The sequence below is a fragment of the Guyparkeria sp. SB14A genome (assembly GCF_005096345.1).
Lineage (GTDB): Bacteria > Pseudomonadota > Gammaproteobacteria > Halothiobacillales > Halothiobacillaceae > Guyparkeria > Guyparkeria hydrothermalis.
On sequence record NZ_SWAW01000007.1, the window covers coordinates 1 to 89,828 of the forward strand.

At 67.2% G+C, this 89,828-nt stretch carries 83 protein-coding genes, 4 tRNA genes, 1 pseudogene and 1 riboswitch; of the genes and pseudogenes, 42 read left to right on the top strand and 46 right to left on the bottom strand.

All coding sequences use genetic code 11. The features are described from left to right. From FAZ79_RS04430 to FAZ79_RS04450, 5 genes are all read right to left on the bottom strand, one after another. Positions 1-964: XdhC family protein (locus FAZ79_RS04430; protein ID WP_136866777.1), on the bottom strand; the 964-nt coding region annotated here is incomplete at its 3' end. Beyond that, positions 961-3,108, bottom strand: coding sequence for a xanthine dehydrogenase family protein molybdopterin-binding subunit (locus tag FAZ79_RS04435; RefSeq protein WP_136866778.1), 2,148 nt, complete (start codon positions 3,106-3,108; stop codon positions 961-963). The genes FAZ79_RS04435 and FAZ79_RS04430, both read right to left, overlap by 4 nt. Continuing rightward, positions 3,105-3,590 carry a (2Fe-2S)-binding protein gene (locus tag FAZ79_RS04440; protein WP_136866779.1) on the bottom strand — a complete coding sequence of 162 codons (486 nt, stop codon included), beginning with the start codon at positions 3,588-3,590 and terminating at the stop codon, positions 3,105-3,107. The genes FAZ79_RS04435 and FAZ79_RS04440 overlap by 4 nt, the downstream gene beginning before the upstream one ends. A gap of 188 nt (positions 3,591-3,778) precedes the next feature. Next, positions 3,779-4,480, bottom strand: a complete 702-nt coding sequence (locus tag FAZ79_RS04445; protein WP_136866780.1) for an ATP-binding cassette domain-containing protein — start codon at positions 4,478-4,480, stop codon at positions 3,779-3,781. Positions 4,481-4,495: 15 nt separating this feature from the next. Beyond that, positions 4,496-5,743, bottom strand: coding sequence for a lipoprotein-releasing ABC transporter permease subunit (locus FAZ79_RS04450; RefSeq protein ID WP_136866781.1), 1,248 nt, complete (start codon positions 5,741-5,743; stop codon positions 4,496-4,498). A 311-nt stretch (positions 5,744-6,054) separates the two neighbouring features. Here FAZ79_RS04450 and FAZ79_RS11655 point away from each other — a divergent pair, with 311 nt between their 5' ends. From FAZ79_RS11655 to FAZ79_RS04470, 4 genes are all read left to right on the top strand, one after another. Next, positions 6,055-6,357 carry a hypothetical protein gene (locus tag FAZ79_RS11655; protein WP_247709492.1) on the top strand — a complete coding sequence of 101 codons (303 nt, stop codon included), beginning with the start codon at positions 6,055-6,057 and terminating at the stop codon, positions 6,355-6,357. Positions 6,358-6,416: 59 nt separating this feature from the next. Beyond that, positions 6,417-6,632 (top strand): DUF2892 domain-containing protein, encoded by a 216-nt coding sequence (locus FAZ79_RS04460; protein WP_136866782.1) that lies wholly within the window; start codon positions 6,417-6,419, stop codon positions 6,630-6,632. A gap of 175 nt (positions 6,633-6,807) precedes the next feature. Next, positions 6,808-7,851, top strand: a complete 1,044-nt coding sequence (locus FAZ79_RS04465) for a hypothetical protein (RefSeq protein WP_136866783.1) — start codon at positions 6,808-6,810, stop codon at positions 7,849-7,851. Between the two features lie 23 nt (positions 7,852-7,874). Next, complete coding sequence (locus FAZ79_RS04470; protein ID WP_136866784.1) at positions 7,875-8,153, top strand: acylphosphatase; 279 nt, start codon at positions 7,875-7,877, stop codon at positions 8,151-8,153. A gap of 13 nt (positions 8,154-8,166) precedes the next feature. Here the strand turns inward: FAZ79_RS04470 and FAZ79_RS04475 are convergent, their stop codons facing one another. After that, positions 8,167-8,862, bottom strand: coding sequence for a sulfite exporter TauE/SafE family protein (locus FAZ79_RS04475; RefSeq protein WP_136866785.1), 696 nt, complete (start codon positions 8,860-8,862; stop codon positions 8,167-8,169). Between the two features lie 121 nt (positions 8,863-8,983). Here FAZ79_RS04475 and hrpA point away from each other — a divergent pair, with 121 nt between their 5' ends. From hrpA to FAZ79_RS11435, 3 genes are all read left to right on the top strand, one after another. Further along, positions 8,984-13,084 (top strand): ATP-dependent RNA helicase HrpA, encoded by a 4,101-nt coding sequence (gene hrpA, locus FAZ79_RS04480; RefSeq protein WP_169303578.1) that lies wholly within the window; start codon positions 8,984-8,986, stop codon positions 13,082-13,084. Positions 13,085-13,152: 68 nt separating this feature from the next. Continuing rightward, positions 13,153-13,809, top strand: a complete 657-nt coding sequence (locus FAZ79_RS04485) for a DUF4124 domain-containing protein (RefSeq protein ID WP_136866787.1) — start codon at positions 13,153-13,155, stop codon at positions 13,807-13,809. A 64-nt stretch (positions 13,810-13,873) separates the two neighbouring features. Further along, positions 13,874-14,170 carry a YcgL domain-containing protein gene (locus tag FAZ79_RS11435; RefSeq protein ID WP_169303579.1) on the top strand — a complete coding sequence of 99 codons (297 nt, stop codon included), beginning with the start codon at positions 13,874-13,876 and terminating at the stop codon, positions 14,168-14,170. A gap of 49 nt (positions 14,171-14,219) precedes the next feature. Here the strand turns inward: FAZ79_RS11435 and cysQ are convergent, their stop codons facing one another. Both cysQ and nudE read right to left on the bottom strand, forming a co-directional pair. Then, positions 14,220-15,050 carry a 3'(2'),5'-bisphosphate nucleotidase CysQ gene (gene cysQ / locus FAZ79_RS04495; RefSeq protein WP_136866789.1) on the bottom strand — a complete coding sequence of 277 codons (831 nt, stop codon included), beginning with the start codon at positions 15,048-15,050 and terminating at the stop codon, positions 14,220-14,222. Between the two features lie 5 nt (positions 15,051-15,055). Further along, the gene (nudE, locus tag FAZ79_RS04500) at positions 15,056-15,625 is read right to left on the bottom strand and encodes an ADP compounds hydrolase NudE (protein ID WP_136866790.1); all 570 of its coding nucleotides are present in this window, start codon (positions 15,623-15,625) and stop codon (positions 15,056-15,058) included. 160 nt (positions 15,626-15,785) lie between these two features. Further along, positions 15,786-16,005, top strand: a riboswitch (cobalamin riboswitch). 37 nt (positions 16,006-16,042) lie between these two features. Between nudE and FAZ79_RS04505 the strand changes: the two genes are divergently transcribed. Together FAZ79_RS04505 and FAZ79_RS04510 are read left to right on the top strand one after the other, a co-directional pair. After that, entirely contained in the window at positions 16,043-17,893 is a 1,851-nt protein-coding gene (locus FAZ79_RS04505) for a TonB-dependent receptor (RefSeq protein ID WP_136866791.1), read from the top strand. A 39-nt stretch (positions 17,894-17,932) separates the two neighbouring features. Beyond that, on the top strand, positions 17,933-18,544 hold the full coding sequence (locus FAZ79_RS04510; protein WP_136866792.1) for a hypothetical protein: 612 nt from the start codon (positions 17,933-17,935) through the stop codon (positions 18,542-18,544). Between the two features lie 89 nt (positions 18,545-18,633). Here FAZ79_RS04510 and FAZ79_RS04515 read toward each other — a convergent pair whose 3' ends face one another. The 7 genes from FAZ79_RS04515 to FAZ79_RS04545 all read right to left on the bottom strand — a co-directional run bounded on the left by FAZ79_RS04515 (position 18,634) and on the right by FAZ79_RS04545 (position 29,427). Then, positions 18,634-19,149: a chemotaxis protein CheW gene (locus FAZ79_RS04515; RefSeq protein ID WP_169303580.1), complete on the bottom strand. Its 516-nt coding sequence runs from the start codon at positions 19,147-19,149 to the stop codon at positions 18,634-18,636. Between the two features lie 16 nt (positions 19,150-19,165). Further along, a complete protein-coding gene (locus FAZ79_RS11660) occupies positions 19,166-20,857 on the bottom strand; it encodes a response regulator (protein WP_348769781.1) in 1,692 nt (563 codons plus the stop codon). Further along, the gene (locus FAZ79_RS04525; protein WP_136866795.1) at positions 20,857-25,788 is read right to left on the bottom strand and encodes an Hpt domain-containing protein; all 4,932 of its coding nucleotides are present in this window, start codon (positions 25,786-25,788) and stop codon (positions 20,857-20,859) included. Before FAZ79_RS04525 ends, FAZ79_RS11660 begins: the two co-directional genes overlap by 1 nt. Positions 25,789-25,892: 104 nt before the next feature. After that, a complete protein-coding gene (locus FAZ79_RS04530; RefSeq protein ID WP_136866796.1) occupies positions 25,893-27,929 on the bottom strand; it encodes a methyl-accepting chemotaxis protein in 2,037 nt (678 codons plus the stop codon). 72 nt (positions 27,930-28,001) lie between these two features. Beyond that, positions 28,002-28,550 (bottom strand): chemotaxis protein CheW, encoded by a 549-nt coding sequence (locus FAZ79_RS04535; RefSeq protein ID WP_136866797.1) that lies wholly within the window; start codon positions 28,548-28,550, stop codon positions 28,002-28,004. Positions 28,551-28,554: 4 nt separating this feature from the next. Next, the gene (locus FAZ79_RS04540; RefSeq protein ID WP_136866798.1) at positions 28,555-28,917 is read right to left on the bottom strand and encodes a response regulator; all 363 of its coding nucleotides are present in this window, start codon (positions 28,915-28,917) and stop codon (positions 28,555-28,557) included. Positions 28,918-28,995: 78 nt separating this feature from the next. Beyond that, positions 28,996-29,427 carry a response regulator gene (locus tag FAZ79_RS04545; protein WP_136866799.1) on the bottom strand — a complete coding sequence of 144 codons (432 nt, stop codon included), beginning with the start codon at positions 29,425-29,427 and terminating at the stop codon, positions 28,996-28,998. 197 nt (positions 29,428-29,624) lie between these two features. Here FAZ79_RS04545 and gshA point away from each other — a divergent pair, with 197 nt between their 5' ends. The 9 genes from gshA to FAZ79_RS04590 all read left to right on the top strand — a co-directional run bounded on the left by gshA (position 29,625) and on the right by FAZ79_RS04590 (position 37,031). After that, on the top strand, positions 29,625-30,968 hold the full coding sequence (gshA, locus tag FAZ79_RS04550) for a glutamate--cysteine ligase (RefSeq protein ID WP_136866800.1): 1,344 nt from the start codon (positions 29,625-29,627) through the stop codon (positions 30,966-30,968). A gap of 23 nt (positions 30,969-30,991) precedes the next feature. After that, positions 30,992-31,936, top strand: a complete 945-nt coding sequence (gene gshB / locus FAZ79_RS04555) for a glutathione synthase (RefSeq protein ID WP_136866801.1) — start codon at positions 30,992-30,994, stop codon at positions 31,934-31,936. Then, positions 31,933-32,994, top strand: coding sequence for an FAD:protein FMN transferase (locus FAZ79_RS04560; RefSeq protein WP_136866802.1), 1,062 nt, complete (start codon positions 31,933-31,935; stop codon positions 32,992-32,994). Before gshB ends, FAZ79_RS04560 begins: the two co-directional genes overlap by 4 nt. A gap of 18 nt (positions 32,995-33,012) precedes the next feature. Then, complete coding sequence (locus FAZ79_RS04565; protein WP_136866803.1) at positions 33,013-33,858, top strand: TonB family protein; 846 nt, start codon at positions 33,013-33,015, stop codon at positions 33,856-33,858. Positions 33,859-34,303: 445 nt separating this feature from the next. Next, the gene (dksA, locus tag FAZ79_RS04570; RefSeq protein WP_136866804.1) at positions 34,304-34,720 is read left to right on the top strand and encodes an RNA polymerase-binding protein DksA; all 417 of its coding nucleotides are present in this window, start codon (positions 34,304-34,306) and stop codon (positions 34,718-34,720) included. Further along, positions 34,713-35,294: a peptidylprolyl isomerase gene (locus FAZ79_RS04575; RefSeq protein ID WP_136866805.1), complete on the top strand. Its 582-nt coding sequence runs from the start codon at positions 34,713-34,715 to the stop codon at positions 35,292-35,294. The genes dksA and FAZ79_RS04575 overlap by 8 nt, the downstream gene beginning before the upstream one ends. 47 nt (positions 35,295-35,341) lie before the next feature. Next, positions 35,342-36,484: an HRDC domain-containing protein gene (locus tag FAZ79_RS04580; protein ID WP_136866806.1), complete on the top strand. Its 1,143-nt coding sequence runs from the start codon at positions 35,342-35,344 to the stop codon at positions 36,482-36,484. Positions 36,485-36,510: 26 nt separating this feature from the next. Beyond that, positions 36,511-36,735 (top strand): BolA/IbaG family iron-sulfur metabolism protein, encoded by a 225-nt coding sequence (locus FAZ79_RS04585; RefSeq protein ID WP_136866807.1) that lies wholly within the window; start codon positions 36,511-36,513, stop codon positions 36,733-36,735. A 50-nt stretch (positions 36,736-36,785) separates the two neighbouring features. After that, positions 36,786-37,031 (top strand): DUF1244 domain-containing protein, encoded by a 246-nt coding sequence (locus tag FAZ79_RS04590; RefSeq protein ID WP_197039273.1) that lies wholly within the window; start codon positions 36,786-36,788, stop codon positions 37,029-37,031. Between the two features lie 77 nt (positions 37,032-37,108). Here the strand turns inward: FAZ79_RS04590 and FAZ79_RS04595 are convergent, their stop codons facing one another. Continuing rightward, the gene (locus tag FAZ79_RS04595) at positions 37,109-38,101 is read right to left on the bottom strand and encodes a hypothetical protein (protein WP_136866809.1); all 993 of its coding nucleotides are present in this window, start codon (positions 38,099-38,101) and stop codon (positions 37,109-37,111) included. 417 nt (positions 38,102-38,518) lie between these two features. On the opposite strand from FAZ79_RS04595, the gene FAZ79_RS04600 reads away from it, so the two are divergent. Continuing rightward, positions 38,519-39,277: a hypothetical protein gene (locus FAZ79_RS04600; RefSeq protein WP_136866810.1), complete on the top strand. Its 759-nt coding sequence runs from the start codon at positions 38,519-38,521 to the stop codon at positions 39,275-39,277. Between the two features lie 71 nt (positions 39,278-39,348). Here FAZ79_RS04600 and FAZ79_RS04605 read toward each other — a convergent pair. The 12 genes and pseudogenes from FAZ79_RS04605 to FAZ79_RS04660 form a co-directional block, all read right to left on the bottom strand. Then, positions 39,349-39,425, bottom strand: a tRNA-Asp gene (locus FAZ79_RS04605). A gap of 12 nt (positions 39,426-39,437) precedes the next feature. After that, a tRNA-Val gene (locus FAZ79_RS04610) sits at positions 39,438-39,513 on the bottom strand. A gap of 2 nt (positions 39,514-39,515) precedes the next feature. Then, a tRNA-Gly gene (locus FAZ79_RS04615) sits at positions 39,516-39,591 on the bottom strand. A gap of 157 nt (positions 39,592-39,748) precedes the next feature. Further along, complete coding sequence (locus tag FAZ79_RS04620; RefSeq protein ID WP_136866811.1) at positions 39,749-41,620, bottom strand: sodium:proton antiporter; 1,872 nt, start codon at positions 41,618-41,620, stop codon at positions 39,749-39,751. Positions 41,621-41,855: 235 nt separating this feature from the next. Next, complete coding sequence (locus tag FAZ79_RS04625) at positions 41,856-42,305, bottom strand: DsrE family protein (RefSeq protein WP_136866812.1); 450 nt, start codon at positions 42,303-42,305, stop codon at positions 41,856-41,858. 243 nt (positions 42,306-42,548) lie between these two features. Further along, a complete protein-coding gene (gene nadA, locus FAZ79_RS04630) occupies positions 42,549-43,655 on the bottom strand; it encodes a quinolinate synthase NadA (protein ID WP_136866813.1) in 1,107 nt (368 codons plus the stop codon). Between the two features lie 112 nt (positions 43,656-43,767). Beyond that, positions 43,768-45,560, bottom strand: a pseudogene (gene aspS, locus FAZ79_RS04635) (aspartate--tRNA ligase). 83 nt (positions 45,561-45,643) lie between these two features. After that, positions 45,644-46,390 (bottom strand): DUF502 domain-containing protein, encoded by a 747-nt coding sequence (locus FAZ79_RS04640; protein WP_136866814.1) that lies wholly within the window; start codon positions 46,388-46,390, stop codon positions 45,644-45,646. Further along, positions 46,387-46,863 (bottom strand): DUF3429 domain-containing protein, encoded by a 477-nt coding sequence (locus tag FAZ79_RS04645; RefSeq protein WP_136866815.1) that lies wholly within the window; start codon positions 46,861-46,863, stop codon positions 46,387-46,389. Before FAZ79_RS04645 ends, FAZ79_RS04640 begins: the two co-directional genes overlap by 4 nt. 161 nt (positions 46,864-47,024) lie before the next feature. Beyond that, the gene (locus FAZ79_RS04650) at positions 47,025-49,034 is read right to left on the bottom strand and encodes a methyl-accepting chemotaxis protein (RefSeq protein ID WP_136866816.1); all 2,010 of its coding nucleotides are present in this window, start codon (positions 49,032-49,034) and stop codon (positions 47,025-47,027) included. Between the two features lie 174 nt (positions 49,035-49,208). Then, entirely contained in the window at positions 49,209-49,397 is a 189-nt protein-coding gene (locus FAZ79_RS04655; RefSeq protein WP_136866817.1) for a hypothetical protein, read from the bottom strand. Between the two features lie 119 nt (positions 49,398-49,516). After that, positions 49,517-50,185 carry a Bax inhibitor-1/YccA family protein gene (locus FAZ79_RS04660; protein ID WP_136866818.1) on the bottom strand — a complete coding sequence of 223 codons (669 nt, stop codon included), beginning with the start codon at positions 50,183-50,185 and terminating at the stop codon, positions 49,517-49,519. A 109-nt stretch (positions 50,186-50,294) separates the two neighbouring features. Here FAZ79_RS04660 and FAZ79_RS04665 point away from each other — a divergent pair, with 109 nt between their 5' ends. Both FAZ79_RS04665 and cls read left to right on the top strand, forming a co-directional pair. Beyond that, entirely contained in the window at positions 50,295-51,155 is an 861-nt protein-coding gene (locus tag FAZ79_RS04665) for an SDR family NAD(P)-dependent oxidoreductase (RefSeq protein ID WP_247709493.1), read from the top strand. Then, on the top strand, positions 51,155-52,585 hold the full coding sequence (gene cls, locus FAZ79_RS04670; protein ID WP_136866819.1) for a cardiolipin synthase: 1,431 nt from the start codon (positions 51,155-51,157) through the stop codon (positions 52,583-52,585). Before FAZ79_RS04665 ends, cls begins: the two co-directional genes overlap by 1 nt. Before the next feature lie 81 nt (positions 52,586-52,666). Here cls and FAZ79_RS04675 read toward each other — a convergent pair whose 3' ends face one another. The 5 genes from FAZ79_RS04675 to FAZ79_RS04695 all read right to left on the bottom strand — a co-directional run bounded on the left by FAZ79_RS04675 (position 52,667) and on the right by FAZ79_RS04695 (position 57,447). Then, the gene (locus FAZ79_RS04675; protein ID WP_136866820.1) at positions 52,667-53,425 is read right to left on the bottom strand and encodes a tetratricopeptide repeat protein; all 759 of its coding nucleotides are present in this window, start codon (positions 53,423-53,425) and stop codon (positions 52,667-52,669) included. Positions 53,426-53,658: 233 nt separating this feature from the next. Then, on the bottom strand, positions 53,659-54,402 hold the full coding sequence (locus FAZ79_RS04680; protein ID WP_211238792.1) for a ZIP family metal transporter: 744 nt from the start codon (positions 54,400-54,402) through the stop codon (positions 53,659-53,661). Between the two features lie 66 nt (positions 54,403-54,468). Then, entirely contained in the window at positions 54,469-55,554 is a 1,086-nt protein-coding gene (gene dinB, locus FAZ79_RS04685) for a DNA polymerase IV (protein WP_136866822.1), read from the bottom strand. Between the two features lie 20 nt (positions 55,555-55,574). Beyond that, positions 55,575-57,221 (bottom strand): diguanylate cyclase, encoded by a 1,647-nt coding sequence (locus tag FAZ79_RS04690; protein ID WP_136866823.1) that lies wholly within the window; start codon positions 57,219-57,221, stop codon positions 55,575-55,577. 150 nt (positions 57,222-57,371) lie between these two features. Then, a tRNA-Phe gene (locus FAZ79_RS04695) sits at positions 57,372-57,447 on the bottom strand. Between the two features lie 244 nt (positions 57,448-57,691). On the opposite strand from FAZ79_RS04695, the gene hisB reads away from it, so the two are divergent. The 10 genes from hisB (at position 57,692) to gpmI (ending at position 65,086) form a co-directional block, all read left to right on the top strand. Further along, the gene (gene hisB / locus FAZ79_RS04700; protein ID WP_136866824.1) at positions 57,692-58,285 is read left to right on the top strand and encodes an imidazoleglycerol-phosphate dehydratase HisB; all 594 of its coding nucleotides are present in this window, start codon (positions 57,692-57,694) and stop codon (positions 58,283-58,285) included. Then, a complete protein-coding gene (gene hisH / locus FAZ79_RS04705) occupies positions 58,285-58,917 on the top strand; it encodes an imidazole glycerol phosphate synthase subunit HisH (protein ID WP_136866825.1) in 633 nt (210 codons plus the stop codon). The genes hisB and hisH overlap by 1 nt, the downstream gene beginning before the upstream one ends. Before the next feature lie 43 nt (positions 58,918-58,960). Further along, entirely contained in the window at positions 58,961-59,716 is a 756-nt protein-coding gene (gene hisA / locus FAZ79_RS04710; RefSeq protein ID WP_136866826.1) for a 1-(5-phosphoribosyl)-5-[(5-phosphoribosylamino)methylideneamino]imidazole-4-carboxamide isomerase, read from the top strand. Between the two features lie 3 nt (positions 59,717-59,719). Further along, the gene (hisF, locus tag FAZ79_RS04715) at positions 59,720-60,493 is read left to right on the top strand and encodes an imidazole glycerol phosphate synthase subunit HisF (protein WP_136866827.1); all 774 of its coding nucleotides are present in this window, start codon (positions 59,720-59,722) and stop codon (positions 60,491-60,493) included. 112 nt (positions 60,494-60,605) lie between these two features. Continuing rightward, entirely contained in the window at positions 60,606-61,046 is a 441-nt protein-coding gene (gene hisI / locus FAZ79_RS04720; protein WP_136866828.1) for a phosphoribosyl-AMP cyclohydrolase, read from the top strand. After that, positions 61,033-61,368 (top strand): phosphoribosyl-ATP diphosphatase, encoded by a 336-nt coding sequence (locus tag FAZ79_RS04725; protein ID WP_136866829.1) that lies wholly within the window; start codon positions 61,033-61,035, stop codon positions 61,366-61,368. The genes hisI and FAZ79_RS04725 overlap by 14 nt, the downstream gene beginning before the upstream one ends. 26 nt (positions 61,369-61,394) lie before the next feature. Beyond that, positions 61,395-61,685 (top strand): Sec-independent protein translocase subunit TatA, encoded by a 291-nt coding sequence (gene tatA, locus FAZ79_RS04730; protein ID WP_136866830.1) that lies wholly within the window; start codon positions 61,395-61,397, stop codon positions 61,683-61,685. Between the two features lie 26 nt (positions 61,686-61,711). Then, positions 61,712-62,272 carry a Sec-independent protein translocase protein TatB gene (tatB, locus tag FAZ79_RS04735; RefSeq protein WP_136866831.1) on the top strand — a complete coding sequence of 187 codons (561 nt, stop codon included), beginning with the start codon at positions 61,712-61,714 and terminating at the stop codon, positions 62,270-62,272. Continuing rightward, on the top strand, positions 62,241-63,386 hold the full coding sequence (gene tatC, locus FAZ79_RS04740) for a twin-arginine translocase subunit TatC (protein ID WP_136866832.1): 1,146 nt from the start codon (positions 62,241-62,243) through the stop codon (positions 63,384-63,386). The genes tatB and tatC overlap by 32 nt, the downstream gene beginning before the upstream one ends. A 164-nt stretch (positions 63,387-63,550) precedes the next feature. Further along, a complete protein-coding gene (gene gpmI / locus FAZ79_RS04745) occupies positions 63,551-65,086 on the top strand; it encodes a 2,3-bisphosphoglycerate-independent phosphoglycerate mutase (RefSeq protein ID WP_136866833.1) in 1,536 nt (511 codons plus the stop codon). Positions 65,087-65,179: 93 nt separating this feature from the next. On the opposite strand, the gene FAZ79_RS11450 is transcribed toward gpmI, so the two are convergent. Continuing rightward, positions 65,180-66,829: a methyl-accepting chemotaxis protein gene (locus tag FAZ79_RS11450; RefSeq protein ID WP_169303581.1), complete on the bottom strand. Its 1,650-nt coding sequence runs from the start codon at positions 66,827-66,829 to the stop codon at positions 65,180-65,182. Positions 66,830-67,031: 202 nt separating this feature from the next. Here FAZ79_RS11450 and FAZ79_RS04755 point away from each other — a divergent pair, with 202 nt between their 5' ends. The 8 genes from FAZ79_RS04755 to glnA all read left to right on the top strand — a co-directional run bounded on the left by FAZ79_RS04755 (position 67,032) and on the right by glnA (position 74,291). Then, a complete protein-coding gene (locus FAZ79_RS04755; RefSeq protein WP_136866834.1) occupies positions 67,032-68,321 on the top strand; it encodes a TonB-dependent receptor in 1,290 nt (429 codons plus the stop codon). Positions 68,322-68,333: 12 nt separating this feature from the next. Continuing rightward, on the top strand, positions 68,334-69,209 hold the full coding sequence (locus FAZ79_RS04760) for a metal ABC transporter substrate-binding protein (RefSeq protein ID WP_136866835.1): 876 nt from the start codon (positions 68,334-68,336) through the stop codon (positions 69,207-69,209). Beyond that, positions 69,210-69,782: an ATP-binding cassette domain-containing protein gene (locus FAZ79_RS04765; protein ID WP_136866836.1), complete on the top strand. Its 573-nt coding sequence runs from the start codon at positions 69,210-69,212 to the stop codon at positions 69,780-69,782. Beyond that, a complete protein-coding gene (locus FAZ79_RS04770; RefSeq protein WP_136866837.1) occupies positions 69,779-70,552 on the top strand; it encodes a metal ABC transporter permease in 774 nt (257 codons plus the stop codon). Before FAZ79_RS04765 ends, FAZ79_RS04770 begins: the two co-directional genes overlap by 4 nt. 57 nt (positions 70,553-70,609) lie before the next feature. Next, positions 70,610-71,365: an arginine N-succinyltransferase gene (locus FAZ79_RS04775; RefSeq protein ID WP_136866838.1), complete on the top strand. Its 756-nt coding sequence runs from the start codon at positions 70,610-70,612 to the stop codon at positions 71,363-71,365. 37 nt (positions 71,366-71,402) lie between these two features. After that, positions 71,403-72,101, top strand: coding sequence for an SDR family oxidoreductase (locus FAZ79_RS04780; RefSeq protein ID WP_136866839.1), 699 nt, complete (start codon positions 71,403-71,405; stop codon positions 72,099-72,101). 118 nt (positions 72,102-72,219) lie between these two features. After that, positions 72,220-72,549, top strand: coding sequence for a hypothetical protein (locus FAZ79_RS04785; protein WP_136866840.1), 330 nt, complete (start codon positions 72,220-72,222; stop codon positions 72,547-72,549). A 326-nt stretch (positions 72,550-72,875) separates the two neighbouring features. Next, positions 72,876-74,291: a glutamate--ammonia ligase gene (gene glnA, locus FAZ79_RS04790; RefSeq protein WP_136866841.1), complete on the top strand. Its 1,416-nt coding sequence runs from the start codon at positions 72,876-72,878 to the stop codon at positions 74,289-74,291. A 112-nt stretch (positions 74,292-74,403) separates the two neighbouring features. On the opposite strand, the gene FAZ79_RS04795 is transcribed toward glnA, so the two are convergent. Continuing rightward, positions 74,404-74,637: a CsbD family protein gene (locus FAZ79_RS04795; protein ID WP_136866842.1), complete on the bottom strand. Its 234-nt coding sequence runs from the start codon at positions 74,635-74,637 to the stop codon at positions 74,404-74,406. Between the two features lie 122 nt (positions 74,638-74,759). Here FAZ79_RS04795 and FAZ79_RS04800 point away from each other — a divergent pair, with 122 nt between their 5' ends. Next, the gene (locus FAZ79_RS04800) at positions 74,760-75,125 is read left to right on the top strand and encodes a metalloregulator ArsR/SmtB family transcription factor (protein ID WP_231505787.1); all 366 of its coding nucleotides are present in this window, start codon (positions 74,760-74,762) and stop codon (positions 75,123-75,125) included. Between the two features lie 65 nt (positions 75,126-75,190). After that, positions 75,191-75,502 (top strand): DUF3817 domain-containing protein, encoded by a 312-nt coding sequence (locus FAZ79_RS04805; protein ID WP_136866843.1) that lies wholly within the window; start codon positions 75,191-75,193, stop codon positions 75,500-75,502. A gap of 69 nt (positions 75,503-75,571) precedes the next feature. Here the strand turns inward: FAZ79_RS04805 and ispH are convergent, their stop codons facing one another. The 11 genes from ispH to FAZ79_RS04860 all read right to left on the bottom strand — a co-directional run bounded on the left by ispH (position 75,572) and on the right by FAZ79_RS04860 (position 88,471). Continuing rightward, the gene (gene ispH / locus FAZ79_RS04810; RefSeq protein WP_136866844.1) at positions 75,572-76,513 is read right to left on the bottom strand and encodes a 4-hydroxy-3-methylbut-2-enyl diphosphate reductase; all 942 of its coding nucleotides are present in this window, start codon (positions 76,511-76,513) and stop codon (positions 75,572-75,574) included. After that, positions 76,510-77,007 (bottom strand): peptidylprolyl isomerase, encoded by a 498-nt coding sequence (locus tag FAZ79_RS04815; RefSeq protein ID WP_136866845.1) that lies wholly within the window; start codon positions 77,005-77,007, stop codon positions 76,510-76,512. The genes ispH and FAZ79_RS04815 overlap by 4 nt, the downstream gene beginning before the upstream one ends. Beyond that, a complete protein-coding gene (lspA, locus tag FAZ79_RS04820) occupies positions 77,000-77,497 on the bottom strand; it encodes a signal peptidase II (RefSeq protein WP_331281111.1) in 498 nt (165 codons plus the stop codon). The genes FAZ79_RS04815 and lspA overlap by 8 nt, the downstream gene beginning before the upstream one ends. Before the next feature lie 498 nt (positions 77,498-77,995). Continuing rightward, positions 77,996-80,824, bottom strand: a complete 2,829-nt coding sequence (gene ileS / locus FAZ79_RS04825; RefSeq protein WP_136866846.1) for an isoleucine--tRNA ligase — start codon at positions 80,822-80,824, stop codon at positions 77,996-77,998. A 114-nt stretch (positions 80,825-80,938) separates the two neighbouring features. Next, the gene (locus FAZ79_RS04830; protein ID WP_136866847.1) at positions 80,939-81,562 is read right to left on the bottom strand and encodes a GspH/FimT family pseudopilin; all 624 of its coding nucleotides are present in this window, start codon (positions 81,560-81,562) and stop codon (positions 80,939-80,941) included. A 94-nt stretch (positions 81,563-81,656) separates the two neighbouring features. Then, positions 81,657-82,115 (bottom strand): type IV pilin protein, encoded by a 459-nt coding sequence (locus FAZ79_RS04835; RefSeq protein ID WP_211238793.1) that lies wholly within the window; start codon positions 82,113-82,115, stop codon positions 81,657-81,659. Between the two features lie 15 nt (positions 82,116-82,130). Then, positions 82,131-85,841, bottom strand: a complete 3,711-nt coding sequence (locus FAZ79_RS04840) for a PilC/PilY family type IV pilus protein (protein WP_211238794.1) — start codon at positions 85,839-85,841, stop codon at positions 82,131-82,133. Between the two features lie 11 nt (positions 85,842-85,852). Beyond that, entirely contained in the window at positions 85,853-86,401 is a 549-nt protein-coding gene (locus FAZ79_RS04845; protein ID WP_136866849.1) for a PilX N-terminal domain-containing pilus assembly protein, read from the bottom strand. A gap of 5 nt (positions 86,402-86,406) precedes the next feature. Continuing rightward, positions 86,407-87,408: a PilW family protein gene (locus FAZ79_RS04850; RefSeq protein WP_136866850.1), complete on the bottom strand. Its 1,002-nt coding sequence runs from the start codon at positions 87,406-87,408 to the stop codon at positions 86,407-86,409. 35 nt (positions 87,409-87,443) lie between these two features. Then, positions 87,444-87,917 (bottom strand): type IV pilus modification protein PilV, encoded by a 474-nt coding sequence (pilV, locus tag FAZ79_RS04855; RefSeq protein WP_136866851.1) that lies wholly within the window; start codon positions 87,915-87,917, stop codon positions 87,444-87,446. 2 nt (positions 87,918-87,919) lie between these two features. Then, the gene (locus FAZ79_RS04860; protein ID WP_136866852.1) at positions 87,920-88,471 is read right to left on the bottom strand and encodes a GspH/FimT family pseudopilin; all 552 of its coding nucleotides are present in this window, start codon (positions 88,469-88,471) and stop codon (positions 87,920-87,922) included. A gap of 219 nt (positions 88,472-88,690) precedes the next feature. Between FAZ79_RS04860 and FAZ79_RS04865 the strand changes: the two genes are divergently transcribed. Beyond that, positions 88,691-89,512 (top strand): inositol monophosphatase family protein, encoded by an 822-nt coding sequence (locus tag FAZ79_RS04865; RefSeq protein ID WP_136866853.1) that lies wholly within the window; start codon positions 88,691-88,693, stop codon positions 89,510-89,512. Positions 89,513-89,828 lie beyond the last annotated feature (316 nt).

An 89,828-nucleotide genomic window follows, 5' to 3' on the forward strand; every position in this document is an offset into this window, starting at 1 on the left:
GACGCTCGATGTCGCGTGCGGCGACCAGCTCGGCGGCGATCGAGACCGCGATCTCGGCCGGGGTATGCGAGCCGATATCGAGACCGGCCGGGGCACGCAGCCGACTCGTGTCCACGCCCAGCGAGGCGAGCCGGTCGCGGCGCGCCCGGCTGGTGCCCGCCCCGCCCATCGCCGCGACGTAGAACGCCGGCGACTCGAGCGCGTCGATCAGGGCCAGGTCGTCGAGCCGGGGGTCGTGGGCCACCGCGACCACCGCCGTGCGGCCATCCAGACTGCGGGTGGCGAAGAATCGCTCCGGGGCCTCGCGGTGCAGCGGCACGCCGGCGACATGCCAGCCGATCTCGGGGCGCGGATCGCAGACGTCGACCTCGAATCCAAGCGCCCGCCCCTGCCAGGCCAGCGCCTCGGCGACCGGACCGGTGCCGATGATCGCCAACCGCCAGGCCGGGCCGAACGGCACGGCGAGCCGGCCGCCACGGCACACGGGGAATTCGGGCACGACGCCCTCGACCGGATGAAACGTCACCGCGCCGCTGGTCAGGTCGACCTCGCGCCAGACCGCCTCGCGACGCGACACGGCGGCCAGTGCCGGGCGCAGGTCGGCCGCCCGGCGCGGCCACTCGACCAGCAACGACAGGGTCCCGCCACAGGGCAGGCCCGGGTGGGTCGTGCCGTCGAAACGCCGCTCGATCGGCACGCCGAGCCGGGACGCCTCGGGGCGCCCCGCGAGCCAGTCGAGCAGCTCGTCCTCGACGCAACCGCCGGAGACCGAGCCGGCCTGCCTAGGGATTCCCTCGGGGCTCGGGCCGGCCGGATCGACGATCACCCAGAGCGAACCGGGCCGGCGCGGGGCCGACCCGTAGGTCTCGAGCACCGTGACCAGCGCCACCTCGTGGCCGGCCTCGAGGGCCTCGACCGCCAGATTCAGGGCCGCCTGACGATCGGTGGCCGGGGACGCGTTCACGCCTCCCCGTCCAGCTCGATCGGCAGCCGACGGATCGGCTTGCCGGTCAGGCTCACCAGCGCGTTGACCACGGCCGGTGCCAGCGGCGGCAGCCCCGGCTCGCCCACGCCGCCCGGCGGCTGGCCGGAGTCGACGATGCCGACCTCGACCTCGGGCATCTGATCCATGCTCACCGCCGGGTAGTCGTTGAAGTTCTGCTGCTGGACCCGGCCGTTCTTGATGGTGATCTTGCCGGACAGGGCCGCGGTCAGGCCGTAGGCGATCGAGGAATGCACCTGGCGCTCGACCCCGGCCGGGTTGACCGCGATGCCGCAATCCAGCGCGCACCAGACCTTGTGCACCCGGGGCTTGCCGTCCTCGATCGAGACCTCGGCGACCTGGGCGCAGTAACTGCCGAACGACTTGGCCAACGCCACGCCGCGGGCGCGCCCCTCGGGCACCTCGCCACCCCAATCGGCCATCTCGGCGGCCCGCTTGAGCACGCCGACGTGCCGGGAATCGTCCTTGAGCAGTTTCAGGCGGTACTCGACCGGGTCGATCTCGGCCCGCCGGGCGAGCTCGTCGAGGAACGACTCGACGATCCAGGCGTTCTGCGAATGGCCCACCGAGCGCCAGAAGCCGACCGGAATGCCCGGATCGACCTGGGCGTAGGACACGGCGATGTTCTCGATCCGGTAGGGATGGTCCGCGGCCCCTTCGACGGCGGCCGGATCGATGCCGTCCTTGACCATGCCCGGCGCAACGCGCGACCAGATCGACGGGCCGGCGATGCGATGCACCCAGGTCACCGGCAGGCCGTCGTCGTCGAGCGTGGCGGACAGCTCGTTGTAGGCGGCCGGGCGGTAGAAGTCGTGACGCACGTCGTCGGGACGCGTGTAGATCACCTTGACCGGACGACCGGCGCGCTTGGAGAGCTCGACCGCCTCGCGGACGAAGTCGGTCTCGAAACGACGGCCGAAACCGCCGCCGAGGAAGGTGGTGTGCACCGTGACCTTGGCGGGGTCGACGCCGGCCACCTCGGCGGCCACCTTCTGCACCGAGCCGGGCGCCTGGGTCGGCACCCACAGGGTCACGCCCTCGTCGGTGACCGAGGCGGTCGCGTTCATCGGTTCCATGGTGGTGTGGGCGAGATACGGCACGCGGTAGGTCGCCGAATGCGTGTTCTCGTCGCTGCCGAGCGCGTCGGCACCGCGCCCCTCGGTGCGCGCCGGCCGGGCATCGGCCTTGCCCCCCTCCTGGAACTGCTTGTCGATGGCCTCGTCATCCAGCTCGGCCAGCTCGCCCTCGTCCCACTCGATCGAGAGCTTCTTCCGGGCCTGGTCGGCACTCCACCAGTCGCCCGCCAGCACGGCGACGCCATGCTCGAGTTCGATCACCTGTTCGACGCCGCTGGCCTTCTTCGCCTCGGCGGCGTCCACCGATTTCAGCTTGCCGCCGAAGACCGGGCAGCGCTCGATGCTGGCCTGCAGCAGGCCGTCGGGACGGGCGTCGATGCCGAAGTCCGCCTGGCCACTGACCTTCTGCGGGGTATCCAGGCGCTTGGTCGGCTTGCCGATGATGCGGAAATCTTCGCGGTCCTTGGTGAAGACCTCTTCGGGCGGCTCGAGCTGGGCGGCATCGGCGACCAGGTCCTTGTACTCGACCTGGCGGCCGGTGGCGGTGTGCACCACCACGCCCGGCTCGGTGCGCAACTCGGAGAGCGGCACGCCCCAGCGGTTGGCCGCGGCCTGCATCAGCATCTCGCGGGTGGCCGCACCCACCTCGCGCAGCTTGGTGTAAAAGCCGCGCACGGTGGCACTGCCGCCGGTGACCTGGCTGCCCAGCGCCGGGTTGGCGTAGGCCTCGTCGGCCGGGGCGAATCGCGTGTCGAACTCGCCCCAGGGCAGGTCGAGTTCCTCGGCGATCATCATCGGGATCACCGTCATCGCCCCCTGACCCATCTCGGAGCCCGAGACGGTCAGCATCGTCCGGCCATCCGGGTGCATCTCGATCCAGGCGTTGGGCTCGAACACGCCGGCCGAGCCGGAGTTGCCGCCCTCGCCGTCGGCGGCCATGGCCGACTCGGGCGCACCGAGGCGGAAACCGACCAGCAACCCGCCACCGACCGCGGCGGAAACCTTCAGAAACTGTCTGCGGGTAGTCATGCCGACACCTCCTCGCCGTCACGGCCGGCCATCTTTGCCGCCGCGGCGTGCTTGATCGCCGCACGGATCTGGTTGTAGGTGCCGCAACGGCAGAGATTGCCCTTCATCGCCCGGTCGATGTCCTCGTCGGAGGGATCGGGGTTGTCGGCCAGCAGGGCCGCGGCCTGCATGATCTGGCCGGACTGGCAGTAGCCGCACTGCGGGGCATCCTCGGCCACCCAGGCCAGTTGCACCGGGTGATCGCCGGCCGAGGAAAGTCCCTCGATGGTGGTGATCTCCTTGCCGTCGGCCGAGGCCACCGGGGTGATGCAGGAGCGGGTCGCCTCGCCATCGACGTGGACTGTGCAGGCACCGCACAGCCCGGCACCACAGCCGAACTTGGTGCCGGTCAGGCCGACGTAGTCACGAATGGCCCACAGCAGGGGCATGTCATCGGCGACCTCGAGGGTCACGGGTCGCCCGTTGATGGTGAGTGTTGCCACGGCGGTTCTCCCACGGTATTGCGAGTTGGCTTGCAGAGTCGACGACGCCCCGGATGCCGGGGCGTCTCGCGCAGTGCCAAAAAGCGTAGACCGTGATGGCCGGGTCGCAATATGTTTTGCCAAACCGAGCGCAGCCGGCGGGGTGCCGTTATGGAAACCCTGAAGCGCGTTTCCTTATCGAGGGAGGATTAGCAGGGGTCGGTGATCAGGCCGTCGGCGATATGCAGGGTGCGGTCCATCCGCGCGGCGAGCTCCAGATCGTGGGTAACCAGGACGATGGCGCTGCCCATGGCCCGGTTGAGCTCGAGCATCGCCTCGAACACCGCCTCGGTGCTGCGGGTATCCAGGTTGCCGGTGGGCTCGTCGGCCAGCACCACCTCCGGGCGGGTGACCAGCGCCCGGGCGATGGCGACGCGCTGGCGCTCGCCGCCCGAGAGCTCGCCGGGTCGATGGTCGAGCCGGTGCCCCAGCCCGACGCGCTCGAGCAGGGCGCGCGCCTTCGATTCGGCCGCCTCGCGCGGTTCGCGGCGGATGATCAACGGCATGGCGACGTTGGTCAGTGCCGAGAACTCCGGCAACAGGTGATGGGCCTGATAGACGAAGCCCAGGTGACGGTTGCGCAACAGGCCTCGACGACGTTCGCCCAGCGCCGAGAAACGCTGGCCGGCAAGCCAGACCTCGCCGCCGGTGGGCTGGTCGAGGCCGGCCAGCAACGAGAGCAGGCTCGACTTACCCGCCCCCGAGGCGCCGACGATCGCGACCCGCTCGCCGGCATGGATGGCCAGATCGATGCCGCGCAGCACCTCGACGTTGAGGCTGCCCTCGCGAAAGGTGCGGGTCAGCCCGGTCGCCTCGAGGACCGGGCGCGGCGTGCGGTTCGACTCACTCATATCTCAGCGTCTCGGTCATTCGTAGCGCAGCGCTTGGGCCGGTTGTACACGGGAGGCCCGCCATGCCGGGTAGAGCGTGGCGAGGAACGAAAGCGCGAAGGCCATCAGGCCGATCAGGCCCACGTCGCCCCAGTCGAGTCGCGAGGGCACCTCGCTGATGTAGTAGACGTCCGCGGGCATGAACTGGGTGCCGGCGAGGTTCTCGATCCAGGGCACGATCACGTCGATGTTCTCGGCGATGAGCACGCCCACGCCCACGCCCACCAGCGTGCCGATCAGGCCGATCACCACGCCGGTGATGATGAAGATCATCATGATCGACCCGGGACTGGCGCCGAGCGTGCGCAGGATGGCGATGTCGCCCTGCTTGTCGGTGACCAGCATCACCAGCGTCGAGACGATATTGAACGCCGCCACCGCCACGATCAGCGACAGGATGATGAACATCACCGTGCGCTCGATCTGGATGGCGCGGAAGAAGTTGGCGTTCGACTGGGTCCAGTCCTGCGCCACGTACGGGTAGCCCAGCTGCTGGTTGAGGTCCCGCGCCACGGCCGGCGCAGTGAATATGTCGTCGAGCTTCAGGCGCAGCCCGGAGACGCCGTCGCCGGTGCGGAACAGGGCCTGGGCGTCGGCCAGGTGGATCATGGCCGTGCCGCGGTCGTACTCGTACATGCCCACCTCGAACAGGCCCACGACGGTAAAGCGCCGCTGGCGCAGCATGCCGCCGACCGGCGTGACGGCGACGTCGGCGCTGATCAGCATCAGCCGGTCGCCCACCTCGACGCCCAGCGAGCGGGCCAGCGCCGAGCCCAGCACGATGCCGAACTCGCCGGCCTCCAGTGCGGCGAGCTCGCCTTCCTTGATGTGCGCGCCGATGTCGGTGACCGGGGCCTCGCGTGCCGGGTCGATGCCGCGGATGATCGCCCCGGAGACCTCCGAGGCGGCCGAGAGCATGCCCTCCGCCTGCACGTAGGGCGCGACCGCCTGTACCGACGGATGGCGCTCGATTCTCTCGGCGACTGACGGCCAGTCACCCAGCGCCTCGCCACGCTCGCTGACGGTGACGTGCGCGGTCATGCCGAGGATGCGCTCGCGCAGCTCGTCCTGAAAGCCGTTCATCACCGAGATCACCACGATCAGGGCGGTCACGCCGAGGGTGATGCCGATGATCGAGGTGGCCGAGATGAACGACACGAAGCGATTGCGTCGTTTGGCGCGCGTGTAGCGCAGCCCGATCATCCATTCGAATGTCTGCCGCATGCAGACCCCTGATGTGCTGTGGGTGGATATACGTCAAACGGCCGACCGTGATCGGCCCGGCACGGCCATCCCGGCCACGGGCCATTTCGACCACGAAACCGCCGATTGGTGCCCAGGTGCCGGAACCAGAGTCTAACCCGCGCCGCCGGTCATCCCGCTTGCAGCCAACGGCGGCCTGGCGCAGACTAGCGGCAATCGCACCGCGCGGGCCGCCGGAGCCACGCCCGGCAGGCCTGGGGCCCTCCGAGCCACTCGGCGCGACAGCAGATCATTCAGGGAACGAGTCATCAATGCAAGACAAGGAGCCGACCATGACCCCGCTGACGCAACTCGCCCGGCCGCTGGCCGTCGCCCTGCTGGCGATCGCCGGCATCCTGGCCGCCGGCCCGACCCTCGCCCAGAGCGACGGCGAGTCGGCCTCGGTCCACGGCCTGACCCAGGAGCAGGTCATCGCGCGTTTCGGCGAGCCGGAGCGTCGCCACGCCCCCGTACCCGCCACCGGCGAGCATCCCACGCCGCCGATCACGCGCTGGGACTACGCCGACTTCAGCATCTTCTTCGAAAAGCGCATCGCGCTGCATCGCGTCGAACACGGGAAATTCCCGCCGCAGTGACTACACTCGCGGGACGGTACTCGATACCCCGTTAACCCGTTCAACCGGAGGATGCAGAGATGACCGCCAACGTGGGAATGATCGACAAGTGGTTGCGCATCGTGGTCGGCGTCGCGCTGATCGCCCTGGCGCTGTTCGACGTGATCGGCTGGTGGGGCTATATCGGCATCATTCCGCTGGCCACCGGCGTGATCAACTTCTGCCCGGTCTACAAGCTGATCGGCATGAACACGCGCGGCGCCGGCCAGGGCAAGTCCGGAGACGGCCCCGCCTGACCACCCGCCCACGGCGCGGTCAAGCCGCGGCGCGGGAACCTCGAGCTACATCGAGGATCTCAGAAAAACCGATTCGGGAAACCGTCCCGGTAAAACGGATCTGCTTGCGCCCCGCTCCCCCGGCCTGCCCGGGTGGTCCGGGGCGTTCCCATGTCTGCTCACCCCGACGCTGACCATGGCCCCCATCGCACGCCCCGCACATCACTGGCGATTCGGACTGCTGCTCCTGCTGGCTGCGGCCGGCACCCCGTTGGCGGCGCCCACCGTGGCGACCGAGCACGAATTGCCGGCGGGCATCGACGAGGCATCCGGCCTGACGCTGTCCGTCCAGCACGAGCGCCTGCTCTGGACGCACAACGACAACATCAACGACCCCGGCTCCAGCGAGCGCGTCACCCCGCGGGTGCACGGCATCGACCCCGAGGGGCGTCAACGCCTGAGCCTGGAACTCGAGGGACTGGTACAGCGCGACTGGGAGGCGATCGAGAGCATCCGTCTCGACGACTCGAGCAGCCTGGTCGTCGCCGACACCGGCGACAACCGCGACAGCTGGCCCGATTACGTGCTGTGGTTCGTCGACGAGCCGGCCGAGCTGCCGCCCTCGGCACAGGAGCAACGCACCACGCCCAGTCACCTGCTGCGCTTTCGCTACCCCGACGGCTCGGCGGACACCGAGGCCATGGTGGTCGACCGCCGGGGCGGCCAGATCCTGTTGCTCACCAAGCGAGAGGACCCGCCGCGGCTGTTTTCCCTGCCGCTGGCGGCCCGTCAGCCGTTCGCCGAGGAGGGCAGCCCGCGCCAGCGACTCGAGCGCGCCACGGTGCACGAGGCCCGCCTGATCGGCCCGATGGGTGGTCTGGTGCCCACCGATCCGATCAACTGGCTGCTCTCGCCATTGACCGGCCGCCAGACCAGCCTGCCCACCGGGATGACCCTCTCGTCCGACAACCGCCTGCTGGCCGTACTGACCTACTCCTCGCTGTACTTCTTCCGCCGCGACGTGGGCGAGCGTTGGGCCGAGGCGATTCGCCGCCCGGTCGCCTCGCGCTCGCTGCCGCGCATCGACCAGTGGGAGGGCATTGCCTTCGACCGGGAGGCCCGATCATTGACCATCGTGCGCGAAGGCACCGGCGCGGGCACCCTGCTCCACCTGGAGGTGCCCGAGGCGGCTCGGGTGGCGGCCACCCCGCGCTCAGCCGACGCGCGGGGACGTGACTGAATGCCGATCCGAGGGAGGCGACCATGACAGACACCATCCGACGACACGTGCACGTGAGTGGACGCGTGCAGGGCGTGTTCTTCCGCGACTTCACCCGCCAGCAGGCCGAGGCGCTGGGCGTGGCCGGCTGGGTGCGCAATCTCGACGACGGCCGGGTCGAAGCGGTCCTGGAAGGCGACGCGGACGTGATATCGACCATGCTGGAGAGGCTGCGCGACGGCCCCAGGCACGCGCGGGTGACCGACCTCGCGGTACGCGAGGAACCGGTCGAGGGCCTCACGAGCTTTGCCGTGACCGGCTGACGAGCCGCGTTGTTCAGCCGGCGAGACGCGCCCCGGCGAGCATCAGCTGGTAGACACCAAAGGCGACCACCATGCCGCCGGCGACCCGACGCACCCATGGCCGACGCACGAATGCCGACAACTGCCCGGCGAACGCCCCCATCGCCAGCAGGTTCGGCAAGGTCCCCAATCCGAACCCGAGCATGAGCAGCGCCCCCTGTAACGGTCCGCCCGCCGACAGCGCCCAGATCAGCACGCTGTAAACCAGCCCGCAGGGCAGCCACCCCCAGACCAGCCCCAGCCCGAAGGCCTGACCGGGCGATCTCACCGGCATCAATCGCCGGCCGACCGGCTCGATGTAGCGCCACAGGCGCGAGCCGAACCGCTCGATCCGCGTCAACCCGAACCACCAGCCGCCGACGTACAGCCCCATCATCACCATGAACAGCCCGGCAATCGCCAGCAGCACCAGCTGCGCCTGCTGCATCGGCACCAGCGACAGTCCCAGCAGTCCGACCGTCCCGGCAATCGCCCCGGCCACCGTGTAGGAGGTGATCCGGGCGAGGTTGTAGGCGAGCAGGTAAGGAAACAGCCGCGAGGCCCGCTCGCGCGTCTCGGCGGGCAGGCCGAAGGTCAGCGCCCCCACGATCCCGCCACACATGCCGACGCAGTGCACGCCGCCGAAAAACCCGACGGCCAGGGCGGCGAAGAAGCTGACGTTTTCCGGCATGGAGCAACCTCTGCGTGAGTGCGTGTGCGGCCCGGCCATCAAGCGGCTTTTGGTGACCGCACGAGACGTGGCGATACGGGACGTGACAATCCAACCCACGGCATCTCGTACAATGGGTCGGATGAGTCATCCCGTCGACAGCGCCGATCCGGCGAGCATTCTCGCGTATATCAACGCCAATCGCGATCACCTGGCCCTGCGTCATCTGCCACAGATCGACCGGCAGCTGCGCCGGCTGGAGGAGGGCACGCCCGACGAGGCCGCCCTGCACCGCCTGCTCGATCGCGTGACGGCCGCCGCCGACGAGGTCGCCGCGCGCGAGGCGCTCGCGATCGACATCGCCTACCCCGAGAGTCTGCCGGTCTCCGGGGCGCGCGAGGCGATCCTGGCGGCCATCCAGTCTCACCCGGTCACCATCATTGCCGGCGAGACCGGCTCGGGCAAGACCACCCAGATCCCCAAGATGCTGCTCGAACTGGGCTACGGCCGCCGCGGGCTGATCGGCCACACCCAGCCACGGCGGATCGCGGCGCGCAACGTCGCCCGGCGGCTGGCCGAGGAGCTCGACGAGGGGCCGCACGGGGGCGACGGGCGCACGGCGGTCGGCTACAAGGTGCGCTTCTCCGACCAGACGCGACCGGACTCGCGCGTCGCGGTGATGACCGACGGCCTCCTGCTCGCCGAGTTGCAGCACGACCGCGACCTGCTGCGCTACGACGCGCTCATCATCGACGAGGCCCACGAGCGCAGCCTCAACATCGACTTCCTGCTGGGCGTGATGAAGCGCCTGCTCGCGCGCCGGCCGGACTTCCGACTGATCATCACCTCGGCGACCATCGATCCCGAGCGCTTCGCCGAGCATTTTGCCGACGGGGAAAACGGCCGCCCGCCGATCATCTCGGTGAGCGGGCGCGGCTACCCCGTGGAGGTGCGCTACCGCCCGCCCGAGGCCGACCGCGACGAGGAGCTGGGTTCCACCATTGCCCGCGGCGTGATGCACGCGGTCGACGAGCTGGTCCACGAGGGCCCCGGCGACATCCTGGTGTTCCTGCCCGGCGAACGCGAGATCCGCGAGACCGAGCGTCAGCTCTCGCGTCACGGTCTCAGGAACACCGAGATCCTGCCCTTGTACGCGCGCCTGTCGGCCGCCGACCAGCAGCGGGTGTTCGCCCCGCACGCCGGACGACGCATCGTGCTGTCGACCAACGTCGCCGAGACCTCGCTGACCGTGCCGGGCATCCACTACGTGATCGACTCGGGGGTGGCGCGCATCAGCCGCTACCACCCGCGGGCACGCCTGCAGAAGCTTGGCATCGAACCGATCTCGCAGGCCTCGGCCAACCAGCGCGCCGGGCGCTGCGGCCGGATCGCCCCGGGCGTGTGCATCCGCCTGTTCGAGGAAGAGGACTTCGAGTCGCGCCCGGCCTTCACCGATCCCGAGATCCTGCGGAGCAACCTCGCCTCGGTGCTGTTGCAGCTCGATTCGTTGAAGCTGGGCCGGGCCGAGGAGTTTCCGTTCATCGAACCGCCGGAGCCCCGCCAGCTGGCCTCGGCGCGCAAGCACCTGTTCGAGCTGCGCGCGCTCGACGAGCAGGGCCGACTGACCGACATCGGTCGCCGCCTGTCGCGCCTGCCGATCGACCCGACCCTGGGCCGGATGATCGTGGCGGCCCGCGAGCACGGCGACCGGGCCACCGAGGACATGCTGGTGGTCGCCGCCTTCCTCGCCATCCAGGACCCGCGCGAGCGCCCGTCCGAGGCGCGGGGCGCGGCCGATGCCGCCCACCGCGAATTCGCCCTGGCCGATTCGGACTTCGCCAGTGCCCTGGCGCTCTGGTCGGCCTGGCACGAGGTGCGCCGCCACAAGAGCCGCCGCCAGGCACGCCAGTGGGCTTCTCTGCGCTACCTCAACGCCAACCGCCTGACCGAGTGGCACGATCTGGTCGGCCAGCTACGCGGCTCGGTCGACGAGATGTTCCGCATCCGCCTGCCGGAGTTCGAGCCGATCGTGATGCCCGACAAGCCCGAGGAGGGCGAGAAGCAGAAGATTCCCGGCGCGCTGGCCGGGCGCATCGAGCAGCTGCACCAGGCGGCGCTCGCCGGGCTGCTCGATCACGTCGGGATGCGTGACCCGGCTCCCCCGAAGAGCTACCAGCAGGCCGCCGGCGATCACCGTGGCAAGAAACGCCGCGCGCCGACGGTGTACCTCGGCGCGCACAACCGCCGCTTCTACCTGTTCCCCGGCTCGGTGACCGTCAAGGCGCAACCCAAGTGGATGATGGCCGCCGAGATCGTCGAGACCTCGCGGGTGTTCGCCCGCATGAACGCGCCGATCAACCCGCGCTGGCTCGAACCGATGGCGAGCCACCTGATCACCCGCGAGCACAACGAACCCACCTGGGATGCCAAATCCGGCCGGGTGACGGCCTTCGAGACCGTGCGCCTGTTCGGCCTGCCGATCGTCACCAAGCGACGCGTCGACTTCGGCGCGATCGACCCGGTCGCCGCGCGCGACGTCTTCATCCGCCGGGCGCTGGTGGAGGGGGATTTCGAATCCGCGCAACCGTTCTGGCAACACAACCAGGCACTGATCGAGGAGATCCGCACGCTCGAGGCCAAGCTGCGCCGCCCGGCCTTCCTGGTCGACGACCAGGCGCTCTACGACTTCTACCAGGCCCGCATCCCGGCCGAGGTCACCGACGCCCGCAAGCTCAATCACTGGATCAAGGACGACCGCGCCGCGGCCGCACAACTGGAACTGACCCGCGACGATCTGCTGGCCACCGAGCCCGACGACCGCCGCCTGTCCGAGCTGCCCGATCACTGGCAGGCGGGCCGCTATCGCCTCAAGCTCTCGTATCACTTCGTCCCCGGCGAGCCGGACGACGGCGTGAGCCTGCACGTGCCGCTCGGCCTGCTCAACCGCATCGACATCCCGCCGACCACGCACCTGGTGCCGGGCCTGCGGCGCGAGAAGATCGAGGCGATGATCCGGGCGCTGCCCAAAGCCGAACGTCGCCATTTCGTGCCGGCCCCGAGCTTTGCCGAGGCGGTCGAGGAACGCATCACCGATACCGACATCTCGCTTGCGCAGGCCGTGGCCGACGAGCTGCGCCGCATGACCGGCCACGAGGTCGACCCCGCGCTGCTCGACGAGCAGAAGCTGCCCGAGCACCTGCGCATGCGCTTCGTGGCCGTCGACGAGGACGGCGAGCCGGTCGACGCCGACCGCGACCTCAATGCCCTGCGCGGCCGGCAGGCGCAACGCGCGCAGGAGGCGTTCAACCAGCGCAGCAAGCATCGCCTCGAGGATCACCAGGCGACCGAATGGGATTTCGACGAGCTGCCGGAGACCCTCACCATCGAGAGCGCCGGGGCGCAGGTGGAGGCCCACCCGGCGTTGGTGGATCGCGGCGATCACGTCGCGATCGAGCTGATCGACCACCCCGAGCGCGCGCGGCTGGTGCACGAGGCCGGCGTGGTCCGGCTGATGCTGCTGAATCGCGCCCAGATGGTCCGCCAGGCCGAGTCCGACCTGCGCGGTGATCGCACGCTCGATACCGTGCGCCTGCACTACAGCCGGCTGAAGTCGCCGCGGCCGATCCCGATCGAGGGCATGCAGCCACCCCGGCGGGCCGATCGCGCCTTCGACCAGGAACTGCTCTTCCGCGCGGCCTGGGAACTGGCGGTCGTCGGCGAGCTGCCAGTGCGCGACCCGGACACCTTCCGCCAGCGCCTGGCCCGACTGGATGGCGAGCTGCCGCAACGGGCGATGGCACTGGCCCAGCAGATACGCACGATCCTCGAGCAGCAGCACCGCCTGCGTCGCCAGCTGGGCGGGCGGCTGCCGCTGTCGGTGATCGAGGCGGCCAAGGAGATCGGCGACCAGATCGACCTGCTGGTCCACCCCGGCCTGATCTGGCTGGCGAGCAGCGAGCGGCTTGCCGCCCTGCCGCGTTATCTCGAGGGCGCCGAAAAGCGCCTGGAGAAGACCGAGCGCCAGCCCGAGCGCGACCGGATGCTGCGCGTGCCGTTCGCGCCGCTGGCCGAGCAGGTGAGAACCCGGCTGATCAAGGGCACCCCGGGCCTGGTCGACTGGCAGCGGCGCGAGGCGCTGCTCGACCTGCTCGAGGGTCACCGCTTGGCGGTCTTTGCCCAGGAACTGGCGGGCAAGGGCGCGCCCAAGGCCAAGGACGTGGAAACCGCACTGCAGGCGCAGTGAAACGCGAAACCGGCCGCGCGGCGACTGGTCTATAAAGACTGGTGTGGAGTTAGCCGGGAGTGGCGAGAATGCGCGAGACGAGGCACAAACGACGGCTGGCCGTCACATTCGGCGCCTTCGCTGCCCTCGTGGCAAGTGTCGCGAGCGTCGGGCAGGAAGGCGAGACGGTCTACAAGTGCATCCACTCGGATGGGCGGATCGTCTACTCCGACCAGCCCTGCACCGGCTCGGCCACCGGCGGAATGGACGGCCAGATGGAGGTGCAGACCATCACCGCCCCGCCGCCGGGCAGTGGCGGCGAGGCGGCCCGCGAGGGCATCAAGCGGATTGCCGAGGAATACGACCAACGCCAGGAGGCCGAGCGCAAGGCGCGCGAAGAGGCCGACCGGCGCGCACTCGAGCGCCGCCTGTCCAACCCCGAGGTGGTCGTGGTCGCCCCGTGGCGCGACGAACCCCGTTACATCCCCTATTACCCGCAGGGTAAGCATCTGCTGCCCTACGACCGCTACCGCGATCCCGCCCACGGTGGCATGCGCCTGGACGACGACGGTTTCTCGTTCTGGTACGACAGCGGCTACCCCTTCCCGCACCACCGGCCGCCGCCCCCTCATCGGCCACCCCATGACGATCGCCCACCACGCGATCCCTATTCCAGCGACGGCCGCCCGATCAAGGAGCCGGGTTACTCGGGACGCTACCCCGGTGGGTTCCCCGGCCTGCGCTGACCGACAAGCCCGGCGGAATCTGCGACAATCCCACGCCCATTCACTAGGGCAGGCCAGATCCGTCATGCAGGCGCATATCTTCAAGAGTCGCAAGAACCCCGACATGTACCTGTTCGTCCGCGAGGGGCAGGACATGGACGAACTCGATCGAATGGTGCGCGAGCGCCTGGGTGAACTCGAGTTCGTGATGGCGCTGGATCTCTCGGAGGACCGCGAGCTCGCGCGTACCGACACCGCCACCGTGCGCGACCACATCGAAAAGCTGGGCTTTCATCTGCAGATGCCGCCCACGGCCGAGAACTGGGCCCACTGGGACAACCTCAAGGCCGGCATCCGGGCGGGCCAGCCCAAGCCCGAATAACCTCGGCACGGGATAACGGCGAGGGTCCGGCCGTCCGCGTGGCGGGCACTCAGAGCGCGGCGATCTCGTGCAGCCGGTCGAAATCCAGCGGCAAGCCGTTGTGGGCCACGAACATCGGGTTGAGCAGCGACTCGCGGGTGTTGTAGCGCAGCGGACGACCGGAGAGATCGGTCAGCTTGCCGCCGGCGGCCTCCAACACGCACTGCGACGCGGCCGTGTCCCATTCCGAGGTCGGTCCCAGACGCGGGTAGAGATCCGCCTTGCCTTCGGCGACCAGGCAGGTCTTCAACGAACTGCCGCAACGCAGCACGCTCGCCTCGGCACCCGGGCGCGAGAACGTCTCGATCAGGTGCATTTCCCGCCGGCTGGCATGCGACCGCGACAGTGCCAGGGTGGGCGGATCGGCAGGCGTGCGCACCTGGATGGGGCCGGGCGCGTCGTGGTAGCGCCAGGCGCCCTGACCGCGGATCGCCGCGTACTCGAGCCCCACGGCCGGGGCGAGCACCACGCCCAGCACGGGGACACCGGCGTCGATCAGGGCGATGTTGACGGAGAATTCGCCGTTGCGCTTGACGAATTCGCGGGTACCGTCGAGCGGGTCGACCAGCCAGTAGCGCGACCATTCTCGCCGCTCGCGCCACGCCGGGGCGCGCCCCTCTTCCGTGATGATCGGCCAGCCATCGCCCAGGCCGGCCAGGCGCTCGGCGATCAGCTGATTGGCCACCAGGTCGGCCTCGGTGACCGGCGAGGCGTCCGCCTTGCGCTCGACCGAGAAATCCTGCTGGTAGACCCGCATGATGGCGTGGCCGGCGGCCTCCGCGATCGCACGCACCTCGTCGAGCAGGGCCTGGTCGACGCCGACCGGTTGTTGCCTATCCATCTCGTTCACGCGGCTCCTTCCCTTTGACGTTGCTGGCGGTACGCCCGCACCAGGAACATGGCGGCCAGCGAGCGGGCCTCGGAGCAGTCGCCCGAGGCGGCGAACTCGTCGAGCTCGGCCATCGGCAGGAAACTCACCTCGAGCGGCTCGGGCTCGTCCCCCGGCAAGCGGTCCGGATAGAGGGATTCGGCCAGCACCAGTTGCGTGCGCTGACCGGAATAGGTGGGCGCCATGGTCATTTCGTTGAGCCGGGTCAGACGGCGGGCCGCGAAGCCGGCCTCCTCCCTGAGTTCACGATTGGCGGCTTCCACCGCCGTCTCGCCCGCATCGATCCGCCCCTTGGGCAGGCCGAGCTCGTAACGCTCGGTGCCGCAGGCGTACTCGCGGATAAGAACGAACTCCTCGTCGGCCGTCAGTGCGGCGACGATCACCGCGCCATTGCTGCTGCCCTTGAGACGCTCGAACTGCACCTCGGTGCCATTGGCGAAGCGCAGATCCACGCCCTCCACGCGAAACAGGCGGGTTTCGGCCAGGGGACGGATCGCCTGAATGATGGGCGGGGCGTTCGAGGGCATGACTGACCTTGGTCTGGGTGAAAATTCGCGCCGGAATGCTGCGTTCATTGTAGCCGACTCGATCGACTTGCCCGACCCGGGGCACAGGGCAATCCGATTCATCTCGTCCATGAAAATAGCTCATGAGATGCCCTTGCCTTTACGCGAGCAATTGCAAACAATGCGCCCCGACGTCAGAGGTGGTGCCCCGATCACGCATTGCGGGCACTGAAACAGGGAAGCAGGTCCAATGCCTGCGCTGCCCCCGCAACGGTAGGTGGTGACGTCGGCATCACGTAGCCACTGGCCCAAGGGAAACCACCGGGCCGGGAAGGCGATGCCGGCCGGGGAGATCCCCTCGACCACGAGCCCGGAGACCGGCCTCTGATCGGCATTCCCGACCCGCGGTGGGCTGGTCGGTCACGTGAAACCGCATCCATGACGCACTTTTCCGCCGGGCGACTGTCGTCGCTCACCGCCGGGCTTACCGGCCTGACCTGTCTTTTTACCCTCGTCCCGTCACAGGCCGATGACCGGCTGGGACCGATCAACATCACCGCCGCCCGCGAGGCCCCGGCGATTGCCCCCGCGATGCCCGAGACCGTGATCACGCGCGAGGAGATCGAGCGCAGTCAGTCCCGTTCGTTGCAGGACCTGCTGGCTGGACGCGCCGGCCTGATCGTCAGCAACGAAGGCGGCCCCGGCAAGCTGTCGAGCGTGTCGATCTGGGGGCAGAGTGCCAACCGGACGGCGGTTTTTCTCGACGGCGTACGCATCGGCTCGGTATCCGCCGGTCAGTCGTATCTCGAGCACATCCCGTTGGAACAGATCGAGCGGATCGAGATCGTGCGAGGCCCGCGCTCCGGGCAATGGGGCGCGGATGCCGGCGGCGGGGTGATCCAGATCTTCACCCGCGAGGGCACCGCGGACGGGACTCATCTGTCCGGTGGCATCGGCGCCGGCTCCCGCGGTCAACGCGAGGCCGACGCCCATATCGGTGGTCGCCAGGGCGCGTTCGACTATGCGCTGGGCGTGGCCCACCGCGAAACCGATGGCTTCGATGCCTGCGAGAACGGCGGCCCATATACCCCGCCCTGTTACGCGGACGAGCCGGACGACGACGGCTACCAACGCGATTCGCTGCAACTGCAGGCCGGGTACCGGTTCGGCGAAGGGGGGCATGTGCGTGCCCATGTATTGGCCGCCTCCGCCGAGGTCGAATACGACGGCCCGACCAACAATAGCGAAATCGAGCAACGCACCATCGGCCTGTCGGCCTCCACCGGCCGGATCGGCTTCTGGCAGTTGCGCACCCGGGCCGGTCGGCATATCGACGACCAGGACTATTTCCGCGATCGGCAATTTGACTCGCGTTTCGACACGCAACGCGACACGCTCTCACTGGCAAACGACTTCTTTCTCGGGTCATCCACCACCCTGACACTCGGGGCGGACCAGACAGTCGACAAGCTATCGAGCACGACCGACTACGTCGAGGAAGCCCGGCGCAACCAGGGGCTGTTTGCTCAGCTCAACACGCGCCTTGGCGAACGCCTGGATGTCCAGGGCGCGCTGCGCCGTGATTTCAACGAGCAATTCGGCACCGCCAACACCGGATCGCTGGACCTTGCCTATCGACTCGACGATGCCTGGTCAGTGAGCGCGGGGCACGGCACCTCGTTCAACACGCCGTCCTTCAACCTGCTCTATTACCCGCCCTACTGCCTCGCACCCGGCCTTTGTTTCGCGACGGCAAACCCCGATCTCGAACCGGAGCGCACGCGCACCTCGCGCGTCGGCATCGCCTGGAGCCAGGGGCCGTGGCTCATCGAAACGACGGCCTTCCACTCATCGGCAGACGATCTGATCTCGAGCCCGCCGCCTAGCTACGTGCCGGAGAACGTCAGCGAGGCGACCATTCGCGGCGCGGAGCTCGTTGCTCGCTGGACCAACCAAACCTGGTCCGCTCACACGAGCCTCACCTACCTGTCGACCGAGAACGAGACCACGGGCGAGCCGTTGCCGAAGCAACCCCGTTGGAGCGGTCGCCTGGCCGTCGATCGCCAGCTGGGCGCCTTTTCGATCGGCACCACCCTGCGCGGGCGCAGTGGTTCGGAAAGCGACAACCGGGGCTACGTGGTGGCCGACCTGCGCGGCAGCTACCGTCTGGCGCCTGACTGGCGCATCGAGGCCCGCGTCGATAACGTGTTCGACCGGGACTACCAAATCGTCGACGGCTTTCATCAGGCGCCGCGCGGCGTGTTTGTGAGCCTGCGCTACGGCCGGTAACATAGCGCCTTCCCCGGCCTTTCAGGACGTCATCCGACCATGCCCCATCCCATCGACGAACGACTCTTCCCGGCCAGCCGGCTCGTCGCCATCGCGGCACTTGCCGTCATGGCCGTCTCGATGCTCGCCACGCGCTACCACCACTTCAGCTCGGCGCTGCACCTGGCGGACACCTCCTGGGCGGTCTTCTTCCTGGCGGGGTTGTGGTTCCGGCAGGTGCGCGTGCTGGGTGGATTGCTGGCACTGGCCGTCGTGATCGACCTGGGCAGCGTATGGCTGGATGGTGCGGCGATGGCCAGCTGCTTCTCTCCCGCCTACCCGGGCGTACTGGCCGCCTATGCCGCCCTCTGGGGCGTGGGGCGCCTGGTCGGCAAGCGAGCGACGACGGTGGCGACCCTCCCCGCCCAACTGGCGTGGATAGCCGGGGGGATCATCGTCGGCAGCGCGGTGGCCTTTGGCCTGTCCAACGTCACGTTCTACGCCTTCTCCGGCCAGTTCGGTGAAATGGCAGCCGTCGAGTACGCCACGCGCACGTTGCCCTACCTGGGCGGCTACCTGACCAGCGCCGCCACCTACAGCGCCATCGCGCTGGCGGGCATGGCGCTGATCAATACCCTCCGCGAGGGAGCTCGGGTGCGCCGCCACGGCTAAGCCCATGACCCACTGCGTCCGGAGAAGCAAAAACCCGGCACGCTAGCGTGCCGGGTTTTCTCGTTGCGGCGATCACGGGCAAGGCGGGATTAGTCGCCGGGCGGCTCCTCCGCGGCCTCCTCCTGACCGAGCCGCATCTGATCGATGCGTTCCTCGAGAACCCGGATATCGGGAATCGCGGTAAGACGTCCGCCAATCCGCACCACTTCGCGCCAGAGGGGGTTGTCCTGCGGACCGGCTGACTCGATCTGGCGACGCTCGACCTGCTCCGAGCGCGGCACGCCGGACAGCAGCAACGCGTAGTACGGCAGGGCCCGTTCGGGGTCCGTGCCGTACAGCACCGCACAGCGCACCCGCCGCCCAATGGTGGGCAGGGATTCGCCGTTCATCGCCTCCAGGCTGACCAGCGGCACGCGCTGGCCTCGCCAGTTGACCATGGTCGCCTCGCTGCGTCCGAGTCGGATGCTGCCTTCAGGCAGGGAGACGTCGGTGATCTCGGCGATCAACGAGTAGGGCACCAGCAGTTCGAGATCGATCAACTGCGTGGGCAGACGGACGGCACGGATTGCCGTCTCGTCGATGGGCCGTTCTTCTTGCTGTGCCATGGCTGCTTGCTGTCCTTCAGTCGGCATGCGCGTCACCCGCTTCCGGATTTCCCGGCTCCGCCTCGCTCGTGACCTCCTCACCCGCGACCGGGCGTGCCGGCAGCAGGCGCTCGATGGTGTCGATCAGGTCGAGCTCCGTGTACGGCTTGCCGAGATAGGCGGACACGCCGAGCGCCTCGGCGCGGGACCGGTGCTTCTGGCCGGTACGCGAGGAAATCATGATCACCGGCGTGTCGGCCGCCGCGCGGTCGTTGCGGATCGCGCCGAGCAGCTCGAAGCCGTCCATGCGCGGCATCTCGATATCGGTGAGCACCAGGTCCGGCAGACTGTCCTGCAGCAGGCCGAGGGCCTCGACACCATCACGGGCCAGCACGACATCGTAGTTGTTGCGCTCCAGTGTGCGCGCCGTGACCTTGCGCACGGTGAGCGAGTCGTCGACGACCAGCACGGCCGGGCGGGCTCGCACCGGCTTGACGGCGGCCTGCGCGCCCAGACGGCGCTGGTAGTCGCGACGCTGGAATTGCTGGACCAGCTCGAACAGCTCGAGGACCAGGATCACGTCACCGTCGTCGGCAATCGTGGCCCCGGAAAGCCCGGGAATCCGGCCCAGCTGCGGGCCCAGCGACTTGACGAACAACTGGATGCCGCCGAGCTGATGATCCACGTGCAGGGCGAAACGCCGCTCGCCCAGCTTGAAGAGCATGATCGGCCGGATGGCCGCGACGTCCTGTGCCGTCTCGGCCGGCGGCTGCCCCCAGAGGAGTTCGCCGAGGTAGTAGAGCGGGTAATGCTCCCCCTCGTACTCGATCTGCGGTTTCTCCTCGCGGTAGTGCTCGGCGAGCGCCACGCCGGTCATGCGCGTGACGGCCACCACGCCCTTGTAGGGGATCGCGTAGCGGTCGTCGCCGCTGGCGATCAGGATGCCGCGGGTCATCGCCTGGGTCAGCGGCAGGTTGAGGCGGATCTCGGTGTAACGGCCCTGTTCGGAGTCGACGTCGACGAAACCGCCGAGTTCTCGCGTGGCGCTCGCGACCACGTCCATCCCCACCCCGCGACCGGCGACCTGGGAGACATTGCCGGCGGTGGAAAAGCCCGGCAGGAAGATCAGCGAGCGGGCCTCTTCGTCGCTGACGTCGATATCGGCCGGGATCAGGCTGCGTTCGATCGCCTTGCGACGAATGGCATCCAGATCGAGCCCGCGCCCGTCGTCCCGCAGGCTCACCGTGATGTTGCCGCCGCCACTGTCGATATTGAGCAGCAGCTGGCCCACGGGCGGCTTGTGGTTGGCGCGACGCTCCTCGGGCGACTCGATGCCGTGGGCAATGGAATTGCGCAGCATATGCTCGAGCGACGGCAGCATGGCCATCAGGGTGACCCGGTCGACCTCGGCATCGCCGTTCTCGATCACCAGCTCGGCCTGGCGCCCCATCTCGTCGCCCACCTGGCGCACGATGCGGCGCAGGCGACCGGCAACGTCGTTGAATCGCACCAGGCGCATCGCGAGCACGCCGTCCTGCATCTTCCGACCCAGGCGCGACTGCTGCAGCAGCAGGAGCTGCGATTGTTCGGTGAGCGAGCTCAGGCTCTCCTCGATGTTGGCCACGTCGCCCAGCGATTCCATGATGCCGCGCGAGAGTTCCTGAACCTGGGTGAAGCGGTCGAATTCCAGCGGATCAAACTGCTCCTCGCTGATCCCGGCCTCTTCCATCAAGTCGGCCTTGATCTGCGTCTCGGTCTCGATCTCGAGCCGACGCAACTGACTGCGCAGGCGGGTGACGGTCTGCTGGAGCTCGAACAGCTGGCGCTCGAAGCCGTTGACCTGACGGTCGATGCGAGATTGCAGCAGCACCGACTCGCCGATCTGGTTAACCAGCGCATCGATGCTGCCGGCGGCAACGCGCACCTGCTCGTCGCGCCGCTCGGCCCCGCCCTCCTGAGCCGGGCCCGAACCGCCTCGGCCGGCGCGGAGGCAGGCGGCGTGCTCGGCGTGTCGGCGGGTGCCTCGGCAACCGCCTCGGCCGGCGCCGGCGATTCGGCCGATTCGTCCCGGCGGACCGGCTCGCTACCCTGGCTACGCTCGGCGAAGCGGCGCGCGCCATCCGGGTCGCGGATCCAGCCAATCAGTTCGCGTTGCTGGGGAATCGGCTGCTGGTTGCGCACGCGGTCGAGCAGCCCGGCGATCACGTCGTAACTGTGCTGGACCAGGGCAACCAGGGGCTCGTTGTCGGTTGATTCGTCGCGACGTGCCAGGTCAAGGCGACCCTCGAGGTGATGCGCGACATCGCCCAGGTTGAGCAGCCCGGCCATGCGCGCACCGCCCTTGAGGGTGTGCAGGTTGCGATGCAGCAGCCGGATCGATTCGAGGTCGTGCGGGTGCACCCGCCAGTGCGCCAGGTAGGCGTCGGCCTGCTCGAGCAGCTCGTCCGCCTCGTCGAGGAAGATCTGCAGGATGTCCTCGTCCTGCTCGGCCGGATCATCGTCGGGGCGATGCTCGATGTCGGCGTAGTCCTCGCCTTCGTCATCTTCCTCGGACTCGGCGGCCGTCTCGGGTGCCCCGTCGTCCGGCTCGGAGTCATCCGCCGCCTCGTCGGCGTCGGTGGCATCAGCGTCCCGATCGTCCGCGCTCACGTCCAGGGCGTCGCCCGACGCGCGCTCGGCGTCCTGGGCCTCGGCCGTGTCGTCGGCCGCCTCCGTCCCGTCCGGCGCCGCAACCTCGTCATCTTCGTCGCGGGCCTGATCGGCATCCGGCATCGATTCGGTCGCTTCCGCCTGACGGGAATCGCGTGCCTCGGCGCTTTCGGTGACCTCGCCGTAGTCGGCCAGCACCTGCTGGAGCTGGGCATCCAGGCGCTGCTCGAGATCCGTGGTGTCGGGTTGCTCGAGGCTGGGGTCGACCGCCCAGCGGCGCAGCGCCTCGATCGCGTCGGCCCCCTCGGCGAACAGGGCGAGGTCGTCGCCCCCAAGGCGCTCCTGATGCTCGGCGAGCACCCGCGTCCAGTCTTCGAGATAGCGGGCCAGGGCGGCAATGATGTCGACACCGGCGGTACGCGCCGAGCCAAGTGTGGTGTGCAGCAGACGCACCAGGTCGTTGTCGCAGGCCAGGCCGACGCCATGGTCGCGCGCGGCCTCGATCTCCCGATGCAACTCGTCGATGTAGCCACCGATCTCCTGGTCGAAGATCTCGCGCAGCACCGGGTCCTCGATCACCGGGGCGGGCGACTCGGCCTCGACCAGTTCGGTTGCTGCCTCGTCGGTTTCAACCTCGACGGCATCTGTCGATTCGGTCGCGCCCGACTCGACCGCCAACTCGGCACCGACCTCAACGGATGGGGCGGGCGTCTCGACGGATTCGCCCGCTTCAAGGCGTTCTGCCAGGCGCAGGGAATCGGACCAGTGCGACTCGGGCGTGGCTTGCCCCGCTTCGAGGTCGGGCAGGGCCGCTTGCATCAGGGCGACCGCGTTGGCCGCCCCCTGGCGCGTGGCATCGGTGTCGTCACGCTTGCCGTCGATCACCTGGTTGAGCAGGTTTTCCCAGCCCCAGGCCCAGGCACCGATGCTGTCCAACCCCACCATCCGGCCACTGCCCTTGATGGTGTGAAAACCGCGACGCAGGCTCACCAGTGCCTCGGCGTCCCGGGCGGCGAGCCAGGTCTTGGCGGCCTCGGCCATCTCGGGCACCGTCTCGGCCATTTCCTCGGCGAAGACCTCGCGCATCTCCGCCATCATCGGGTCGTCGTCCGACTCGGCGGCCGTCTCGGATTGGGTCGTGACCTCGGATTCACCCGCCGGGGATTCGGCACCGGTCTGTTGGGGCACCTCAGGGGCCTCGACGACCTCGTCGGGCAGGTCGACCCCCGCCTCGTCATCGGCCGCGGCCATGTCGGCGCGTAATTCGTCCTGGTCGTCGGCAAGACCGAAATCGAGCGCCGCCTCGAGTTCCGACGAGGATTCGGCTTCCGCCTCGTCGAAGCTCAGCGTCTCCGGTTCGTCGACAGCGTGGCGTTCGTCGTCATTGCCGTCGGTTTCCTCGAACGTGATTGGCGTCTCGGTCTCGGTCTCGGGGAGCGTGTCGCCCGCCTCGGCCAAGGACACGCCCGTTTCCTCGGGTGCCGTTACCGGCTGATCCGGCAGGTCGACCATGGGACCCGCCTCGTCCGCCGGCGCGCCCTCGTCACGCAACTCGTCCTGGTCCTCGGCCAGACCAAAGTCCAGCGCCGACTCGAGCTCCGTCGCGCCCTCTTCCTCGGCCTCGGCGAACGCCACGGCGTCTGTCTCGGTCGACGATGGGCTGGCTTTCTCCTCATCCTCGTCCAGCCGCTCATCCGAGCCGTCCGCTTCGCCCAGGGACTCCAGATCCTCGTCACGGTCGAGCGGCGACTCGTCAGGCTGCTCGACATCAGACGTCACGACCTCGTCGTCGGGCAATGCCAGCGCCTGCTCCTCGTCCATGTCGGCCGATGCCTCGGCATCCGACGCGGACGTTTGTGCCTCGTCTGTCTCCGAAGTCGAGACCTCGTCTTCCGGCAGGCTCAGGTTCTCGAGATCCGCCGGGGCGTCGGTCGTGACCGGCGCCTGTTCGACGGTTTCCGGCAGGTCGGGCAGGTCCTCCGCCTCGGATGGCGCCGCCCGCTGCTCCTCCTCGCCCTCGTCGAGGGCGAAGTCCAGCGCCGACTCCAGTTCCTCACCACTTGATTCGTCGGCACCCTCGGCCTCGATCGGCTCGACGGTCTCGCTGCCGGCGGCATCCGCCGTTTCGGGAACATCCGTGGCCAACTCGTCCTCTTCGACCTGCCAGAACTCGATCAACTCGTCTGGCGTGGCGAGGCTCTCGTCGACCGGCTCGGGGGCGCTCTCCTCGTCCGAAACCGTCGGGGCAGTCGCGGCCGACGCCGACTCTTCCGGCGGGGCCTCATCGCTCGCGTCCGCCTCGTCCGTGCTGACGGCCTCGGTCGACTCGTCAATCCCAGCGACGAGACCGTCGATACGGCGCTTGGGCGCCTCGAGGAAACGCGCGATTTCCTTGCCGAAGTCGCGTAGGTTCTCGAGATAGAACTCCAGTGCCGCGAAGATCTCGCTCAGGGCCGACAGGGTGTGTTCATCGCCGACGGGCTCACCGAAGGTCTGCGCGCGGCTCCAGCGAGCCAGTGCCATGACCAGCGGTGTGGCCGCATCGCGGCCGGAGAGGCGAAGCACCTCGCCGATGCCGGTGAGCTTGTCGGCCGCCTGCGCGAACGGGTCGTTGGCGGGGGCCTCCCCGTCGCCCTGCCCGGCGAGGCCGGCATTGATCTTCTCGCGCGATTCACTCAGCGATTCGAACGCCGCACTGGCAATCGCGCCGATCGAGCTGGCCACCGTCTGGTCGTGCAACGCCTCGGCACGATCGCCATCAGCCATGCTGCGCGGGATGCCGTCGATGACCTGCTCGACGAGCATCACGGTGCCGGCCAGGTCCATCAGCATGTCGTCGTCGAGCAACTCGGCGCCGCGGGTGACAGCCTGCAGGCGCTCCCGACCGGCCTCGAGCGAGGCGGCGGCCGCCGAATAGCCGAGGGTGTGGAGCACGCCACTCATCTGCTCGAACTTGCTCAGGATCCGTCCCAGCGGCTCGAGGTCATCGCGCTTGCCCCGCACGAACAGGTCGAGCACGTCCTGGGTGGCAAGCAGTTCCTCTTCCAGCGCCTGCCGAACGGCCTCGAGGGCCTCGGCATCCAGGCCGACGAAACGGGCCGGCCGATCGGCGGCGTCAAGTTGGGCGCGCCACTCGGCGGCCGGATCCCGACAGATGATCTCGTCATCGTCGACGCGTTCCAGGAGCGAGAGCAGCACCGAGGCGCCCAGGTCCAGGCCGGCGTGGTTGATCACCGACTCGCTGCGCCCCTGCAATTGCAGGCGGAACAGCTGCAGGACGCGCCCCACGGCACGTTTGAGTACCGGCGCGTAGCGGTCCGGATCGGATTCGGTCAGGCGGAGCAGCTCACCCACCACGCGAATGGCGATGATGGCACTGCGGCTGGGTTCGTGCGCGATGATCTCCATCGACAGCTCGCGCAGACCCGGCAGCACCGACCAGTCGTCGCGCATGACCGCGAGCACTTCCCGCTCCATGCGCCGCAGCAGCGGCCGGAGCTCGGCCTCCTCGTCGACGCCCTTCTCGCGGTGCGGACGCTTGCCGAGCTCGTGTTCGGCCTGCAACAGGAAGGCACGCGCGGCCATTTCGCGCGCGTCGAGCGGGGGTTGCTGGAGGGTGCTGCGCAGGCGGTTGACCATCGGCAGCAGGCTGGCCGGCGTGATCTCGGCACCGGCGGCCATGCGGTCGAGCAGCGCCTGAAGCAATGCGGCGGACTCGATCTGCGCGGAAATGGCGGTCCGGTCGCCGTCGTCCGACTCGTCAGCGTTGTCCTCGAGCGGCTCCAGGGCGGCCATCTGGGTGCGCACCAGCACCCGCGCCAGCTGGATGTCCACCATGGAAAAAACGCGGTCAATGGTTTGCAGCGCCTGGGTGGCGTCGAAGACATGCTCGGTGACGTTCTCGCCCTCGGAAAGCTGGTCCAGCGCCCTCAAGAGCTCGGCGAGCCGCTCCTCCAGCCCCTCACGGAGCCAGTCGAATACGATCGCGTCGACTTTCCTTTCTGTCCGCATGTGTCAATTCACCGCCTTTCGGCATCCCGCCTGCTGGAATATCCGTGTCCCGGTCCGCCCGCATCTCACGTCGGCCGACCGGGCCGCCTGCTGTCCTGCCGCTATCAGCTCGCTGCCTGGGCGTCGTCGCGCTCGGGCATCGTGAAGCCGGCCACGGAGCGGTTGAGCTCCTGCGAGAGCGAGCCCAGTTCGCCGATCTCGTCGGCGGCCTGGGTGGCGTTCTCTGCCGTCTGCTGGGTGTCCTGGCGGATCCGGTTGACGGCTTCGCGCAGCTCGGTGGCCACCGAGGCCTCCTTCTGGGCCACCGAGGTGATGTCGTTGATCTGCTGGGAGAGCTTCAGCGAGACGCTTTCGATCTCGGACAGGGCCTTGCCCGCGTTCTCGGCCAAGGTCGCGCCGTCGACGACGTTCGAGGTCGTCTGCTCCATGGCGAGCATCGCCTCGGAGGTGTCGGTCTGGATGGTGTTTACCAGCAGTTCGATCTGGCGGGTCGCGTCACTGACGCGCTCGGCCAGGCGCTGGACCTCGTCGGCGACCACCGCGAAGCCACGGCCCGCCTCGCCGGCCATCGCGGCCTGGATGGCGGCGTTCAGTGCCAGGATGTTGGTCTGGTCGGCGATGTCGGTGATCAGGCCGACGATGTCGCCGATCTCCTGGGAGGACTCGCCCAGGCGCTTGAGGCGCTTGGAGGTTTCCTGGATCTGCTCGCGGGTCTGGTTCATGCCCTTGATGGTCTGACGCACCGCATCGCCACCGCGGTGGGCGACGTCAACCGACGACTCGGCAATCTGGGCCGATTCCTGGGCACTAACGGAGACCTTCTCGATCTCGTCGGACATCTGCGCGATGGCGTCCGAGATCTCGGTGATCCGCTGGGCCTGGCCGCGCGACTTGTCGGCCAGTGCCCGCGAGCTGTCCTGCGAGGCGCGCACCGCCTCGGCAACCCGCACGGAGGTGTCGTTGATGGTGCCGACCAGGTCGCGCAGGGCGTCGATGGTGTAGTTGACCGAGTCGGCGATCGCGCCGGTGATGTCCTCGGTCACGGTGGTGTGCGCGGTCAGGTCGCCGTCGGCCAGCGTCATCATCTCGTCGAGCAGGCGCAGGATGGCCGCCTGGTTACGCTGGTTGGCCGCCTCGGTCTCGGCCAGGGCACGGCGGGATTCCTGCACCAGGGTCACGCCCAGCCAGACGAGCAGCAACAGGCCGATCGCGCCGCTGGCGTAGCCGAGATAGAGGAACTGGGAGGCCTGGTTCTGGTCGGCCGCGAGCGTGCGGGCAAGCTCGGAGGTGCTGCCGGTGAAGTCGCCGGACATGCGGTCGATCTCACGCGCCGCCTGGTTGGCGGCCAGCAGCTGCGGCGCCTGCTCGAGCACCGCGGACACCAACTGGTTGACCGTGGCGAACAGGACGCCCACCTCACGCAGTCCGTCGCGCACCTCGGTGTTGTTGACGCGCGGCGCCATGCGGTTGCCGTTCAAGAGGCCATTGAGCACGCCACCGAACAGGGCGACGTCGCGGCCGAAGCGCTCGGAGGCGTTCACGGCCTGCTCGCCACCGCCGGTGATCTCGTCGAGCGTGGTGCCGATGCGTTCGATGAACATCAGCTGGCGGGTGCCCAGGTAGATGAGATGGCTGGGCGCTTCGTTGGCGACCAGCGTCTGGACCACCTCGTCGGAGGCCGCGGTCAGGTCCGGCAGGATCTCCTCGATCTGCGCGGACTGCTCGCCGACGCTGAGGATGGCCTCGCGGCCCTCGAGCACCTTGCTCAGCGAGTCGTTGTAGGCATCCCACTGGCTGTCGACCGTGCCGAGCAGGTCCTGGCGGTTGCCGGGCACGGCCAGTTGCGGGCGCTCGGGGTCGTTGCCCTGCAGGGCGGTGAGGCTGTCGGTGAACTCGGCACGGATCGACTGGACCCGGTCGAACGCCCCGGGGTTGCCGCGGATGGCCCGCAACACCTCGATGGTGAGTTCCTGGGAAGAACGTTCCAGTTCGGCGCCGGCCAGGCGGCGGTCGAGGAATTCCTGCTCGCGCTGGGCCGCGAAGATGAACACGACCACGGTCGCGACCAGCGCCAGAACCGCGAGAACCACGAGGATCAGTATCTTACGGCTGATGCCGCCCATCCGTGCGCCAAGACTCATAGTTGCCACTTACTCCTGAATGGAATTCATCGTCATTGTTTCGTTATGGTCGGGCATTGCCCATGGCCGACGTCATGCGACGGCATTGAGGAACTGGTCGTGGTCCAAAAGCGAGCGGAACTCGAGCACCGGCAACCATTCCTCGTTGAGCCGCACCTCCTGGTGGAAGCCCGGCAGGGAAGCCAGCGCGCGGTGATGCTCGGAATCGCTCAGGGGGCGCTCGTCGCCGTAGGCGATCTGGCGGATCCCGTAGGACCGCTCCACCAGGAAGGCCGACGAGGCCTGGGCGTGCTTGGCAAGGAAGACCACGCTGTGGCGGGATGCCGGCGTGGTGACGTCGAACCAGAAGCGCGCCAGGTCGAACACCCCGGTCAGCTCGCCGCGCAGGTTGGCCAGGCCGGAAACCCACGGACGCGCCCCGGGGAGTGTCACCATGCGGGGCGGGGCGACGATCGCCCGCACCTCGTCGAGGGCGACCAGCATGCGGCGACCGTCGACGGCAAACAGGATGCCCTGCCAGGTTTTGACATGATCCTCGCTGCTGGGCATGCCGACGGCATGCCGATCGACCTGACGGTTGATCCAGCCGAGGTAATCGAACACGTCCTCTGTGCGCTGCATGACGTCAGCCGAGCACGCTCTTGAGCACGTCGATCAGGTCCGCCTCCTTGACCGGCTTGACCAGGTACTCCTTGGCGCCCTGGCGCATACCCCAGATACGGTCGGTCTGCTGATCCTTGGTGGTGACGATAATCACCGGGATGGCGCTGGTCTCGCTGTCCTTGTTGAGCGTACGGGTGGCCTGAAAGCCGTTCATGCCCGGCATGACCACGTCCATGAGCACCGCGTCCGGGCGGACTTCGCGCACCAGCTCGACCCCTTCCTCGCCGCTGTTGGCGACGGAGACCTGGTGGCCGTGACGCTCGAGAATCTGCTGGAGCACGTAGACTTCGGTGGGCGAGTCATCAATGACAACGATGTGAGCCACTACCCTGTTCCTCTAGAAAAATCCGGTTCAATCAAGATTCCGCCGGCGCCCGGAAGCGGGCCCGGCGGCCTGCCGTTCTCAGCCTGCCATCGCGCCTTCGTCGGCCACGGGGCGGCCCTCGGCGAAACGCTCGACCGCAGCGAGGATCTCGTCGCTGTTGAAGGGCTTGGTGAGGTAATCGGAGGCACCGACAATGCGGCCGCGCGCCTTGTCGAAGATGCTGTCCTTGCTGGACAGCAGAATGATGGGGGTGTCGGCGAAGCGATCGTTGTTCTTGATCAGCGCCGTGGTCTGGTAGCCGTCGAGACGCGGCATGAGGATGTCGATGATGACCACGTCCGGGTCGAAGGCGCCGATACGGGCCAGCGCGTCGAATCCGTCGATCGCGCTTTCCACCTCGCAGCCCGCCTTGCTGAGGATGCTGTCTGCGGTCCGTCGGATGGTCTTGCTGTCGTCGACCACCATGACCCTCAGGCCGTCGAGGCCGGCGTGATTCTCTGTCGCTTCCATGTCTTCGTCCTTGCTGCTGGCCGATTCTTGCCTTGCGTCGGCCGAATGTAACCAACGCGCCCGCCTTTGGCAAACGCCTCGAGAGGCAGCCGTGCCACGAAACACGCGCCTCGGCCATCGTTTACACTGTGGCGACGATTACCGCGGTTGCCGAGCGGCGCGCGGCCCACCCAAACGACCACCGTGACGAAAAGTCGATGACAAACAACCATTCAGCCCTGCAACTGGACACCCAGGACTCGACCCCGGAGCTCGAGGCGAGCTATTGCGGCCCCCTGCTGATGATCGAGTCGCACATCATCGAGAACCGCCGTCAGATCGAGACCTGGTTCCGCGAGCAGTGGCGCAAGACGCCGGCCCCCTTCTACAGCTCGGTCGACCTGCGCAACGCCGGCTACAAGCTCGGCCCGGTCGACACCAACCTGTTCCCGGCCGGCTTCAACAACCTCAACCACAGCTTCGACCCGCTGGTGGTCCAGGCGATCCAGTCGGCGGTCGAGCATGCCTGCCCCGACGCGCGCGGCATGCTGATCATCCCGGAGCGCCACACGCGCAACCGGTTCTATCTCGAATCGCTGGCCACCATGGCCGAACTGTTCGAACTGGCCGGCTTCGAGACGCGCATCGGCTCGCTCGATGAACTGGACAAGCCGGCGCACTTCGAGCTGCCGTCCGGGCGCACCCTGACCCAGCACCCGATCCACCGCGAGGGTCGCCGGATCGAGGTGGACGGCTTCTCGCCCTGCACCATCGTGCTCAACAACGACCTGTCCGGCGGGCGCGAGGAGATCCTCGAGGACCTGGAACAGACCGTGGTTCCCCCCACGGCACTGGGCTGGTGGCACCGCTCGAAGTTCAACCACTTCAGCCACTACCAGGCGCTGGCCAACGAGCTGGCCGACCTGATCGACCTCGATCCCTGGCATCTCGCGCCGATGATCCTCGACTGCGGCCAGATCGACTTCATGAAGCGCGAGGGCGAGAACTGCCTGCAGGAAAAGGTCAGCGAGATGCTCGCCGCCATCCAGACGAAGTACGACGAGCTCGAGATCAAGGAAAAGCCCTTCGTCGTGATCAAGGCCGATGCCGGCACCTACGGCATGGGCGTGATGATGGCCCAGTCCGCCGAAGAGGTGGTCGGGCTCAACCGCAAGCAGCGCACGCGCATGGCCGCCTCCAAGGACGGCCGCAGCATCAACCGCGTGCTGATCCAGGAAGGCATCTACAGCTTCGAGCGGCTGGGCTCGAGCGGGCACGTCGCCGAGCCGGTGCTCTACATGATCGACCGCCACGTCGTCGGCGGTTTCTACCGCGTGCATACCAAGAAGGGCCAGAGCGAGAACCTCAACTCGCCCGGCGCGGAATTCGTGCCGTTGCCCTTCACCCAGTCCTGCGTCACGCCGGCCCCGGATGCCTCGCCCGACAGCGACCAGAATCGGCTGTACTGCTACGGCGTGGTCGCCCGACTGGCCCTGCTGGCCGCCGCGCGCGAACAGCAGGATCTGACCGGTGACGCGGCCGACGCCCCGTCCGCCGGCTGACCCGAACCGCAAGCGGAGCCCCCATGCGTATCGCCGTCGTCATGGATCCGATCGACCGGATCAAGCCCTGGAAGGACACCTCGTTCGCCTTCCTGCTCAGCGCCCAGGCACGCGACTGGGAGTGCTGGTACATCGAGCCCGACTGGCTGTTCTTCGCCGACGGCAAGCCGCAGGCCCAGACCGCCCCGATCACGGTGATCGATCGCGACCGGGATTTCTACACGCTTGGCGAGCGCGACGTCCACGCGCTGACGGACTTCGACATCATCCTGCAACGCCAGGACCCGCCGATCGACCTCGACTACCACTACATCACCGGCCTGCTGTCGCTGGCCGAGCAGGCCGGGGTGGTGGTCGGCAACCGCCCGGACGCCGTGCGCGCGGCCAACGAGAAACTGCTCGCCCAGCATTTCCCCGCCCTGTGCCCGCCGACGCTGGTCAGTCGCTCGATCGACCAGCTGAAGGGGTTTGTCGCCGAGCAGGGCGAGATCGTGGTCAAGCCCCTGGATGCCATGGGCGGCAGCTCGATCTTCAAGATCCACGAGGACGACGAGAACACCCAGGTGATCCTCGAGGTAATGACCCGCGACCAGACCGAGCTGGTGATGGCGCAGCGCTACCTGCCCGAGATCCGCACCGGCGACCGCCGCGTGCTGCTGATCGACGGCGAACCGGTCGACCACGCCCTGCTGCGCGTACCCGGCGAGAAGAGCTTCCGCGCCAACCTCGCCGCCGGCGGCCGGGGCGAGGTGGTGCCATTGCGCGATCGCGACCGGGAGATCGCCGCCACCGTCGGTCCCTGGCTGGCCGAACGCGGTTACTGGTTCGTCGGCCTGGACGTGATCGGCGACTGGCTGACCGAGATCAACGTCACCAGCCCCACCTGCGCCCGCGAGATCAGCGCGGTCACCGGGCAGGACGTCACCGGCGCCATGCTCGACCGGCTGGCCGACCGAACCGGGCGATGATCGACCGGCGCCGGCGCGCGCTGCTGGTCGGGATCGCCGGCCTGCCGCTGGCCGGCCTGCCCGGCTGCGGGAACGAGCCGCGCTTCACCGAGGTGGGATTCAGCGTCTTCGGCCAGCTCTGGACCCTGCGTTTCGCCGACACCCCCGCCGACCAGGTCACGGCCGCCGTGCAATCCGCCGAGGCGATCGTCGAACCGCTCTACCGGCGCCTGCACCCCTGGCGCGACAGCGAACTGACCCGCCTCAATCACCAACTGGCCGCCCACGGCGAGGCCACTGCCAGCCCGGCGATCCGCGAACTGATCCAGGCAGCCCGCCCCGTGTTCGAGGCCAGCGGCGGGCGGTTCGACCCCACGATCGGCGGGCTGATCGCCCTGTGGGGCTTTCATCGAAACGGGGGCAATGTGGACGACGCCGCCATCACCCCGCCGGCGGAGGCCGCCCTGGATGACTGGCTGGACGACGCCCCGTCGCTCGATGATGTGCGGATCGACGGCGAGCAGGTGATCACCGCCAACCCGCGGGTCCAGTTCGACTTTAACGCGCTGGCCGAGGGGTTTGCCGCCGCGCGGGTACTCAACGCCATCGAGTCGCTCGGGGTGACCGACTGCCTGCTCGATTCCGGCGGCGATCTCTACACCCTCGGCCGCGCCGGCGGGCGGGACTGGCAACTGGGCATTCGCGACCCGCGCGGCGAAGGCGTCCTGGGTGGCCTGGCGCTATCGGGGCGACATGCCCTGTGCAGTTCCGGCGACTACGAGCGACGCCTGACCTACCGCGGCGAGCGCTACGGCCACATCATCGATCCGCTCACCGCCCGCCCGGCTCGGCACAACACCGGCACCACGGTGCTGGGACGCCCCCCCACGGTCGCCGACGGCGCGGCCACCGCGCTGATGCTGCTGTCACCCGACGAGGCCGGCGATTTCGCGCGCCAATTGGGGCTCGACGGCACCCTGCTGGTGACCGAGAATGGCAGCGCGTGGCGCGATGCCGGCATGCAATCGGCCATGACGGCCGCACCGTCCGGACGCCCAATCGACTGGCACACACTCTAAGAGGCAGGGACGCCCACCATGGCAACCACACGAGAACCACAGGCGCCGCCCCAGGGGCCCACCGACCGTGCCGCGCTGGGCTCGTCGAAGGTGCTCCCGGTCGCGATCGGGCTCGCGATCCTGGCCCACCTCGTGCTGCTGGCCGTCGAGATCACCCGCCCCGAGGTGGAGCGCCGCCCGGTGATCGAGATCACCCTCGATGCCCCCGAGGCCGACCGCAGCCTGGACGCCGGCCGGGAGACCGACGAGATCAACCGCGAAATGCCGGCCGACCCGATGCTCGCTGGCCAGCGCGGCCCGGCCAGCCCCACCGAGACCCTCAAGGAAGACGGGCAAGGCCCGCAACAGGAAGGGGCCTGGGCGGCCAGCGACACGCCTCGGCGCCTGTCCACCCAGGACCAGATCGACCAACTCTACGAGCAGGTCAACGCCGCATTGCGCACGGGCTATGCCACCAGCCGCACCCAGGGCGGCCCCGCCGGGCGCTACCTCGCCCGTTGGAAGCGCCAGGTGGAGGCCTACGGCAACCAGAACTACCCGGACGCCCTGGTGCAGCAGAACCTCTCGGGCCAGGTGATTCTCGAGGTCACCATCGGCAAGCAGGGCCACGTGCTCAATCTCGCCATCCGTCGCTCGTCCGGCAATCCGGTACTCGACAACGCCGCGCGCAACCTCCTGCAGGCCGCCGCGCCCTACCCGGCGTTCCCCGACGAACTGGCCGCCAAGCATGACCGATTGGTGATCACGCGCACCTGGGTATTCACCAGCGATCGGCGGCTACTCGACCAGGGAAACTCTGCACGATTCAATGACGTCTCTGCGGGACCTCCAAGGGCCCCAGATGCAAGGCGCAGCCCGCCGTGAAGGGCCGTCGCCCTTTACAAGGACTGCAACGCCGCAGATGGACCCTTGGAGGCCCGCCCGGACGGGGCTCGCGGGTTTGCCCGCACTCGGCGTTACCGTCCCTCGACGGGCCCGAGTGATCGCCCTGGGCCTGTCTTCGGCCCGGCGCCTTGATTGCGGACAAAACCGCGAGCCAGAGATGTCATCGAATCGTGCAGAGTTTCCCCAGGCGACAAGCCCTTGATTCGCCATCCGGCGGGCGTTGCGCTCACCGGGCACCGCCCCTATACTTGCCCGTCGCCCGTTCTCGGCCATGGACCGGAGGACGAGGCAGGCAGCGGCCCCGGGAGATCGGCGCATTCGCCCGGTCCCCGGGCGGCCCCGACCGGGCCCGTTCCGCGAGTCGTCATTCGGCGCTTTTCACTTTCAATTTCAGCGTCTGCTCGGGCAGAAGTGGTGGATAAACATGGCAGTTGAACTCCCGGAAGGTTACAAGCCCTCGGAAGACGAGGAATACATGAACCCGATGCAGCTGGAGTACTTCCGGCAGAAGCTCCTGACCTGGCGCGACCAGCTGATGACCGAGTCGGATTCGACCATCAACCACCTGCGCGAAGAGAACTGGCAGGAGCCGGACATCAACGACCGCGCCACGCTGGAATCCGACGCCGCGCTGGAGCTGCGCACCCGCGACCGCTACCGCAAGCTGATCAACAAGATCGACAAGGCGTTGAAGCGCATCAACGACGGCGACTACGGCTTCTGCGAGGAGACCGGCGACGAGATCGGCCTCAAGCGCCTGGAAGCCCGCCCGATCGCCACCCTGACGATCGAGGCCCAGGAACGCCACGAGCGCCTCGAGCGTGTCCAGCGCGATGATTGACGCCCCGCGTCGCCTGGTGGCGGTCGCCCTGGCCGCCATGCTCGCGCTGGCCAGCGTGCCGGCAGCCGCCCAGACCCAGGTGCGATTCGACACCAGCCACGGCCCGATCCTGATCGAGCTGTTCGACGATCAGGCCCCCGCCACGGTCGACAACTTCCTCGCCTACGTCCGTGACGGTTTCTTCGAGAACACCATCTTCCACCGCGTGATCCCGGGCTTCGTCATCCAGGGTGGCGGGTTTACCGCCGACTTCGAGCGGAAAGCGACCCGTGCGCCGGTCGAGAACGAGGCCGACAACGGCCTGAAGAACCGCCGCGGCACACTGTCGATGGCGCGCACCAACGACCCGGACTCCGCCACCTCGCAGTTCTTCATCAACCTCGATGACAACGCCTTTCTCGACCGCCAGCCGGGCAAACCCGGCTACGCCGTGTTCGGCCGGGTGATCGAGGGCATGGACAACGTCGAGGCGATCGCCGCGATCCCGACCGGCGCGGCCGGCCCGTTCCGCCAGGACGTACCGCGCGAGACCGTGCGGATCGAATCGGCGAGCGTCGTCGAACCGGGCGAGTAAGCGGACCGCGTGTCGCCCAGCCGCCGCCAGAGGACGTCGACGGGCGCATGAACCACGAGCAACCCCAGGTCCGTTTCGTCACCCGCGACAAGGAACTCGTTCGCCTGATCGAGGCCATGCGCGCGTCCGACTACCTGCCTCTCGACACCGAGTTCGTCCGCGAACGCACCTACTTCCCGCAGCTCGCCCTGCTGCAGATCGCCACCACGGACACCGTCTGGCTGGTCGACCCGGTCGCCGGCCTCGACCTCGCGCCCTTCTGGCAGGAACTGGTCGGCCGCGAGACACCAGTGATCCTGCACGCGGGCGACCAGGACCTCGACCTGATCCTGACCGCCGCCGGCCAGCTGCCCCCGCGAGTCTTTGATACCCAGATCGCCGCCGAGCTGCTCGGCATCGGCGGCCAGATGAGCTACGCCGCCCTCGCCGAGGCCCTGCTCGGCATCCGCCTGGACAAGGGCGAGACACGCAGCAACTGGCTGGCCCGCCCGCTGACCCAGACCCAGATCGACTACGCCGTGCAGGACGTCGCCCAGCTCCACGCCCTCTACCCGCTCCTCGAGCGCCGCCTCGATGAGGCCGGCCGCCTCGACTGGATGGCCGAGGAAACCGCACGGCAACTCGATCCCGCACGCTTTTCTCCGCCCGACGAGCGGCGCTGGCAGAAGGTGCGGGGCGTCCAGACGCTCAACCGCGCCGGTCTCGCGGCGCTGCGCATACTGGCCGCCTGGCGAGAGCGACTGGCGCGCGAGCAGGATCGCCCGCGCCGCTGGGTCTGGGGAGACCAGGCCATGCTCGATCTTGCCCACGCCATCGCCCGACGCCTTGCCGACAGCCCGCCCGATGCCGAGGGCATCGACGGGCAGATCGCGCGAGCGCGCTCGCCGCTGGGCGGAGATGCGGCCGCTCGCCGGGCGCTTGCCGAGGAGATCGCCACCGCCCTGGCAGGCGAACCGAGTGGCTGGCCGCGCCTGCCGCGTCCGCCGGTCCTGCCGCCAGCCCAGCGCGAACTGGTAAAATCCCGCCAGAGCCAGCTGGCCGCCCTCGCCGACGAGCAGGCCATCAGCCCCTCGCGGCTGGCGACCAGCGCCGAACTGAAACAGCACCTGGCCAATCCGGATCGGCCATCACGGCTCACCCAAGGCTGGCGGGCCCCGTTGCTCGCCCCCATCCTGCAGGCAACCGACTGAACCACGACCCGGAGGACCTTCCGCAGATGACCGACAACGAGATCATCGAGCTGATCCAGGCCGAACTGCCCGACGCCCGCGTGCGCCCCGACGGGGAAGGCTGCAATTTCCGCATCGCCGTGACCAGCAGCGCCTTCGTCGGCAAGTCCCTGCTGCAGCAGCACCAGATCCTCAACCGCATCCTCAAGCCGGCGCTCGAATCGGGCGAACTGCACGCGGTCACCTTCGACACCCGCACCCCGGACAACTGAGCCCGTCACGCCCCGTGCCACTCGATACCCCTGAGGAACCCCGCATGGCCATTGATTCCAGCAACCGCGATCAGCTTGAGGCCGCCGCCTTCCGCCGACTGGTGGCCCACCTGCAGGAACGCACCGACGTGCAGAACATCGATCTGATGAACCTGGCCGGCTTCTGCCGCAACTGCCTGTCGCGCTGGTTGCGCGAGGAGGCGGAGAAGCAGGGCATCGATCTGCCGGACGCCGAGGCCCGCGAGCACGTCTACGGCATGCCCTACGAGGAATGGAAGGCGCGCTACCAGAAGTAACGCCCCACGCCCCAAAGAAAAACGCCCGGCGCTGTCGCGCTCGGGCGTTTTCTCGTTCCGGGGCCAGTCTCTCGCGGTTACAGCAGGGACGGCCACTCGCCGCTTTGAAGCGACTCGGCCGCTCGCTCGCGGTAGAACGCCACGTCGGCGTTCTGGAACGGCTGGGTATCGTTGGCGGTGATCACGCGGAACCAACCGGTGTAGATGGCCAGCAGCTCATCGACGCTGAACCCCGAGACCTCGCGCGGATCGGCGCTTTTCTGCTCGAGCTCACCGAGTTGTTCGTCGAGGATCTCGTGCAGGCGCACGATCACCGCGGCCAGCGGGTCGTCCCGATGCTGCGGCGTGGTCCCGCCGAGCATGCGCGCGGCGGTCTCCACCGCCTCGGGGTGCGACTCGAGTTTCGCGGCGACCGCATCGAGCATCGGAGCGGCCTTCTCGAGGGCACGCGAGGCCGGCACCGGGAAACCGCGGCCCTGGGTGGACTCGACCTGCATCTTGCCGATTTCCATTGCCGTGACCATGCGCGGCAATCCGGCGTTCTCGGCGCGGCGGATGGCAACGTCGAAACGATCCGGCGTCATGCCCATGCCGCTGCCGAGATACTTGAGATAGGCGATACTCAGGTTCTCGCGCTCGAGGTAGAGTTGACTGCCGCGGCGATAGGTCAGCACCTGGTCGGCCGGCAGGCGCTGCTCGACCTCGAGGGCATCCGGGTCGTCGGAGACGATGCGCGCGCCCGACAACGGCGTGCCGCCCGAGGGATGACAGGTGCCGCTCAGGGTCTTGCCCTTGCCGGTCTCGACCTCGTTGATGCGCAGCGTCACGGTGCCATCGTCGTGCAACTCCTCAACGAAGCCCACGGCGTAGCCGTCGAGCTCGGGATTGGGCTCGAACATGGGCACGAACACCTTCTCGCCCACCTCGAGGTTCGTGGCATTGACCAGGCCGGCGGCGAGCAGCAGGGTCCCGCCCGCGGCGAGACGCGCGACGCGTGTTGCATGACGCGCGACCGGCCGGCCGATCCGCTCACGCAACCAGTCACCCAGCCGACCCGCGATAATGGCCATGCCGGCCGTTCGTCCCACTGAGAGGGAGGTCCACATCATCGATACCTCGACTTACCTGTATTTGACGTGCTTGTCGCCTAGGGAAGGCCTGCACGAATCCGATGCCACTCTGGCTTGGCGAGTCGTTCGTGATCAAGGCGCGATGTCGCCGACGTGCCGGCGGCCACGTCAAGACATCGCAACGCGGAGCACGGGCGACTCGCCAAGCCCCGCCGGGCACGCCTTGAGCCGGGCATCTGCTGCGTTGTCGTCCTTGGAAAGGGAATCACCCTTCCACGGCGGACGAGCGCCTTGCATCTGCCCGGCTCAAGACGCGCAGAGCGGTATCGGATTCGTGCAGACCTTCCCTGCCAGACCGCATCCCGCGGACCGAGTTCCACTCGAATCGAACCCGACGTTCGCACGGGCGCCTCTCGCATGAAGCTCCGGGTACTCGAACGACTGGTCGACGAGCACGGCCCCATCGAGGTGATCGAGCAGGGCGGCGAGGTGGCACTGCACTTTGGCAACCACACCTCGCAATCCGCCTGGCGCCCCGCCGAGCCGGAGCAACTCTGCTTCGCCTATTACCGGGCCATGATGCTGCCCGTGGCGCTGCATCCCGACCCCGCCCGCATCGGCGTGCTGGGGTTCGGTGGCGGCGTGCTGGCGAAGTTTCTTCTCGAACATACCGAGTCTAGCATCCACGCCGTGGATCTGCGCCCGGCGCTCGCCCCCCTGGCTTCGCGGCACTTCGGGCTGGCACTCGATCAACCACGACTCGCATTGTCCTTCGCCGACGTCAGCGCCCCCGACTGGCAGCCTCCGGCACCGCTCGACGTCGTACTGATCGACCTGTTCGACCAGGACGGCATGATCCGCCTGCCTGACCGGGCGGTCGAACGCCTTGCCGAGGCAGTCGCGCCCGGCGGTATGGTCTGCCTCAACCTGTGGCGCAACCACATGCCGGCCGTGGTCGAGGCCCATCGCCAGTTCTCTAGCCACTTCCACCGGGATGCCCTCGTCGCCCACGTCCCGGATCGACTCAACACGGTGATGACCTATCGACGCGAGGCCTGGCAGCCGGCGGACCTGGAAGCCGGAGCCAAGCGGCTGACCGCGGCACCGGCGCCCCTGAGGCGCGCCCAGGGGCAGGCCTGGCAATGGCTGCAACCGCTGCGCGGGCAGCGTCGATAAGGGAAGCTCTGCACGATTTGCGAGGCACAAACGAAGAAAGGCCCGCCGTGGAAGGCGGGCCTTTCGGGATGTGGCGCAGCGGACGGGACTCGAACCCGCGACCCCCGGCGTGACAGGCCGGTATTCTAACCAACTGAACTACCGCTGCTTGTAGAGATGATGGTGGGTGGTGAGAGGCTCGAACTCCCGACCTAAGCCTTGTAAGGGCTCCGCTCTACCAACTGAGCTAACCACCCGATGGAGCGGGAAACCGGATTCGAACCGGCGACCCCAACCTTGGCAAGGTTGTGCTCTACCAGCTGAGCTATTCCCGCGCATCTCTCGCGACCGATCGCTCGACCGCGTTTGCTAGAGCGCGCATTATACAAACCCGGATTCGTGACGCAACCCCTCTTGGGCGCGGGTGACGAAAAAATTTCACGCTGCCGCGCGGCGCTCACGCCATCCCCTTGATCGCAGGCGACAAATCCCTCAGCCGGGCAGCCGCTCACCGCCGGCGGCCGGCGCACCGCCCGCTTCGCGCGCGGCCGGCCGATCGGCGTCGGGGGCGGGCTCGTACAGGCCGATCAAGGTCCAGCCCGGTCCCGGTCGCTGGGTCAGCTCGTCACTCAGCGGGCGCAGGTTGCCGTTGGGCGTGATGCCGAACAGCAGTTCGCCGCGCCCCTCGTAGTGCACCAGGTATTCGCTGTAGCCGAAGTTCTCGGTCAGGCGGGTGCTGAACAGCTCCGCGCCGGCCTCGACCAGCCGGAACAGGTGCCCCAGCGACACCCCCTCACCGAACAGGCCGCGGGCGTTGAACTGCGTGGTGATGCGCTGGTTCTCGGAGCCGGCCACCTCCTGCGGGGTCTGCAGCACGAAGACGTTCGACTGGCCGAACTCGTGGCGGTAGCGCACCGCGGCGAGGTTGTTGATCTCCGACTGGGCGGACATGGCGAACATCTGCCCGATACCCACCAGGTCGAGCTTGCGGTCAGCCGCCTCGGACACCGGGTTGCCATAGTAGGTCTCCAGCCCGTCCATGCGCGCCTGGCGGATCTCGCTGTAGTTGCCATCGGCGATCACGACGCGAAAGCCGTGTTTCTTGAGCACCTTGGCAATCTCGCGGGTGACGCGGTTGGCCCCGACGATCAGCACGCCGTGGTCCTCCGGCAGCGCGATATCCAGGGCCCTGGCCAGCGGACGGGCGGTCAGCGAGGCCAACACCACGGTGCCGACGATGATGATGAAGGTCAGCGGCACGATCACCTCGGCACCCTCGAGTCCCTGCTCGACCAGCTTGAGCGCAAACAGGCCCGAAACGGCCGCGGCGACGATACCGCGCGGCCCGATCCAGGCGATCATGGTCTTCTCGCGCCAGTTCAGCCCGCTACCGATCGCCGACAACCAGACCTTCAGCGGCTGGGCGACGAACACGATCGCGGCAAGCACCAGCAACGCCCCGAAGCCCACCTGACTCAGGGTGGCGGGATCGATGCGGGCCGCCAGCAGAATGAACAACCCGGAGATGAACAGGATGCTCAGGGTTTCCTTGAAATGCAGGATGTCGTCGAGCGGCACGCCGCGCATGTTGGCCAGCCAGATACCCATCACGGTCACCGCCAGCAACCCGGATTCCTCGGCGAGCACGTTGGAGGCGGTGAAAACGGCCAACACGGCGGCCAGCACGGTCACGTTGATCAGGTAGTCCGGCAAGGCATGACGCGCCAGCAACTGGCCGAGCAGCCAGCCACCCGCGACACCCAGCACGACACCCAGTCCGACCAGCTCCAGGAACGGCAGTACCACGCCGCCAAGGCCCGCCGCCCCGGTCTGCGACTGGGTCACGATGAATTCGTAGACCAGTACGGCGAGCAGGGCACCGATCGGATCGATGATGATCGCCTCCCAGCGCAGGATCTTGCTGACCCGCGGGCTCGGGCGAACGATGCGCAGCAACGGCGCGATCACCGTCGGCCCCGTCACGACCACCAATGCCCCGAACAGGAAGGCGATCGGCCAGTCCAGCCCGACAAACCAGTGCGCGGCGGTGGCCGCCACGCCCCAGGAGATCACCGCCCCCAGCGAGACCATGCGGACGATTGTCGAAGAGACGCCCTGTATTTCCCGAAACCGCAGGGTCAGGCTGCCCTCGAACAGGATCACGCCGACTGCGAGCGACACGATCGGGAACAGCAGGTCACCGAACAACTGGTCGGGGTCGAGCAGGCCAAAGGCCGGTCCGAGCGTGATACCGATCAGCAACAGGAACAGGATCGCCGGCACCTTGACCCGCCAGGCGAGCCACTGGGCCGCGATGCCCAGCACCACGATGGCGGTCAGGGAGAGAAGAATCGTGTCGTGCATCAAGAAGCTCGTTGGGAATCAGCCCGCATGATAGACGGTATTCGCCAATGCCGGCGAATGCATCGGCGCTCGGGACAACAGGCCACCCAGTCTCTCCTGGCCGTCAATCGCCCGCACGGACGGGTTGCCGCCTTTACGGTTTTCACCCACGAAAAAACCCGGGGCGAACCCCGGGTTGCAAGGAAGGCCGGTAATCCCTCGCGCCCCGGTCGGGGCGCGGGATCGACCTGAAGGCTTACGGATGGATGTAGGCCCAGCCTTCCATCTGACGGTCCGCGACGTGCGCCACGCCCGACGGTACGATGTCGGATTCCTGGGTGTCGTAGAGGTCTTCCTCGACGTCCAGGCCCTTGCCGCGCAGGGTGTTGGCGCAGACCTTGATCTCGACGCCGTTGGCCTTGACGTTGTCGATGGCGGCCTGCAGCTGCGGGTCCATGCGCGCCTCGGTCAGCATGGCAATACCACCGCCGTGGACGGCGATCTCGATCTGGGTCTCGGGGCCCGACGGCGAGTTGATGTGGTTGGTCACGTTACGCAGGCCGGCCTTGATGGTGTTCATGTCCGCCTTGTTGACGTGATAGACGACCTTCTTGGTCTTCTCGGTATCGGCGGCCAGGACGGCGTTGGACTGCAGCGCGAGCGGCGCGGCGATGACCAGGGCCAGGATGGTGAGCATCTTTTTCATGGTTTTTTCCTCCTTCGTGTGCAAAACCAGTGAACTCACCCTACGCCGCCAATACCCGAGCGTGGAAGTCGAAAATTTTTATTGCCTGAGCATGAAGATAAATCAAAGCAGTTGCGAATATTCGCGATCTCTTTCGTTAGAAAACAATTAGATACGGAGACTCGCATGCACCGCCCATCCGTGGCACGAACGAAAAAAGGCCCGTCGGGTGACGGGCCTTTCGCAAGACGACGGGATGACGGATCAGGCGTCGTTGTTGCCGCGGGTGACGATGCCCTGCTGGCGAGAGAAATCGAGCATGCGCTGGATCGACTCGACCGCCTTGACGCGGATCGCCGGGTCGACCGTGATCTCGTGGTCTTGCGGGTGCTTGAGTGCATCGCGCACGCTCACCAGGCCGTTCATGGCCATCCAGGGGCAGTGCGCGCAGGAGACGCAGGTGGCCGAGCGCCCGCCGGTGGGCGCCTCGATCAGGGTCTTGCCCGGCGCGGCCTCGGCCATCTTGTGGAAGATGCCGCGGTCGGTCGCGACAATCAGCGTCTCGTTAGGCAGCTCGGTCGCCGCCTTGATCAGCTGCGAGGTCGAGCCCACCCGATCGGCCATCTCGACCACCGCCTCGGGTGACTCCGGGTGGACCAGGATGGCGGCCTCCGGGTGCTTTGCCTTGAGCTCGGCGAGCGCGTCGGCGCGGAACTCGTCGTGGACCACGCAGGAGCCTTCCCACAGCAGCATGTCCGCGCCGGTCTTGTCGCGGATGTAGCGCCCCAGGTGCTTATCCGGGGCCCAGAGGATCTTCTCGCCGCGCTCCTTCAAGTGCGTGACGATCTCCAGCGCGTTGGAACTGGTCACCACCCAGTCGGCGCGCGCCTTCACCTCGGCCGAGGTGTTGGCGTAGACCACCACGGTGCGGTCGGGATGCGCGTCGCAGAAGGCGGTGAACTCCTCGGGCGGGCAACCCAGGTCCAGCGAGCACTCGGCGTGCAGCTCGGGCATCAGCACGCGCTTCTCGGGGCTCAGGATCTTGGCGGTCTCGCCCATGAAGCGCACCCCACAGACCACCAGCGTCTGTGCCTCGTGCTCGGCGCCGAAGGCGGCCATGTCGAGCGAGTCGGACACCCGCCCGCCGGTCTCGTCGGCCAGGATCTGCAGGTCCTCGTCGACGTAGTAATGGACCACCAGCACCGCATTCTGCTCGGCCAAGAGCTCCTTGATCTCGGCCCGCAGGGCCTCGCGCTCCTCGGCGGTCACCGGGGCGGCCGGCTTGGAGGCCAGCGCGATGCGGGCGATCTCGGGTTCGAGGGCGACGGGGATCTCGCGCGCGGCGCGATCGGATTGGGCATTCGCGGTCATACGGCCTCCCGGAAAGGGCGTCGCGCCGGGTCGCCCCGGCGGCCAACGAACAGGGCACGACTACCACCCATGACTATGGACGGCAGCACCGATTGCAAGGTCGGGACGTCGCTCAGCCCTTGCCTTCCTTGTTCTCCTTGGGCGGCAGGCGCACGCGGATCGACAGCTCGCGCAGGGCGGCCGGATCGATCTCGCCGGGCGCGTCGGTCAACAGGCAGGCCGCCGACTGGGTCTTGGGGAAGGCGATCACGTCGCGGATGGAGGTCGCGCCGCTCATCAGCATGGCAATGCGATCGAGACCGAAGGCGACGCCGGCCATCGGCGGCGCGCCGAACTTGAGCGCGTCCAGCAGAAAGCCGAACTTCTCGTTGGCCTCGTCCTCGTCGATGCCGAGCTGGGCGAACACGCGCTGCTGCAGGGCCGGGTCGTGGATACGCACCGAACCGCCGCCGAGCTCGTAGCCGTTCAGCACGAAGTCGTAGGCGCGCGAGCGGACGTTCTCCGGGTCGGACTCGAGCTGGTCGACGTCCTCGGGGTGCGGCGCGGTGAACGGATGGTGCAGCGCGTAGTGGCGGCCGTCCTTCTCGTCGTACTCGAACATCGGGAAGTCGACCACCCACAGCGCCTGGTAACCGTGCTCGACCAACTCCAGGTCGTGGCCGAGACGCACGCGCAGCGCGCCCAGCGCCTCGTTGACGATCTTGGCCTTGTCGGCGCCGAAGAAGATCAGGTCGCCGTCGGCCGCATTGGTGCGCTCCATGATGCCGGCGACCGCCTCGTCGGTGAGGAACTTCAGGATCGGCGACTGCAGGCCCTCGCGCCCGGCGGCCGCGTCATTGACCTTGATGTAGGCCAGGCCCTTGGCGCCGAAGATCGAGACGTACTTGGTGTAGTCGTCGATCTGGCTGCGCGGCATCTTGCCGCGCCCGGGACGTGCAGCGCAGCGACGCGACCGCGCGGGTCGTTGGCCGGGCCACTGAAGACCTTGAAGTCGACGTCCTTGACCAGATCGGCCACGTCGACCAGTTCCAGCGGGATGCGCAGGTCGGGCTTGTCGGAGCCGAAGCGGCGCATGGCCTCATGCCAGGTCAGGCGCGGCAGCGGGTCGGGCAGTGCCACCTCGACCGCCTCGATGAACAGATGGCGCATCATGTTCTCGATCAGGCCCATCACCGTCGCCTCGTCGGCGAAGCTCATCTCGAGGTCGAGCTGGGTGAACTCAGGCTGGCGATCGGCGCGCAGGTCCTCGTCGCGGAAGCACTTGACGATCTGGTAGTAGCGCTCGAGCCCCGACACCATCAACAGCTGCTTGAACAGCTGCGGCGACTGCGGCAGGGCAAAGAACTCGCCCGGATGGGTACGTGAGGGCACGAGGTAGTCGCGCGCGCCTTCCGGGGTGGCCTTGGTCAGCACCGGGGTCTCGACGTCGATGAAGCCGGCATCGTCGAGGAAGCGGCGCATGGCGCTGGTCACGCGGTGGCGCAGGCGCAGGCGCTCGAGCATCTCCGGGCGACGCAGGTCGAGGTAGCGGTAGCGCAGGCGCACGTCCTCGGAGACCCGCTCGTCGTCGAGCTGGAACGGCAGCGGTTCGGCGCGGTTGAGCACGGTCAGCGACAGACCGAGCACTTCGATCTGGCCGGAGCGGATGTTGGGGTTCTCGGTGCCCTCGGGGCGGTTGCGCACCCGGCCGCGCACCTGGATGACGAACTCGTTGCGCAGCGTCTCGGCAACCGCGAACATCTCGGGGTCGTCCGGATCGAACACCACCTGCACCAGGCCGTCCCGGTCGCGCAGGTCGACGAAGATCACGCCGCCGTGGTCACGGCGCCGGTTGACCCATCCGACCAGCTCGATTTCCTGGTCGAGCAGCGCCTGGTCGACTTGTCCGCAGGTGTGTGTCCGCATCGGCATTGTCATCAAACCCGTCATGGTGAAAAGCCCGCTATGGTAGCGCCAGCGGCGGGATTTTTCGAGCGCCGCCGGTCGGATCAACCCTCGTCGCGTGAATCCGTCCGGCCCAGGTACGGCTCGGGCGGCGCGGTATCGAGCACGCGCCCGTTGCCATCCCGCCGCGGTGGGACGACCACGCCCAGCGAGACCACCATGCGAAAGCCCTCCTCGACGGTCATGTGAAGCTCGATCAGCTCCGAGCGCGGCACCATGATCACGAATCCCGAGGTGGGATTGGGCGCGGTGGGCACGAACAGCGTCACCAGGTGCTCCTCGGTACGGTCCTGCACCTCGCCGATCGGCTCGCCCGAGACGAAGGCAATCGACCAGGCGTTGCGACGCGGGTACTCGACCAGCACCACCTCGCGAAACGAGCGCGAGTCCTGCGAGACGAAGGTCTCGACCACCTGCTTGACGGCCGAGTAGATACTGCGCACCAGCGGGATGCGGTTTAGCAACCGCTCCCAGGCGTGGATCAGGCTGCGCCCGAGGATGTTGGCCACCAGCGCGCCGGTCAGCAGCACGATCACCACGGCGAAGAACGCCCCCATGCCCGGCAGCTCGAAGCCCAGCAGGGCCTCGGGCCGATACGCCGCCGGCAGGAGCACGATGCTCTTGTCCATGAACGAGATCAGGGCGTTGACCACCCAGAAGGTGACCGCCAACGGTGCCCAGACCAGGATGCCGGCGATCAGCCAGCGACGCAGGGTGACAAAGCGCCCGCCCTTGCCGGGCTTGTCATCCGACTCCGGCCCTTGCTCCTGCCCCGGCGACCGCTCGCTCATGCGCCCCCCACCGGGAGCAACGGCCGGAGCCAGGAGGCGATGGCCGCCAGCAGCGCCAATGCGGCGAGCAGCGTGAACCACTGGCGCAGACGCTGGTAGGACCAGCCCACCGGCAAGCTATCCAGCCAGTGGCGATCGATCTGCCAGGACACCACCAGCAGCAGGAACAGCAGCGAAAGCGACAGCACCGCCCAGGGGAGCATCGCCGCCACCCAGGCGGCCAGCACCAGCAGCGCCCCCCAGCCCAGGCGGTGGCGCGCATCGCCGACCAGCAGGGCGCGCTCGGCCGGCGTGGTTGCCAGCACGACGCCCCAGTGGATTGCGCCGAGAAACCCCAGCATCACCGCCGCGTAGGCCGACAGCGCATCGAGCGCGTGGGCCGACCAGGCCGGCGTGGCCACCCAGGTCAGGGCCGACAGGACCCAGAACGGGATCAACAAGCCGAACGCGAGCAGGTAGGCGGTAGTGCGCATTCCGATCTCCTTGGCCGATGGCCGTCGTCATGCCGGGCGGCACGTGGGACTGTCCGCATTCTACGCCCAAGCCCGGACCGGAACGAAGTCGTCGCCCGAGCTCCGCAAACAACAACGCCCGGGGAGCCCGGGCGTTTGCCAGCATCGGTCCGCGCCGCGCGTCAGCCCGTGTTGAACTTGCGCACCAGGCGCGACAGCTCGTGGGCGTAGCGGGCCACCGACTCGCCGGCATCGGCGGTTTCCTGCGCCGCCTGGGCATTGTCGCTGGTGGTCTCGCTCATGTGCTCGATGCTGGTCTTCATCTCGCCGGAGACGGCCGTCTGCTCCTCGGCGGCCGCGGCGATGCGCGTGCTCATGTCCTCGAGCCGCTCGAAGGCGGTGGCGATCTCGTTGAGCATGCGGTCGGCCTCGGTGACCGCCTCGAGGCTCTTGTTGCTCACCTCGCGACCGGTGGTCATCGCCTCAACCGCCTCGGAGGCGCCCTCGCGCAGGCGGGCGATGATGTCGGTGATCTCGCGGGTGGAATCCTGGGTGCGGTTGGCCAGCGAGCGCACTTCCTCGGCAACCACGGCGAAACCACGCCCCTGCTCGCCGGCACGCGCCGCCTCGATCGCCGCATTGAGCGCCAGCAGGTTGGTCTGCTCGGCGATCGCGCCGATGACGTCCAGCACCTTGCCGATCGACTGCGACTGCTCGGAGAGGTTGGCGACGATGCCCTCGGCACGGGTGAGCACCTCGTCGAGCTCCTCGGCGTTGCGGGCACTGCCGTTGACCTGCCCCAGGCCATCGTGCAACTGGCGGTTCGCCTGCTGGACCGCGGAGCTCGCCTCCTCGGCCCCGCGGGCGACCTCTTCGGCCGCCTCGAGGGTCTGACCCATGCCCGTCATCAGCGAGTCGATGGCCGACTCTTCACGCTTGGCCCCTTCCCGACCGCGCCGCGAGGCGCGCTCGAGGCTCTCGGAGGCCTCGGACATGGCCTCGGAGGAACGGGCCACTTCGCGCACCAGGTTCTGCGCGGTGTCGGCAAAGGTGTTGAACGCCGCGCCCACCTGAGCGATCTCGTCGTTGCCCTCGGCCGGCAGTCGCTGGGTCAGGTCGCCGTCGCCCTCGGCGATATCGCGCATGCGACCGGCGATGTGCTGCAGGGGCCGGGAGATGGTCAGCACCGACAGCCAGGCCAGCAGGCCGACCACCAGGATCCCGGCGATCACCGAGCCGATCTGCCAGTTGCTGGTCGATTCCAGCGCCGCCATCAGGCTCCGGGAGCGCTCGGCGATCTGGCCGCGCTCGCGCTCGACGATCGACTCGACGCCCTGCTCGATCTCCTTGAAGACCGGGGTGAGCTCGGTGCGCACCAGGTAGGCATCCATGCGCCACTTCTCGGAGGCGTGGATGTCGAAGGCGCGATCGGCCGCCTCGATGAACTGCGGCAGCTTCTCGTTGAGCTGCTCGACGGCATCGAGCTGCTCGAAGGTCAGCAGGTAGTCGTACTCCTCGGCGATCTTCTGCGAGCGCTCGAGTACCTGGTTGGCGTAGAGGTTGAAGTTCTCGCGCAGGGCCGGGGAGCGGAAGGAGATAAAGCCGCGCAGGCCGGCGACCACGTTGCCCCAGTCGCCCTGCAGCCGGGCGAGGTCGATCACCAGACGACGACGCGAGTAGCGGCTGGCATCGGCGTTCTCCTCGGCGTTGAGCAGCTGGCCGAGCAGCCCGGAGATCTCGCGCTGCAGGGGGTTGGCGTTCTGGTTGGCGTACTGCATGCCGGGGTTGTTGGCCGCCTCGTCGCCGGAGATGGCGATGATCTTCTCGGCCGTGGTCGTGAAGCGGTCGATCTGCTCGTCGAGGGTGCCGCCGGCGTTGTCGCGGTAGCGCGCCAGCTCGGCCCGCGCGGCCTCGACCTTTTCCAGCGCGTCACGGAAGCGGGCGAGGTCCTCGTCGCGATGGCTCTGCAGGTAGAAGCCCAGCGCCCCGACCCCGCGTTCGACCTGGATGCGGATGGTGTCGGCGGCGAAGGCGGCCGGCTGGCCGCGCTCGACCACTTCCTCGACCTCGTGGGCCACCTTGCTCATGTTCACCATGGTGAGCACGGCAATCGCGACCATCAGGGCCAGAATCAACCCGAACCCCAGCAGGTTCTTCTGCGACAAACTGAAACGATTCAACCAACCTAGCATCTGCTCCTCCTGCCCTCGTGCCTTTATCCGGTCGGGCTAATACCCGCGCGTTTCTTGTGGGCAAGCCGGGTTATCGACCTCGGGGGCGAAAACTTGAAGCCCGAGTTGACCGGCGTCATCCACGCCCTTGTCCCCGGGGCACCCCAACGTCGACAAGATGGCGACAAAATCCCGTCAACTGCCCACGGCATTCATCAGGAACGCCACGAACCCGGCCACGGCTAGCAGGATCAATGCCACCCCCAGCCATTCCTCGCGCGAACCCTTCCGGCTGGCCGCCATCATCGGCTTGACCCGCGGCAGCAGGAACAGCAGCACGGCGCCCAGCAGCACGGCCATGCCGATCTTCATCCACAGATCCATTGCGCCCTCCTTCACGCCCCGACGCCTGTCGGCGCATACAAAGAAGGCCCCTTGCGATGACAAGGGGCCCGGTTCGCCGGCCTCCCCGGCCCGGTCGGGCCGAGAAGCGATCACCGGCATCAGTCGTTCTGGTTCATCCCGAGCAAGCTGAGCAGGTGAACGAACAGGTTGAAGATGTTCAGGTACAGGCTGACGGTCAGCAGCAGGTAGTTATCCTCGCCGCCGTTCACCATCCGGCCGGTGTCGTAGAGGATAAAGCCGCTCATCAGCAGCACCACCGCCGCGGAGATCGCCATCGACAGCGCCGGAATCTCGAGGAAGATGTTGCCCAGCATGGCCGCGAGCACCACGACCAGGCCGACCACGAGAAAGCCGCCCATGAAGGAGAAGTCACGACGCGAGACTAGCGCGTAGCCCGACAGGCCGAGGAAGATCGCGCCGGTACCGCCCAGGGCGGTCATCACGATCTGTCCGCCGTTGGGCAGGGCCAGGTAGTGGCTCAGCATCGGGCCCAGGCCGAAACCCAGCAGGCCGGTGATGGCGAACACCACCCCGAGGCCGGCGGCCGAGTGGGCCGTGCGCGGCAGGACGAACCAGACCAGCACCAGTGCGCCGCCCAGGGTGAGCAGGGAGGTCCAGCCGGGCACGCCGGCGAGCAGGGAAACCGTCGCCATCAGCGCCGAGAACAGCAGCGTCAGCGACAGCATCATGTAGGTGTTGCGGATGACCTTGTGGGTCTCGAGCTGGGAGACCCCCGTCTGGACGGTGGCCTGATTCTCGAATGCCATGCAACCTCACCTCGTCTCTGGTAATCATGTGATTCGGATTGATCCCGGAGTATAAGTGCTATGAACTCAGGCGCAATCGCCCGTCCGTCCTGACCCGAAGGAGTGTTACGTGTCCGACCCCGCCATCCATGCCCGCCGCGTCCTGATCACCGGCTGCTCGTCCGGCATCGGCCGACGGGCCGCCGAGATGCTCGCCGAGCGGGGGCATCAGGTGGTCGCCAGCCTGCGCGACCCGGCCGACGCGGCCGACTGGCCGCACGCCCACATCCCGGCCGTGGTGCTGGACCTGGATGATCCCGAGTCGATTCGCGCCGGGCATACCGCGGCGGTCGAGGCAGCCGGCGGGCCGATCGAGGCGTTGTTCAACAACGGCGCCTACGGCCAGCCGGGCGCGGTCGAGGACCTGAGCCGCGACACCCTGCGCGCCCAGCTCGAGACCAACCTGCTGGGCACGCTCGAACTGACCAATCTCGTCATCCCGTCGATGCGCGAGGCCGGCTTCGGTCGGATCGTGCAGAACAGCTCGGTGCTGGGGGTGAGCGCGCTGGCCTTCCGCGGGGCCTACGTCGCCTCGAAGTTCGCCCTCGAGGGCCTGAGCGACACGATGCGCCTGGAGCTGGCCGGCAGCGGCATCGACGTCTCCCTGATCGAGCCCGGGCCGATCACCTCGCGCTTTCGCGCCAATGCCCAACGCGCCTTCGAGGCGAACATCGACTGGCAGCGCTCGGTGCACCGCGAGGCCTACGAGCGCCAGCTCGAGCGACTGAAGAAACCCGGCCCGGCCGCGCCGTTCACCCTGCCGCCGGAGGCCGTGGTCCGGCGGGTGATCCACGCGATCGAGTCGCGCCGACCGAAGGCGCGCTACCCGGTGACGGTGCCCACCTACCTGTTCGCCGTGCTCAAGCGCCTGTTAACCACCCGCGCGATGGACCGGGTGCTGGCGCGCGCCTCGGGGGGCGGCAAGCGCTGATGAACGCGCTCGACTCGCCCATCGCTCAGCTCTATGTCCTGATCGAGTGGACGATCCGGCTCGCCGCCCTGTTCATCGTGCCGTTGCGCCGGCCGCCCACCGCCGCGACCGCCTGGTTGCTGCTGCTGTTCTTCCTGCCGATCGTCGGACTGGTCATGTACCTGCTGGTGGGCCGGCCGCGCCTGTCGCGTGACCGCGCCGAGAAGATCGCCCATCTCGCGCAGACCCTGCGGCCGATCACCGAACGACTGTCACGGGCCGAACCGCAGGGCAGCGGCAACCTGCCGGCGCGCTTCGCGGCGGTGGACCAGATGGTGCGCCGCTGGCGCCAGTTCCCGCTGTTCGACGGCAACCGCATCGGCCTGATCGACTCGATGGACGCCTTCGCCGCGGAGCTGGTCGACTGGATCGACCGGGCGACCGATCACGTCCACCTGACCTTCTACATCGCGGCGGTCGACCGGGCCACCGCCCCCGTGTTCGACGCCCTGGAACGGGCGGCCGCTCGTGGCGTGGTGGTGAGGCTGATCGTCGACGACTTCGGCTCGAAGGAGACCATGCGGGGACTGCGGCGACTTGCCCGCCGCGGCATCGCCGTGGGCCGGGCCTTCCCGCGCTCCAAGCTGCCACGCAAGTCGGCCCGTTTCGACCTGCGCAATCACCGCAAGCTGGTGGTGATCGACGGGCAGGTGGGCTACGCCGGCTCGATGAACCTGGTGCACCCGGAATTCCGCCGCGGCCAGTGCTACGAGGACCTGATGCTGCGCATCGAGGGACCGGTCGTGCTCGAACTCCAGGCGATTTTCGCCGGCGACTGGTACCTGGAGACGGGCCTCCTGCTCGACACCGAACGCTATTTCCCGACACCGGTCACCGCCGGGCACGAATCCTGCGTCGGGCTGCCGAGCGGGCCCGAATACCCCGAGCCGCTGCTCCAGCGCCTGCTGCTCGGGCTGCTGCACGCCGCCACCGAGCGGGTCGAGATCGTAACGCCGTACTTCGTCCCGGACGAATCCACCCTCGATGCGCTCAAGGCCGCCGCCCGGCGCGGCGTGCACTGCGAGCTGATCCTGCCCGAGTCGCTCGACCACCCGCTGGTGCAACTGGCGCAGGAATCCTACTTCGACGAGCTGCTCGAGGCCGGGGTGACCATCCGCCGCCACCCGGCCCGGCTGCTGCACAGCAAGGTCACCCTGTGCGATGGCCGCATCTCGCTGGTCGGCAGCGCCAACCTCGACGTGCGCTCCTCGCTGATCAACGCCGAGTTCGGCCTGTTGTGCTATTCGAGCGAGACGGCCGCGCGACTGGCCGACCAGATCGAACGCTACCGGCGCGACTGCCCTCGGCTGTCCCCGGAGGACTGGAAGGCGCGCGGCCGGGGACGCATCCTGGCGCAGAACCTCGCCCGCCTGACCTCCCCGCTGCTCTGAGCCCACGCCAAGATGGCAGACGCAACGAAAAACGGCGCCCGATGGCGGGCGCCGTTCGTTACGGAAGGCCTGACCGCGTGATCAGCGGCTGGCGGCCCGCTGGTCGAGAGCGACCAGCATGCGATCCTGCGCGCGCAGCTCCTTCGACAGCTCGCGCGCGGCGACCAGCTCCTGCTCGTCCATCTCGCCGAGGAACGATTGCATCAGCTCGTCGGCAGCCCGGTGGCCGTTTTCCACCATCGGGCTCAACAGGCCGTAGGCGGCCACGTAGTCCGGCTCGTCCAGACCCAGGCCGTGGGCGTACATCATGCCGAGGTTGTAGCGCGCCACGGTGTGACCCTGAGCGGCGGCCTCGCGGTACCAGTGCAGGGCCTTGTCGTAGTCCGGCTCGACGCCCTCTTCGCCGAGGTAGAGTGCGGCGAGGTTGCTCTGCGCCCGGGCGTAACCCTTCTCGGCGGCCCGCTCGAACCACTCGAGCGCCTTGGCCCGGTCGCGCTCCACGCCCTGGCCCTCGAAGTACATGGTGCCGACCGCCAGCTGGCTCGGGGCGAAGCCGGCATCGGCCGCCGCGCGATACCAGCGCATGCCGAGCTCGTGGTTCGTCTCGACCATCTTGCCGTTGCAGTACATGTGACCCAGCACGTACTGGGCGAAGATGTCGCCCTTCTCGGCCTTGGGGAGCCAGTGCTCGACCCCGCCGTTCTCGTAGAGATCCTGCGCGACCGCCGCGGGGACGTCGGCCGCCTGCGCCGACAGCGGCACGGCGAGGCCGCCGGCCGCCAGCGAAAAGGCCACCGCCCGTGCCAGCCGGCCGGCGCCGAAAGTGTTGATGCGTTCCATGATCCCTGCCCTCGTTCTGCTCCGATACCTGGGGAACCCCTGCACGAATGCCGAACCCCGCAGAGCGGTATGGCATTCGTGCAGCGGCTCCGTCAACTAAGCATGCCCACGAAAAGGTGGAAATTCAATCACAAAATGTCACGCCGAGTGACTGATTTCGCAGGAAAAAATATCACCGCAATCGCATATCCGCGCATCAGCACATCGTGATGGAACGCGGCTCGGCAACGAGGTCAGTGGGCGATCGCCAGCTGGAAGGCAAACATCACCATGAACGACAGCACCACCACTGTGCCCACACGCCCGGCCGACAGCCCGCGGTTGGCGTCGGGCAGCAGCTCGGCGAACACCATCCAGATCATCGCCCCGGCCGCCAGACCCAGGCCGATCGGCAGGAAGGGCTCGAAGGCGGTCACGAACAGGTAGGCCGGGATCGCCATCAACGGCTGCGGCAGGCTGGAGAAGATCGCCCAGCCCGCCGCCTGCCAGACCGGCACGCCGCGCGGCACCAGCACCAGGGCGATCGCCAGCCCCTCCGGGATGTTGTGCACGGCGATCGCCGCCGTGATGAACATTCCCAGTTCCTCGCCACCGCCGTAGGAGACCCCGACGCCGACGCCCTCGGCGAAGGAATGGATCGTCATCACGCCGACGATCATCAGGGCCTTCTTGGCATCCGCCGCCTGCAGGTCGCTGACGTCCGGGGTGTGGTGCCGATCGAGCCAGCGATCGGCCAACACCACCAGCACCAGCCCCGAGGCCATCCCCGCGAGCGTCCGCCAGGAACCGATCGCGCTGCCCTCGGCAACCAGGCTGTGGCTGGCCGCCAGCATCAGGCCCGCCGCCATCGCCGCGCCGGCCGCGAGCCAGCGCTCGTCCACGTGCCGGGCGAACGCGAGCGGGATGGCGCCCAGCCCGGTGGCCAGCGCCGTGATCAACGCGGCGATAAAGACCGTCAGCAGACTGACCTCAAGCACCATAATCGGGCCCTGATGAGCGAATGTCGGTTGACCCTAGATCGTCGACCGCCCTAAATCCACGCATTACCTTGAGCCCGCCGACGGCCAACCGAGATCCAGCTCCCCCAGCGGCTGCGCCTCCCGGGCCTCGAGCCCCGAACAGGTCACACCCAGCAGCCGAATCGGCCGGCGACCGGCCTCGGTGTCATCGAGCAATCCCGGCAAGGCACCCAGCAACTCGCCCGCCGACGACAACGGTCGAGTGAAGGTGCGCCGGCGGGTGATCTGGACGAAATCCGCGTACTTCACCTTGAGCGTGACCGTGCAGGCGACCAGCTCGCGCGCCGCCAGGTCGCGGGCCACGCGCTCGGCCAGCGGCGGCAGGGCCGCCTCGACCGCCTCGCGGCCGACCAGGTCGTTCGGATAGGTGGTCTCGTGACCGAGCGACTTGCGCTCGCGCCGGCTCTGCACGGGGCGCTCGTCGATGCCGCGCGCGATCTGGTAGTAGTGCCGTCCGGCCTTGCCGAACCATTCGACCAGCTCGTGCAGCTCGTGGCGGCGCAGGTCGCCGCCGGTGTGGATGCCGCGGGCCTTCATGCGTCGCTCGGTGGCCGGGCCAACGCCGTGAAAGTCGCCCACCGGCAGGTCCTGGATGAATCCGGGCGCGGCCTCGGGGTCGATCAGGTAGAGCCCGTCGGGCTTGTCCACGTCGGAGGCGAGCTTGGCGAGAAACTTGTTGTAGGACACGCCCGCCGAGGCGACCAACCCGGTGGTCTCGCGTATCGCCGCCTTGATCTCGCGCGCCATCAGGGTGGCCGATCCGCGACAGGCCGGACTGTCGCTGACGTCGAGGTACGCCTCGTCGAGCGAAAGCGGCTCGATCCGCTCGGTGTAGCGCCGGAATACCTCGTGGATCTGGCGCGAGACCGCGCGGTAGACATCGAAGCGCGGCCGCAGGAAGACCACCTCCGGGCAGGCGCGTGCCGCGCGCGCCGCCGGCATGGCCGAATGGATGCCGAACCGACGCGCCTCATAGCTCGCCGCCGCGACCACGCCTCGCCCGGCCGGGTCCCCCCCGACCACCACGGGCCGCCCGCGCAACTCGGGCCGGTCGCGCTGCTCGACCGAGGCATAGAAGGCATCCATGTCGACGTGGATGATCTTGCGCATCGCCGTCTGCCCGCGCCGCCTCAGCGGGGCCGCTGGGCCAGTTCGGCCCGGTTGCGCCCGGCTGCCTTGGCGCGGTACATCGCCCGATCGGCCGCGCGCACCAAGTCATCGCCGGTGACCGCATGGTCGGGGTAGAGGGTCACGCCGATACTCGCCGAGACGGCCACCGTCTGTCCCTCGACCCCGATCGGCTCGGCCAGCGACCGGCAGAGCGCCCCGGCGACCGCCAGGGCCTCGTCGCTGTCGCCGACGGCGTGCAGGAGGACGACGAACTCGTCGCCGCCCAGTCGCCCCACCAGGTCGGATTCGCGCACGCCGGCCAGCAGCCGCCGGGCGGTGGTCAGCAGCACCTCGTCGCCCGCGGCATGGCCGAGTCGATCGTTGATGGGCTTGAACTCGTCGAGGTCGATGAACAGCAGGGCTTCCTTCTCGCCGTGGCGCGCGGCCAGGCGCAATGCCTGCTCGAGATGCTCGAAGAACAGCGCGCGGTTGGGCAGGCCGGTGAGCGCGTCGTGCTGGGCGAGATGACGGATGCGCTCCTCCATGGCACGGCGCTCGGTGATGTCGCGGGCGATGCCCAGAAAGGCGGTGACCTGGCCGTCATCGTCGCGCAGCGGCGCGGCGTTGCTGGTGTGCCAGCGCCAGCCATCGTCGCGGTGGCGCACCCGGTACTCGATGCCGCCGCGCGGCTCGCCACTGCCCAGCACCTCCTCGAGAAACGCGAGACACCGCGGCAGGTCGTCCGGGTGGAGGTAATCGCGGATGTGCGTGCCCACCACGTCCTCGACGGCATGACCGAGCGACGTGACCCAACTGGGAGAGACGTAGCTGAGCACCCCGTCGGGGGTCAGGGTGTAGATGATGTCGTTGGCGTTCTCGACCAGTTGGCGGAAGCGGGTCTCGCTCCGCCAGACCTCCGCCTCGAGCGCCTTGCGCCGGGAGATGTCGTTGACGTAGCCGGTCCAGATGATCGTGCCGTCGGCCAGCCGCTGGGGCAGGTCGTTGGCCTCGACCCAGCGCAGGCTTCCGTCACGATGCCGCATGCGAAATTCCCCCTGCCAGGGCGTCAGCGACTCGCCGTGGGCGATGCTTTCGCCGATGACCCGCTCGTAGTCCTCCGGGTGGATTCGATCGAGCAGGGCGCCCGCATCGGCAAGCACCTCGGCCTGACTGACCCCGAACATCACCTCGACGCGCTCGCCGACGAACAGAAAGCGCCAATCGTCGCCGCCCGACCAGCTCAGCTGGTAGACAAAGCCCGGCAGATGCGGCGCGACCGTCTGCAGCTGCTGGGCGAAGTCGCGACTCCAGGTGATATCCCGGGCCGAGCCGAGCAGTTCGATCACCTCGCCACGCCCGTCGCGCAACGGACTCAACTGGACCTGCCAGCTGCGACTGCCGCTGGGCACATCGAGGATCGATTCGATCAGGGCCGGCTCGCCGCTGGCGAAACACCCGGCGTACACGGCCTCGAGAGGCGCGGCCTGATCGACGGGCAGCAGCTCGCGCGGCGTCTTGCCCACGATCTGTTCGCGGGAAAGCCCGGTGTCACGCAACAGGGCGGCGTTGACTTCGCGATAGACGAAATCGCCGTCGGCCCGACGCCCGATCACGAAGAGCACGTCCTGAGACTGCTCGAAACAGGCCTGGTAGGAATCTTGCGGCATTGCTGCCCTCATTATCCGCCCGCACTGGATGTGCCGAGTATGGGCAGTATGCGGCCAACCACGGGGGGACAAAACACGGCGCGGGAACGGTGCCCGATACCCGCAACGAAAAACCCCCGATCCGGGGATCGGGGGTTTGACGGAAAACTGTGGTGGCCAGAGAGGGAATCGAACCCCCGACACGGGGATTTTCAATCCCCTGCTCTACCAACTGAGCTATCTGGCCAAGGTCGCTTGTCGCTGCCGGCGGCCTGAGATCAGGCGCCGTCGCCGGGCGACGAGGCTGCGCATTTAACGGCAAAATCGACGCGCGGTCAACCCCGCCGGCGGCGGATCAGCGCAGATCGGGGCGCCGCGAGTCGAGACGTTTTCCGAGCAAAGGCTGACGCGCCGCGGCGGGCATTGTATGCTCCGGGTTCGGGGAGCTTTCCCGACCCAACCCATTCAATCCGCCCGAGACGCGAACCGACATGGCCGCACGCACCGCGCAGATTCGCCGCGAGACCAACGAGACCCGCATCGCCATCGAGATCAACCTCGACGGCGAGGGCCGGGCCCGGCTCGAGACCGGCGTTCCGTTCTTCGAGCACATGCTCGACCAGGTCGCCCGCCACGGGCTGATCGACATCACCCTGACCTGCGACGGCGACACCGAGATCGACGATCACCACACGGTCGAGGACTGCGGCATCGTGCTGGGCCAGGCGGTGGCCAAGGCCGTCGGTGACAAGCGCGGCATCATCCGCTACGGGCACGCCTACGTGCCGCTCGACGAGGCGCTCTCGCGGGTGGTGATTGACCTGTCCGGTCGCCCGGGGCTGGAGTTCCACTGCGACTTCACCCGCTCGCTGATCGGCCGCTTCGAGACCGAGCTGGTCGAGGAGTTCTTCCGCGGCTTCGTCAATCACGCCGGGGCCACGCTGCACGTCGACAACATCCGCGGGCGCAACGCGCACCACCAGGCCGAGACCATGTTCAAGGCCTTCGGTCGGGCATTGCGCATGGCATTGAGCGCCGACGAGCGCCAGGCCGACGTCGTTCCCTCGACCAAGGGCTCGCTGTAATGCAGATTGCGGTGGTCGACTACGGGATGGGCAACCTGCGCTCGGTGGTCAAGGCCATCGAGCACGTCGCCCCGGACGACGCCCACGTGGTGCTGACCGACGCCCCCGAGGTGATCCTGGAGTCCGAGAAGGTGGTCTTCCCCGGCCAGGGCGCGGCAGCCCAGTGCATGGCCAAACTCGAGGAGCGGCACCTGCCCGAGGCCCTGCGCGAGGCCGCGCGAACCCGGCCGTTCCTCGGCATCTGCATGGGAATGCAGGTGCTGCTGGATCGCTCCGAGGAAAACGACGGCGTCGACTTGCTGGGCTGGTTCCCGGGCCAGGTCAAGCGCTTCGAGCCGGGCGACGAGCACCTCAAGGTGCCCCAGATGGGCTGGAACCAGCTGCATCAGGCGCAGGAGCACCCGTTGTTCGACGGAATCCGCCAGGACGCGCGCTTCTACTTCGTGCACAGCTATTACTGCGAGCCGGCGAACCCGGCGCACTCGGTGGCCACCGCGACCTACGGGCAGACCTACTGCGCCGCGCTGGCCGACGACTACGTCTTCGCCATCCAGGCGCACCCGGAGAAGAGCGCCGACGACGGCCTCAGGCTCCTGGCCAATTTCACCCGCTGGTCCGGACCGTGGTCCTGACCGCTTCAAAACACGACAGACGCGTATCGAGGACGCCCGAATCATGCTCCTGATCCCCGCCATCGATCTGAAGGAAGGCAAATGCGTGCGCCTGCGCCAGGGCCGCATGGAGGACGACACCGTCTTTTCCGACGACCCGGTCGCCGTGGCCGGTCGCTGGGTGGAGGCCGGCGCCCGCCGCCTGCACCTGGTCGACCTGGACGGCGCCTTCGCCGGCAGCCCCAAGAACCGCGAGGTCATCAAGGCCATCTGCGAGGCCTACCCGGACCTGCCGATCCAGGTCGGCGGCGGCATCCGCGACGAGGCCACCATCGAGCAATACCTCGAGCTGGGCGTCGAGTTCGTGATCATCGGCACCAAGGCCGTCTCAGAACCGCACTTCGTCGAGGACGTCTGCCTCGCGTTCCCGGGCCACATCATCGTCGGCCTGGACGCGCGTGACGACAAGGTGGCCATCGACGGCTGGTCGAAGCTCTCGCACCACGACGTCTACGACATGGCCCAGCGCTTCGAGCAGGACGGCGTGGCCGCGATCGTGTTCACCGACATCTCGCGCGACGGCATGATGCAGGGCGCGAACATCGAGGCCACGCGCAAGCTGGCGAAATCGGTGCGCGTCCCGGTGATCGCCTCGGGCGGCGTGACCGACATGAACGACATCGACCGCCTGATCGAGGCGGCCGACGACGGCGTCTCCGGGGCGATCATCGGCCGGGCGCTCTACGAAGGCACCATCGACCTCCGGGAGGCGCAGAAGCGCATCGACGACCGCGCGGGCATCCCGCCGTTCTCCGAGTAGGCCATGGGGCTCGCCAAACGCATCATTCCCTGCCTGGACGTGGCCGAAGGCCGCGTGGTCAAGGGCGTGCAGTTCGAGGGCCTGCGTGACGCCGGCGACCCGGTCGAGGCGGCGCGCCGCTACAACCAGGCCGGCGCCGACGAACTGACCTTCCTCGACATCTCTGCCTCCCACGAGGGGCGCGAGACCATGCTGCACGTGGTCGAGGCGGTCGCCGCCGAGGTGTTTATCCCGCTGACCGTCGGCGGCGGCATCCGCACGCTGGCCGACGTGCGCCGGCTCTTGCACGCCGGCGCCGACAAGGTCTCGATCAACACCGCGGCCGTGCATCATCCCGAGCGCATCAAGGAGATGAGCGACGCGGTCGGCTCGCAATGCATCGTGGTCGCCATCGACGCCCGACGCGTCTCCGGCGAGGACGAGCCGCCGCGCTGGGAGATCTTCACCCACGGCGGGCGCAACCCGACCGGGCTGGACGCGGTCAAATGGGCCGAGCACATGGCCGATCTGGGCGCCGGCGAGTTGCTGGTCACCAGCATGGACCGCGATGGCATGCAGCAGGGCTTCGATCTGGAGCTGACCCGCGCCATCAGTGATGCCGTGCCGATCCCGGTGATCGCCTCCGGTGGCGTGGGCAACCTCGATCACCTGGTCGAGGGCATCATCGACGGCCACGCCGACGCGGTACTCGCGGCCAGCATCTTCCACTTCGGCACCCACAGCATCGGCGAGGCCAAGGCCGTAATGGCCGAGGCCGGCATCGAGGTGCGCGACTGACCCCGATGCGGCGCACCTCGGGGGCGGCCCGCCTGGAACCGTGCAGGCCATCCCCGTCCATCCCTGATATACTCCGGCGCCGCCCGCCCACCGCGACAACGATGGCAGTTCAGTGACCGAATCCCAGGCAAGTTCGCCGACCACACCCCCGGCATTCCGCGAATCGCGCGACTGGATCGAGGCGATCGTCTTCGACGAGAACGGCCTGGTGCCGGCCATCGCGCAGGACGCCGAGACGGGCCGGGTACTGATGTTCGCCTGGATGAACCGCGAGGCGGTCGAAAAGACGGTCGAGCTGGGCGAGGCGGTGTACTTTTCGCGCTCGCGCCAGAAACTCTGGCACAAGGGCGAGCAGAGCGGCCACACCCAGACGGTGCGCGAGATCCGGCTCGACTGCGACGGCGACGTGCTGCTGCTGGCGATCGAACAGCACGGCGGCATTGCCTGCCACACGGGCCGCGAGTCCTGCTTCTTCCGCCGGCTCGAGCACGGCCGCTGGCAGACGACCGACGAGGTCAAGAAATCCCCGGGGGCGATCTATGGCAACGGCTGATCACCATCAGGTGCTGGAACAGCTCGCCGCCCTGCTCGAAGAGCGCAAGGGCGCGGACGCGGGCAGCTCCTACGTCGCCAGCCTGTACAAGAAAGGCCGGGCCAAGATCGCCCAGAAAGTGGGCGAGGAAGGGGTCGAGGTCGCGCTCGCCGCGGTGGGCGACGATCGAGACGAACTGATCAACGAGATGGCCGACCTGTGGTTCCACAGCCTGGTGCTGCTGGCCGATGCCAACCTAACCCCGGCGGACGTGCTCGCGGAGCTCGAACGCCGATTCGGACTGTCGGGCCTTGAAGAAAAGGCACGGCGCGCACAAGATTGACAGGACATAAGTAGGAGATCGCGATCATGGGTACTTTTAGCATCTGGCACTGGCTGATCATTCTCGCCATCGTGCTGCTTCTGTTCGGCACCAAGCGCCTGAAAAACCTCGGCTCCGATCTCGGCAGCGCGATCAAGGGTTTCAAGTCGGCCGTCAAGGAAGAGTCCGAGAAGGACGAGGACGAGGCCAAGCGCACCGAGAACCTGGAGCACAAGGAGAGCGAGCAGCCCAACGCCAACCGGGTGATCGAGAGCGAGACCATCGAGGCGGGCAAGGAAAAGACTGCCGAGAAGTCCGACGAGCGCAAGGGCAGCTGATCGCCGCCCTGGCGCAGGATTGATCCGTGTTCGGTTTCAGCTTCTGGGAAGTCTTCCTCGTTCTGGTCGTGGCCTTGCTGGTCATCGGCCCGGAACGACTGCCCGGCGTGGCGCGCAAGGCCGGCGAGTGGACCTACAAGGTTCGCAAGTTCGTCGCCAACGCCAAGGCCGAGATGGACAGCGAGTTCAACATGCAGGACATGAAGCAGCTGCTGAACTCGCAGGAATCCGAGATCAGCAAGCTGCGCGCGATGGTCGAGGAGACCCGCCACGACCTCTCGGACACCGAGAACAGCGTCAAGGGCGCGCTCTCGGACGCCGAGCAGACCATGCGCGACTCGGCCGCCGGCGAAAAGGCGCGCCAGGACTCGGCCAGACGGCTTGCGGCCCTGGATGAAAGCGGCCGCGCCCCGGGCGAGGAAGACGACTTCGAGGACGAGCTGAGCCGCTTGGAATCGGAGACCGGCGAGAGCTTCCGCCGCCCGTTCGAGCCGGCCGAGCCCGACACCCCGGCCGAGCCGACCACGACCCAGGAATCGACGGCAAAAGACCAAGATGAGCCAACGGAACGCGGACGCGACAACTGACGAACCCTCCGGTCTGGCGGGTTTCGTCTCGCACCTGGTCGAACTGCGCAACCGGCTGATCAAGTCGGTGGGCGTGGTCTTCGTCCTGTTCCTGGCCCTGTTCCCGTTCCGCAACGACCTGTTCCGGATTCTCTCCGATCCGCTCTCGCGTTTCCTGCCGGAAGACACGGGCATGATCGCGGTGCAGGTGGCCTCGACCTTCTTCATCCCGCTCAAGCTCGCCGGCTTCACCGCCCTGTTCATCTCCATCCCGTTCCTGCTCTACCAGCTGTGGGCCTTCATCGCCCCGGGGCTGTACCAGCACGAACGCAAGATGGTGATCCCGCTGGTCTTCTCCAGCACCATCCTGTTCTACATCGGCGCGGCGTTCGCCTACTTCGCCGTGTTCCCGGTGGTCTTCGGCTTCCTCTCGGGCACCGGCCCGGCCGAGGTCAGCTACGCACCGGACATCAACGAGTACCTGAGCTTCGTCATCACGATGTTCTTCGCCTTCGGCTTCGTCTTCGAAGTGCCGGTGGCGGTGGTGCTCCTGATCCTGATCGGCGTCGTCACGCCCCAGCAGCTGGCCGAGAAGCGCCGCTACGCCATCCTGGTGGCGTTCATCATCGGCGCGATCTTCACCCCGCCGGACATCCTGTCGCAGTTCATGATGGCGATCCCGGTGTGGTTCCTCTACGAGTTGGGGATCATCATCGGCCGGCTGCTGCTGCGACAGCAGGGCGGCCCGGTACTGCCGACGGACGACGAGCCCGACGGCACGCCGCCGGACGGCGGCCCGAGTGCTGGCGCAGGCGATGGATCGGGCAAGGGCCCGGGTGGCGGCTCACCCGCCGGCACCGGTGGCGCGTCAGCCAGCGGAACGGGGCGAGCCTACGAGACCGAGAAGGACGAGGACTTCGACTTCGATCGCGCCTTCGAGGAAATCGAGCGCGAGCAGCAGTCGCTGGAGGCGATCGAGGCCGAGGCCCGGCGCGAGTCCGAGGAAGACGAGGCGGCGAAGGATCAAGCCGACAAGGACGAGGCCCCCAGCCCGTCCGACGCAGACGACAAGCGCGGTGACAACCCGGCCGGCCCGTCGTCCGAGACGAACGACGAACGCAACGACCGGCGCTAAACCGGTCGCCCCGGTTGCCGACGGCGACCGGGCGGAGGGCACCACCGCCCTCCCGACCCAGAATGAATCGGATGGCCCGCTGCCCCCGCCGGGCGGAAGCCGGCACGCGCCACCCGATTCGTTCCGGTGAACCCAACCGAAACACGAACAAGGAACGCACACCCATGTCCAATATCGCCCCGCGACGCCCCGTCCTGCTCGTGATCATGGACGGCGTCGGCGTCAACCCGAGCCGCATGCACAACGCCGTCAGCCTGGCCGACACCCCGCGCCTCGACGAGCTGTTCGCCCACCACCCGCATACCGTGATCGAGGCCTCGGGCCGGGCCTGTGGCCTGCCGGACGGCCAGATGGGCAACTCCGAGGTCGGTCACCTGACCCTGGGCAGCGGTGCGATCAACCGCCAGGACCTGGTGCGCATCGACGACGCGATCAAGGACGGCAGCTTCTACGAGAACGCCGCCATCAACCAGGCCATGCAGAAGGCCGCCGATGCCGATCGCCCGATCCACCTGATCGGGCTGGTCTCCGACGGCGGCGTGCACAGCCATGTCCGGCACCTGCTCGCCCTGATCAAGATGGCGAAGAAGATCGGCGCCCGGCCGCTGATCCACATGATCACCGACGGCCGCGACACCGCGCCGAAATCCGCGCTGGGCTACCTCGACCAGCTCGAGCCGAAGCTCAAGGACGCCAAGGGCGCGATCGCCACGATTAGCGGCCGCTATTACGCCATGGACCGCGACCAGCGCTGGGAGCGCACGGAAGAGGCGTTCAACGCCATCGTGCGCGGCGACGGCCCGCGCTTTAAGGATGCCCGCGAGGCGCTGGCCGCCTCCTACGAGGCCGAACAGCACGACGAGTTCATCCGCCCGGCGGTGCTCGACGGCTTCGAGCCGCTGTCGGCCGACGACGCGATGATCTTCTTCAACTTCCGCAACGACCGCCCGCGCCAGCTCACCGAGGCGCTGGGCCAGGCGGAGTTCACCGGCTTCGATCGCGGCGACTACCAGCCGATCGTGGTCACCTGCCTGACCGAGTACGACCCGCGCTTCCTCTCGCCGATCGGCTTCCCGCCGGAGCGGCCCAAGAACGTGCTGGCCGAGGCGATCAGCCAGGCCGGCATCAAGCAGTTCCACTGCGCCGAGACCGAGAAGTACGCCCACGTGACGTTCTTCTTCAACGGCGGCAAGGAAGAGACCTTCGCCGGCGAGGACCGCGTCATGGTGCCCTCGCCCAAGGTCGCGACCTACGACCTGCAACCGGAGATGAGCGCGCGCGAGGTGGCGGATGCCGCCATCGACGCGGTGCGCGCCGAGCAGTACGGCTTCGTGCTGGTCAACTTCGCCAACGGCGACATGGTGGGCCACACCGCCGTGCGCGAGGCGGTGATCAAGGCGATGGAAACCGTCGACCACGAGGTCGGCCGCCTGGTGGACGCCGCCAGCGAACAGGGCTACTCGATCATCCTCACCGCCGACCACGGCAACTGCGACGAGATGGTCGACCCGGTCACCGGCGACCCGCACACCCAGCACACCACCTACCCGGTGCCCTGCATCGTCATCGACAAGACCCCGGTGCGCCTGCGCACCGGCGGCGGCATCGCCAATATCGCGGCCACCGTGCTCGAACTGATGGGCCTGCCGTTGCCGAAGAAGATGAAACGCTCGCTCTTGCTCGACAAGCCGTCGAGCTAAACCCCGCGAGCAGAAAGAAGGCCGCCCCGTCCATAGTGGATGGGGCGGCCTTTCGTTTGTCCGACCGGTTGCCGCTCCGACGGAGGGAGCCGTTTAGACCTCGGGCACCTGGGACAGCCGGAACCGGCCCACCCGCTCGCCGAGCGCGTCGGATTGCTCGCGCATGGCCTCGCCCATCCGCTCGTTCTCCCGGCTGACCTCGATCGCCTCGCCGGCGAGTACCGCGATCTCCTGCAGGGCGGCGCCCAGGTCATGGGCCTCACCGCGTTGCGCCTCGGCGGCTGTGGCGATGCGCGCGTTCATGTCGCGAATCTTGCCCACGGCCTGATCGATCTCGCGCAGCTGCCCGCCGGCCTTCTCCGCCTCGGTCAGAGTGCGGGTCGCGTACTCGCCCGAATCCGCCATCAGGGCGGCCGCCTCATGCATGGTGGCCTTGAGCGCCCCGATCATCTCCGCAATACGGTCCGTCGATTCGCGCGTGCGCTTGGACAGGGTGCGCACCTCGTCGGCCACCACCGCGAACCCCCGTCCGTGCTCGCCGGCCCGCGCCGCCTCGATCGCCGCGTTCAGCGCCAGCAGGTTGGTCTGCTCGCTCACCGCGCGAATCATGTCGACCACCGAACCGATCTCGCCGCCGTGCTCATCGAGCTGATGGATGATCGCGCCGGCCTGCTCGAGCCGATCGGTCAGGGCCTGGAGCGATCCGAGCGTGGCGTCAATGCGCTCGATGCCCCCGGTCGACAAGCGGTCCACCTCCCCGGCGTAGCGCGCGGCGTGCTCCGAGTGGCTCACCACCTCGTCGACCTCGGCCAGGTTGCGCTCCATCAACTCGTTCGCCCGCGCCGTGGCGCGCTCCTGGCGGTGCATGCCGTCGACCACCCGCGCGCCGGCCTCGCTCAGGGCCGCCGACCGGGCCTTCATGGACGCGGCCACCTCGGTCACCTGGCCGACCACGGACTCGAACTGCCCGCAGGTGTCATCGAGGGCCCGGCCCATGGCACTGACCTCGTCGTTGCGGGCCAGCCCGGTGCGGGCGGTCAGGTCGCCATCCACGATTCTGGCGGCCACGGCCAGCACACGATCGAGACTGCCCCGCAGGTAGCGGGTGGTAGTGACCGCGAGCAACCCTCCGATCAACAACGAGAGCACCACGATGCCGATCAGAACCAGGCGATTGCGCTCCATGCGATCGGCCACTGCCTCGCGCTGCATGGCCAGATCCTCGCGTAGAAAATCGGTCAACCGCGCCAGCGAGGCGCGCGCCTCGTCCAGCTTCGGCGCGCCGTCGTTTTCCAGCAGGGTCAGCGCCGGCTCGATCTGGCCCTGATCCGCCTTCTCGCGCACGGCGGCATGCACCTCGAGGTACCCCGTCCACGGGGCACGGAAGGCCTCGATCAACCCCCGCTCGCGCTGGCTCAGCCCGGAACGCATCGCCTCGACCTGCTCCTCGATGCGTAACGCGGCGGCTTCCGCGGCATCGAAATACGCGCGCGATTGCGGGATTCTCAGGGTCGCACGGGCCAGCAGCCCGCTTTTCTGCGCGGTCTGGAACGTCTCCAGTTCACTGACCAGCATCTGCGAGAGCTGCGCGCGCTCGATCACCTCGACACTCAACCGCTGCACGACCGTGGCCAGATCCCGTGACTGGAACACCGACACGCTCGCGACGGTAATCAGCAGCACGAGCAAGGCCCCGAACCCAAGCCACAGTCGCTGCGCTATCCCCCAGTTGAACCCCCGCATGGTCACTCCCGTGAATTAAAAGGAGGCGCACCTTACGACGGCCGCGTTGCAACCGCATGACAACCCGAACCATGCGCACGACGGCCATTAAAGGCCGAGGCGGCGGACACGACCTGGTCGACAGGACATGGCGGGCCTTCCATCGCTCGTGGACGTTATGTTATAACATTGGCTCGTTTTCGTTGACCAGGAAGTTGTCCGCATGAATCGCCACCTTCGTCTGAAAACCAGTCATTACGCGTTGGCAGGGGCCGCGGTGTGGCTGACCGCACAGCCCGTCCAGGCACAGGACTCGCCCCTGCCGCTGAACCCGAAGCTTTCGGTCATCGTCGATGGCGTCTACTACGACGACAGCCTCGACGGCCATGGTGATGCGATGCTCGGTGAGACCGCCGGCATCTTCGCCGCGCATGGTCACGAGGATGAGGGCGAAGACGATCACGGCGGGCACGAACACGGGCTGGAACAGGGATTCAATCTTCGCCACACCGAGGTGGTCCTTAGTGGCAGCGTCGACGGGATGGTTGACGCGCGCCTGAACGTCGCCATCTCCGACGAGGGCGACGTGGAGCTCGAGGAGGCCTTCGTCGCCAGCACCGGCCTGCCGGCCGGGCTGCGGATCAAGGCGGGCAAGTTCTACTCCGGCATCGGCTACACGAATGACAAGCACCCGCACGCATGGGACTTCGTCGATCAGAACCTGGCCTACCGCACCCTGCTGGGCGACCATGGCCTGTCGGACACCGGCCTGCAACTGACCTGGCTGCCGGCCTGGGATCACTACACGCTGTTCGGTATCGAGGCATTCCAGGGCGACAACAACGAACGCCTGGGCACCGAGGCCGAGCATGCCCACGAGTTGCCCGACCGCGACAAGGCCCCGCGGCTGTGGACGGCGTTCGCCAAGTGGTCCCCGGACCTCGGCCACGATCACGCCGTACAGCTGGGCGCCTCGGCGGCCTTTTTCCGCAGTCACCAGGAAATGCACCACCATGGCGAACCGGACGAGCACGGCCTCGACGGTGACGCACGCCTGGTTGGCGTGGATGCCGTCTACAAGTACGACTCCGGCCGGGCCTACGGCCAGGGCGACTGGCGCGTCTCCGGCGAGTACCTGTGGGTGGACAAGAACCTCGAGGTCGCCCACCACGAGAGCAACCCGGGCGTGATTGGCGAGGCGCGCGACTTCTCCGAGGACGGCCTGTATGTTCAGGCAACCTACGGCATCGCGCCGCGCTGGGAGGTCGGTCTGCGCTACGATGCCGTCGGCTTTACCAACGAGAAGCGGGGACCGCGCCCGGCCGTCAACGCCGATTACGACGAAAGCGAACGCTGGACGGCGGCAGCCACCTGGCACATCAGCGAGACCAGCCGCATCCGTGCCCAGGTCGCGCAGGTGAGCGGGGCCGTCGGCGATCACCGCGAGGATTACACGCAGTTCTACCTGCAGTACCAGATGAGCCTCGGCGCTCACGGCGCGCACACCTTCTAAGGGAGACGGATCATGCTCAAACGGCTGCTCATCACGCTGGCGTTCCTGCTGCCGGGCTCGCTCCACGCCGCGGATCTGCGCGTCGTGGCAACCACGAACTCGATGGGCGCACTGGCCACGGCCGTCGGGGGCGAGCGCATCAGCCTGACCGTGCTCGCCCCACCGGACCGCGACGCCCACTTCCTGCAGGCCAGACCATCGATGATGCGCGACCTGCGCCGCGCCGATCTCGTCATCGCGGTGGGCGCCGGACTCGAGGCCGGCTGGCTGCCGGTGGCGGTCAAGCGGGCCGCCAACCGTGATATCCAGCCTGGCCAGCCCGGCCACTTCCAGGCCGCCGAGCACGTCGAACTGCTCGACGTGGGCGAGTCCGGCGCCGGCCATACGCACGCCTCGGGCAATCCGCACTTCAACCTCGATCCGCGCCGGATGCGCACGTTGCTGCCGGCGCTGGCCGAGCGGCTGGCCGACATCGACCCGGCCGGCGCACCGGCCTATGAAGCGAACGCGGCCGCCGCGGTCGCGCGCATCGAAACCCGGATGCCCCAGTGGCAGGCAACGGTGGCAGGAGCACCCGGCGCGGTATTCCACCACGCCGACACCCGCTACCTGATGGACTGGCTCGAGCTGCCCACCCTGGGCTACCTCGAGCCCGTGCCCGGCGTGCCGCCCACCGCCCGACACATCAGCGAGCTGGCCGAGTCGCTCGAGGGGCGTGACGGGGTGATCATCCACGCGCCCTACTACCCCGAAAGCGGGCCGAAGAAGCTCGGCGACGCGCTTGGCTGGCCCATCGAGCAACGCTACACCGAGCCAAGCGAGCCAACCCTCGAGGGCTGGGTCGACCTGATCGACGGCTGGGTCGACGCGCTCGCCCCCCGCGACTAGATGCTGCTCGACCTGCACCAGGTTGTCACCGCCCCGCCGGGGGCGTCGACACCGCGTATCGGCCCGATTTCCCTGTCGGTGGATGCCGGCGAGCTGGTCGCGCTCACCGGCCCCAACGGCGCGGGCAAGTCCACCCTGCTCGCCGCCATCACCGGGCGCGCGCCGGTCCTCTCAGGCGCATGCCACCTCGCCACCGGCACCCGCGTGCAACTGGTCGAACAGGCCCACCCGCATGATCGCGATCTGCCGGTCAGCGGCCGCGACTTCCTCGCCGCCACCGGGGCCGACCCGCACCCACCCGCGCCCTTGAACGACTGGCTCGACCGCCGCCTCGATGCCATGAGCGGCGGGCAGCGCCAGCTGCTGCGCGTCTGGGCGGGCCTGACCGCCCCGGGCGACCTTGTCCTGCTCGACGAGCCGAGCAACAACCTCGATGCAGGCGCCCGCGCCCAGCTACACCGCCTACTGCGCGACCGGCCGACTCACCGCGGCCTGCTGCTGGTCAGCCACGACCCGGAGTTGCTTGCCCTCGGTTGCCAGCGCCAGGTGACCATGCCGGCGGGACGGACATGACCGAGCTGTTCGGCCTGCCGTTTCTTACCGGGTTGGCGCTGGCCGTGCTGCTGCCGATCGCCGGGGTGTGGTTGCGGCTGCGCGAGGAATGGCTGGCCGCGCTGGCCGTGGCCCATCTCGCCGGCGCAGGGGCCGTGATCGCGCTGGCGCTCTCCCTGCCGTCACTGCCCGGGGCCTTGGTCGCCGCCATGCTGGGCATGCTGGGCCGTCACATCCCCGGCGCCGGCAACTCCGCCTACGGCTGGTTGATCCTGGCCGGCTGGGCAATCACGCTGCTGATCGCGGCCAACAGCCCGTTGGGCGAGACGCTGGCCCGTCAGGTAATCGAGGGGCAACTTTACTTCACGGGCCCAATCGAACTGGGCGCCGCGGTCGTGCTGCTGGGACTGACCCTTGCCCTGCGCCGACGCATCGACCGTTTGGAGCTGGCCACCCGCCTGCTCCCGCCCGCGGATGCGGCCGAGCGATCCCGGCGCCGCCGACTCGCACTCATCACCGACCTGCTGCTCGCCGCCCTGCTGGCCGCCGGCACCCTCTCCATCGGCCTGATGGCCACCTTCGCCCTGGTGTTACTGCCCGCCTGGGCGGCGTTCCGCTGCGCGACCGACTGGCGCCAGGCAAGCCGACTGGCCGTCGGCATCGGAGTGATCGGCTACCTGGCCGCCTTTGCCCTTGCGCTGATGTTCGACCAACCCTTCGCCGCGGTACTGGTCGCCACGCTACTGGTATTGGCCAGCGCGGTCCGCCAGCTCGCGCCCCGGGGCCGGTAAAGTCCACTGAACTGCCCGCGTGCTACGCTTGCCGGCGATGCACGCAGGAGGGGCCGCATGAACCAGCCACCACGGACACCGGACGACGACCAAGGCGCATCGCCAGCCCACGTGCCTGAGCCGAAACGGGGCGTCGGCTGCCTGGGCGTGAGCCTCATTGTCGTCGGCACGATGGTCGTCACGCTCGCCCTGGGCGCGGTCGCGGTGCGGTATTTCCTGTTCCCGTCACCGTTCGAGCCGGTCGAGCTCGATGCAACCGAACAACAGCGGCTCGACGACAAGCTCGCCGCCATTGGCGTGCAGACCGAACGCACCCCGCCCCCGGCCGGCGATCGGTTCGCAGCCCGCCCGGAGGAGTTCGATGCCCAGGGGCGACTCAAGCCCGAGGCCTACCGCGAGCAGGACGCCCCGCGCGAGGTGCAGTTCGATGAACGCGAGCTCAACGCCATCATCGCCCGCGACCCGGCGATGGCACGGCGCCTGGCAATCGACCTCTCCGAGGACCTGGTCAGCGTCAAGCTCCTGGTGCCGCTGCCGCCGGACTTCCCGATCATGGGCGGACAGACGCTGCGCCTGAATGCCGGCGCGGAGGTGCGACAAGTGCCGACACCGAACGGATCGCGACTGGCGGTGGTCGTGACCGGCGTGAGCCTGTGGGGCGTGCCGCTACCCAACGCCTGGATCGGTGGGCTCAAGGGCGTCGAACTGGTCGCGGAATTCGGGGGCCAACCGGGCTTTTGGCAGTCGCTTGCCGACGGGGTCGAGTCCGTCCAGGTCGAGGAAGGCCAGCTCGTGTTCCGGCTGGCCGAATGACGATCACCCACTACCCGAATACACAGGAGGCACGCGCATGAAAACCGCCCTGATCACCGGCACCAACCGAGGCATCGGCCTGGAACTGGCCCGCCAGCTGCTCGAGGACGGCTGGCGCGTACACGCCACCGCGCGCGATCCGAAGGGATCGGCCGAGCTCAAGGCGCTGGCCGTCGACCATCCGGACACCCTGCAACTGCATGCCCTGGACGTCGGGAATGCCGAGGCCATCCGGGCGCTGTCCGATCGACTGGCGGACGAATCGATCGACTGGCTGATCAACAATGCCGGCATCTACGGCCCGCGCGGCGTGGCCTTCGGTAACGTCCAGGACGTCGAGGCCTGGCTGGAGGTGTTCCGCATCAACAGCATCGCCCCGATGCTGATCATGCAGGCCTTCGTCGAGCAGGTGGCGCGCAGCGGCGAGAAGAAGATCGGCATCCTGTCGAGCAAGGTCGGCTCCATGGGCGACAACGGCTCGGGCGGCGGTTACATCTATCGTTCGAGCAAGGCGGCGGTCAACGCGGTGATAAAGAGCGCCTCGATCGACCTCGAACCGCTCGGCATCAACGTCGTCGCCCTGCACCCGGGCTGGGTGCTGACCGACATGGGCGGCCCCCACGCCGAGATCACCACCGCCCAGAGCGCCGCGGGGCTACGTCGCAACATGGCCGGCCTGACCGAGGCCGACCGGGGTCGGTTCATCGACATCGACGGCACCACGATCCCCTGGTAACGGCAGCGGCCAGGCTCGCGACGGGCAGGCTTGTTGGCGCAAACGGGAATCGTTATCATTCCAATCCCATGCCGCTCAACGCACGCGCTCGCCCAGAACCAACCGGGAGGCCACCACCATGCAGCTGTTGCACCACTGTGGGGAAAAGGCCGATCAGATCGTGGTCGCCTCGCCCGACGGGGACCGGGAGATCGCCCGGTTTCGCTATGCCGAACTCGACCGTTTCATTGCCGAGGGCAAGCTGTCCACCGCCGCGCTGTTCGACCGGCGCCCGTCGGGCCAGGCCGCACTCTGCCGTCAGCTTGCCCTGCTGGCCTGCGCCCGGGAGTGCCGCCACGGCATGGCCTGTCTGGCCACGGACTGCCCCTACCACCCGGCGAGTCCGCGGCCCGTGATTCCGTCGCTCGATAGCCTGCCGACGACATCGCGCCGATCCAGTGCACCATAAAGGGGCTGCCAATCAAGCCAATGCACTGCTACGGTGCATATATTCGGCCATGGTGCGCACCCCTCGCCAACTCCGTCTCTCCACGCGCCAGATCGACCGCAAATCCGAGTCACGAGAGACCGCCTGACAACAACCACTTAGCTCAAACCACCCCGGGCGCACGCCGGGGGCGATGGCCGGCGGAACCCACCCCGGCGCGCTCACCGTAAACAGGCACGGTTTCTGCTTTTCTTGCACCAAGCCGGGCATCGGCGGATCATGTCGGCAGCATGCCGCGCGATCTCACGCCCGCCGCATTCGAGATTCAACGTTCATCGGAGGATTCCATGTCCAACGCGACCAACAAAGTCATGACCATGATGGAAGAACACGGCGTCAAGTTCGTCGACTTCCGCTTCACCGACACGCTGGGCAAGCAGCAGCACGTCACCTACCCGGCCGGCCACATCGATGAAGAAACCTTCGAGGACGGCGTGATGTTCGACGGTTCGTCGATCGCCGGCTGGAAGGGCATCAACGCCTCGGACATGATCCTGATGCCGGACCCGGAATCCGCCAACATCGATCCGTTCTCCGAAGAGCCGACCCTGATCGTGGTCTGCGACATCATCGAGCCGGACACCATGCAGGGCTACAACCGCGACCCGCGCTCGGTCGCCCGTCGCGCCGAGGCCTACATCCAGGCATCGGGCCTGGCCGACGCCGCGCTGTTCGGCCCGGAGAACGAGTTCTTCATCCTCGACGACGTCCGCTGGGGCTCGGACATGTCCGGCTCGTTCGTCAAGATCGATTCCAAGGAAGCCGCCTGGAACGCCGAGCGCGTCTACGAGGACGGCAACATGGGCCACCGCCCGGGCGTCAAGGGCGGCTACTTCCCGGTCCCGCCGGTCGACTCCCTGCACGACATCCGTCAGGCGATGTGCCTGGTGCTCGAGGAAATGGGCCAGAACGTCGAGGTCCATCACCACGAAGTCGCCACCGCCGGCCAGTGCGAGATCGGCGTGGCGTTCAACACGCTGGTCAAGAAGGCCGACGAGGTCCAGGACCTCAAGTACGTGATCCACAACGTCGCGCACGCCTACGGCAAGACCGCCACCTTCATGCCCAAGCCGATCGTCGGCGACAACGGGTCGGGCATGCACGTCCACCAGTCGATGACCAAGGACGGCAAGAACCTGTTCTCGGGTGACGGCTACGCGGGTCTGTCGGAAATGGCGCTGTACTACATCGGCGGCATCATCAAGCACGCCCGCGCCCTGAACGCCTTCTGCAACCCGTCGACCAACAGCTACAAGCGCCTGGTCCCGGGCTTCGAGGCACCGGTCAAGCTGGCCTACTCCAGCCGCAACCGCTCGGCGTCCATCCGGATCCCGTTCGTCTCCAACCCGAAGGCGCGCCGCGTCGAGCTCCGCTTCCCGGACTCCACCGCCAACCCGTACCTGGCCTTCGCGGCGATGCTGATGGCCGGCATCGACGGCATCCAGAACAAGATCCACCCGGGCGAGGCCGCGAGCAAGAACCTCTACGACCTGCCGCCGGAAGAAGAGAAGAACATCCCCGAGGTGGCCTTCTCGCTGGACGAGGCGCTCAAGGCTCTCGACGAGGACCGCGAGTTCCTGACCCGCGGCGACGTCTTCTCCGACGACCTGATCGACGCCTACATCGAGCTCAAGGGCGAGGAAGTCCAGCTGCTGCGGATGACCACGCACCCGGTCGAGTTCGACATGTACTACAGCGTGTAAACGCTGTCGCCGGGCCGGGACCCTCCCCGGCCACCGAACAACGAACGCCCCGCATTGCGGGGCGTTTTTCATGTGGGGCGCGATCATCACCGAGCACGGCGGAAGACTCGGTCTACTTCTTCGGCACGCCCTCGGGACCCAGTTCCTCCTTCATCCGCTTCTGGAATTCCTTGATCTGCTCACGGGCCTCCTGCTCGCTGACGCCGTAACGTGACTGGATCTTGCCGATCAGCTCGTCCTTCTTGCCCTCGAGCACCGCGAACTCGTCACCGGTGATCTTGCCCCAGTATTCCTCGGCATATCCGATGAACGAACGCCAGTTGCCTGCGATGTGATCCCACTTCATTACGGAACTCCTGTGCGGTTTTGCCCTCTTCATTGTAGGCAATCGCCAACGCCCTGCTTACCTGAATGCGAAGCAATGTCAGGCCGGGTTACAATGACCGTAGTTAATGATCAGCCCTATTAATGACATCAGAAATCAGAGAGACCGCCATGCCGCCCGAGGCCCTTTTCCGAGCCCTTGGTGACACCACCCGCTTGCGCTGCCTCATGCTACTGCTGCGCGAAGGCGAGCTGTGTGTCTGCGAACTGACCGAGGCGCTGGCGCTGAGCCAGCCGAAGATCTCCAGGCACCTGGCGCACCTGCGCGACGCCGGGATCACCGACGTGCGACGTGACGGGACCTGGGTGTTCTACCGCGTTGCCGAGAACCTGCCCAGCTGGGCCCGCGCCGTGCTCAAGGCGACCTTCGACGGCAACGCGACCGGCGAGACCTTTGTCGAGGATCTCGACCGACTGAAAAAGATGGTCGGCCGGCCGGCACGGGGCTAATCACATCCCATCGAGACGAGCCGTTGAGATAAGCTGGTTGGCCAATCGATGAAAGGGCAATCCGCATGGCAGGCCAGGCCAATCCCGCACTCCGCCACCTCGGCGTGATGACGTTACTCGAAGGTAGCTCGCTAATCGCCCTGGTCGCGATCGCCATGCCGTTGAAATACATGGCCGACCTACCGGAGGCCGTGAGCGTCGTGGGCCCGGTTCACGGGGTGCTCTTCCTCTGGACCATGGCCGTGCTGGCGATCACGCTCTACCGGCGACTGCTGCCCATCCCCCACGGGGCCGTGGTCGCGATCGCCGCATTCATCCCCTTCGGCGGGCTGTTCTCGCACCACCTGGTCAGACGTCGCCTCGCTGAGGGCAACTGACCATCCAACAAAAAGGCCGGACCGGGGCCACCCCCGTCCGGCCTTTTACGCTTTGCGCGCCCGGGACGATCAGGAGGAACGCAGCTCGACCGGGATGGGAAAGACCATGTTCTCGACCACGGTCGGCTCGCGCTCCTCTAGCGTGGCGTCGCACTCGAGCTTGAGCCGCTCGATCACCTGACCCACGAGGATCTCCGGGGCCGAGGCGCCGGCCGTGACGCCCACGCGACTGCAATCGCCGAACCAGGATGGGTCGATGTCCTCCGCCCCATCGATCAGGTGGGCGGGCGTGCCCGCCTGTTCGGCCAGCTCGCGCAGGCGATTGGAGTTGGAGCTGGTCTTCGAACCGACCACCAGCACCACGTCGCAGCTCTCGGCCAGTTCGCGCACGGCGTCCTGACGGTTCTGCGTGGCGTAGCAGATGTCGTCCTTGCGCGGCCCCTCGATGTGGGGGAGGCGCTCCTGCAGCGCGCCGATGATCGCGCGGGTCTCGTCGACCGAGAGCGTGGTCTGGGTCGCCCAGGCCACGCCCTTGGGGTTGTCCACCTCGAGCGTCTCGACGTCGGCGATCTTCTCCACCAGGTGGATCTGCCCGCCGGAGGCCGGGTCGAAGTGGCCCATGGTGCCCTCGACCTCCGGGTGCCCGGCATGACCGATCAGCACCACGTCACGCCCGGCACGCGCATGGCGAGCGACCTCCATGTGCACCTTGGTGACCAGCGGGCAGGTGGCATCGAAAACGGTCAGCCCGCGTTCGGCGGCCGTGTCCTGGATCGCCTTTGACACCCCGTGGGCAGAGAAGATCAGGGTCGCGCCGTCCGGCACGTCCGCCAGCTCCTCGATGAAGATCGCGCCCTTGTCGCGCAGGTTGTCGACGATGTAGCGGTTGTGGACGATCTCGTGGCGCACGTAGATGGGCGCGCCGAAGGAGTCGAGTGCCCGGTCGACGATCTCGACCGCGCGGTCGACGCCGGCGCAGAAGCCGCGCGGGTTGGCAAGCTGGATCTTCATGGCGCCTCTCCCTGCAGTGCGGGTGAATCGGCGGGTGCGGCCTGTCCGTCGACGGCCAGCACCTGGACGATCAACTGGATGTTCTGCCCGGCCAGCGGGTGATTGAAATCCACGGTCACGGCGTCCTCGGTGACGGCGGTGATCGTGCCCGGCACCGATTCGCCGTTGGGCAGATCGAACTCGACCACCAGCTGCGGCTCGAGGTTCATGTCCTCGGGGAACCGGCCGCGCGGCATGGTGTGCACGTTGCTCGGGTCGGGCATGCCGAAGGCGTACTGCGGGGTGAGCAGGATGCGGGTGTACTCGCCCAGCGGCAGGCCGATCAGTGCCTCCTCGAGACGCGGCTCGAAGGCCCCGCTGCCCAGCTTCACGGAAAACGGATCGGTGTCGAAACTGCTGTCGACCACCCGGTCGTCGGGCAGGCGGATCTCGTAATGAATGGTCACCTCGGAGTCCTTTCCGATGGTCGGCAGGTCGGACTTGGCGTCACTCATCGGATGCGCTCTCCCGGTCGACGGGCCGCAACTCGGCCCAGATGATCAGTGCCACGCCGATGGTAATGGCCGCATCGGCGATATTGAAGGCCGGCCAGTGCCAGCCGGCGACGTGGAAATCGAGGAAGTCGACCACGTGGCCATAGAGCACCCGGTCGATCACGTTGCCCACCGCCCCGCCGATCACCAGTGTGATCCCGGCCTGGATACGCCGGTCGCGGATCGCGACGAACGCCAGCCAGCCCAGCAGGACCGCCGTGATCACCACCGCCAGAAAGACGAAGAACCAGCGCTGCCAACCGTCGTGTTCGGCAAGGAACGAGAACGCCGCGCCGGTGTTGTACAGCAGGGTGAAATCGAAGAAGGGCAGGATCTCCACCGGCCGGGCGTACTCGAGCCCGGCCAGGGCCGCCCACTTGGTCAGCTGGTCGACGACCAGCACCCCGAAGGACAACCACAGCCAGCGCAGGTTCGCCTTGTCCATCCTCATGCCCGCCCCCCGTGGGAGCGAGCCTCGCTCGCGAAGGCGGCGCCAGCCGCCGCCCCCGTTCGGGCCTGGCAACGCGCCGAGGCCGGGACACGCGCCTGACGGCGCGTTTCGCTTGCAGGGCAAGACCGTAGGAGCGCCTTCAGGCGCGACACCTCGCCGTGGCCACCATTAGGGAAACTCTGCACGATTCGATGGTATCTCTGGCTCGCGGGTTTGTCCGCAATCAAGGCGCCGGACCGAAGACGGGCTCGTTGCCCGTCGAGGGACGGCAACGCCGAGTGCGGGCAAACCCGCGAGCCCCGTCCGGGCGGGCCTCCAAGGGCCCATCTGCGGCGTTGCAGCCCTTGTAAAGGGCGACGGCCCTTCACGGCGGACGGCGCCTTGCATCTGGGCCCTTGGAGGTCCCGCAGAGACGTCATCGAATCGTGCAGAGTTTCCTTAGGCATCGCGGCTAAAGCCGCTCCTACCGGCAGCGTTGAGATGGGAGCCATCACGCCCTCAGACAAAACGCCGGGTTTCCCCGTCGCCCTCGATGTTCTCGATGCAGCGTCCGCAGAGCGTGGGATGCGCGGCGTGCGTGCCGACATCGGGTCGGAAGTGCCAGCAGCGCTCGCACTTCTCGGCGTCCATCGGCGCGATGCGTACGGCGATCTCGCCCACGCCCTCGATGGACTCGGCCTCGACGCCCGCGGGCTTGTCGGCCAGCGGACGGACGGTGGCCTCGGAGACGATCAGCAGGAAACGCAGCTCGTCGCCCAGCTCGGCCAGGCGCCCGGCGACGGTCTCGTCCGCCCAGATCTCAACGTTGGCCGAGAGGTTGGCCTTGATGCGCTTCTCGTTGCGCGCGGCCTCGGCGTGGCGGTTGACCGTGTCCCGAATGGCGATGACGTCGTCCCAGAAACCGCGCTGGGTCACGGCGCCGCGACCGTCGTGGAGCAGCGGCTCCAGCCCCTCGACGTGGGTAGCCATGAACACGCTCTCCTCGCGTCCGGCGACCGCCGGCAGATGCTCCCAGAGTTCCTCGGCGGTGAACGACAGCACCGGGGCAATCCAGCGCACTAGCGCCTCGACGGTGCGCCACATGGCGGTCTGCGCCGAGCGGCGCATGGGGGCATCGGTCTGGCCGGTGTAGATGCGGTCCTTGACGATGTCGAGGTAGAACGCGCCCAGCTCGATCGAGCAGAAGTGGTGGATGCGCGCGATCGTCTGGTGGAACTGGTAGGCGTCGAAGCCGTCGCGTACTTCGCGATTAAGACGCGCGGCGCTGTCGACCAGCCAGGCGTCCAGCGCCAGCAGGTCCTCGTCGGCCACGGCATCCCTGTTCGGGTCGAAACCGTCAATGTTCGCCAGCAGGAACCGCGCGGTGTTGCGGATGCGGCGGTAGGCATCGGCCGTGCGCTTGAGTATCTCCTTGGAGACGGTCATCTCGCCGGAGAAGTCGGTGGAGGCGACCCACAGACGCAGCGGGTCGGCGCCCATCTGGTCGATCACCTCCTGCGGCGCGATGACGTTGCCCAGCGACTTCGACATCTTGCGACCGTTGGCGTCCACCGTGAAACCGTGGGTGAGCACGCCGCGGTACGGGGCCTGCTCGCGCAGCGCGGTGGCGGTGAGCAGGGAGGACTGGAACCAGCCGCGGTGCTGGTCGGAACCCTCGAGGTACAGGTCCGCCGGCCAGGTCAGCTCCTCGCGGCGGTCGAGCACGGCCCAGTGGGTCACGCCCGAGTCGAACCACACGTCGAGCGTGTCGACGACCTTCTCGTACTCGGCCGCGTCCGCGCCGATCAGCTCGGCGGCATCCAGATCGAACCACCAGTCGACGCCGTGCTGCTCGACCTGCTCGGCGACCTGCCGCATCAGCTCGGCGGAGTCCGGGTGGGCGTGACCGGTCTGCTTGTGGGCGAACAGCGCGATCGGCACGCCCCAGAAACGCTGGCGCGAGATGCACCAGTCAGGACGGTTCTCGACCATGCCCTCGATGCGCGCCCGCCCCCAGTCCGGGGTGAATTCAACGTTTTCCAGCGCCTTGATCGCGTCATCGCGCAGGTGCTGTTGGGTCATCGAGACGAACCACTGGTGCGTGGCGCGGAAGATCAGCGGGGTCTTGTGCCGCCAGCAGTGCGGGTAGCTGTGCTCGAATTTCGAGTGCGCCAGCAGGCGACCGTCGGCCTCGAGCCGCGCGAGGACCGCCTTGCCGCCGGCCTTGAGATCCATGCCGCCCACGAGCGGCGTGTCGGCGAAAAAGCGCCCCTCGCCGTCGACCGGGTTGTCTACGGCCAAGTGGTAGCGCTTGCCGACCGCGAAGTCCTCTTCGCCGTGCGCCGGGGCGGTGTGCACGAGCCCCGTACCGGCATCCAGCGTAACGTGCTCGCCCAGGATCACCGGCACGCGGCGCTCGAGGAACGGGTGCGCCAGCTCCTGGCCCTCCAGGGCGACGCCGGTGCATTCGCCCAACACGCGCGGCGACTCGGCACCCATGCGTGCCAGCGCCGCCTCGGCCAGGCCCTCGGCCAGCACCAGGCGACGACCGTCGACTTCGATCAGCTGGTAGCTTAGCTCGGCGTTGACCGCCACGGCCTGGTTGGCCGGCAGCGTCCACGGGGTGGTGGTCCAGATGACCAGGTCCACCGGCGCGTCGCCTTCCACGCCGAAGGCGCGGTTGACCGCCGCCGGGTCGACCGCCGCGAAGGCCACATCAATCTGGTCGGAGGTCTTGTCCTGGTACTCCACCTCGGCCTCGGCCAGCGCCGAGCCGCAGTCGACGCACCAATGCACCGGCTTTTCGCCGCGGTGCAGGTGGCCGCGCTCGATAATGCCCGCCAGCGCGCGCAGGGTGTCGGCCTCGAAGGCGAAGTCCATCGAGCGGTAGGGGTTATCCCAGTCGCCCATGACGCCCAGGCGGATGAAGTCCTCGCGCTGACGGTCGATCTGGCTGGCCGCGTAGTCGCGGCAGGCCTGGCGGAAGGCACGCTCGTCGAGCTTGACGCCCGGCTTGCCGTGCTCGCGCTCGACCACCAGTTCGATCGGCAGACCGTGGCAGTCCCAGCCCGGCACGTAAGGCGTATCGAAGCCCTCCAGCAGGCGCGTCTTGTTGATGATGTCCTTGAGGATCTTGTTGACCGCGTGGCCAATGTGGATGTCGCCGTTGGCATACGGCGGGCCGTCGTGCAGCACGAATGTCGGCCGCCCGGCGGCGTGCTCGCGCACCGCGCGATAGAGATCACGCTCCCGCCATTGCGTCAGCCGCTCGGGCTCGCGCTTGGGCAGGTTGCCGCGCATGGGGAAGTCGGTCTGGGGAAGGTTGAGCGTCGATTTGTAATCGGTCACGGTTGGGCCACGTCAGTTCAGTTCGCCGAAGGACTGCAAACCGCTGATTGTAACAGGCAACCCCGCGCCGCCGCTCACTCGCGTTGCTCGTGTAAATCGAGACCCACGCCCGACTTACAAGTCGGGACACGCGCCATCGAGATCGACCGACTGCAAGCGAACCCGACCACTCGCCGAAATCACGAGTTCTCGGGCATTCGGCGCGAGGTCCGCCTCGGCGCATACCCGCAATCGTCCGGCCCCGAACGCCCCGCTGACGCGCTCGGCATGCCCCATCGGCACGTACACCAGGGCCGTTCGCAGGGGGCCATTGGCGTCAAGGCGCACGGTGTCGCTCAAGGCCGGCACCCGACCGTGGCGCAGGATGCGCTCGTCGGCCTCGATATCGCCGCTATGGTCGGCGTCTTCAAACACCATCCAATGACCCACCGACCAATCACCCGTGCAGCCCGCGCCGGGCGTCCCGGCACAGAGCGATACCGGGCGCCCCTTGGTGACGGCCGACTGCCTGGCCGCCATCAGCGCCCCACGGGCGGCATTGGTCGCTGTCGCCAGCTGGTTCTGGGTGATCATTGAGGAGAATGCGGGGATGGCGATCGAAAGCAGCGCCGCCATGACGGCCACCCCCACGATCAGCTCGATCAACGAGAACCCCCGCCTGGACGCGGGGGATAAACGGCAAGAACGCCCCGATCTTCCGGCCCATACAGCGTGGGCCACACGCTCGTCCTTGAGCATGGACACACCTCCTTGTCGTCACTCCAGGCCAGCCTTCCTTGGCCAGCCTAATGGTCGAAATCAGCCACAACGGGCTTAGGCGATCGTCAGCAAACTACCAGCAGATGTCCACGTCATCGGCCGCACCGCGAGTGCCGGCCTGGTCGAGGGTCAGCGTCCCGCAGTCGTCACGATTGGCCTGAGTTCCTTGCGGAACGGCCTGTATGACGAAGGTTGATCTTGTCGGCTCGTTGGCGGCAAACGAGTAGTTGTAGTCTGCGCCTGTATTGTCGTTCGAAGCACAATCGAGCGCAGGCAAGCTGACCGCCGTGCCGCCACTGTCCTCGTCATAGCGGAGGTTGGTGGTGTAAAAGCGCTCCATGAAGCTGGCGTACTCCGACAGGCAGCCGGCCGCAGCGGCGCGCTTGGTCTTGACCACCGAGTCGACATACGACGGATAGGCGATCGCCGCGATAATGCCGACGATCGCGACCACGATCATCAGCTCGATCAGGGTGAACCCTCGGCCGCGCCGAGCGGAATCCGACCCCGGTGAACCCGTCACTGTGCTCATCCGCGTCTCCATGATTTAGTCAAAGATGATTTCGCGCCAGGAGCTACGCTGCCCTGAGCTGCCGCCGCCCGCGGCCTCGATCGAGGCCGTGCTGCCATCGTCGAAGCTCACCAGCATGGTGTTGCCGACGAAAATCGGCGCATTGGGCAGTCGGTTGAAACCCAGGGCCCCAGCGGCAAATGTCTGGCCATTGACCTCGAGCACATCGTCACCATCGACCACACCATCGCCATTCAGGTCGACAAAGGGCTGATCGACATTCGTACCGTCGAACGGGTCAATGCCCATGATGAAACCGCGTCCAGACGGGTTACACACATCCACCGCCTCGGGAATCAACGACGTCCCGACGAGCACCTCCCCCTGGAACTGGTTGGGCAGCACCATCCGTTCCCCTTCCAGCTGACCATCCGGTGGCACCAGATCGATGTACCACCCGGATTTTCCGTCCATATCGTCAGCCGTGCCTTGGCTAAAGGCTCTTGCGGTGAAATCGCCGCTAATCTCTTCGGCAACTATGTCACGCTCAACCAATACCGAGCGGTCATCGCCACTGGAAACCGGCAGATCAGCATCGCCGGACTCCACGATCAACCCGTACCAGGTCTGGAGGGATTGATCGTTTAGGTCAGCTTGCGAGAGATACTTGCCCGTACCAAAGAAGGCCCACAGGTTGCTGGTGCTCGGATCCTTGCCCAGCAGCAACCCCGCGGTGATCGGTTGAGCCGACCCATCCTCTCTCGTGGCCTGATACACCGCCTCCCCGTTGCTCGTGGAGGACGTCAGGTCGAATCGCCAAACCCAACCGTTCAGATCACCGGCATAGGCAACATCCTGGATACCATCCGGGCTGTCCGTGTAATCGAATGTCGCGGGCGCCGCCAGACCATTACCGGTCACACCATCGTTGGTTGTGTGGACGTCGAGCGCCCCCGTTCCCACATCGAATTGCAGCAATGCCGCACTGTCGTTGGCACTGTTGTAGCCATTGCCGATCAACACCGACCACTCGCCGTTGCCGGTCTGGACGACTAGCGGTTTACCAATCATCTGACCGATATAGTCCGCGTTGGCACCGCCATCGCCCGCAGAGCGCTCCCAGAGGAAGCGGATATCGGCCGGATCCGTGATATCAAGCGCATACACCGCTTTTGCTTCACCACGCCCCGTGGTGCCCACAAGAACGGTTCGCCACTGCACATCGTTGCCGTTGGTATAGGGCAGGTCGATGTAGACATCCGCTACGGTCAATTCACCGTCATTGAAATACTGATGACCCGGGTTCGCCCCATAATCCGAGTCAGCCAACTTCTTAATGTCCGATTCAATCACCGCGCCCGGGAGGTAGGCATAAAGCTCCGCGCCGGTCAGTGCGTCGAAGGCATGCAGCATGCCGTCGTTGGCTGCCACGTACACCACGGGCTCGCGGGTATTGTCCCCGCCTTCCGGGTCCTGCCCTTGGTTGTCGTTGTCTCCCTCGGGATCCTCGGCAAATGCCGCGTACTCATCCACCCCGTCGAATGATCGGGCGGTATACAGATTTGGATTCGGCTGCCCCACATAAACCGGCTGCGAGTTAACAATATCGCCGAGCGCAGTGCTCCGATCCCGATAATTGCCACCGTTTGTCTCGGCGTTCGTGGTGTCGCCCCGCAAGAAGTCGACGATCGCCTCCTGCTCGGCTGTCGAATCGCCCAAGGCTGCCTGTTGACTGTCGGAAAGACTTCCGACATCACTCGCCAAGAATTCACGATATTGGGGATCGTTGTTGCCGAGGTTCCCGTCATCGGTAGCGAAGGTATAAATCGAGCGCCCATCGGGACAGACCTCGCCGGCTGAAGCCGAGCACGCATCGGCCGGGGCCGCCAGAAGATTCTCGGCCGCCGACCAATCCGGAGATGAAGCAATCTGCTTGGTGTTTGGGTCCACCGAATACGCTTTCAGGTCCCCCACCCAACTGCCGGTGAAGTAGTTTGCCTGATAGGTAACTGTTCCAGTCTCCAGGCGCGTGGAGTTTGCCGCCAAGCTTGCCCCCGTGCCAACCCGCTCGGCGGCTCGCCCAACGGCATCGGAAATTGCAGCGGAGAATGCCTGCGGCGTCTTGGTCGAATAAAACCCGCCATGGCCATTAACCGCAGCATGCAACATGTCGGCGATATTATTGATACTGCCTGAGCTCGGCTGCGGCCACTCGAAACCACTAATCGGATCCCCGCCATTAGCCCAGTCGAACACTGCTTCTGAATCAATCGGGTCGCCGTCAGCATCCAGCGCGTCATAACCAAGGCCAACGGAGAACGTGGTCATGTGCTGCCAGAAGGCGGGATCCTCATCAGTCGTCGGCACCTCATTGTCCACGCTCGTACGAAGGTCGTTCTTCCAGTAGTACATCGCCACGTCGGCGAGAGTGTTGCTGTAGCTGTAGGAGTGACTAAAGGGCGCGATGGCCTCATAGCTGTATTCACGTCCATTAGGACCCGTGATCGTTGGCCCGTCGGCATTGTCGGCGTCACCGACATCCGGATCAGGGGCACCCACTTCGTTCCAGAAACCATCCGATGTCAGGATGGTGTACGACTGTCGGCAGGCATACTCCTGAGACACGTCGTCCCCATCGAGGCTCGACCAAGGCTGCCCGGTGCGGTAATACTCGCCGGCCGCCTCGAGGGTCTCGCGCAGGGGTGTATTTCGGTCTCCCTCCGCATCGATCAGCCATTCCCAGAACTGCGCCTTGCGGGTGCCGGCCGAACCATCACCCCAAGCCGCGACCCCGGCAAGTTCATTGTTGCCCTGCGTGTCTGTGGAGAAACCGTAGCGACAACTCTCGCTAAATACGTTACCGCACTGGCCGGAAGTGATCCCGCGAATATACTCGGCCGAATTGCCATTGATTGAACCGAACCCGACACGGAATTCTTCACTCACATCGGCAAAGCCATTCATCAGACCGCTCTTGGCCGCAAGCATGCGAGTGCGGTAATAACCGAACCAGTTGCCGACGTTCTGCTGCGTTGTGGCGTCGTCGACACAGCTGGATTGCGCGTCCAGGGGCAAGTCGCCACAATTGGTCGCGACATAGTGTTCGTCATAACCGCCGCTACCATCGGGGGTCGTATAAACGAAAGCAACCCCGTTGGACTCGTAGTAGTAAGGGCTGTTTCCGTAGTCCGGAAGTAAGGTGTAGTCGGCCTCATACGTATAGGAATAACAGGCCCCGAAAAACACTTCACTCTGAGTGGTTCCGTCCGGACAGAAGGCGCGAAAGAACGGGAAGCTCACGTTCGCGTAGCCACCCGTCGAGTAATAGCGCGTCACGTCCGTCGTAGAAGACGAGTTGTCGAAACCATCCAGCGGCAGGTCAGGAAATGTCGTGATATTGGCGTAGTTGGTGCCATCCGGCTTCACCGGCGGCTCATAGGTCACGTTGCCGTCGTAATAGATGTAGTTGACCGACGCACTCTGCATGCCCTGGTCGGAGGTATCGTCGAGGTACCCGGCGTCCGGCATGTACTCGCGTGCCATCGAGCCCGAATCATCGAGAAGCAACATCACATTTGGCGGCAGCGTTTGTTGAACAACCAGTGGCGTTTGGTTGATGGTGACGCCCAGCGCCTGACTACCCCAAAACAGGCAAGAAACAAAACCTGCCGCGACAAAGCCTCTTGCGGCACGTCGATGAGCACGCAACGGGTTCAACACACTCAGATGGCGCGATGAAATGTTCATGCGATGACCTCCTAGCCCCTAACCCAAGTCTGCAGAACCACGATGGCCCGGTCAGGCGCTGCTGACGGGTCAGCGCTACGCGCGGTGACCCGATAGAAATTGATGGTAGTGCTCGTCCCCTGCGCGCCGTACTGGCTCGCCGCCCCACTGAGGTTTACGCCAGTGTTCGATGTCGGGTCCGGCCAGAGCCCCATGTTCTCCACAACGTACTGCGGCTGGGCCGCCGCAAGGGAGCCGGCATCGAACTCATCCGAGCCGGTTCCCACCGAAACCGTCTGCCACGGCACGCTGTTACCTGACGGGATGGCCTCGCAGGTCACGCCACCCAGCGAACAGTCATGCCATATGTCTGCCGTCGTGTCGGCAATACGCCGCTCGGCAATACGCAATGCGGCCTCGGCTGCTTGGAAGGCGACATCCCGATCCTGCAGGTTGCTCGACATCTTTTCTTGCAGCGTGGTACCGCGCATTGACGCCAGGCCCACAAGCGTAATGGCCAGCAGAAGCACCAGCGCGATGACCAGGGCGATGCCAGATTGTTGGTTCTTCAACGTGATCATCTTTGTCACTCCACCCGGTTCCGCACCGTGACCGTGGTTGCCAGGGTGCGGGTGAGCACCTGCTGATCCGTACCCGCTCGCTCCATCTCACTCTGAATGGTCAAAGCCACTCTCGCGGCGTCGACCAGTGACCAATCGGAAACCGCGTCGGCATCCTCGAATGCGCTACCGCCCTCACTGAGGTAGGTAACCTGCATGTCTGTCACGTTGCGCACCATTTCGGTGGCCACTCCGGTCGGAGTGCCACCCTGATTCTCGAGTGAAATCCGATACAGCGATCGCCCTCCCACCGGGTTGTTTCCGATATACCAGGCGGTCGAGGAAAGCTTGGCGATCTGAGAATTCTGGCCAAACTCGTAGCTGTTGCCGACCGCGGAGCATTGGGTGGGGAACCCGAGCCCCTTGGAGCAGTTGCCTGGGGTGCCCGTGCCGGTGTTGTGCACCACTGTCACGTTGCTGCTGTTGTAGTTGGTGATCTGCATGACAGCAGCATGATCAGGGTCACAAACCACAACGATGTCACCATCATCAAAGTTGGTAGTGGCTTCGTTGATCTTGAATTGGGCCGACGTGGGTTGATGACTCTCAACACTGAATCCACTGCCCTCGATGCCCACCAGCTGGAATGAGTCCGTGCCGGAAACGCGCTCGGCCTCGCCTGTGCCGGTGGTTACCGCCGGGTCGGTCTCATCACCGTCGTAACCGACGATGGAATTGGAGAAATCGGCAAACCAATCGGTCGCGGAGCCACCACTCGGCCCGTTGTTCAGCACGTTGGCTATGCGATTGAGATTGCCGCAACCAGTCAACCCCGCCATTCGGATGTCACGCGCAAGGAATTCGAAGGCCGTTCGGCTGTGATCCTGGACCTGACTCAAGGCTTCATTGGTTCGATACGACTGCTTGTTGGCAATGAACACGCTGATCACCCCACCGATGATGACCAGGCCCAGCACCATGGCGATCATCAGTTCGACAAGCGTGAACCCACCGATCTTCTGGCGCATCTCATGGAGTCGATGCCCCTGCCTCCGTGTTCCTTTCATAGTCTTGCCCTTGTCACGACTTCCTGCGTATCACTGCCGCCCGACGCCTTCGCGTCGTCAAAGACAATGGTGATCTCACAGATGCCGTTGCCATCACAATCCACCTCGCCGGAGGCCCCGTCTCCGAGAGCAGCGAGCCCGTCGGGGGGATTTAATCCCGAACCTTCACACCAGCGGTGAAGCTGCCCACTGGCCAAGCTGCTCCCCGCGCCAGGGCAACTACCAACCGTGTACGTACCGTCATAGTCTCCTGTCAGAGCGCTCCCTCGATCAGCACGCATCGCGTCAAGAATCGAGTACGTGGCAATCGTGGCTTGCGTCCTCGCCATAGCACTGTTGTTGTTTGATAACGCCTTGGTTTGAAGGGCTGCCATGCCAAGAAAGCCAATCGAGAGCACCAACACGGCGATCAGTATTTCGATGAGACCGACACCGGATTGGCTGCGTCTGTGATGAATGTTCGTATTCATTTTTAGTTACATGCCGCGTCAGGTTGGGATGTCACCGTCGTACCAGAAATCATGCGAACGCAGCGGTGATTCTCGCCCGGCAAGTCCGGCGCACTGATGTCCGCCACAAGCCCGGTAACCGGGGAGTTGCCGTTCGCCAATCTCCCGATGCCGCTGGCACCGAAGCGCAGAGTTTGCGAGCCGCCCAAACTCACACTATCCGGAATTTCCAACGCGGCTCTTACCACGGTGACGGTCGTGGTTCCCGACTGGTAGGCACGCACTTCACCTAGCCGATTCCCGCAGTTGTTCGTCAGTGCCGTGCCGTCATTCGCGTTCTCACCACAAACAACGACACCCGCATTCCGCTTGATCGCCTCCGAGCGAGCCATATTCACGGCCGTCACCCATTCGTTCGTCACCGTGGTCAATTCGTTGGAAAGGATCAGGTTGCGAAAGCTAGGGATCGCGATCGTCAAAAGCACGGCTGCCACGGCAATCGTGACCATCAGCTCGATCAAGCTGAAGCCTGAAGATCGACTACACAGTCGTTGCGGAGCGCGTATTCGTGTCATGCGGTTCGATTCCTTTTTCACATATGGATCCAATCATGTCTGAGCGACCGCTTCCAGGGGCCGCGCGACGAAAGGCGGGTCGCGACCGATGAACGGTCAAGGGGTGATGCAAGTCACGTAGAATCACGGCTTAATCAACCCTGTCATCCGATGGATCACTGCTATCGACCGCGTCGTTATCAAGAGACGCCTCCAGGACCCGACCAAAGGTTTTTTACCATGCTCTCGCTCAATCCCTCCGACCAGTCATCGGTAAACCAACTCGTACGAGAAACGGCCCACCGGCATCTGCTGCACGGTGGCACCCAGGCCGCCGATCGCAAGAACGACGGCAGCTGGGTCACCGCCACCGACCACGCGATGCAATCGGATCTGCAGGCGGGCCTGGCCGAACGGTTCCCCGCGCACGGCTTTCTGGGCGAGGAGATGGACCTCGCCGCTCAGGAAGCGGCTTGGCGCGAGTGCCTGGACGGGCGGCCGACATGGGTGGTCGATCCGCTCGACGGCACCAGCAACTTCCGCCTGGGGTTTCCGGTGTTCTCGGTGACAGTCGCTTTGCTGGTCGGCGGCAAGACGGTGTTCGGCGTGGTCTTCGATCCCAGTCGGGACGAGTGCTTCCATGCCGCCCGTGGTGACGGTGCCTGGCTGAACGGAGAGCGACTGTCGCTCGTCAACGAACCTAGGCAGGCTCTCAAGAGCTGCCTGGCCACGGTGGACTTCAAGCGCCTGCCTCGCGATGTCGCCACGCATCTGGCCTGCGACCCGCCCTATGCCTCACAGCGATCGATCGGCTCGGTAGCACTCGATTGGTGCTGGGTGGCGGCGCATCGCGTGCAGGTGTACGTGCACGGCAAGCAGAAGTTGTGGGATTACGCCGCCGGGCAGCTGATCCTGCACGAGGCCGGCGGGGCATCCGCCGATCTTGACGGTGAACTCGATTACCTCGACCGGCCGCTCGAGCCATTACCGCGCTCGGCGGTGGCGGCGACGCATGTCGAGTTGCTGGAGGACTGGCTGGGAGAGCTGAGAGCTGAGAGCTGAGAGCTGAGAGCTGAGAGCTGAGAGCTGAGCGAAGGTCTCGGCTTTCGCCCGACGGTCAAGCCCCCCTCCTGCGGCGCACTTCACGAACAAGGCCCGCCCACATAAGGGGAAGGCTGTTGCAAAAAGTCCTTCGTAGGAGCGGCGTTAGCCGCGATGCCTGTCCGGCGCCACGTCGGCGTATCGCGCCTGAAGGCGCTTGTATGTTTACCCCGGCAAGTCAAAAACTGGGCTTGTCGGGGTGGAGGGACAGAAGACGCTTCTGGCTCAAATGAAAGAGCACAGACGGTAGGAGACCTCGTCCCACCCCTCACCTTCA

Bases quoted from the DNA above. Each gene is read 5' to 3' on its own strand.
- FAZ79_RS04625 (WP_136866812.1), bottom strand. From the start codon at position 42,305: ATGAAAAAGATGCTCACCATCCTGGCCCTGGTCATCGCCGCGCCGCTC.
- dksA (WP_136866804.1), top strand. From the start codon at position 34,304: ATGGCAGTTGAACTCCCGGAAGGTTACAAGCCCTCGGAAGACGAGGAA.
- nudE (WP_136866790.1), bottom strand. From the start codon at position 15,625: ATGCCCTCGAACGCCCCGCCCATCATTCAGGCGATCCGTCCCCTGGCC.
- FAZ79_RS04845 (WP_136866849.1), bottom strand. From the start codon at position 86,401: ATGATCACGTTGAAGAACCAACAATCTGGCATCGCCCTGGTCATCGCG.
- FAZ79_RS04585 (WP_136866807.1), top strand. From the start codon at position 36,511: ATGACCGACAACGAGATCATCGAGCTGATCCAGGCCGAACTGCCCGAC.
- FAZ79_RS04765 (WP_136866836.1), top strand. From the start codon at position 69,210: ATGCTGCTCGACCTGCACCAGGTTGTCACCGCCCCGCCGGGGGCGTCG.
- FAZ79_RS04560 (WP_136866802.1), top strand. From the start codon at position 31,933: ATGATCGACCGGCGCCGGCGCGCGCTGCTGGTCGGGATCGCCGGCCTG.
- FAZ79_RS04675 (WP_136866820.1), bottom strand. From the start codon at position 53,425: ATGGAACGCATCAACACTTTCGGCGCCGGCCGGCTGGCACGGGCGGTG.
- FAZ79_RS04580 (WP_136866806.1), top strand. From the start codon at position 35,342: ATGAACCACGAGCAACCCCAGGTCCGTTTCGTCACCCGCGACAAGGAA.
- FAZ79_RS04835 (WP_211238793.1), bottom strand. From the start codon at position 82,115: ATGAGCACAGTGACGGGTTCACCGGGGTCGGATTCCGCTCGGCGCGGC.
- FAZ79_RS04445 (WP_136866780.1), bottom strand. From the start codon at position 4,480: ATGAGTGAGTCGAACCGCACGCCGCGCCCGGTCCTCGAGGCGACCGGG.
- gshA (WP_136866800.1), top strand. From the start codon at position 29,625: ATGACAAACAACCATTCAGCCCTGCAACTGGACACCCAGGACTCGACC.
- FAZ79_RS04510 (WP_136866792.1), top strand. From the start codon at position 17,933: ATGCCCCATCCCATCGACGAACGACTCTTCCCGGCCAGCCGGCTCGTC.
- FAZ79_RS04860 (WP_136866852.1), bottom strand. From the start codon at position 88,471: ATGACACGAATACGCGCTCCGCAACGACTGTGTAGTCGATCTTCAGGC.
- FAZ79_RS04640 (WP_136866814.1), bottom strand. From the start codon at position 46,390: ATGAGCGAGCGGTCGCCGGGGCAGGAGCAAGGGCCGGAGTCGGATGAC.
- FAZ79_RS04620 (WP_136866811.1), bottom strand. From the start codon at position 41,620: ATGCACGACACGATTCTTCTCTCCCTGACCGCCATCGTGGTGCTGGGC.
- tatA (WP_136866830.1), top strand. From the start codon at position 61,395: ATGGGTACTTTTAGCATCTGGCACTGGCTGATCATTCTCGCCATCGTG.
- FAZ79_RS04475 (WP_136866785.1), bottom strand. From the start codon at position 8,862: ATGCCGGAAAACGTCAGCTTCTTCGCCGCCCTGGCCGTCGGGTTTTTC.
- FAZ79_RS04575 (WP_136866805.1), top strand. From the start codon at position 34,713: ATGATTGACGCCCCGCGTCGCCTGGTGGCGGTCGCCCTGGCCGCCATG.
- FAZ79_RS11435 (WP_169303579.1), top strand. From the start codon at position 13,874: ATGCAGGCGCATATCTTCAAGAGTCGCAAGAACCCCGACATGTACCTG.
- cls (WP_136866819.1), top strand. From the start codon at position 51,155: ATGAACGCGCTCGACTCGCCCATCGCTCAGCTCTATGTCCTGATCGAG.
- FAZ79_RS04770 (WP_136866837.1), top strand. From the start codon at position 69,779: ATGACCGAGCTGTTCGGCCTGCCGTTTCTTACCGGGTTGGCGCTGGCC.
- FAZ79_RS04760 (WP_136866835.1), top strand. From the start codon at position 68,334: ATGCTCAAACGGCTGCTCATCACGCTGGCGTTCCTGCTGCCGGGCTCG.
- FAZ79_RS11655 (WP_247709492.1), top strand. From the start codon at position 6,055: ATGACCCCGCTGACGCAACTCGCCCGGCCGCTGGCCGTCGCCCTGCTG.
- FAZ79_RS04755 (WP_136866834.1), top strand. From the start codon at position 67,032: ATGAATCGCCACCTTCGTCTGAAAACCAGTCATTACGCGTTGGCAGGG.
- hisH (WP_136866825.1), top strand. From the start codon at position 58,285: ATGCAGATTGCGGTGGTCGACTACGGGATGGGCAACCTGCGCTCGGTG.
- FAZ79_RS04850 (WP_136866850.1), bottom strand. From the start codon at position 87,408: ATGCGCCAGAAGATCGGTGGGTTCACGCTTGTCGAACTGATGATCGCC.
- FAZ79_RS04780 (WP_136866839.1), top strand. From the start codon at position 71,403: ATGAAAACCGCCCTGATCACCGGCACCAACCGAGGCATCGGCCTGGAA.
- FAZ79_RS04645 (WP_136866815.1), bottom strand. From the start codon at position 46,863: ATGCGCACTACCGCCTACCTGCTCGCGTTCGGCTTGTTGATCCCGTTC.
- hrpA (WP_169303578.1), top strand. From the start codon at position 8,984: ATGAGTCATCCCGTCGACAGCGCCGATCCGGCGAGCATTCTCGCGTAT.
- FAZ79_RS04775 (WP_136866838.1), top strand. From the start codon at position 70,610: ATGAACCAGCCACCACGGACACCGGACGACGACCAAGGCGCATCGCCA.
- FAZ79_RS04465 (WP_136866783.1), top strand. From the start codon at position 6,808: ATGGCCCCCATCGCACGCCCCGCACATCACTGGCGATTCGGACTGCTG.
- FAZ79_RS04690 (WP_136866823.1), bottom strand. From the start codon at position 57,221: ATGCCGCAAGATTCCTACCAGGCCTGTTTCGAGCAGTCTCAGGACGTG.
- FAZ79_RS04545 (WP_136866799.1), bottom strand. From the start codon at position 29,427: ATGGAAGCGACAGAGAATCACGCCGGCCTCGACGGCCTGAGGGTCATG.
- gpmI (WP_136866833.1), top strand. From the start codon at position 63,551: ATGTCCAATATCGCCCCGCGACGCCCCGTCCTGCTCGTGATCATGGAC.
- FAZ79_RS04865 (WP_136866853.1), top strand. From the start codon at position 88,691: ATGCTCTCGCTCAATCCCTCCGACCAGTCATCGGTAAACCAACTCGTA.
- ispH (WP_136866844.1), bottom strand. From the start codon at position 76,513: ATGAAGATCCAGCTTGCCAACCCGCGCGGCTTCTGCGCCGGCGTCGAC.
- FAZ79_RS11660 (WP_348769781.1), bottom strand. From the start codon at position 20,857: ATGGAAGAGGCCGGGATCAGCGAGGAGCAGTTTGATCCGCTGGAATTC.
- FAZ79_RS04535 (WP_136866797.1), bottom strand. From the start codon at position 28,550: ATGCAGCGCACAGAGGACGTGTTCGATTACCTCGGCTGGATCAACCGT.
- hisF (WP_136866827.1), top strand. From the start codon at position 59,720: ATGGGGCTCGCCAAACGCATCATTCCCTGCCTGGACGTGGCCGAAGGC.
- FAZ79_RS04460 (WP_136866782.1), top strand. From the start codon at position 6,417: ATGACCGCCAACGTGGGAATGATCGACAAGTGGTTGCGCATCGTGGTC.
- lspA (WP_331281111.1), bottom strand. From the start codon at position 77,497: ATGAGGATGGACAAGGCGAACCTGCGCTGGCTGTGGTTGTCCTTCGGG.
- hisB (WP_136866824.1), top strand. From the start codon at position 57,692: ATGGCCGCACGCACCGCGCAGATTCGCCGCGAGACCAACGAGACCCGC.
- FAZ79_RS04815 (WP_136866845.1), bottom strand. From the start codon at position 77,007: ATGAGTGACGCCAAGTCCGACCTGCCGACCATCGGAAAGGACTCCGAG.
- dinB (WP_136866822.1), bottom strand. From the start codon at position 55,554: ATGCGCAAGATCATCCACGTCGACATGGATGCCTTCTATGCCTCGGTC.
- gshB (WP_136866801.1), top strand. From the start codon at position 30,992: ATGCGTATCGCCGTCGTCATGGATCCGATCGACCGGATCAAGCCCTGG.
- FAZ79_RS04470 (WP_136866784.1), top strand. From the start codon at position 7,875: ATGACAGACACCATCCGACGACACGTGCACGTGAGTGGACGCGTGCAG.
- FAZ79_RS04595 (WP_136866809.1), bottom strand. From the start codon at position 38,101: ATGGCCATTATCGCGGGTCGGCTGGGTGACTGGTTGCGTGAGCGGATC.
- FAZ79_RS04435 (WP_136866778.1), bottom strand. From the start codon at position 3,108: ATGACTACCCGCAGACAGTTTCTGAAGGTTTCCGCCGCGGTCGGTGGC.
- FAZ79_RS11450 (WP_169303581.1), bottom strand. From the start codon at position 66,829: ATGCGGGGGTTCAACTGGGGGATAGCGCAGCGACTGTGGCTTGGGTTC.
- hisA (WP_136866826.1), top strand. From the start codon at position 58,961: ATGCTCCTGATCCCCGCCATCGATCTGAAGGAAGGCAAATGCGTGCGC.
- FAZ79_RS04650 (WP_136866816.1), bottom strand. From the start codon at position 49,034: ATGCTAGGTTGGTTGAATCGTTTCAGTTTGTCGCAGAAGAACCTGCTG.
- FAZ79_RS04600 (WP_136866810.1), top strand. From the start codon at position 38,519: ATGAAGCTCCGGGTACTCGAACGACTGGTCGACGAGCACGGCCCCATC.
- FAZ79_RS04505 (WP_136866791.1), top strand. From the start codon at position 16,043: ATGACGCACTTTTCCGCCGGGCGACTGTCGTCGCTCACCGCCGGGCTT.
- FAZ79_RS04725 (WP_136866829.1), top strand. From the start codon at position 61,033: ATGGCAACGGCTGATCACCATCAGGTGCTGGAACAGCTCGCCGCCCTG.
- tatC (WP_136866832.1), top strand. From the start codon at position 62,241: ATGAGCCAACGGAACGCGGACGCGACAACTGACGAACCCTCCGGTCTG.
- FAZ79_RS04530 (WP_136866796.1), bottom strand. From the start codon at position 27,929: ATGAGTCTTGGCGCACGGATGGGCGGCATCAGCCGTAAGATACTGATC.
- nadA (WP_136866813.1), bottom strand. From the start codon at position 43,655: ATGACCGCGAATGCCCAATCCGATCGCGCCGCGCGCGAGATCCCCGTC.
- FAZ79_RS04515 (WP_169303580.1), bottom strand. From the start codon at position 19,149: ATGGCACAGCAAGAAGAACGGCCCATCGACGAGACGGCAATCCGTGCC.
- FAZ79_RS04785 (WP_136866840.1), top strand. From the start codon at position 72,220: ATGCAGCTGTTGCACCACTGTGGGGAAAAGGCCGATCAGATCGTGGTC.
- FAZ79_RS04805 (WP_136866843.1), top strand. From the start codon at position 75,191: ATGGCAGGCCAGGCCAATCCCGCACTCCGCCACCTCGGCGTGATGACG.
- FAZ79_RS04660 (WP_136866818.1), bottom strand. From the start codon at position 50,185: ATGGCATTCGAGAATCAGGCCACCGTCCAGACGGGGGTCTCCCAGCTC.
- FAZ79_RS04830 (WP_136866847.1), bottom strand. From the start codon at position 81,562: ATGCTCAAGGACGAGCGTGTGGCCCACGCTGTATGGGCCGGAAGATCG.
- FAZ79_RS04655 (WP_136866817.1), bottom strand. From the start codon at position 49,397: ATGGATCTGTGGATGAAGATCGGCATGGCCGTGCTGCTGGGCGCCGTG.
- FAZ79_RS04840 (WP_211238794.1), bottom strand. From the start codon at position 85,841: ATGAACATTTCATCGCGCCATCTGAGTGTGTTGAACCCGTTGCGTGCT.
- FAZ79_RS04485 (WP_136866787.1), top strand. From the start codon at position 13,153: ATGCGCGAGACGAGGCACAAACGACGGCTGGCCGTCACATTCGGCGCC.
- FAZ79_RS04565 (WP_136866803.1), top strand. From the start codon at position 33,013: ATGGCAACCACACGAGAACCACAGGCGCCGCCCCAGGGGCCCACCGAC.
- FAZ79_RS04450 (WP_136866781.1), bottom strand. From the start codon at position 5,743: ATGCGGCAGACATTCGAATGGATGATCGGGCTGCGCTACACGCGCGCC.
- pilV (WP_136866851.1), bottom strand. From the start codon at position 87,917: ATGAATACGAACATTCATCACAGACGCAGCCAATCCGGTGTCGGTCTC.
- glnA (WP_136866841.1), top strand. From the start codon at position 72,876: ATGTCCAACGCGACCAACAAAGTCATGACCATGATGGAAGAACACGGC.
- FAZ79_RS04525 (WP_136866795.1), bottom strand. From the start codon at position 25,788: ATGCGGACAGAAAGGAAAGTCGACGCGATCGTATTCGACTGGCTCCGT.
- cysQ (WP_136866789.1), bottom strand. From the start codon at position 15,050: ATGGATAGGCAACAACCGGTCGGCGTCGACCAGGCCCTGCTCGACGAG.
- FAZ79_RS04800 (WP_231505787.1), top strand. From the start codon at position 74,760: ATGACATCAGAAATCAGAGAGACCGCCATGCCGCCCGAGGCCCTTTTC.
- FAZ79_RS04795 (WP_136866842.1), bottom strand. From the start codon at position 74,637: ATGAAGTGGGATCACATCGCAGGCAACTGGCGTTCGTTCATCGGATAT.